This is a genomic window from Sphingobacterium detergens, assembly GCF_003610355.1.
Classification (GTDB): domain Bacteria; phylum Bacteroidota; class Bacteroidia; order Sphingobacteriales; family Sphingobacteriaceae; genus Sphingobacterium; species Sphingobacterium detergens.
This window is the reverse complement of the sequence record NZ_RAPY01000001.1, coordinates 2,145,186-2,260,528: the sequence shown is the minus strand read 5'-3', so window position 1 is coordinate 2,260,528 and position 115,343 is coordinate 2,145,186. Positions and strand designations below refer to the sequence as shown.

87 protein-coding genes and 2 pseudogenes (1 of these 89 only partly in view) are annotated in these 115,343 nt (G+C 40.9%); 43 read left to right on the top strand and 46 right to left on the bottom strand.

The window, feature by feature from the left end; translation table 11 throughout:
* A protein-coding gene (locus DFQ12_RS09715; RefSeq protein WP_120258728.1) for a hypothetical protein crosses the window boundary here: on the top strand, window positions 1-485 show its 3' portion. It extends 154 nt beyond the left edge of the window; the window shows 485 of its 639 coding nt (coding positions 155-639); its start codon lies beyond the left edge, outside the window; it ends in the stop codon at window positions 483-485.
* A 185-nt stretch (window positions 486-670) separates the two neighbouring features.
* Here the strand turns inward: DFQ12_RS09715 and DFQ12_RS09710 are convergent, their stop codons facing one another.
* The 4 genes from DFQ12_RS09710 to DFQ12_RS09695 all read right to left on the bottom strand — a co-directional run bounded on the left by DFQ12_RS09710 (window position 671) and on the right by DFQ12_RS09695 (window position 4,761).
* Entirely contained in the window at window positions 671-1,567 is an 897-nt protein-coding gene (locus DFQ12_RS09710; RefSeq protein ID WP_120258727.1) for an alkaline phosphatase family protein, read from the bottom strand.
* Between the two features lie 128 nt (window positions 1,568-1,695).
* Window positions 1,696-2,430, bottom strand: coding sequence for an HAD family hydrolase (locus DFQ12_RS09705; protein WP_120258726.1), 735 nt, complete (start codon window positions 2,428-2,430; stop codon window positions 1,696-1,698).
* Entirely contained in the window at window positions 2,423-3,667 is a 1,245-nt protein-coding gene (locus DFQ12_RS09700) for an MFS transporter (RefSeq protein WP_244211706.1), read from the bottom strand. The genes DFQ12_RS09705 and DFQ12_RS09700 overlap by 8 nt, the downstream gene beginning before the upstream one ends.
* Entirely contained in the window at window positions 3,667-4,761 is a 1,095-nt protein-coding gene (locus DFQ12_RS09695) for a zinc-binding dehydrogenase (RefSeq protein ID WP_120258725.1), read from the bottom strand. The genes DFQ12_RS09700 and DFQ12_RS09695 overlap by 1 nt, the downstream gene beginning before the upstream one ends.
* Before the next feature lie 781 nt (window positions 4,762-5,542).
* Between DFQ12_RS09695 and DFQ12_RS09690 the strand changes: the two genes are divergently transcribed.
* Window positions 5,543-6,451 (top strand): hypothetical protein, encoded by a 909-nt coding sequence (locus DFQ12_RS09690; RefSeq protein WP_120258724.1) that lies wholly within the window; start codon window positions 5,543-5,545, stop codon window positions 6,449-6,451.
* A gap of 157 nt (window positions 6,452-6,608) precedes the next feature.
* Here the strand turns inward: DFQ12_RS09690 and DFQ12_RS09685 are convergent, their stop codons facing one another.
* The 7 genes from DFQ12_RS09685 to DFQ12_RS09655 form a co-directional block, all read right to left on the bottom strand.
* Window positions 6,609-8,081 (bottom strand): TlpA disulfide reductase family protein, encoded by a 1,473-nt coding sequence (locus DFQ12_RS09685; protein ID WP_120258723.1) that lies wholly within the window; start codon window positions 8,079-8,081, stop codon window positions 6,609-6,611.
* An 11-nt stretch (window positions 8,082-8,092) separates the two neighbouring features.
* Entirely contained in the window at window positions 8,093-9,496 is a 1,404-nt protein-coding gene (locus DFQ12_RS09680; RefSeq protein ID WP_120258722.1) for a RagB/SusD family nutrient uptake outer membrane protein, read from the bottom strand.
* 12 nt (window positions 9,497-9,508) lie between these two features.
* Window positions 9,509-12,289 (bottom strand): SusC/RagA family TonB-linked outer membrane protein, encoded by a 2,781-nt coding sequence (locus DFQ12_RS09675; protein ID WP_147420374.1) that lies wholly within the window; start codon window positions 12,287-12,289, stop codon window positions 9,509-9,511.
* A 21-nt stretch (window positions 12,290-12,310) separates the two neighbouring features.
* Complete coding sequence (locus DFQ12_RS09670; protein WP_120258720.1) at window positions 12,311-13,009, bottom strand: carboxypeptidase-like regulatory domain-containing protein; 699 nt, start codon at window positions 13,007-13,009, stop codon at window positions 12,311-12,313.
* Window positions 13,010-13,040: 31 nt separating this feature from the next.
* The gene (locus DFQ12_RS09665; RefSeq protein ID WP_120258719.1) at window positions 13,041-14,147 is read right to left on the bottom strand and encodes a FecR family protein; all 1,107 of its coding nucleotides are present in this window, start codon (window positions 14,145-14,147) and stop codon (window positions 13,041-13,043) included.
* A gap of 88 nt (window positions 14,148-14,235) precedes the next feature.
* Window positions 14,236-14,802: an RNA polymerase sigma-70 factor gene (locus DFQ12_RS09660; RefSeq protein WP_120258718.1), complete on the bottom strand. Its 567-nt coding sequence runs from the start codon at window positions 14,800-14,802 to the stop codon at window positions 14,236-14,238.
* 179 nt (window positions 14,803-14,981) lie between these two features.
* Window positions 14,982-17,708 (bottom strand): DUF5695 domain-containing protein, encoded by a 2,727-nt coding sequence (locus DFQ12_RS09655; protein WP_120258717.1) that lies wholly within the window; start codon window positions 17,706-17,708, stop codon window positions 14,982-14,984.
* A gap of 708 nt (window positions 17,709-18,416) precedes the next feature.
* On the opposite strand from DFQ12_RS09655, the gene DFQ12_RS09650 reads away from it, so the two are divergent.
* The 5 genes from DFQ12_RS09650 to DFQ12_RS09630 all read left to right on the top strand — a co-directional run bounded on the left by DFQ12_RS09650 (window position 18,417) and on the right by DFQ12_RS09630 (window position 31,698).
* Complete coding sequence (locus DFQ12_RS09650; RefSeq protein WP_208642492.1) at window positions 18,417-20,192, top strand: DUF885 family protein; 1,776 nt, start codon at window positions 18,417-18,419, stop codon at window positions 20,190-20,192.
* Between the two features lie 20 nt (window positions 20,193-20,212).
* Window positions 20,213-21,634: an APC family permease gene (locus DFQ12_RS09645; protein ID WP_120258716.1), complete on the top strand. Its 1,422-nt coding sequence runs from the start codon at window positions 20,213-20,215 to the stop codon at window positions 21,632-21,634.
* 73 nt (window positions 21,635-21,707) lie between these two features.
* Entirely contained in the window at window positions 21,708-23,951 is a 2,244-nt protein-coding gene (locus tag DFQ12_RS09640; protein WP_120258715.1) for a S9 family peptidase, read from the top strand.
* 93 nt (window positions 23,952-24,044) lie between these two features.
* Window positions 24,045-27,104, top strand: coding sequence for a beta-L-arabinofuranosidase domain-containing protein (locus DFQ12_RS09635; RefSeq protein ID WP_120258714.1), 3,060 nt, complete (start codon window positions 24,045-24,047; stop codon window positions 27,102-27,104).
* 559 nt (window positions 27,105-27,663) lie between these two features.
* Window positions 27,664-31,698 (top strand): two-component regulator propeller domain-containing protein, encoded by a 4,035-nt coding sequence (locus DFQ12_RS09630; protein WP_244211705.1) that lies wholly within the window; start codon window positions 27,664-27,666, stop codon window positions 31,696-31,698.
* A gap of 57 nt (window positions 31,699-31,755) precedes the next feature.
* Here DFQ12_RS09630 and DFQ12_RS09625 read toward each other — a convergent pair whose 3' ends face one another.
* Together DFQ12_RS09625 and DFQ12_RS09620 are read right to left on the bottom strand one after the other, a co-directional pair.
* Window positions 31,756-32,640 (bottom strand): heparin lyase I family protein, encoded by an 885-nt coding sequence (locus tag DFQ12_RS09625; RefSeq protein ID WP_120258712.1) that lies wholly within the window; start codon window positions 32,638-32,640, stop codon window positions 31,756-31,758.
* Between the two features lie 19 nt (window positions 32,641-32,659).
* A complete protein-coding gene (locus DFQ12_RS09620) occupies window positions 32,660-33,868 on the bottom strand; it encodes a glycoside hydrolase family 88 protein (protein WP_120258711.1) in 1,209 nt (402 codons plus the stop codon).
* A gap of 359 nt (window positions 33,869-34,227) precedes the next feature.
* Between DFQ12_RS09620 and DFQ12_RS09615 the strand changes: the two genes are divergently transcribed.
* The 5 genes from DFQ12_RS09615 to DFQ12_RS09595 all read left to right on the top strand — a co-directional run bounded on the left by DFQ12_RS09615 (window position 34,228) and on the right by DFQ12_RS09595 (window position 44,646).
* Window positions 34,228-37,386 carry a SusC/RagA family TonB-linked outer membrane protein gene (locus tag DFQ12_RS09615; protein WP_120258710.1) on the top strand — a complete coding sequence of 1,053 codons (3,159 nt, stop codon included), beginning with the start codon at window positions 34,228-34,230 and terminating at the stop codon, window positions 37,384-37,386.
* Window positions 37,387-37,412: 26 nt separating this feature from the next.
* Window positions 37,413-39,293: a RagB/SusD family nutrient uptake outer membrane protein gene (locus DFQ12_RS09610; protein WP_167457232.1), complete on the top strand. Its 1,881-nt coding sequence runs from the start codon at window positions 37,413-37,415 to the stop codon at window positions 39,291-39,293.
* Between the two features lie 68 nt (window positions 39,294-39,361).
* Window positions 39,362-40,798, top strand: a complete 1,437-nt coding sequence (locus tag DFQ12_RS09605; RefSeq protein WP_120258709.1) for a sulfatase family protein — start codon at window positions 39,362-39,364, stop codon at window positions 40,796-40,798.
* Window positions 40,799-40,820: 22 nt separating this feature from the next.
* Complete coding sequence (locus DFQ12_RS09600) at window positions 40,821-43,499, top strand: DUF4962 domain-containing protein (RefSeq protein ID WP_120259294.1); 2,679 nt, start codon at window positions 40,821-40,823, stop codon at window positions 43,497-43,499.
* A gap of 130 nt (window positions 43,500-43,629) precedes the next feature.
* Window positions 43,630-44,646: a LacI family DNA-binding transcriptional regulator gene (locus DFQ12_RS09595; RefSeq protein ID WP_120258708.1), complete on the top strand. Its 1,017-nt coding sequence runs from the start codon at window positions 43,630-43,632 to the stop codon at window positions 44,644-44,646.
* 103 nt (window positions 44,647-44,749) lie between these two features.
* On the opposite strand, the gene hepC is transcribed toward DFQ12_RS09595, so the two are convergent.
* The 4 genes from hepC to DFQ12_RS09575 form a co-directional block, all read right to left on the bottom strand.
* Window positions 44,750-46,738 (bottom strand): heparin-sulfate lyase HepC, encoded by a 1,989-nt coding sequence (hepC, locus tag DFQ12_RS09590; RefSeq protein ID WP_120258707.1) that lies wholly within the window; start codon window positions 46,736-46,738, stop codon window positions 44,750-44,752.
* Between the two features lie 548 nt (window positions 46,739-47,286).
* Window positions 47,287-47,667 (bottom strand): helix-turn-helix domain-containing protein, encoded by a 381-nt coding sequence (locus tag DFQ12_RS09585; protein WP_120258706.1) that lies wholly within the window; start codon window positions 47,665-47,667, stop codon window positions 47,287-47,289.
* Window positions 47,668-47,896: 229 nt separating this feature from the next.
* Window positions 47,897-49,654, bottom strand: a complete 1,758-nt coding sequence (locus DFQ12_RS09580) for a hypothetical protein (RefSeq protein ID WP_147420373.1) — start codon at window positions 49,652-49,654, stop codon at window positions 47,897-47,899.
* 37 nt (window positions 49,655-49,691) lie between these two features.
* Window positions 49,692-49,886 (bottom strand): hypothetical protein, encoded by a 195-nt coding sequence (locus tag DFQ12_RS09575; protein ID WP_120258704.1) that lies wholly within the window; start codon window positions 49,884-49,886, stop codon window positions 49,692-49,694.
* 614 nt (window positions 49,887-50,500) lie between these two features.
* On the opposite strand from DFQ12_RS09575, the gene DFQ12_RS09570 reads away from it, so the two are divergent.
* The 7 genes from DFQ12_RS09570 (at window position 50,501) to DFQ12_RS09545 (ending at window position 57,362) form a co-directional block, all read left to right on the top strand.
* Window positions 50,501-52,063 carry a hypothetical protein gene (locus tag DFQ12_RS09570; protein WP_120258703.1) on the top strand — a complete coding sequence of 521 codons (1,563 nt, stop codon included), beginning with the start codon at window positions 50,501-50,503 and terminating at the stop codon, window positions 52,061-52,063.
* A 51-nt stretch (window positions 52,064-52,114) separates the two neighbouring features.
* Window positions 52,115-52,288, top strand: coding sequence for a hypothetical protein (locus DFQ12_RS28115; protein WP_167457231.1), 174 nt, complete (start codon window positions 52,115-52,117; stop codon window positions 52,286-52,288).
* Between the two features lie 722 nt (window positions 52,289-53,010).
* Window positions 53,011-53,352, top strand: a complete 342-nt coding sequence (locus tag DFQ12_RS09565; RefSeq protein WP_208642490.1) for a helix-turn-helix transcriptional regulator — start codon at window positions 53,011-53,013, stop codon at window positions 53,350-53,352.
* A 161-nt stretch (window positions 53,353-53,513) separates the two neighbouring features.
* Window positions 53,514-53,885, top strand: a complete 372-nt coding sequence (locus DFQ12_RS09560) for a response regulator (RefSeq protein WP_120258702.1) — start codon at window positions 53,514-53,516, stop codon at window positions 53,883-53,885.
* 193 nt (window positions 53,886-54,078) lie between these two features.
* Window positions 54,079-55,587, top strand: coding sequence for a tetratricopeptide repeat protein (locus tag DFQ12_RS09555; protein WP_120258701.1), 1,509 nt, complete (start codon window positions 54,079-54,081; stop codon window positions 55,585-55,587).
* Window positions 55,588-55,807: 220 nt separating this feature from the next.
* Window positions 55,808-56,386, top strand: a complete 579-nt coding sequence (locus tag DFQ12_RS09550) for a Crp/Fnr family transcriptional regulator (RefSeq protein WP_120258700.1) — start codon at window positions 55,808-55,810, stop codon at window positions 56,384-56,386.
* Window positions 56,387-56,456: 70 nt separating this feature from the next.
* Window positions 56,457-57,362: a DUF4267 domain-containing protein gene (locus tag DFQ12_RS09545; RefSeq protein WP_120258699.1), complete on the top strand. Its 906-nt coding sequence runs from the start codon at window positions 56,457-56,459 to the stop codon at window positions 57,360-57,362.
* 294 nt (window positions 57,363-57,656) lie between these two features.
* Here the strand turns inward: DFQ12_RS09545 and DFQ12_RS09540 are convergent, their stop codons facing one another.
* Both DFQ12_RS09540 and DFQ12_RS09535 read right to left on the bottom strand, forming a co-directional pair.
* Window positions 57,657-57,905 (bottom strand): hypothetical protein, encoded by a 249-nt coding sequence (locus DFQ12_RS09540; protein ID WP_120258698.1) that lies wholly within the window; start codon window positions 57,903-57,905, stop codon window positions 57,657-57,659.
* Between the two features lie 141 nt (window positions 57,906-58,046).
* Window positions 58,047-59,465 (bottom strand): hypothetical protein, encoded by a 1,419-nt coding sequence (locus tag DFQ12_RS09535; protein ID WP_147420372.1) that lies wholly within the window; start codon window positions 59,463-59,465, stop codon window positions 58,047-58,049.
* 951 nt (window positions 59,466-60,416) lie between these two features.
* Here DFQ12_RS09535 and DFQ12_RS09530 point away from each other — a divergent pair.
* The 6 genes from DFQ12_RS09530 (at window position 60,417) to DFQ12_RS28105 (ending at window position 64,800) form a co-directional block, all read left to right on the top strand.
* Window positions 60,417-60,851, top strand: coding sequence for a hypothetical protein (locus DFQ12_RS09530; RefSeq protein WP_147420371.1), 435 nt, complete (start codon window positions 60,417-60,419; stop codon window positions 60,849-60,851).
* Between the two features lie 12 nt (window positions 60,852-60,863).
* Window positions 60,864-61,388 carry a helix-turn-helix transcriptional regulator gene (locus DFQ12_RS09525; protein WP_120258695.1) on the top strand — a complete coding sequence of 175 codons (525 nt, stop codon included), beginning with the start codon at window positions 60,864-60,866 and terminating at the stop codon, window positions 61,386-61,388.
* 448 nt (window positions 61,389-61,836) lie between these two features.
* Window positions 61,837-61,998 carry a hypothetical protein gene (locus DFQ12_RS28110; protein WP_167457230.1) on the top strand — a complete coding sequence of 54 codons (162 nt, stop codon included), beginning with the start codon at window positions 61,837-61,839 and terminating at the stop codon, window positions 61,996-61,998.
* A 28-nt stretch (window positions 61,999-62,026) separates the two neighbouring features.
* The gene (locus DFQ12_RS09520; protein ID WP_120258694.1) at window positions 62,027-63,685 is read left to right on the top strand and encodes a hypothetical protein; all 1,659 of its coding nucleotides are present in this window, start codon (window positions 62,027-62,029) and stop codon (window positions 63,683-63,685) included.
* Window positions 63,686-63,806: 121 nt separating this feature from the next.
* Window positions 63,807-64,574 (top strand): pentapeptide repeat-containing protein, encoded by a 768-nt coding sequence (locus tag DFQ12_RS09515; RefSeq protein ID WP_120258693.1) that lies wholly within the window; start codon window positions 63,807-63,809, stop codon window positions 64,572-64,574.
* A 52-nt stretch (window positions 64,575-64,626) separates the two neighbouring features.
* Entirely contained in the window at window positions 64,627-64,800 is a 174-nt protein-coding gene (locus tag DFQ12_RS28105; RefSeq protein WP_167457229.1) for a hypothetical protein, read from the top strand.
* 82 nt (window positions 64,801-64,882) lie between these two features.
* Here DFQ12_RS28105 and DFQ12_RS28565 read toward each other — a convergent pair whose 3' ends face one another.
* The 3 genes and pseudogenes from DFQ12_RS28565 to DFQ12_RS09500 form a co-directional block, all read right to left on the bottom strand.
* Entirely contained in the window at window positions 64,883-66,235 is a 1,353-nt protein-coding gene (locus DFQ12_RS28565) for a glycoside hydrolase family 101 beta sandwich domain-containing protein (RefSeq protein ID WP_341867858.1), read from the bottom strand.
* A pseudogene (locus tag DFQ12_RS28480) lies at window positions 66,215-66,973 on the bottom strand (endo-alpha-N-acetylgalactosaminidase family protein); the annotation flags it as partial. The gene DFQ12_RS28565 and the pseudogene DFQ12_RS28480, both read right to left, overlap by 21 nt.
* 12 nt (window positions 66,974-66,985) lie before the next feature.
* Window positions 66,986-68,143, bottom strand: coding sequence for a hypothetical protein (locus DFQ12_RS09500; protein WP_120258690.1), 1,158 nt, complete (start codon window positions 68,141-68,143; stop codon window positions 66,986-66,988).
* Between the two features lie 368 nt (window positions 68,144-68,511).
* On the opposite strand from DFQ12_RS09500, the gene DFQ12_RS09495 reads away from it, so the two are divergent.
* From DFQ12_RS09495 to DFQ12_RS09475, 5 genes are all read left to right on the top strand, one after another.
* Window positions 68,512-69,393 (top strand): AraC family transcriptional regulator, encoded by an 882-nt coding sequence (locus DFQ12_RS09495; protein ID WP_167457227.1) that lies wholly within the window; start codon window positions 68,512-68,514, stop codon window positions 69,391-69,393.
* Between the two features lie 125 nt (window positions 69,394-69,518).
* Window positions 69,519-71,069, top strand: a complete 1,551-nt coding sequence (locus tag DFQ12_RS09490) for a GMC family oxidoreductase (RefSeq protein ID WP_120258688.1) — start codon at window positions 69,519-69,521, stop codon at window positions 71,067-71,069.
* 48 nt (window positions 71,070-71,117) lie between these two features.
* On the top strand, window positions 71,118-72,572 hold the full coding sequence (locus tag DFQ12_RS09485) for an aldehyde dehydrogenase family protein (protein ID WP_120258687.1): 1,455 nt from the start codon (window positions 71,118-71,120) through the stop codon (window positions 72,570-72,572).
* 49 nt (window positions 72,573-72,621) lie between these two features.
* Entirely contained in the window at window positions 72,622-73,140 is a 519-nt protein-coding gene (locus DFQ12_RS09480) for a putative antibiotic biosynthesis monooxygenase (RefSeq protein WP_120258686.1), read from the top strand.
* Window positions 73,141-73,155: 15 nt separating this feature from the next.
* Complete coding sequence (locus DFQ12_RS09475; RefSeq protein ID WP_120258685.1) at window positions 73,156-74,268, top strand: cytochrome P450; 1,113 nt, start codon at window positions 73,156-73,158, stop codon at window positions 74,266-74,268.
* A 145-nt stretch (window positions 74,269-74,413) separates the two neighbouring features.
* On the opposite strand, the gene DFQ12_RS09470 is transcribed toward DFQ12_RS09475, so the two are convergent.
* From DFQ12_RS09470 to DFQ12_RS09440, 7 genes are all read right to left on the bottom strand, one after another.
* Window positions 74,414-74,917, bottom strand: coding sequence for a YybH family protein (locus DFQ12_RS09470; RefSeq protein ID WP_120258684.1), 504 nt, complete (start codon window positions 74,915-74,917; stop codon window positions 74,414-74,416).
* A gap of 24 nt (window positions 74,918-74,941) precedes the next feature.
* Complete coding sequence (locus tag DFQ12_RS09465) at window positions 74,942-75,592, bottom strand: NADPH-dependent F420 reductase (RefSeq protein ID WP_120258683.1); 651 nt, start codon at window positions 75,590-75,592, stop codon at window positions 74,942-74,944.
* Between the two features lie 116 nt (window positions 75,593-75,708).
* A complete protein-coding gene (locus tag DFQ12_RS09460) occupies window positions 75,709-76,299 on the bottom strand; it encodes a Crp/Fnr family transcriptional regulator (protein WP_120258682.1) in 591 nt (196 codons plus the stop codon).
* Between the two features lie 372 nt (window positions 76,300-76,671).
* The gene (locus tag DFQ12_RS09455; RefSeq protein WP_120258681.1) at window positions 76,672-77,655 is read right to left on the bottom strand and encodes a zinc-binding dehydrogenase; all 984 of its coding nucleotides are present in this window, start codon (window positions 77,653-77,655) and stop codon (window positions 76,672-76,674) included.
* A 34-nt stretch (window positions 77,656-77,689) separates the two neighbouring features.
* Window positions 77,690-78,733 carry an MBL fold metallo-hydrolase gene (locus DFQ12_RS09450; protein ID WP_120258680.1) on the bottom strand — a complete coding sequence of 348 codons (1,044 nt, stop codon included), beginning with the start codon at window positions 78,731-78,733 and terminating at the stop codon, window positions 77,690-77,692.
* A gap of 58 nt (window positions 78,734-78,791) precedes the next feature.
* On the bottom strand, window positions 78,792-79,295 hold the full coding sequence (locus tag DFQ12_RS09445; protein WP_120258679.1) for a YybH family protein: 504 nt from the start codon (window positions 79,293-79,295) through the stop codon (window positions 78,792-78,794).
* Window positions 79,296-79,323: 28 nt separating this feature from the next.
* A complete protein-coding gene (locus DFQ12_RS09440) occupies window positions 79,324-79,980 on the bottom strand; it encodes an NADPH-dependent F420 reductase (RefSeq protein ID WP_120258678.1) in 657 nt (218 codons plus the stop codon).
* A gap of 373 nt (window positions 79,981-80,353) precedes the next feature.
* Between DFQ12_RS09440 and DFQ12_RS09435 the strand changes: the two are divergent.
* Together DFQ12_RS09435 and DFQ12_RS09430 are read left to right on the top strand one after the other, a co-directional pair.
* A pseudogene (locus DFQ12_RS09435) lies at window positions 80,354-81,711 on the top strand (IS3 family transposase).
* A 45-nt stretch (window positions 81,712-81,756) separates the two neighbouring features.
* Entirely contained in the window at window positions 81,757-82,284 is a 528-nt protein-coding gene (locus DFQ12_RS09430; RefSeq protein ID WP_120258677.1) for a TlpA family protein disulfide reductase, read from the top strand.
* A gap of 162 nt (window positions 82,285-82,446) precedes the next feature.
* Here DFQ12_RS09430 and DFQ12_RS09425 read toward each other — a convergent pair whose 3' ends face one another.
* The 4 genes from DFQ12_RS09425 to DFQ12_RS09410 all read right to left on the bottom strand — a co-directional run bounded on the left by DFQ12_RS09425 (window position 82,447) and on the right by DFQ12_RS09410 (window position 89,326).
* The gene (locus DFQ12_RS09425; protein ID WP_208642488.1) at window positions 82,447-83,964 is read right to left on the bottom strand and encodes a RagB/SusD family nutrient uptake outer membrane protein; all 1,518 of its coding nucleotides are present in this window, start codon (window positions 83,962-83,964) and stop codon (window positions 82,447-82,449) included.
* Between the two features lie 50 nt (window positions 83,965-84,014).
* Window positions 84,015-87,398 carry a TonB-dependent receptor gene (locus DFQ12_RS09420; RefSeq protein ID WP_120258675.1) on the bottom strand — a complete coding sequence of 1,128 codons (3,384 nt, stop codon included), beginning with the start codon at window positions 87,396-87,398 and terminating at the stop codon, window positions 84,015-84,017.
* Window positions 87,399-87,571: 173 nt separating this feature from the next.
* Complete coding sequence (locus DFQ12_RS09415; RefSeq protein WP_120258674.1) at window positions 87,572-88,678, bottom strand: FecR family protein; 1,107 nt, start codon at window positions 88,676-88,678, stop codon at window positions 87,572-87,574.
* Window positions 88,679-88,738: 60 nt separating this feature from the next.
* The gene (locus tag DFQ12_RS09410; protein WP_167457226.1) at window positions 88,739-89,326 is read right to left on the bottom strand and encodes an RNA polymerase sigma-70 factor; all 588 of its coding nucleotides are present in this window, start codon (window positions 89,324-89,326) and stop codon (window positions 88,739-88,741) included.
* 596 nt (window positions 89,327-89,922) lie between these two features.
* Between DFQ12_RS09410 and DFQ12_RS09405 the strand changes: the two genes are divergently transcribed.
* From DFQ12_RS09405 to DFQ12_RS09390, 4 genes are all read left to right on the top strand, one after another.
* Complete coding sequence (locus DFQ12_RS09405) at window positions 89,923-91,053, top strand: M20/M25/M40 family metallo-hydrolase (protein ID WP_120259293.1); 1,131 nt, start codon at window positions 89,923-89,925, stop codon at window positions 91,051-91,053.
* A 10-nt stretch (window positions 91,054-91,063) separates the two neighbouring features.
* Window positions 91,064-91,663, top strand: coding sequence for a GNAT family N-acetyltransferase (locus DFQ12_RS09400; protein WP_120259292.1), 600 nt, complete (start codon window positions 91,064-91,066; stop codon window positions 91,661-91,663).
* Between the two features lie 317 nt (window positions 91,664-91,980).
* Window positions 91,981-92,868 (top strand): CorA family divalent cation transporter, encoded by an 888-nt coding sequence (locus DFQ12_RS09395; protein WP_120258672.1) that lies wholly within the window; start codon window positions 91,981-91,983, stop codon window positions 92,866-92,868.
* 190 nt (window positions 92,869-93,058) lie between these two features.
* A complete protein-coding gene (locus tag DFQ12_RS09390) occupies window positions 93,059-93,982 on the top strand; it encodes a helix-turn-helix domain-containing protein (protein ID WP_244211704.1) in 924 nt (307 codons plus the stop codon).
* Window positions 93,983-94,115: 133 nt separating this feature from the next.
* Here DFQ12_RS09390 and DFQ12_RS09385 read toward each other — a convergent pair whose 3' ends face one another.
* From DFQ12_RS09385 to DFQ12_RS09340, 12 genes are all read right to left on the bottom strand, one after another.
* A complete protein-coding gene (locus DFQ12_RS09385) occupies window positions 94,116-96,068 on the bottom strand; it encodes a KUP/HAK/KT family potassium transporter (protein ID WP_120258671.1) in 1,953 nt (650 codons plus the stop codon).
* A gap of 102 nt (window positions 96,069-96,170) precedes the next feature.
* Complete coding sequence (locus DFQ12_RS09380; RefSeq protein WP_120258670.1) at window positions 96,171-97,910, bottom strand: sensor histidine kinase; 1,740 nt, start codon at window positions 97,908-97,910, stop codon at window positions 96,171-96,173.
* A gap of 1 nt (window position 97,911) precedes the next feature.
* Window positions 97,912-99,033, bottom strand: a complete 1,122-nt coding sequence (locus tag DFQ12_RS09375) for a sensor protein KdpD (RefSeq protein WP_120258669.1) — start codon at window positions 99,031-99,033, stop codon at window positions 97,912-97,914.
* A gap of 131 nt (window positions 99,034-99,164) precedes the next feature.
* Entirely contained in the window at window positions 99,165-99,731 is a 567-nt protein-coding gene (locus tag DFQ12_RS09370) for a K(+)-transporting ATPase subunit C (protein ID WP_120258668.1), read from the bottom strand.
* Window positions 99,732-99,809: 78 nt separating this feature from the next.
* Window positions 99,810-101,819, bottom strand: a complete 2,010-nt coding sequence (gene kdpB, locus DFQ12_RS09365) for a potassium-transporting ATPase subunit KdpB (RefSeq protein WP_120258667.1) — start codon at window positions 101,817-101,819, stop codon at window positions 99,810-99,812.
* A gap of 22 nt (window positions 101,820-101,841) precedes the next feature.
* The gene (gene kdpA / locus DFQ12_RS09360) at window positions 101,842-103,530 is read right to left on the bottom strand and encodes a potassium-transporting ATPase subunit KdpA (RefSeq protein WP_120258666.1); all 1,689 of its coding nucleotides are present in this window, start codon (window positions 103,528-103,530) and stop codon (window positions 101,842-101,844) included.
* Between the two features lie 110 nt (window positions 103,531-103,640).
* Complete coding sequence (gene kdpF / locus DFQ12_RS28655; protein WP_120259290.1) at window positions 103,641-103,718, bottom strand: K(+)-transporting ATPase subunit F; 78 nt, start codon at window positions 103,716-103,718, stop codon at window positions 103,641-103,643.
* A complete protein-coding gene (locus DFQ12_RS09350) occupies window positions 103,715-104,098 on the bottom strand; it encodes a DUF7674 family protein (RefSeq protein WP_120258665.1) in 384 nt (127 codons plus the stop codon). Before DFQ12_RS09350 ends, kdpF begins: the two co-directional genes overlap by 4 nt.
* Window positions 104,099-104,198: 100 nt before the next feature.
* On the bottom strand, window positions 104,199-104,342 hold the full coding sequence (locus tag DFQ12_RS28100) for a hypothetical protein (RefSeq protein ID WP_167457155.1): 144 nt from the start codon (window positions 104,340-104,342) through the stop codon (window positions 104,199-104,201).
* 271 nt (window positions 104,343-104,613) lie between these two features.
* The gene (locus DFQ12_RS09345; RefSeq protein WP_120258664.1) at window positions 104,614-105,948 is read right to left on the bottom strand and encodes a sigma-54-dependent transcriptional regulator; all 1,335 of its coding nucleotides are present in this window, start codon (window positions 105,946-105,948) and stop codon (window positions 104,614-104,616) included.
* A 150-nt stretch (window positions 105,949-106,098) separates the two neighbouring features.
* Window positions 106,099-106,293: a hypothetical protein gene (locus DFQ12_RS27935; protein ID WP_147420370.1), complete on the bottom strand. Its 195-nt coding sequence runs from the start codon at window positions 106,291-106,293 to the stop codon at window positions 106,099-106,101.
* 235 nt (window positions 106,294-106,528) lie between these two features.
* Window positions 106,529-107,947: a hypothetical protein gene (locus tag DFQ12_RS09340; protein WP_120258663.1), complete on the bottom strand. Its 1,419-nt coding sequence runs from the start codon at window positions 107,945-107,947 to the stop codon at window positions 106,529-106,531.
* A gap of 797 nt (window positions 107,948-108,744) precedes the next feature.
* Here DFQ12_RS09340 and DFQ12_RS09335 point away from each other — a divergent pair.
* From DFQ12_RS09335 to DFQ12_RS28085, 7 genes are all read left to right on the top strand, one after another.
* Window positions 108,745-109,848, top strand: a complete 1,104-nt coding sequence (locus tag DFQ12_RS09335) for a helix-turn-helix transcriptional regulator (protein ID WP_120258662.1) — start codon at window positions 108,745-108,747, stop codon at window positions 109,846-109,848.
* Between the two features lie 402 nt (window positions 109,849-110,250).
* The gene (locus tag DFQ12_RS09330) at window positions 110,251-110,412 is read left to right on the top strand and encodes a hypothetical protein (protein WP_208642486.1); all 162 of its coding nucleotides are present in this window, start codon (window positions 110,251-110,253) and stop codon (window positions 110,410-110,412) included.
* 35 nt (window positions 110,413-110,447) lie between these two features.
* On the top strand, window positions 110,448-112,112 hold the full coding sequence (locus DFQ12_RS09325; RefSeq protein ID WP_147420369.1) for a fimbrillin family protein: 1,665 nt from the start codon (window positions 110,448-110,450) through the stop codon (window positions 112,110-112,112).
* 145 nt (window positions 112,113-112,257) lie between these two features.
* Window positions 112,258-113,025 carry a pentapeptide repeat-containing protein gene (locus tag DFQ12_RS09320; RefSeq protein ID WP_120258659.1) on the top strand — a complete coding sequence of 256 codons (768 nt, stop codon included), beginning with the start codon at window positions 112,258-112,260 and terminating at the stop codon, window positions 113,023-113,025.
* A gap of 55 nt (window positions 113,026-113,080) precedes the next feature.
* The gene (locus DFQ12_RS28095; protein WP_167457225.1) at window positions 113,081-113,254 is read left to right on the top strand and encodes a hypothetical protein; all 174 of its coding nucleotides are present in this window, start codon (window positions 113,081-113,083) and stop codon (window positions 113,252-113,254) included.
* A gap of 107 nt (window positions 113,255-113,361) precedes the next feature.
* Window positions 113,362-113,538, top strand: a complete 177-nt coding sequence (locus DFQ12_RS28090) for a hypothetical protein (RefSeq protein ID WP_167457224.1) — start codon at window positions 113,362-113,364, stop codon at window positions 113,536-113,538.
* Between the two features lie 28 nt (window positions 113,539-113,566).
* The gene (locus DFQ12_RS28085) at window positions 113,567-113,737 is read left to right on the top strand and encodes a hypothetical protein (protein WP_167457223.1); all 171 of its coding nucleotides are present in this window, start codon (window positions 113,567-113,569) and stop codon (window positions 113,735-113,737) included.
* Here DFQ12_RS28085 and DFQ12_RS09310 read toward each other — a convergent pair.
* Window positions 113,725-115,293, bottom strand: a complete 1,569-nt coding sequence (locus DFQ12_RS09310) for a discoidin domain-containing protein (protein ID WP_120258657.1) — start codon at window positions 115,291-115,293, stop codon at window positions 113,725-113,727. The two genes, DFQ12_RS28085 and DFQ12_RS09310, sit on opposite strands and share 13 nt — an antisense overlap.
* Window positions 115,294-115,343 lie beyond the last annotated feature (50 nt).

Genomic DNA, 115,343 nt, shown 5'->3' with positions numbered 1-115,343 from the left:
TTTCGTATACTGGAGAAGAAGTACAATATGAATTAAAAAGGCAAGCAATTAATAAGATTGTTTTTGCGAACGGCAGAGAGGAATCTTTTCAAAGTGCTGCTGCGGCTCAATCCAATAATGTATCCGCCAATCCGGGCACAAATAAAGTAGAGCAGGGGAACATAATAGCTGTCATCCCTTTTGAAATAGTGAGCAATGATCAAGGGCTAGCTACGGATGCGATGCGCAGGGAAATTCAGCAAGCTTGTATAGATGCGATGCGGTCCCGCGGATTATCCTTTCAGATTCAGGATCCTAGGGCAACCAATGCCGCTTTAAATAAAGCTGGAATTGGTCTGGCTGATATCGCAAATCATGTACCTGATGACTTGGCAAAGCTCCTGGATGTTGATTATGTAGTCCTAGGCTCGTATGAAATTGAAAATAAGAGGTACAAAAGAAGGTCAGTGGATCAAATTGCATGTGATGTGCGAAGATTCCAATGATGGGGTATTAAAGTTGAAAGTGAATACCTCAAAAGGCCCCAATACAATGATTTCGAAGATAGCCTTGACCGAGGAAGTAGAGTAAGAAACTATATAGATCTGGTAAGAATTTAATATTTCTACCGTTCACAACAACGGTAGAAATATTAAAAATGTGTACGACAACAATTTGTTCGCCCTATTTTTTATTTGAAAATTTCAGTAGGGGCGATGCCAGTCCATGATTTAGGGATATTTTTCAGGCCAAAGATTTTGGCTAAGATCCACGAGGTATTTCGGTTACTGTTAAAAAAAGCAGGTGTATTGCCCAGATTTTTTATCTTTTTGCCTGTGATACCAAAAGGGACTTGCATCTCGTTCATTGTCACTCCGCCATGGCCTTTGGCAATACCACCATGATCTGAAAGCAGCAGAAAATAACTGTCCTCATACAGATGATCGTCTTTTAGTTGTTGGACAAAACGACCAATTTCGACATCGACTTCTTCTATTGCGGCAATGTATTGCGGTGACATCCAACCATGCTGGTGGCCAGCGTGGTCGACGTGAACACTGTATAAAAATACCAAAGTGGGATCATTCTTATTGTCACAGATAAATTTTAATGCTTTTGCGTAGTTGCTTTGATATTTGTCATTTTCTTCAAAGGAAACTTCGTCAAGATATTTTTTGTTGATTGGATTGATGAGTTCTGCCCAGTTGTAATAGAATGCAGTCTTGGCTTTTGGCTGTTTATCTTTCAGTGCCTTAAATATCGAAGGAGTATAACCATTGGCGTCTGTTTCTATTGCTTTGAGGGGATGCTTCGCCAAGGTCCAATTATTGGCGGTGATCCCATGCTCTTCGGGACCTTGTCCCGTAAGATGACTTGTCCAATTTGGCAGCGTCACTGAAGGGATCACAGGTCTACTGCTGAGGGTAATAAGTCCCTTTTTAAAAAGCATATCAATATTGGGATGTTTGGATCCATTGAACCCTTCTGTACTGAAACCATCCAAACCGATGACAATAATACGTTGGGCGTTTACATTCAAGCATACAGCGAGCAAGAATAGCGAGAGTAGAGATTTTAATTTTATCATTTTTAGGTTATTAAATGTTTGTTTTTAACAATTGCAATGGATAGTTTAAGTTGATTTTTTTTATTGAAACTCATGGATACAGTCGACGACTATATCTGCGTAGGATCAGTAGCTTAGTTATTTAATTTTTATAAATTGATATGTTGGATAATTTCAATAATTTCTTTCGGTTCTTTGATCAATTTGTCGTGCGGCAATACGCTCAATTCCTGTTGATTGTGTGAACCATATAATGACCCGACGTTGCAATACACATTTGCGCTATACCCCGATTGCAGATCGGAAGGGGTATCTCCTAAATTGATTACCTCTTTGGAGTCCGAGATACCACACTTTTGCATGGCTAGATGAATCATTTCTGGTGATGGCCGGCCGTTGATAACATCTGAACTTGTTACAGAGCAGTTGATGATATGGTTTCCAGTTTTATCCAGATTGACATAATCGCTGTTTAAGCCATTATCCCAACCCAGTTTATTGAGGATGATATCCGTTACTTTACGGTAAAAGCCTGTTGTCAGCGCCACTTTGATATCATTTGATCTACAAAATTCAAAAACATCCAATACACCTTCGTAAGGTTTGGCTCCACGCGCACGATAATGGTCCTCTAATATCTTGCAGAAATATTGATAAGACTCTTGCACTTTATTTTGGTAGTAAGGATGGCTTTCACCAATTTCTTCTTTCCAGATTGTTTCGAATACCAATATTTTGGACCAGCCCATCATACTATTGATCTTCTCCGAAGAAATGCTTAGGTTGGTGGCCACTATTGCTTCGTAAAAACATTTTTCAACTTCACGGTTATCTTGGACGGTTGTTCCAGCCATATCGAAGATGGCTAATTTAATTTTACTCATTACAATTAATTATAGGATTGTTTGTTTTGACAAAGCTTATGATTGTTGCACATATTGCGCATATCAGGGCAACAAATAGAAATATATTGGCTGTATTGCCAGTGTAATCGATCAGTTTACCAAATAAGGGTTCGCCAACAGCGGCAAAAACGTAAGCGAACATATTCATGACACCGATGCCTGTTCCCACGAGTTTTGTTCCCAATAGGTCCGGACATAAAGTCCAGAAATTGGCTTGAGGACCATACACGACGAAACCTGAAATAAACATGAGTATACCCATCAAAAGATGGTTATGAATAGGTATACAATAGATTAGGATGGCAATAAAGCTACTGACGATCATACCTGTGGCAATAGACTTACTTCGGTTTTTATTGAAGAGGAGATCGGAGATATAGCCAAAAGAAACAGCACCCAAAGCCATACCTATTGGAATAAGGAGCGTAAGCCACATATTGCCCGCAGAGTCTTTGTAGTTGTTGCCTAGAAAGTGGATGGGTACCCAAAAGATCAAACCATAACGGGCCATGCTTTGGAATCCGATGGCAAAAGAGGCAATCATAAAGTTGCGGTTCTGAAAGACCTGTTGATAGGATTTTTTCCAGTTACTTTGTTTTTGGGGAGATACTTCCTCGTCCTGGTTTGCATATCCTTTTTTTGCTGGTGAGCTATAGGCAACAAGCAGAAAAATTAGCAAGGCGAAGGCGAGAAATAAAATGGGGTATCTGAATAGTGTACGCCAACTTTGCTCCTGTTGGACGAGAATCAATGCCATGAAAAAGGTTAAGACCGAGGAGCTCCCGGCGGCCATGGTATAAAATCCAAAGGCTTTACCGCGTTCAGAACTGTTCCACCAGTTGGCAATCAGCTTGCCGCCAGAGCCCCAGGCCATGGATTGAAAATAACCGTTTAATGTCCAAAGGACAAGAATAGCGGTATAGGAATTCGCAAAGCTGATGGATAGATTACATAAAATAGAAAATCCGCCGCCGGTGACAATCATCATTTTTGGGCTCCAACGATCGGCAAGGTTCCCGTTGATCAGCTGACCGATGGCATAGCCCATCAACATGGCAAAACTAATCCAGCCTACCTGCTGAAAGCTGATGTCGAGCTCTTTGGCAATACCTCGGGCTGCCCACCCAAAATTGTGACGACCCGTGTAAAAAAATAGGTAGCAAAACATGGTGACAAACAACATCTTCCACTGATCTCTTCTGAAATGCTTTTCCATTAGATCTGTTCTGTTGAAGGTTGAATGTATAAGCCTGCCCGAATGGGTTTATGATTTATGGCATAATCTATGGCAGAATTGACTTCTGTGAGCGGAAATTCACGTTCTATGAGTGACTCAAAAGGATATTTTCGCCAGTTATCGATGATGAAATCTACGGCTGTGGAGAAATCTGTATAGTTGTAATTATGCAGTCCTTTGATCGAAAGCATCTTCCGAATTACTTTTTCAGCATCTATTCGTGTCTCACGTTGATTAAAGACAGCTCCTACGAGGACTGCACGACCATGAAGTCCCAATGTTTCGATGCCAAGTTCCATGGCATCGGGCGAACCGCTCATGTCGATAAATCTATCAATCGTGATATCTTGTAAGATATGACTGTCCGCTGTATCACGGAGGTTGATGATATGACTGGCACCAAAACGCTTGGCCATTGCTAAACGTGCGGGGTTTACATCAGATGCGATAATGTTTTTTGCACCCAGTTCTTTACACATGGCAATAGTTACTAAACCCAATAATCCAATACCGGCAACATGTACATTTTTTTCAGTAATGGTATGAGCGAGCCTTAAGGCGCCTGCGGAAGTCGCGATGGCGCAATTGATTGTTGCTGCTACACCCAATGAAATTTCTTTCGGTAGCACGCGTATGCAGGTGTGTGGACGGAGGATTATATGTGTGGCCAATCCACCATGCAGATCGTCGTGTTCCGTAATCTGGCGATGACCATATTTATAGAGCCTTTCATTCTTTTGCGGTATCTCAGGTTGATAACTCGCTGTATTGGGATCACTGGCAAAAACTGTCCAGGTGACAAGATCTCCAGCCTGAAGCTGGTTGCCCTCGACGTCAGTTCCGCTGTGTGTAGCTGATATTTCTTCGATTACGCCGACGATCTCATGCCCCAGGATGGTGGGGCAGGGCTCATTACGCAAACCACAGTAGGTATGGAGGTCGCTTCCACAGAGTGTGGTATAGCGTATGTTGACCAATATTTCTCCATCATTTAATTCCGGAATAGGTTTATAAACTTTAGCAAGGGGCGTATTCGCATTGCTGAAAACGTAATATGTTGCTAATTTTTTCATTTGATATAAATATATGGAAGTTTTGTAATACTAAACAAAGTTTATTTATACTATATTTTATAGAACACTAAGCTTTACCCCAACTTGGCTACGTATGCCATCATATTCGACTTGCGAAGGACGTTCTGGTGAGCCCGGATAGTATTAGAATCTTGTGTTCAGTAGATTGTTACTTTTGGCAAATATTCATTCGGAGGGCAGTCCGTGTAAGGAGATAGATCGACCTTCCCGCTGATCATTAATGAATTTATCGGATAAGTTGCTCCTCTTTGCCTGAAGTTGAATCGGTAGGCAGATGATGACCATTAAAATGGGAATAATTGTTATGCTCTTCATAATCTAGTGAATATGAAGCAAAATTAGTTAATGTTTAGTTTTGCTAAATATATGTTTAGTATAATTAATAATTTGATAATTTTGTCCTTTAATTATTAATAATTACTTAAGCTTCGCTAAACATTGGCGTCATGGATGGGTATCATTAGTATTCCAAAAAAGTTAACTACAGAGAAGCGGAAATCGATAGGAGCAATGGATCTTTGGATAATCGTTTCAATACCAATAGCACGATTGCTTATTTGGAAGTTTAGGGAATTTGTGAAAAAACAGTACTGCCTCTATTAACTTTCACATGTATCTTTCTTGTTCACAAACAACACGAATCTTAAAGGAAAGGCGACGAATGTTAAATGGCTATCCATTTCAGGGATGAATATTTCTATATTTAAAAAATTCATTATTTCTTTCTTTTATGAAAAAACACCTCTTACTCGTACTAGTTATGCTAGTAAATACAATAGCGATGGCGCAAAATGCAGCATCCGAGAAACATTTGCATAAAGCATTTGAAGCGATAAAAAACCGCGATACGAAGGCTTTCAAAACATTGTGGCCCGATCAAAAAACATTTTCCGAAATCATTATCAGCAGTGGGGATTTTGATGCCCGTACGTCCGACCTAGCCGAGGTGTACAACGAAAGCAGATATTATAAAATGATGGGAAAAATATTGGAAGATTTTTGTGAGATTAAGAACGGGGAAATCAACTGGCAAGATTTGTACATCCAAGAAATCAAATCGAATAACAATAATGCCGAAAATTATGAGGGTATTATGGAATACAGCGGTTTTATCTGGGTCAAAAGCAACAGGAACAAAGAGGAGAATTATGTGTTGCGCTATGTTGATTTAATTCAATTCAAAGAGCAATGGTATGGCGGTTTGTTTAAAGATCTAAAAGCCTTCGATGGTAATTTTAAAGATTTTGTTGCCGCAGAAGAACCGGGCGAACCTATTGCTGCTGAAGCTGCTGAAGCGGCAACTGCTGCCTCAGAAGCGGTAGAAGCAGCGGTTGATAGCGCCGCAGCTATAGTTGAATTACCATTGCTGGAGCAAACTACTTTTTCAACCACCATTAATGGCAGAAAGATGATTCTTAATTGGAAAGTAAATGGGTGGAAAGAAGATCCTTCGTACGATCAAACCACTTATCAATATCAAAACAAAGAGGAGCAATCTTTTGCTGAAATCGTCGCATTGGAAAATGGATATTTGCTATTTATTGAAGAAGATCGTAAAAACTTCTTCCGAATTAAAAATACATATGGAAGCTTAAGCGGATTTTGGTTTTCTACACAAGTAGGAAAAGAAATTCCAGTAACCTTTGCCAGTACCGAAGCGAAGAAATAGATATAAAGTGAAAACATTTGATGTTACCCCAGGTTTGCAAAGTAGCCCAACTTAGCAAGTGGGGCATCAAACACCGAAAATTGCTCCGTAAGCATGAAGTGAGTGAATAAAAATAGGAGCTGTGTATGTCTGCCTCTGGATAGAGGCAGACAGATTATTAGCCTTTGTAAGGTTTTTTAGCAGCTTCTATCAATTCTTTCATTTCGAGTTTGATATAGTCCACGTTGGGCGTTGATCCAGTAAGAAAGTATCGGATATTTCCTTCCTTATCAATAATAAATTTAGCCGGGATACCATTGACACCATATTCGGCAGCCATGACTTTTCCTGTCTGTGGATCTTTTTGATCGTCGTACAGCACCTCAAATGGATAGTTGTTTTTTGTGATAAAGGATACCACATTTTCTTTGTAATTCTTATCCCGCTCCCACGTATTCATAAATAAAAATTGTACTTCTTTATCGTTTGCATAAGATTCTTGCGCAGCCTTCATTCCCGGAAAAGAGCGTACACAGGGCTGACACCAGGTTGCCCAGAAATCCAAAATCACAACTTTTCCTTTTAAACTGGCCAAGGATACCTTTTCACCCTTTAGATTGAGTAGTTCGAAATTGGGGGCCGGTTTAAAGGTGGCCATCTCTTTGATATGGTTGCGGATGTTTTGTGTTAACTCCGTTCTCAGGGAAGCATTGAACTGCTCATAACCTTGGGCTGATCCGTTCAATTCGGTATATAATCTTTTAAGATCATCCTCAACGGCAAACTGTCCTTTGGCATATAACTTTGTTAATATATTATAAGCCTCAAGCTTTCTACCTGTCCCCATCAGCGATTTATAATAAACCATCGCCAAACCATCGGCCTGCTCCGGCGCTGCTTTCAGCGCATTTTCGATATATTCGACAGCCTCAGTGAATTTCTTTTGTGCAACAAGAATATTCACATAAGCCGACATCGAACTGGCATAGCCCATCGCCGCAAAGCGGGCTTTATTGTCCTTTTGTTCTTCGGGCAGCGTGAGGTAATAATAACTATCATCCATAGCGGTCTTCAAAAGTGGTGCAGCAGTCGTCGTATCGCCTGCCTTCAGGAGGATCTGACCCACTGGAATATAACCATTTCCACGCCAGAATCTTTCTTTCATTTCGCCCAGATAATGAACAGCTTTTTGGGCATTTCCATCATTGGCAAAATTCTGCGCCAAATTGGCCAAAACGTAATCATAGGTCAGTGGTTCTTCACTGAAATTTTTAACAGGCCATTTTTTGATCAGTTCAGTATACGCTTTCTCTTTCGCCGTAGACGTGCTTGCATTGTAGAAAACATCCGTGATAAAGGCATCCCGTGTTATTGCGCCCTTTGGGTATTTTTTCTTGGCAATATTTTCAACGGTAGCCATTTCGTTTTCTTTGTCCAGCGAACGAAGGATATTGATGGTCGTACGATAGTCCGCTTCCGTTTTGTAACCTTTGACTTCTGCAAGTAATGTTTTGGCCAACGAATCTTTCTGTACCAATGTGCCTTTCTCAATAATGGGAAGGTATTGTTCGTATCTATTCCCTGTTTGTTGTTGCGCATAACCTACTGTCGTTGCGAGCAGGAGTGCGAGTGTTAAAGCTTTTACTTTCATGGTTTTCTGTCTTATTTTTCAACATTCTGTTTAATTGACCCGTTGCCCGGATTCTCCGTTGCTCCTAATGGAAAGGGCATAATCCATAGGTGTGATGTTGGGCTCAGTTGGACCACCTTGCCATCGATCGTTTTGCGCAGTGTTGTCGCAAAAGCACTTTCTTTGTTGAGGCGTTTGTAGTCAGCAAAAGGGATAATGGAATGGATCAGTTCATTCTGTTTAAGTTGCTGTATTTTTTTTATGGCGTCAGTGGCATTTTGTGCGGTCAGGTCCGTATAGTTTGCGGCAAGGATCCTTGTCTTACGGACTTTGTTGACGAAATCCATGGCCTTTTGGATATTTCCCCGACGCGCCTGACATTCTGCGGCAATCAGGTAGACTTCGACCGTAGTCAGGCCCTGTGTGTTATAGAACCCGGTCATCGTGCTGGTATAATAGGTGTTGGGCACTACTGTACGCAACTTCCAGCGTGAAGCAAATTTACTGTCTCCTTTTTCAAATCCAGCGGCACGTTCTACCTGCAGGGATAATTCGGAGGCGGTAAAGTTTGGTGATTGGCCATGTCTGAAATAATAATTCTCGACATAGGCAAAATCCATGGGAGTCTTCTTCAATGCATAGTTTGCAGGCTCTTCGATCTGCGATTTATTGGCATTATAGTAGGCTGTCCAGTCATATAGTTTGTCATTGTATTCCAGTGCTTTTTCGCTATTTTCCAACGCATCCTGATAGTTGTCCATTTGTAGGTAGATGCGTGACAGTAATGCGTAGGCCGCTCCTTTGCCCGGATGCAGGATCGTTTGCCCCTGGTTAGGAAGCTTAGGAAGGGCGCTTTTGATATCATTGATCATGTAGTCGTAGATTTCAGCGATAGTGACCTGCTTTGATGGGGCGCCTATATCCGCACTTTCAATCAAAGGGACTGATAGCAATTGGCCCGCCGTCTGGCTGTCATAATCCGCGGCATAATAATTTGCTAATGTATAATAGCTGATGGCCCGGAGTACGCTGGCCGTAGCCATCAGTTCATCCCGCTGTTGGGCTGTGGCTTCAGTCATCGTCGGCCCGTGCTCTAAAATGAGATTGCAGACAGATATGCTCGAATAGGCATAATAATAGGTGCTTTCATCGGAATTGTTGTAGATCTTCCGGTCTTCTTGTTCTTTCCAGTTATAGTTGATGTCCCACAATTTATAATAATTGAGGTTGGCCGGAGAGACAAAACGATCGTTGGGCAAAATAATAGCCTGGGGGATAGGGACCTGGTGAACAGTTGCTTCATCGCGCAACAGTGCTTCAAAATCCGCATAGGTTTGCGGGATTTTCTTGCCTTTGGGCAATATGTCCAAATATTTATTGCAAGAAGCGAAAAATAGAGCGGGCATGATCGCAAGGAGGTATATTATCTTTTTCATAAGAATTTTAAATTAGAAGGTTAGGTAAGCGCCAAAAACATAATTCGGTGTACGATAGCCGCCCAGCATATATTTTGCGTTGCTGGATTTGGTAAACATGGCTACATTTTCAGCGTTGAACTGTAACCTTGCCTGCGCCAGGCGCATCTTTTTTACCCAGTCAGCCGGAAGCCTGTAGGCGAGACTAATATTTCGGATCTGTACATTACGAGCATCCAGGACATTGAGGTCCGCATATTGGTACACGGTGCCACTTGCTGAGTTGTAAAGAGTTGTTTCTTCTGGAAATACCAAACGTGGAATATCGGTCTTCAGTTCGTCACCTTCCTGTTGCCAACGGTTGCGAATATCTTTATTCATCGGTGCAAGGGTCGTAAATGTTAGATAATTGCCGATACCCATATATGGTAGATCTGCGTTTCTGATTTTATGGCCACCCTCGTAAGTGATCATCATTGAAAAATCAAAGTTTTTGTAGGAAAGGCTATTTGTCCAGGAAAGCGTATGTGTAGGTACCTTCGTACCTGCATAGACAATCGATTCCAGCGTCGTCGGCGTTTGTGTGGTTTTGTTTCCATTTTCGTCGTACACCTGCGGTATTCCCTGCTGATCGAGCCCGGCCCATTTGTAGGCATAAATTGCCTCGTATGGGTTTCCTATGCGGGGATAAGCGTCGGGGTAATCCAATTGTAGGATATAAAATGGTGCTTTGACATTGACATAAGTAACTTTGTTCTTGTTGTATGCATAAAGAAGGCTGCTGTTCCAGCTGAAATCTTTGTTCTGCAAAATGTTGGCATTTAATGTCAGTTCCAAGCCATGATTGGTCATCTGCCCATTATTGATGGCATAGGTTGAATAGCCAAAACCTTCTGTGGGTACACCCATGGTGGAGGCGAAGAGGTCTTTCCCTTGTTTTCTATAGTAATCTAGGCTTCCCGAAATACGATTTCTGAACAAACCGAAATCCATCCCAACATTCGTAGTGGTTGTTTTTTCCCACGAAAGTGACGGGTTGGGGCGGTCAGAGACCGTACCTTGTGTTCCCCCGACGTGAGAATTGGTATTGTAATACGCTGTCATAAAAGGGGCGACATTTTGCAATATATTGCCGCCGATACCATACGACGTTCTTAGCTTAAGTTGATTTAACCAGTCCAGTTGTATGAAATTTTCCTCACTCAGATTCCATCCGGCACCCACCGACCATATCGGTTTATTCTGATATTTCGAGCTTGTTCCCCATAAATTTGATCTGTCCCAGCGCAAGCTTCCAGTGAAGAGGTATTTTTTGGAATAGGCATAACCAACATTACCATAAAAGGAAACAAAGCGATTGATAGATTCGTATTGACTGGCATTGTCATACTTTTGGTTGAAAGAACCCACGGTACCTATTTTCGGATCGAGCATGGTGTAGGTGAGCGCATCGGGATCAAAATTGTAGAGATTTTGAAGCTGAGAACGCATGCGGTTGTTCTTGATCTCGCTACCCAATATGGCGTTCAGACTGTGTTTTTCGCCAAAGTCCTTATCGATATTGATCTGTTGCCTAAAATTAAATGCATTATTTTTGAGATCCGTTGTTTTATTGATATTGCCATTGGGCATCATCATTGTCGCTTTTCCATCCGCAATTAACGCGAATTGATTGACTCTCGATCGCGTATAATAGGAGTTTTTCCCGTAGAGAAGCTCGAGTTTTTTATTGCTGATTTCATACTGAAAAGAGGTGGAATAGCTCAGCCAGTCTGTAATCTTCGCATTCAATTTGATGAAACTTCGGTTGGAGAAGCCACTGGACTGTTCGATATTGTTTTTTATCTCGTCCAATGGGGTGATGTCTAAGGTATTAAGGCCATATTGGTTGATGCTCTTGATAGTTGCCTGGCTCATATAATCGGCCATATAAGCAGTATAATTACGACCGTCGCTATTTTTTAATTGATTGTAAGGCAGAAAAGAAAATCCGGGTGCTAGCGCATCATAAGTTTGCCTGTCATCATCCGCATAGTTGAGAAATGAACTCATTTCTACTTCCAACCATTTATTGATCTGGGTGATATTCCGGAGATTGATGCCTAGATTTTGGTTTTTACTGAAACGGTCTTCCAGGAGGTCCTTTTTGTAGGTCGTCGAAAAGTAGAATTTGCTCTTTTCCGTACCACTGGAAAGGTTCAGGTTGTACTGCTGTGAAAAAGGACTCCGTTTAGCATAGTTGGCGACATCGTCATAATAACGATAACCCTGTTGGGAGAGACGGTCCAATTCGGCATTCATTTCGGATTCATTGAGCTGACCGGCGTATTTTTTGAGGATCGTGCGAATACCAAGGCTTCTGTAAGACATATCGTCTAAAGTACTTTGCGCCTGTGCTGGCGTCATTGTTTTTAAATTTGGATTTTGCTGTGCCCATTCCCGTTCGATGCCGATCATGTCCGCGGATGATGCCAGACGATCCGTATTAAAATAATAGGGGTTATGTGTCAGCGTTGCTGAAACATTGATTTCAGTCCCTTTATTTTTTCCCTTTTTTGTGACGATAATAACAACCCCATTGGCTGCGCGTGCGCCATAAATAGATGCTGCGGCCGCATCTTTTAAGACGGTAATGGACGCTATATCTTCCAAATTGAGGTCAGGGAGATTTTCTACGACGTTGCCATTGAAATCCATGCTTGTATTGTCTACGGGGAAACCATCGATAACATATAGGGGCAAGGTAACTCCTTTCATAGAGGTTGTTCCACGAAGTAGGCCATTGTGGTAACCTGCAATACGGCCTTCCAGCAAGCTTCCGAGGTTGTTGAGCCGCTACTGTTGCAGGCTATTTTTCGGTAGGCTGGAGAATGCCCCTGTAGCGCGTTCTTTGGCAATAGTCTGATATCCCGTATTGATGGTCACATCAACTTCCGAAAGACTGGTATTGCTTGGCTTGAGCACGATCGTAGCGGATTCTTCATTGACATTAATTTCAAGGGTCTCGTAACCCAAGAATGATACAGCTAGCGTGGCGCTACGCTGCGGTGAAGTCAACTCAAACTGTCCGTTTTGATTAGACTTTGTCGAGATATTCGTGTTTTTAATTTTTACCGTTGCACCACTGAGCGGGATTCCCGCAGCATTTGAAATTTGGCCGTGCAATTTGTACTGTTGGCTTGGCGCCGATGCTGCTGTAGAAATTGATTTTCCGGCAGGTGCATTTTTTAATAAAATGGTGTTTTTGACAATCTTGTACTGGATGTTGTTGGCCGTAAATGTCGCATCCAGGGCCTCCTTGAGCGAGACATCGTTGAGGCGAAGTTTAACTTTTGGAATAGTCAGCTGTGCCTCATCATAGACGAAATGGTAGGCCGATTGTTTTTCAATCTGTTTCATGACAGAAAGAGCTGATTCGTTATTGGCCTGAATGTTAATCTGTCCAAAACTGTAGGAACTGCACAGTACCGAAAAGCCATAGAGTAGCACGGCCCTGGCTTTTTTGTTAAGCCTGGACGAATAGGTTTGTTTCATAGTAGGTGTGGGGTTAAGTTATCTGTTTATGCTATTGTTTTTTGATGGTTAAATACACTTTGTTGTTTTTCATCTGGCCTTGGATGTCAAAATAGGAAAGGATCTGCATGACATCGTCAAGATTTACGTTTCTAGGGATTTCTCCTGTTATCAGGCGGTTTTCGGCAGCTGTCTGGTCAACGACAAAATCAATATTATACCAGCGTTCCAATTCGCGGACAATATTTTTTACCGAGCTCCGTCTGAAACTGAAAAGTCCATTTTTCCAGGCGATAATACCACTGATATCGGTGTTTGCCTTTTGTAGATTTGTATGTGCTGAAGTTTGTTGTCCTGGCTGTAAGATCAGTGATTGCTGCTCTTTATTTTTGCGGGTCACTTTTACCTTTCCATGCACCAATGTGGTGATTGGTGTGAGGTTGTCTGCATAGCTCTGGATGTTAAATCCCGTACCTAGCACCTGAATTTCATCGTTCCCAACGTTAACTTTAAATGGTTTTTTCGGGTTGTGTGCAACTTCAAAATAAGCTTCACCTTTTAAAATGACGGATCGTTCATTGGTACCAAATTTGGCCGGGTAACTGATGGTTGAACCGGCATTGAGCCATATTTTGGTGCCATCTTCCAGTTGAACCTGAAATTGTCCACCACGGGGTGTCTGTAGCGTGATCATCTGATTGCCCGTCGAGGTGCTGAGATCGAGATTGCCTGTATTCAGCTGTACCATGCCATCCCTATTGATCAGTTTGTCTTGTTGACCCAATGCAATTACCGCTCCATTGGGAAGGCGGAGGGTCGCTTGGTCATGCCCCGGTTTTATTGCGGCAAACAGCTCGGTAGCCTGTTGCGTTTCTTTTTCGGAAAGCTCCTGCTGCGTATACTTATATATTCCAAATGCTGAGCTGAGAATGATGAGCGCTGCTGCCGCATATTTCCATACCGAAATACGTTTTTCCTTTTGTGGAAAAAGATGCCGATCCATCGCATCAAGTTGCTCCTGAACAAATTGATCGTCCAATGTCTCGGATGAACTATTTGCTTTGTGCAGATAGAAGCTATGGATGATCCGCAATTCTTCGGGGGATGCTGTACCCGATTTATATTTCCGGAATATTTCTTTTAGTGTTTCTTTCTCCATTCTTTAGGCAGATAGCCATAAGAAGGCTATCTAATAGTAATGACGGCCAAACAGGTAAAAGGGAGTATGAAAAAAATAAAAAAAATGATCAGAAAAAAAAGAAAGAACCAAATTTCGTGCGCAGGATGCGTAAGGCATTATGTACCTGCTTTTTAATTGTTTTCTCGGAAGTAGATAAGAGCGCACTGATTTCTTTATAACTATGACCCTGCTCGCGATTGAGTTCAAAAACCTCCCTGGTACGGGGCGATAGTTTACTCTTTTCCCGTTCGATCATAGCGGCAAGTTCTTTTTCTAATAGGAAGTCATCCGTATAGCAGATCCCCTGCTCTACAAAGGATAAAATATCTTCCCGATATTTTTCAACCACTTCCTGATGGCTAAAATAGTCCATTATTTTATTGCGGATGGATTTGATCAAATAAGGCTCCAGCGACTGGCTGATTTCAATGGATGCTCTTTTATTCCAGAGAACGAGGAAAATATCCTGAACGATATCCTTGCTAAGTTCGCTGTCTTGGGTCATTCGATAAGCATGGCGAAACAGGAGTTCTTTATAACGATCGAACAATTCCCTGTAGGCTAACTCATCGTTGGCCTTTACAAGTTGGAAGAGCGTATCTTCTTTTAAATTGTGGTAATCGTACTGCTGCACCGGGTTGTTGAGTTGATACTAGTTTGTAGAGCTAATTTAGGACATTGTTTTCAAAAATAAAAAACGAAAGTTTTAAAGCCTATTGTCCGATTTTGTATTTACTTCACTTTTTCCTTGTCATGGATCCAATTCGCTGCAAGTTTCATCCGCCTATAGACGGACGAAACTTGCAGCGCGTATTATTTCGTTTTTCTAAGTATCAGCGTGCTGGTAGAAGGGGACAATTCATATCGATTGAATTTATCTTTCTTTTGAGAACCTTCAATTTCATACCCACTCGTTGGATTGATATTCAGCAAAACATTTGGCACAAGAGCGGATTGACTAAATTTCAAGATCACACTTTTATCCTTTTGATTGTATGTTAGTGTTTCGATTTCTCCGGCATCAGTGGTCAACCATAGATTTTCTTTTGCTAAGAAAATGCGGCCTTTGGATGCTGTTTTTATAGCCACTTCGATGTTATCCTTATTCTCTTTAAGATTACCGCTAAATGCCAGCCAGCCAAATTCTGGATGTTCTATGATATAAGTGCCTGAATTGACAGCATAGCCATAAAACCCAGTGCCGTAATCGCCCGAGATACCATCGTTGGCTAGCGTAGACGGGTAGGAATGGAATGCTGCAGGTCCAAAGCCATCAGCAGTGACATTGGCTAGAGCGCCCATCATACCGGCATGGCCCACGCGAAGAAGATAGAAATCATCTGGATGATCCCGGTACTCGGTTAATACAGGGATAGCATTTAAAGCCGAGCCATAATGATGAAGTTGACGCTCGATACGGGATAATTTTCCGCCATAGACAAAATCCCAGTAACGGCGGGCACTGCCGTTATATCCCCAATGTGGCACGGTAGGCATATACGCTAGAATAGCATGTAAGGTAACCCGGGTTTTGTCGTCAAAACCAAAGTATCGGGACCATAAATAGACTTCTTCCTGTCCGGTAGAGTCCCAGGGCATTTCACTCCCAAATGGATAATCAAGGCCTTTCCAATGTTCGGCCCGTTTACGCATCACAGCTTCCAATTGATTCGCTTCCGCTGTTAATCCCTCACGACGTAAATCATGGAGGATAAGCAAAAAGATACTGCCTTCCATTTGTCCAAATTGGGCATAATAGGGTGCTTTTTCGATCATCGCCATGCTTGTTTGAAAAGCACGGTCCAGATAGACATTCCAGCGCTCTTCCTGGACAAGATCATGGTAATCGCGAGCGAGACGATACATGACCCAATGTGCAGCAGCAACATGCGGATAGTTATAAGAACGGCCAATATTATCCGCTTCTTTTTTAGGCCATGCCGACCAGGTCTTCCAGTTGATAGCTGCTTCGTAAGTGCCTGCTGGCATAACGTCAGGCTCATAATAAAATAAACTCTTGACCACGCCATATTTTTGATCACCTTCCTTGTGCTGGATACGACCATATAGGGTTTCATTGACAAAGCGTTTCAATTTTGCGATCTCTGTACGATTTGGTAGCAAGACCTGCTTCATAATCGCCGCTAGCCAACTTGCCGCTCCGGCTTCATCACTCAGACCGGCATACCAAACACGTTGTTCTTGGGTGACTAATTTTTTATCTTCATAATCGTAGCTGATCACAGCGGGAGATCTTCCAAAAAGGTCTTTGTCGTTCTCGTACCACTGTGTGGTCGTCAAGAAATTTCCAAGATCATTTACCACATCTTTCTCTGACTTAATGACTTTATAATGAATGGTTTGTTTGGCCCCATCCTCATAGGTGATGGTCAGCCGTGCTCGTCCCCATTGTTGACCTTTGATCTCATATTGATGCCATTTTTGTGGGGTGTCTTTTTGCTTGATAACACTTAAAGCGCCTTCAGGATAGATAGAAAGGTTTTTAATGGCTTTGTTATGCTTGATAAACAACTTGACAGGATTATCTAATGGAACGACATATCCGGGAGCTCCGATGGCCACAGGCCGGTTATTTTTTAGCAGTGTATTTTCAATTTCTTTGATACTCGGCGCTAGGACAAACTTGAGGGCAAATGTTTTGGATTCATTTGGTTTTAATGGGGTCGAAGTTGCTGTGTTCCATTGTTCTACTCCTTTCCATGCTGTTTCGGCAAGTGCTTTGCTGTGGATCATCCACTCATGGAAACCCTCGAAAGTAATACTTCTGGGCGTAGGATCATCAAGTAAGGGGTTGTAGGCTTCAAATCCGGCATTGCTGTAAGGGATCACCAATAAGCTCGGACCATTTCCATGCAAATGGTTCACTTGGAGATAGCCGGCATCTTTGCCGATGTATGGGTCGAAAAACACATTTTGTGCATGCGCTTGATTCAAATTTTTCTGATCCATATTATTATTGAAAGGGAGAGGTATGCCTAAAGCTCCGATTTCAATAGCTTGATCGGTGGGATTTGTAAGTTGAAATTTCAAGATAAGATCGCCCCCTGCATTCTCCCAACTGCGCTTGACTTTTACGGGAATATCACCTAATGTTGAGCTGATGTCAGCAGCAGCTAAGATGGTTTTGGAAGGAGTCAATTCGATTACTTTCTTGCGGTCTTTGGCCGAAGAATAATGCGACCAATGCGTTTCTCCCTGACGCTTAAGACTGATGTTGATATCACCGATATGAAAGAAATTGTTGCGATCCCGTTTCGCCAACATTTCCACAGGAGTATAGTCGAAAGCAGCATCACCATCTAGTGGTTGTAAGGCTGATAAAGTTTGGGAGTTATTGAGCACCTTTATTTTTAGGTTATCTAAAGCAAAGCTTTTAAATCCTTGATCGATACCCAAAGTTGCAGGTTGGCTTTTAGTAGCTTTCCATACTGGATGCTCGTCCTGTTGGCTAAATACGGGATTGGTCTGCTGGACATAAAGTAAAGTAATCAGGATGTAGTAACTATTCTTTAAATTCATTTTGTCAGGTTTAGAAATCTATTATTCTTTATGGATCAGAAAGTGAACTGGTACAAATTTGATTTATTAGGACCTCTTTTAATTGCCAGATTTTAACCTAAGATGGTCCGTTTTTGATATTTCTATTTAGCGAGTTGTTTTGTAAATAACTAAATACTAAATTTAGTATATATAAATGTATAAATGACATTTAATAGAAATTATTTTCACCTTAGACGATTCATAATTTATGAAACCCATTCAATATCAAGTTCCTATTCCCAAAGATAGGACCGTTTTTATTCAGGAGGATTTGTTGGATAAGTTTTATCCTTATATGAGGTTGGGGTCATGAGGAGTATCAGTTTATCTGGATCAAGGCGGGAACAGGACAGCTATTGGGTAGGGAAGGTTATGATATATATTGCTAATTATAGAAATCTACTGTACGAATAGATTACAAATGTCAATATCCAATAAGTAATTATTAAAAGCCGGTTAGTTTAGCGTTTTTATAGTTGCTTTCTTTGATTAAGGAAATTTTAAATGATTAGAGACCAACCATGGCTGAATTAAATGGGGTCATTGCTGATGCTATTGCTAATCGCATTGACTTAAATTGAGAGCTGCGGCTTAATTCGCATTGCGGGTGCGCACTATGATGGCACACAGAAACAAATATCTCGGGCTTTAAACCGGATCGGTTTCAATAGACAAAAATAAACCTAAATGATGAAGAAAAACAACAATAACCCTAACGTAAAGAGATTTATTGTCATTGGTGTACTTTGTATCGCTTCTTCGCTAACAGATGCCCAAGATATGGATTTGTACCAACACACAACAGCCATTGAGCCTTATATCATCCAATACCGCCATGATCTGGAGGCTGTCAATTATTTTTATGGCCCTATGCCCAAAAATTGGGGATTTCAGCAGTCGGCAGCTTCGCCCGAGCAGATCAATAGACTGCTCAAGATCGATGCGGACTATTTAACTCAATTAAAAGGTTTTGATTATAAAAGATTGAATACCAGTGGTCAAGTCGATTATGTCCTGCTGAACCAAAAAGTGCAGCGACATCAGGAAGAATGCCAAGAGGCATTAGCTTCTTACGAGCGGCTAAAGTCTTACTTGCCATTTGCCGAAAATATTCTTCAATTTGAAAAGCAACGTCGTAGAGGTGCTGCCGTTGTGGGAAAAGATATTGCTATCCTGCTGGAAAAAACGAGGGATCAGGTTGATGAAGTGATCCAAAAGCTAGAAAATGTAACAACAATCGAGTCCGCTGATGTCAATTTCCTTGTCAATATGGTGGAGTCACTGCGAATCCGTTTGGAGAGTGCATTTGATTTCTACAATGGTTATGATCCGATGTTTACGTGGTGGGTGCCCAAATCTTACGAAAGTTTAAACGAAAAATTAATCCAATACAAAAGCGCATTGCCGGCAAAGAGCAATTGGAAAGTGTTTAATGATGGAAGTGATATTGGTGGTCAGCCGATCGGAAAAGTTGCGCTCAACAAAAAACTGCGGGCGGAAATGATCGCTTATGATGCGGATGAGTTATTACGTATCGCTGATAAGGAATGGGCATGGTGCGTGGCGGAGTTATTAAAAGCTTCTCGCGAGATGGGATTTGGAGATGATTGGAAAGCGGCGCAGGAAAAGGTTAAAAATACCTATGTTCCGGAAGGTCAGCAGCCCGGTCTGATCAATGCGTTATATGATAGGGGCCAAGCATTTATCAAAGAGCATGACCTGATCGTTATTCCTGAATTGGCGGATGAAACTTGGGGAATGATCATGATGACACCTGAACGGCAATTGGTCAATCCTTTTTTTACGGGCGGACGTGAGATCAGTATTTCCTATCCGACCAATACAATGACCTATGAGCAGAAGATGATGAGCATGCGGGGGAATAATCCGCATTTTTCATTGGGTACGGTGCAGCATGAACTCAATCCGGGACATCACCTACAATATTTTATGAATAAAAGGTATAAGCCCTATCGTGAGGAAAATTTCAATACGCCATTTTGGACGGAAGGCTGGACCTTATATTGGGAATTGCTGCTTTACAGGATGGGATTTGCAAAGACACCGGAAGAACGTATCGGGATGTTATTTTGGCGAATGCATCGTTGTGCGCGGATCACCTTTAGTATTAAATTTCACTTGGGTGAATGGACGCCACAGCAATGTGTTGATTATTTAGTCAATCAAGTGGGGCATGAACCTGCAAACGCACATGGTGAGGTGAAGCGATCATTTGAAGGCTCTTACGATCCTTTGTATCAATTGGCTTATTTGATCGGCGGCTTGCAGCTGCTGAGTATCAGTGATGAATTGGTAGGATCGGGGAAAATGTCCTATACCGAATTTCATGATCGGGTCATCAAGGAAAATTACTTGCCCATGGAGATGGTCCGGGCGATATTGACAAACCAGAAGCTTGAACCTAACCATCAGGCAAAATGGAAATTTTATAATTTTAAATAAGCGCAATCCAACCCTAAATTATGAGTAATCAGGAAAATAGTCAAGATTTCAAAAAGTCATTGGGTTTATTGGATGCAACGATGCTCGTTGCCGGAAGTATGATTGGCTCGGGGATCTTTATCGTATCGTCGGATATCGCCCGAAATACCGGTTCTGCTGCCTGGCTGATGGTCGTGTGGGTGATCTGCGGATTTATGACGCTGGCCGCAGCCTTGAGTTATGGCGAACTCAGTGCCATGTTTCCGAAAGCTGGTGGTCAGTATGTTTATCTCAAAGAAGCCTATGGGCCGATGGTCAGTTTTACGTTTGGATGGACTTTTTTTGCCGTTATCCAGACGGCTACGATTGCAGCTGTGGGGGTAGCTTTCTCCAAGTTTACAGCTTATTTGTTTCCGGTACTAGATGAAGATGTTTATTTGCTGGTAATAGGGGCCTATCATATTTCTTCTGCTCAAGTGTTGGCTATCTTTGTCATTTTGCTGCTCACCTTGATAAATACAGGTGGTGTAAAGAATGGTAAAACAGTACAGACGGTGCTGACATTGATCAAAATATTAAGTCTAGTTTTATTGGTCATTTTCGGTTTTGCAGCTTTCGATATGGAGGTGTGGAATCAAAATTGGTCTTCAGCGAATAGGTGGAATCTACAGCAATTAAAAGTGGATGGATCGACAGCAGATTATGCCACTTTTGGTGCGTTTGGGGCCATATCTGCTGCAATGGTGGGTGCCTTGTTCAGTAGTGATTCTTGGCATTCATCTTCTGCGGTAGCAGGGGAGATCAAGAAGCCGCAACGTAATATTGGCTTGAGTCTGGCGCTGGGAACGCTGATTGTAACAGTGATCTATATTTTGACCAATTTGATGTATACGGGTGTATTGACGATCGAGGAGATGGCCAGCGCGCCTAAAGATCGCGTGGCCATGCTGGTAGCGCAAGAAATTTTTGGTCCTGTTGGCATAGCCATCTTGGCGATTATGATTATGGTAAGCACTTTTGGCTGTAATAACGGACTGATCTTGGCGGGTGCAAGGATCTATTATTCCATGGCTAAAGATGGTTTGTTTTTTAAGAAAACAGGTACCCTAAATAAGAATGCAGTACCGGCATATGCGTTGTGGTTACAGGCGGCCATCGCCTCGATGTGGTGCTTGACGGGTAAGTATGGCGATTTGCTGGATATGATTACCTGTGTGGTTGTTATTTTTTATGTTTTGTGTATCATCGGCATCTTTTGGTTAAGATATAAACGTCCGGATCTACCGCGACCCTATAGCGCTTTTGGCTATCCTTTTGTACCTGCCGTCTATATTTTGATGGGAATATCGTTTATTATTTTGTTGGTGATCTATAAACCGCAATTTACGTGGCCAGGTATCATCATCACACTTTTGGGGATTCCATTATACTATTTTGTGAAACAGAAGGACCTAAAGACATAAGATTACTTATTTTTAATCCTGCCTGAGCGGAACTAGAGGCAGATCAACATATACGATTAAAAAAACAACACATATGAAGTTAACATTCACAGCTGTTTTATTGATGATATTTCAGCTTTCGACAATTGCGCAAGGGACATTGGAGGATTATAAACGAGCCAAAGAGATCAGAAATTCATTTGGCAAGGTGTATCAGGTACCACAGCAGATTATCTGGTCTGAAAAAGGGGATAGTTTTTCTTATCGGGTGAATCGGAAAGACGGTAAGAGAAGCTTATATCTGGTGGATGCGCTGACGAAGAAGAAAATAGATAGCGATGTTGCTGCGATTGAAATACAGCTATCCGCTCAGCTGGGTAAAGAAGTTAAATTAGGCGTTTTGTGGGGAAGAGATCTGAAAGTCTTGACGGCAAACGAGGTTGAGTTTACGGAAGAGAAAGTGCTGTGGAAGTGGAATGGGCAGGAAAATAAGTTGAGCAGATTGCGTGATATTCCTTCAACAGGTAATGACCGTCGATCGGATGGATATTGGGGAGCACGTTGGGATGATAGTAAGGGTGAATCTGTAGACTCGCCCGATAAGATCTATACAGCGTATATTAAAAATAGTAATGTATATATCAGTAAAAAAGGGGATTCAAAAACTGAGCGACAGTTGACCTTTGATGGCAGTCCCGGAGAGTATTATAGCACCCGTATTCAATGGTCCTATGATTCAAAAAAAGTGGCGGCTTCAAAAGTGAGAAAGGCTGAAATCAGACAGTTGACTTTACTGGAATCTTCGCCAACGGATCAATTACAACCTAAATTACAAACCAGAGACTATAATAAGCCCGGTGATGCTTTGTCACAATATTATCCAACGATTATTGATGTGATAAATGGTCAACTGATCACTGTAGATCCGGCTCAGGTAGCCAATCAATTTTCATTGTCTGCACTGGTATGGAAGGCAGATAATAGTGGAATCACGTTTGAATATAACCAACGTGGTCATCAACGGTACGATGTGATGGAATTGAGTGCTGTGGACGGAAAAACCAGAGCAATTATTTCAGAACGTAGTGCGACATTTATCGATTATAGTGGAAAGAAATACCGGAATGATCTCAAAAAAACAGCTGCCATCATTTGGGCTTCGGAACGTGATGGATGGAATCATCTGTATTTGTTTGATGCGAAAACGGGGGCATTGAAACAGCAGATTACGAAAGGAAATTGGGTGATACGTAAAGTTGTCAACGTGGATGAGGATAACAAAAAGATTATTTTTGAGGCGAGTGGCATGCATAAGGATGAGGACCCGTATCTTGTCCATTATTATACGATTGGTTTTGATGGCAAGGGCCTGAAAGAGCTTACTCCTGAAGCTTCCAATCATCAGGGGACCTTTAATCCTGATCATTCTTTATTTGTAGATCTCTACTCTCGGGTTGACCAAGCTCCGAAGGCCGTACTTCGACGTGTGGCAGATGGGAAGATCGTGATGGATTTGGAGCAAGCGGATATTGCGGATCTGGAAGGTACGGGATGGCGCAAACCTGAAGTGTTCAAGTCGCTGGCGAGAGATGGTAAAACAGATATCTGGGGCATTATAGTCCGGCCACGAAATTTTGATCCCAACAAAAAATATCCTGTGATCGAGTATATCTATGCTGGTCCGCATAGTGCTTTTGTTCCTAAATCATTTTCTGCTAATCCAGCAGGACTCGCTGAACTTGCTGAACTGGGTTTTATCGTTGTGCAGATTGACGGAATGGGAACATCTAATCGCTCGAAAGCATTTCAAGATGTCGCCTGGAAAAATCTAAAAGATGCTGGTTTTCCCGATCGTATTGCCTGGATAAAGGCTGCCGCACTTAAATATCCATATATGGACATTGAAAAAGTCGGTATCTACGGTACTTCTGCCGGCGGACAGTCTTCTGCCGGAGCACTCTTGTTTCATCCTGAGTTTTATAAGGTAGGGGTTTCATCCTGTGGCTGTCATGATAATCGTATGGACAAAATATGGTGGAATGAACAATGGATGGGCTGGCCGATCGGGCCTGAATATGCAGCTTGTTCTAACATCGAAAATGCATATAAATTAGAAGGAAAGTTGCTCTTGATCGTGGGGGAACTCGATGATAATGTGGATCCAGCATCGACTTATCAGTTCGTCAATCAGTTGATTAAACATGGTAAGGATCACGACTTCATTATGGTACCGGGAATGGGGCATTCTTCTGGTGGTGATTTTGGCGAAAAGAAACGTCGCGATTATTTCGTGAGACACTTGCTTGGAGTAGAACCTCCAGCTTGGACGGCTTATTAGCCAAAGTATCTGAAAACTAACGCTCTCTTGCATGTTGTTGAACTTAAATTGGATGAAAATTGAGCTCGCGAGCTCACAATTAATGATATAGTAATGAAAAGTTACACAGTTTTTTTACGTTTTATCCTCATTGCCACGATCCTAACAAAAGGGTTTAGTGCGGTACAGGCACAAAGTGGTGATCAGATATTGGATGGAATCGGCGAAACGGGCATGATCGCGCGATATGTCTTTAATGGCGATCTAAAAGATTGGTCGCGCAACAATCTGCATGCTGCAGCTGGTCAGCATGCTACATTTATCAACGATAAGCGCTTTGGAAAAGTACTGTCCTTGTCGGGTGAAAAAAATGATTTTATCCAGATCCCTGCCGAGGCACTGACGGATATGGAGTCGTTGAGTATCTCGGGGTGGGTTTATCTGCGTTCGGAGAAAAAAGACCAGGTTGTTTTTGACTTTGGAAAAGATATGCATACACATTTCTTCGCCGCTCCTTCTGGGACAAATCTTCAGGAAGGTTTCCAAAGCGTGATTACTGCTGGGAAAAATAATCAAAAGGGAGCTGTTTCTCCAGCATTCGTATTGAATAAGTGGGTTTACCTGACGATTGTGGTGGATATTCCGGCTAAAACGATGACGACATATGTGGATGCTGTGCCTGTTGGTGAGGCTAAGCAGATACCGCGTGAGTTGTCCGAAGTTTTTGGATCTTCAGGAGACAAGAACAAGCTGTATATCGGAAAATCACTTTTAACGGGATCGCCGACCTTAGATGGAATGTTGCATGATTTTCGGATCTACCGTGTTCCATTGAGTAAAAATCAGCTTACGGCAATTTATTCCAATGCACAACGTGGGGTAAGTAATCGCGCCGTAAATGTGACCAAAGTGGAGGATAACCTGCCTGAGTTTCCATTGACCCAAGCGCAACTCTATAATGCTTACCTAGTTGCTGTGCCGGATGTGCAGGTGGAAACGACATTAGGAGATTTACCTCGTTTGCCAAGCTATGTACCGGGAACTTATAGGGAGGATATGCTTGGCCCTAAAGTACGGGTATTGTGGCCTTCGCCAAATGATAACAGCACCGTCTTGGAAGCTGGACGATATACCATTACAGGACGAGTGCCGGGAACGGATCTACAGCCTAAAGCAATCGTGACTGTTAAAACAAGTAAGGCCGCTGCGGCACCGGGGTTGAAGTTGGCAACTTTTGGACTGAATCAGGTCTCCTTGCAAGCGGATGCGCAAAATCAACAAACAAAATTCATTGAAAATCGGGATAAATTTATCAAAACCTTGGCGACGACTGATCCCAATTCTTTTCTCTATATGTTTCGCGATGCATTTGGAAAACCGCAGCCTGAAGGGGCTAAACCTTTAGGGGTATGGGATAGTCGGGACACCAAACTCAGAGGCCATGCTACGGGGCATTATTTGACGGCGATCGCACAGGCTTATGCAAGTACCGGATACGATAAAATATTGCAGGCTAATTTTGCCGAGAAAATGACGTATATGGTCAATAGCCTATACGAACTGGCACAATTGTCGGGTAAACCGCAGCAAGAAGGTGCTGTGGCTGTAGCTGACCCGATTGCCATACCTTATGGCCCCGGTAAATCCGCTTATGACTCTGATCTGAGCCAGGAAGGTATCCGTACGGATTATTGGAATTGGGGTGTAGGCTATATTAGCGCGTATCCGCCAGATCAATTTATTATGTTGGAAAAGGGTGCGAAATACGGGGGACAGATAACACAAGTTTGGGCGCCCTATTATACCTTACATAAAATTTTGGCCGGCTTAATTGATATCTATGAAGTGAGCGGGAATGAAAAGGCGCTTCAAGTGGCTACGGGGATGGCAGACTGGGTGCATGCACGTCTGAGTCAACTGCCTAAAGAAACGCTGATACAAATGTGGAAGGCGTACATTGCCGGTGAATTTGGCGGAATGAATGAGACAATGGCGCATCTCTATCGCATCACCCATAAGGAACACTATTTGAAAACCGCACAACTATTTGACAATATCGATATGTTCTTTGGCAATGCACAGCATACACATGGACTGGCCAAGAATGTCGATACTTTTCGTGGGCTGCATGCCAATCAACATATTCCACAGATTGTGGGTAGTATCGAGCTCTATCAGGTTTCGGATCTACCGGAATACTACCGGGTGGCAGATAATTTCTGGTACAAGGCTGTCAATGATTACATGTACAGCATAGGTGGGGTTGCCGGTGCGCGCAATCCGGCAAATGCGGAAGTTTTTACAGCAGAGCCCGCGACCTTATATGAGAACGGTTTTTCTGAAGGCGGACAGAATGAGACTTGTGCGACTTACAATATGCTTAAGTTGACGAGCAACCTGTTTCTTTTTGATCAACGTGCTGAATATATGGATTACTACGAACGTGGACTGTATAACCATATTTTAGCATCGGTAGCTGAAAACACGCCGGCCAATACCTATCATGTGTCACTAAGACCCGGAGCAATAAAGCAATTTGGGAATCCCAACATGACAGGCTTTACCTGTTGTAATGGTACGGCGATAGAGAGTGGTACCAAATTGCAGCATAGTATTTATTTTAAAAGCAAGGATGATCAGGCTTTATATGTCAATCTATTTATTTCTTCTACGCTGGAATGGACTGAACGTCAAATAACTGTAGCGCAGAAAACGAGCTTTCCAAAGCAAGACGAGACGGAGCTGACAATTAAAGGAAATGGCAGATTTGATCTTCATGTGCGTGTACCCGGTTGGGCAACGAAAGGATTTTATGTGGCTATCAACGGTAAAGCGCAAAAAGTACAGGCACAGCCGGGTACTTATTTGAAATTGAGCCGCAATTGGAAAAAGGGGGATCGTATCACGCTGAAAATGCCTTTCCAGTTTCATTTAGATCCGGTGATGGATCAACAGAATATTGCCAGTTTATTTTATGGACCTATCTTGTTGGCGGCTCAAGAAACTGAGGCGAGAAAAGACTGGCGTAAAGTGACTTTGGATGCGAAGGACATCAGCAAATCTATCACCGGTGATCCGCAACGTTTGGCCTTCAAGATTGATGGCGTTGACTTTAAACCTTTCTATGATACCTACGGGCGACACTCTGTGTATCTGGATGTTACATTGAAATAATTACAGGATATTATCTCCTCCTGTTCAAAGTAGAGGATGCTACCGTCATGGCTTCAACATTCCTTCCGTTAAGCAATAAATTAAAAAGCTCGTGCGCATAGTTGAGCGGTGCCTGTCTGTAAGAAAGCATGTTAAAAACCAGGAGGAATAATAGTGATTATAAAATAGATGCTCATAGGAAAAAATAGCTAGGTTTTGGTACACAGTTTCTTAGCTGCTCATTGATCCATTTTTATTGTTTGATATTTCTAAACAAAGTTTATTTATACTATATTTAAAATATGTTCGGTATTATAAGTCAGAATTGGACAAAGCGATGGCTTAAAGTTTTAGTGATTATTCCAAAAGCCGCAAGTAGAAGGGTAGGAGCTTGAAAAAGAGCTAAACTTTTGATGGCTTCCTGAGAATATTTTGCCGATATTTATAGGCTAATAAACCAGAGACTTTTATAGCGCCTAAATAGTAGTATATCTGCTATCGGATTATAGGAGTTTTGATTTAAATAATGATACTTCCCAATCTACGATCTATGCTCATCAAAAAGTGTTTAAGACATCTAATGTGCTTATTAGTACAGTTTTTGACTATTTATGGAATCTATGCGCAATCATCTTCGAAGTCATTTATTAATATTTCTGTTGATAAGGGCTTGTCCCAAAGTACGGTATTCTCCATTGCGCAAGATGTGCTTGGCTTTATTTGGGTAGGAACACAGGATGGACTCAATCGGTATGACGGTAAGACCTTCCGGATATACAAACCGCTAAAAGACGATAAATCGAGTATCAGTTCGTATTATATATTCTCATTATTTGTAGATAAAGGCGGAAAGCTCTGGGTAGGTGGTAATGGAGGACTGAGTTTGTATAACGCCAATACTGACAGTTTTAAGAACTATACACTCCATCCTAAACCGGGCGAATGGTACGTGACCAATATCATTCAGGATCAACAAGGGGGGATTTGGTCCTCGACCAACACAGGCGAAATTTATAAATACGATCTGAAAAATGATACTTTCAAAGAATTAAAACCCAATATAGCTGTTTATGGGGCTAAAGGAATATACTGCGTTGCCGCTATAGGTGATGAACTTCTGCTCGGTACGGAAAATGGACTGTTTTTTTATGAGGTTCAGACGGGGAAGACAAGACCATTAGCGAATCCTTTCGGTAATATATGGGTCAATTATTTTTATAGTGATGGACCTTTCTTGTGGATCGGAACCGAGGGTAAAGGTCTCTTACGGTTGGATACCAGAAACTATCAATTCATAAACCATCTCCGAATTCCGATGAACGGCCGGAGTATCGCGGATAATAACATACGTGGTATAACGAAAGATGCAAACGGGAAGTTATGGATCGGAACATTTGGAGGCTTGTCCATTTTCGATGGTGTAGGGAATTTTGAAAATTACTACCATCATACCAATTCACCACTGACATTAAGTCAAAACTCTGTGCGTTGCATCTTTCGCGATAGGCAAGGAGGGATGTGGCTGGGGACCTATTATGGTGGTCTGAATTACTTTCATAACGATCACATTAGTTTTAATCTGCTGTCTCAAAATACAGGTTCTGCCATGTTGAATGACAAGGTAGTCAATGTAATCAAAGAGGATAACAAGGGGAATTTCTGGATCGGAACGAATGATAGAGGTGTCGATTATTGGCAACCGAAGGAGAATGCCATTAGGCATTTTGCATATCAGGAGACGGGTGGTTCAATTAGTTCCAATAATATCAAAGCAATCGCATTTGATACCGAAGGAAAAATTCTATTGGGAACACATAATAGTGGTCTCAATATATTGGATCCGAAAACGGGTTATTGTCGGGTCTTTAGACACCTTCAGGATGATCCAGGGAGTATCTCGGGGGATATGGTGTATGCACTATTGAAAGATCATAGCGGCAAAATCTGGGTCGGAACAAAGACCGGACTTGATCAATTTGATGATGTCAGTGGTGAATTCAATGCATTTAAAGCTGATAAAACTGGAGCCCAATTGAGTTCAATGGAGATTAATTTTCTGATGGAGGACAGTAAAAAACGAATTTGGATCGGTACCAATAATGGTTTGAATATTTATAACCTGATTAATACTAGACTCGAGCAGGTGGAAAATAGTACCTTGAGCAATGACGTCATCAACTTTATCGCCGAAGATAAAAAAGGACGGATTTGGATCGGTACCCGGGATGGCCTAAATCTTTTTGATGAATCAAAACGCAGTTTTATCAACTATAAAGACAGACCCGATTTTACGAAAGGGACCATCAACAGCATACTTCCTGATGAAGAGGGCAACCTCTGGCTGGGACTTAGCAGTGGCCTGGTCAAATATAATACCGATTCGAAACAGCGTGTTTACTTTGATGGCTTGCATACCTTACAAAATACGCAGCTTAATTTAAATGCCGCCTGTAGGGCCAAAGATGGCATGATGCTGTTTGGCGGAATTAATGGTATTAGCTATTTCTACCCTAAATCCATCAATCATGCGCCTTTAAAGTTAAGAATAGTGTTTACAGGCCTGGAGTTGTTTAATAAAACTATTTCGGCCGGGGATGGCAGCAATATTTTGGATCAGCAGGTCGATGCTGTCAACGCTTTGCAATTCAATCACGAGCAGAAACAGTTTACAATTTTCTTCAATACGTTCAATTTTATTGCGCCCAATAGTACCAAATACAGCTATAAGCTAGATGGTTATGATCAGGAATGGCAACAAGCAGAAAATATACCTAAGGCCAGCTACGCCAATCTGCCAGCTGGTAAATATATTTTTCGTGTCAAAGCAACCGGTTCACAGGGAGAACAGAGTCCCGAACGTTCGCTGGAGATTATTATAAAACCAATCTGGTATAAAACAACCTGGTTTTACTTACTGCTTGCTGTGTCGATCGCAGCAGCAGGATATATCGTTTACCGTATCCTTATCGATCGGATACAGGCCAAGCATCAGCTTAAATTGGAACGTATACAACGAGAAAAAAACAATTACCTGAATAAGGTGAAAATGGATTTCTTTACGAATGTTTCCCACGAATTTAGAACTCCGCTTTCACTGATTATGGCGCCTTTGGAAGAGATCCTGGCCCGACCGGGTTTAGACCGAAAGCTGCGGCGAAGTCACGAATTGATCATGCGCAATACGAAGCGACTTTTTGATATGGTGAATCAATTGCTCGATTTTCGGAAAACAGAGTTGGGCACTCGAAAATTACAGGTTGCCAAACTAGATTTGGTAGACTTAACAGCACATGTGAGCCATTCCTTTACTCCACTGTCAGATAAACAACATATCGACTTTACATTTATCCCAACGATTGATTCCTTGGTTTGTTATATCGATCGTGTTGCTGTAGAAAGCATGCTCTATAATCTATTGTCCAATGCCTTTAAATACTCGGCTGCCGGTGATTCCGTCCGTGTTGAACTGGAAGCCAATGCCAGAGAGGCCATCATCCGGGTGAAAGATACAGGGAGAGGAATGGCCCAAGAACATCTGCACAGAATATTTGAAAGCTTCTATCAGATAGATCAAAAAGAAATGAATCTGGGGTCGGGCGTGGGATTAGCTTTCACCAAAAGCCTGGTCGACTTACACCACGGTGTGATCAATGTCAGCAGCGAATTGGGACAGGGCAGTATATTTACCATAATCTTGCCCTTAGCCGATGATGTGTATGCACAGGATATACATAGCATTGATCCGCAGGAAACAAATTGGCATCAAGAAGACAATAAATTGATGGCAGAGGAGGGCAGCCTGGATCAGGAAATAGCTACGATAACCACAGCGGAAAGGGAAAAAGAAGTTTTGATGATTGTCGATGACAATCGTGAAATTGTGACTTACCTAGCTGCGTATTTTAGAAATAATTATACAGTCATAACGGCATTTGATGGTAAAGAAGCGTTGGGATTATTGTCCGATAATCATCCCGATGCCATCATTAGTGATGTCATGATGCCTGAAATGGATGGCCTACATTTTTGCAAAAAAATTAAACAGAATATTCAAACAAGCCATATACCCATCATTCTGCTCACCGCAAAATCGGAGATTTCGCAACAACTTAGAGGTTTTGAGATGGGAACCGACGATTATATTTTGAAACCTTTCTCCATCGCACTGCTGGATGCAAAAGTGAAAACATTGCTGCGTACACGGGACCGTCTAAGGAACTATTACAAAAACACAAGGGAAATTGAACCGGAGAAACTAACGTTTAATCAATTGGATCAGGGATTTTTGGAAAAAACAATCGCAATCATCGAATCCAATCTGGATGAATATAATTTCTCCGTCGAAATACTTAGTCAAGAGCTAGGGATGAGTCGCACAAATCTATATTTGAAGATTAAAGCCATTACCGGAGATACAGTGACAGCAATGATTAAGCGAATACGCTTGAAGAAGGCGGTGGAATTGCTGCGGGAAAGAAAGCATAGTCTATCGGAAATTGCGTACAAATGTGGATTTAATACACCATCTTATTTTTCTACAGCATTTAAACAGGTCTATGGTTGTATGCCTTCGGAGTATCTGGAAAAGCAAGGGGAAAATACACCTCCTTCCTAAAAGTAAAAGCCGCTTTGGTGTTGAATCATCCAAAACGGCTTTTTTAAGAGTATAGCCCTAATCTAGGCTATATATCTTTATATCATCGTGATAAATAATGCGGGTGGGAACTTCTGGAGGCGTACTGTTGGGCTGTGAAGCCGGTAGGTAAAGCCCCCATTTGAGATACCCCGATGGATTAGGGCCAGTTACAGCTTGATTAAATGTAGCGATATTGGCAATCTCCCATTTTAGGGTATATTCAGACTCGCCCTGCAATCGACAATAGACTTTATAGTAACCGGTTGTGTCGGTAGTCATTTTTGCATCAATACGGATATCAATCCATTGGTTGATATAAGGGCGAAAATCGTTTATAATCTTTGGTTCAATATTGGCATATGGGAGGCGGAACGTGATTGTATTTCGTTTCACATTGAGATACCAGGAGGGATTTCCACCACCGTTTTGTTTGCCCTGAAAGATAATGGAACCATTTGCAGCCCAAGCGGTGGTATAAGGCACCCAATCCTTTAACAGAAAACTTGCTTCAAAACGACGTTTATCGCCATTGTAGTATTTTCCTTCGTCAAATAGCTGCGCGGTAGCCGCTTCACTTCGCCAATGATTGTCTGAAAAGTAGCTGCTATCACCCACAACGACTTTATGTGCAATGGCATAGTTTCCTGTCCGGGCCGAGCTCACGACATATTCCGCACTATCAGCGGTTGCATGTGTGGTGGTCAGGTTGGGGATCCCTGAGTTTTTAGTACCTGATTCATAATTGACATCCACGAGGAGTGTAGCAGAATCCATAACTGTAGTCAGGTGACTATGTGCGCTAAGTTTTGATGTCGCAGTCGATTGGTCTAGTGTGGCTACAGATTTAGAACAAGAGCTTGCAACGAGCAATAAGAGCGATATTTTGCTCAATCTGTTTAAATTTAGGAATTGGTTTTTCATGTGTTATAAAATTTAAGGTTTATTTCATGGTTAGTTTTTTTAGTTCAGCATATCGTTTCATGGCTTCTAAATAATAGTAATCGGCATAATCCAAAGGCGTATCAATTTCTGAATTGTATAGGAATGCCCCTACACTATGCTTAAGGAGGAAGAAGTGATTATCACCAGGTTTTGCGAGGTATTTGTCGGATGACAGTGTTTTTAGAAGATCCTCGGCGTAATCAACGTATTTTGCTCCATTTTTGACTTCGGTACTCAGTTCGAGCAGTCCACAGGCAATGACAGCCGCCGCCGAGGCGTCACGCGGAGCTCTACCGTCCTCGTCCAGGTCATAGGCGTTGTGAACATCGAGATCCCAGGCAGGGATTTTATCGACTTTTAAGGTCGGATGATTCATAATAAAAGCAGCGATAGCTTCGGCCTGTTTTAAAAATTCGGGGTTCTTGCTAAAGCGGTAACACATCGCATAGCCATACAAGCCCCAAGCTTGCCCACGGGCCCAGGATGACTCATCTGTCAATCCCTGATGAGTCTTTTTACTGATCACATTGCCCGTAGTGGCGTCGTAGTCCACAACATGGTAGCTACTGTGATTCGATCTATAATGATTTTTTAGGGTGGTGAGGGCATGCGTATCGGCGATGCTACTGTATGTAGGTTTATCAAATTGAGCTGCCCCCCAATAGAGATATTCGAGATTCATCATATTGTCTATGATAACGGGATAATGAAGCCATGCAAAGTCCCAAGAACGGATCGCTCCCACTTTGGGATTGAAGCGCGCGGCCAAATTTTTGGCACCATCTTCCAATACAGGTAGGTAGGATTTGTCTTTTGTAATGCGATAGGCATTGCCATAAGAGCAATACAGCATAAAGCCAAGATCATGGGTATTGGTGATGTAGCGGATAGAATCAAGTGCTAATGTAAATCGTTTGGCTTGGCCTGCTAATTTTGGATCTTGTGTCAATTCATAACCGTACCACAATGACCCCGGGAAGAAGCCAGTTGTCCAATCTTTGTAATCCGCCAAACGGACAGATCCATCCGGATTGACCGAACGTGGATTTTGTCCAGGGGTATATCTTTGGGTTGCCTTGTTCAGCTGTTGGCCAATAACATGCACTGAATGTTGAAACCAATTTGGCGTATTCGTCTGTTGCGCATAAATGGTGGTGCTGCTACTAAGCGCTAGCGTAAAAATAAAGGTGCGGAATCCTTTCATCATGATTTTTTTATAAATGTATGTCAATCGTAAAAGTACCTAGGGACGGGGATTTCGACTTTCTCATTTGTTGCGGATACTTTTAAAAATGATAAACGACTTGGTTATTTTGTGGGCTGGTCGTTCAATGCCAGTTTTTATATACGATTATTGGAGTTGATAATAAGTCGCTTAGCTTTTGGTTTATCAAAATTGCAAGCTTTTTTATCATAATTGAAATCGGATCAGAGGCGGTATTATTAAGTTTGTCCTAGCGGAATTGCCAAAGATTTATCTACCTGCTAAATTATGATGATTAAGCTGGCAAACGACAAACTACTTATAAACACATTATTAAATTAATTAAAAACCTAATTTATAAAATGAAGCAATTTTGGTTGATTGGGGTATTCTTGTTTAGCTGTCTGGGCATCTATGCACAGCAAACAATAACCATTAAAGGAAGGGTTCAGGATGAAAATGGTAAACCTTTGGTCGGTGTTACCATTCTTGAAAAAAACTCGCGACGAAACACTGCATCGAAAGGGGATGGAAATTTTTTGATCGCTGCTCCAGCAGATGGGGTATTGGTCTTTACCTATGTTGGGTATAGAACATTAGAAAAACAAATCAATAACCAGACCAGCCTAAACATTTCCCTACAAGCCGAGGATAAAAGTCTGGATGAGGTCGTGGTGATCGGCTACGGTACTCAAAAACGAAAAGATTTGACGGGGGCTGTTTCTTCTGTGAAAGGGGAAGAGCTGGCAAAAGTACCTGTTCAAAACGTAGCCCAAGCATTGCAAGGACGCCTTTCGGGGGTTCAGGTAAGTACGAATGATGGTACTCCAGGGCAGAGTCCTTCGATAAAAATTCGTGGTGGTACCTCAATAACCCAAAGCAATGAGCCTTTATATGTGGTGGATGGAGTGCCACAAACGGATGGCTTAGCATTCTTGGATCCGATGGATATTGAGTCTATTGATGTTTTAAAAGATGCTTCTGCAACGGCAATATATGGTGCACGTGGAGCCAATGGTGTTGTTTTGGTCACGACAAAAGTTACCAAAGCCGGTAAAATGAGAATCAATTACGATGGCTATGTGGGGGTGAAGAAATTTAATGCCAATATTCCACTATTAAATTCATACGAATACCTGAAGTTGCAATGGGAACGTGCCGGAACCGACCAAGTCAAAAAAGATATATTCATCAATCGGTATGGAACGTATGATTCTCTACAATATTATTATGGAAATAAACCGGGGATAAATTGGCAAGACGAAATCTTTGGTGGTTCCCCAGTCAGCCAGTATCATAAACTGAGCCTAAACGGTGGGGGGAAAGATACCAAGTTTAATGTGTTCTATTCCCGCAACGATGACAAGGGAATTATGATCAATAGCGGTGCCTTGAAGAATATTGCTAAACTAACCCTGAATCATAAATTAGGTGATAAAGTAACACTAAATGCTATCGTAAATTATTCCAATCAGAAGGTTACGGGATTGGGGACAAATGAGGGTGGAAATACAAGATTGAGTTTTCTACAGACCGTGCTTAGATATCGACCTGTCAATGGACGCAACGACGCTGATACCGATCTGATAGATGCCGAACGCGATCCCTATGATCCAGCACCGGAGGCACCGACTTTTCAAAGTCCAATTATTGCATTGGAATCACAACGACGGGAGCAGTTGATCAAAACATTGAATGCGAGTGCCACCTTACAGTACAATCTGACCAACAAGCTGGTTTATCGCGGTTTGGTCAACTATACGGAGAGTGGTAACAAGAGCAAACAATTTACAGATTCGCGATCTGTTACCGCGATTAGGGCTGGCGGTCCTTTTGGGAGCATTAATGATATACAGACCAATCGCTTCAACTATAGCAATACATTAAGTTACAGCGACACCTATCTTGATCAACATAAAGTGGATTTCACCTTAGGGCAAGAATATATTCGCAATTACATCGAAAGCTTTGGTAGTGGTGCGATCAATTTTCCGGAAGTCAATCATGGATGGAACGATCTGTCGATGGGAACGGTCGCTAATTTTCCAACTTCCCATGCCGAGGAAGATATGTTATTGTCTTTTTTTGGTCGGTTAAATTACGGATTTAAAGATAAATACTTGCTGACGGCAACCTTGCGTGCCGATGGCTCTTCCAAATTTGCTCCTGAGAGCAGATGGGGTTATTTCCCATCCGTAGCAGGTGCTTGGCGTATCGTGAACGAGGATTTTATGAAATCTATCTCCGCTGTATCGGATCTTAAATTGCGTGTCAGCTACGGGAAATCGGGTAACAACCGCATTGCAAACTACGCTTTCTTAGGGATTTTTAATTCGGGTTTCTATCCGCTAAACCGCCAGATGACCCCGACAGCGTATCAAAGCAATTTGCCCAATCCAAAGCTTAAATGGGAAGCTAATCAGGCAACAAATATCGGATTGGATTTAGGTTTGTTCAGTCAAAGGCTGACTTTAACGACCGAATGGTACAACAACCGCTCCAAGGATCTATTGTTCAATACACGTATACCAGCGAGCTCAGGCTACATGATGCAGTTCCAAAATATTGGAACGACTTCAAGTCACGGCCTTGAATTTACCTTGAATACCGTTAATGTTAAAAACAACAATTTCAACTGGAGTACCAATGTCAACATCGCTTTTCCGAAGACAAAAGTTCTTGGATTGAGCAACGATGAAAAATCAATGGTGACCAACAGTTATACGACTTCCAATGATTATATTCTTGAGGTAGGTAAACCGGTAGGGATCATGTATGGTTATCTTGCTGATGGCTTATATACGGTTGATGATTTCGATTTCAATGCATCAAATAATACCTATGCGCTTAAGACGGGTGTGGTGAAGGATAATGTGACGGTACAGCCCGGTTTTCAAAAATTTAAAGATATCAGTGGTCCAGATGGTAGTCCTGATGGTATTATCAACGATTATGACCGAACCTACATAGGCAATGCCAATCCACGCTATACGGGTGGAATAGGAAATACATTCAGTTATAAAGGGATAGATCTCAGTGTGTTTTTGAACTTTGTTGTAGGGAACGATGTCTACAACGCGAATACCCTTGCCAATATGGTCAATAATGACTACTACAATACCTTGAGTTTTATGGCCGATCGATTTACGACAATCGATGCTGCGGGTAACAATATCATGAACAACCCCGAACAGCTTGCTGCATTGAACCAAGGGAAAACAGTTGCTTCTTACAACGGATATTCTACAGGCAGATTGTTCGATCGTGTTATCGAGGACGGGTCTTTTTTACGGATCAATAATATCAGTCTCGGCTATACATTGCCTAAGAAACTTCTCAATAAAATGAAGATTGCCAACGCACGGATCTATGTTACAGCGTACAATCTCCATGTATTTACAAAGTACTCAGGCTATGATCCGGAGGTGAGTGTTATCAACAATGCGATCACCCCGGCTGTGGATTTCAGTGCTTATCCGAAGGCTAAGTCTTTTGTTGTGGGAATCAATCTGTCTTTATAAACTGTGTATTTAAAATCATATTTGATATGAACCTTAAAATAAAATCTTCGAGAAATTTGCTGATAGCGGGTTTTTCACTGTTCACTTTGCTACCCCTGCATTCGTGCAAAAAAATATTGGATGCCGAAGCGTATTCCAGCTTTACAAGCGATAATTTCTTTTCTGACGTTAATGAGGCAAATATGGCAACATTGGGAGTCTATGAGATTATGTCATCGCTCGACGTCTATGGTTGGAACCTACCCATGGTATTTGATACCGATACCGATATTGGACAAATTTCGGGCGATACTGGCGATGCTTGGCGGGTGATACCCCATTATAAAGGTATGCCAGAGACAAATGTTTATTATACGGTATGGAGTGCCTTCTATACGGGGATTAATCGGGCCAATACGGTGATCGAAAAGATCCAGCAGATGGCTCAATTTCAAAATGGTTCGGAAGATCAAAAAGCACAGCTCAACCGCTTTTTAGGGGAAGCAAAATTTCTGAGGGGTTTTTATTATTCGGAATTGCTGCGTCTTTGGGGCGATGTGCCCTTTAAGATCTCCTCTTCCAAAGCAGGTGATAATCTAACGGTGGGTCTGACGGATCGATATGAGATTTATGGGCAGGTCATAAAAGATATGCAGGAAGCAGCTGAACTTCTTCCAGCTGCTATGCCGACTAATGAACGCATCAATAAATGGGCCTGCAAAGCGATGCTCGCACGGGTTGCTTTATTTGCTGGCGGTTATTCGCTCAATGCCGAAGGGACAATGAAAAGATCTGAAAAATATAAAGCGTATTATGTTTTGGCCCAACAACAGATCAATGATGTCATTGCGGCAAATGTATATAAGCTTAATCCAGATTATATACAGGTATTCAAAAACCAAAGCCAGCATAAATTGGAGTTCACAGAGAATATTTTTGAGGTAGCTTTCTCCAATCCAGCTGGAACGCGCGGTAACGGTTCATGGATTGGCTTTTGGAATGCAGCAACGACTACAAAGGGTGTTTTTCAGCCCACTAATCCAAGATACATTGTCATGCGGCCATTTTATGATCTATTTCAGGACAATGATCAGCGAAAGGACTTTGTCATAGCAAAATACAATATCAATGCAGCTGGAGCACGGACTTATTTGACCGGAAATAACGAAGCCAATTGGGCGGTCGGAAAATGGAGCCGTGAATACCAGTCGAATGACGCTTTGGAAGCCAGTTTCACCTATATCAATCATGTCGTCATGCGATACTCCGATTTACTGTTGATGCGCGCGGAAGTAGAAAGTGAATTAAACGGTGGGCCTAATGCGATTGCGCTTGATGCGATCAATCAGGTCAGAAGAAGGGCTTATGGTTTGGATAACACAAAGAGTGGTGTTAGTCTGACAATAGCCAATGCGGGTACAGGATATACCGCAAATCCAACACTCACCTTATCTGGTGGTGGCGGTAATTTTGCAGCCGCACGAATCTCAGCCCGCAATCCAGGAACGAATAGCTTAAAGACACTGGTGATGGATAACGTCGGCCAGGGCTATACATCGGTCCCATCGGTATCCGTAACGGGGGGCGGGGGTACTGGAGCTGTTGTAGCGGCTTCTCTTGTATCAAAGGCCACTCCAGAGCAGATTTACATTAAACCGGGATTGAACCAGGGGGCATTTTTGAATCTTATCATGGAAGAGCGGGCAAAGGAACTTTGTTTTGAAGGGATGCGACGTGCGGATTTGATTCGGTGGAATAAGCTGTCCAGTGCGATTGCCGAAACCAATACCACAGTGAAAGCGATTCGGGCGAATTATCCTTATCCTGCCTTTGATAATTTTGTGCCCGGAAAACATGAATTATATCCGTTTCCACAAAATGAAACTGATGTGAATAAAGCGATAACGAGACAAAATCCTGGTTTTTAAATGTATAGCTATAGCTGTAATGCTATTTCATAACATTTTATTTTAACAAATTGATAAGCGGAAAGTAGATGAAAAATAGTAGTATAAAATTAGATATTCACCATTTTTTTTGGAAAAAGATCAATTTTTTAACAAAATTTAAAATCAGCACAACAGGTCTGCTAATTCTGTGTTTTGTGGGGAGGACCGAGGCCCAAAACGAGCAAAGACCAAATATCTTGATTATCATGACCGATCAACAAACAGCAGACGCCATGGGCGCTGCCGGAAATCGGGATTTGCATACGCCAGCGATGGATAAGCTTGCTGCAAATGGTGTACGTTTCAGCAGAGCGTATTGTGTCCAGCCTCTGTGTGCCCCATCACGTACAGCGATTTTCAGTGGTCGTCGGCCTCACGAAACTGGTTTTATCGGTAATGTCCCGGAGAAAGATGGTCTTTGGCCCGATAGCCTACTCATGATGGGGAAGATATTTCAGGCCGGTGGTTATAAGACTGGCTATGTCGGAAAATGGCATCTGTCGATCCCGGTCTCAAAAATAAGCCAGCATGGTTTTGAATATATTCAGAATACAGATTTTCTGGATTACAACGATGCGGCGACGCCTTCTTATTGTGCGCGTTTTATCCGTGATCATAAAAAAGATCCTTTTCTGTTGGTTGCGTCTTTTTTGAATCCACACGATATCTGTGAATGGGCACGGGATGAAGAATTGAAAATGGATGTCCTCAAGGATGCTCCAGCACCTGAACTATGCCCTGTTTTGCCCGCAAACTGGAAGAAACCTGCCCATGAACCGGAAATGGTACGGGAGCAACAAAAATCTAATTTCCGTACTTATCCGAGTATCAATTGGACGGAAGGCCAATGGCGTCAGTACCGTTGGGCTTATAATCGATTGGTGGAAAAGGTCGATAATTATATTGAAATGGTACTGGCATCGTTGAAAAAGTATGGTATTGAAAAAAATACGATCATCATTTTTACTTCTGATCATGGTGATGGCTACGCTGGGCATAGTTGGAACCAAAAGCAGGTCCTCTATGAAGAATCGATCAAAGTGCCTTTTATTATCTCACAAATAGGGCAAATGAAACCTCGAGTTGATGATATGCTGATCTGTAATGGTACAGATATTATACCAACAATCTGTGGTTTTACAGGAGTGAAGGTTCCTTCGTACTTAAAAGGACTGGATATCAGTGAAAGGTTGATAGTGCCTACTGCAATTTTACGTGATACCCTGGTTGTGGAAACCGATTTTGCAGACAATGAAGAGCTCCTAGGAATCAGCGGAAGAGCGGTCATTACCGATGGCCTGAAATATATTGTATACAGCAAAGGTAAGATACGGGAACAACTATTTGATCTTGTCAAGGATCCGGGAGAAACAAACAATTTGGCCGTACTGCCCGCTAATGAATCAAAATTAAAAGCCATGCGTCAATATCTCAAAGCTTGGTGTAAGAAAAATGGCGATGCGTTTGAACAACACGTATTATAAGATGAGGACACAAATCATAACTATGAAAACCTTATTATCTCTTTTATCGACCCTTGTCGTATTGAATTTGTCAGCCCAAGAGGCTGGAGTGATCAAGCTGACACAAAATAAATTGCATGCACGTGTGCGTGAGTGGCCTTATCCAGTGGGAGGAACGATTGTTTCCTCCAATGCCCCTGCGTTGATGTGGCCTGCTACAAACGGCAAAGAGATGGTACTCCCGATGGAAAGTGGAAGTGAAGTGCCACAGGATCCAGGTATTGCTGATATCCAGTACAAGGTTATTTTAGCAAGGGATAGTAAATTTACCAAAAATGTCATCGCGAGTGACCCTCAGGCCTGGGCGGTTTATCCTTTACATCAGGCCTTGGCGACTGGCCGCTGGTATTGGCAGTATGCATATAGAAAGAAAGGGAACGACAATTGGACTTGGTCTCCAGTATATGATTTTGTAATCGACGCCAAAACGCAAGGCCAGCAAGTATCTCCTCCAGTCAGGGAGGTCCTTGCGCGCAATGAAGCTGCCCACCCTCGCTTATGGGGAATGCATGCGCGAGGTCAAGCTTTTTATGAAAATAACTTGAACAACCCCGAAGCGCATAGTTTTATTGCTTACGCCAAGAAGCTGATGCTGGAACCTTTACCGGAGGAAAAACCAATGCGTATCATTGATTCTACAGGTAAGACAGCGCTCGAAAAGAAAAAGATTATCGAGGCCATGTACCATGGTTTTGGGGATGCAGTGGGGACACCAATCAGCAATCTGTGTATTGCCTACCGGTTGACCAAAGACGAACGCTTTTTACGCGATGCCAAACGGCGAGCCCTGAATATCGCGCAAATGGATCCCAATGGACTCGCAACGGGTGATGACTTTACAAGTGGAGCAGTGCTGGAAGCTTTGGGATGGTTTTATGATGCAGGATATCATATCTTGACAGCAGAAGAGAAGACTTTATTTCAGCAGATTATCAGGTTGCGTGCAAAACGCGTATATGACCATCTACCCAATCGATTTGAATTACATGTCAGTGATAACCATATCTGGCAAATTACGATGCGTAATTTGACTATTGCTACTGTAGCGGTGATGGGGGATGTACCGGAAGCGAAAGAATGGCTGTCGTACCTCTATGAGATCTGGAGTGCGCGTTTTCCGGTATTGGGAACAACGGATGGAGGTTGGCATGAAGGGAATGGGTATTTCAAAGTCAACTATAAATCCATCATTTATTTGAGCCAATTATTTGCTGATCTATCGGGTGTTGATTATTATCAGCTTCCTTGGATGAAGAATCTTCCCTTTTACTTACTGTATACGCATCCACCTGCATCGGCAACAACAGCGTATGGAGATATGTGGGAGAATACGCCTTTTATGACCCGGCAGCAAGGATTATTTGCCGATGCTTTTGCTTATCGTGCCGAAAACCCTTATTTAAACTGGTATGTGGCAACGATAAAAAAAGACAATCCCGAGTATTTTACAAGGCCTTCGGATGATTATCTTTTTTATAGGCTACTTAATTATAATCCGACTAGGAAGCTGCCTCAGCAATCGCCGCGGCATCTCCCCAAGCTGCGAAATTTTGCAGATGTGGGTGTTGCGGCCATACATTCCAATTTGGCAGATACAAAAAAAGATCTAAGCAGTTATTTGATGAGTAACCCCTTTGGTTCATCAGGACATGGAAGTGCCTCACAAAATGCTATTACAGTCAATTTCAAAGGAAAGACGATTTTTGGCGGTTCGGGGTATTATGGCAACTTTAGCGATCAACATAATTTGCTCTACTATCGTACTTCAAGAGCCTACAGTACGATATTGGTGGATAGTCTTAGCCAGAAAATTGGCGAGGAGGGCTATGGATGGATTCCGCGTACCCTAAGTGGCGAACGGATCCAATATGCATTGGGAGACGCAAGCAACGCTTATGGTCCCATTGAAAGTAGCTTTTGGCTGAATAGGTTTGACCAGCTTGGAATTGACCCCAACAACACGGGAGTATACGGTGATGTGAATGTAACAAAATATCGTCGCCATATGATACAATTGGAGGACGAAATAATAGTCCTTTATGATGAGCTAGAGGCGAAACAGCCTATAAAATGGACAACGCAATTTCACGCCCCTTATTATGAAATGAGAACCATACCATCAACAGACAACAAGGTTCAAAACTTTGAAGTGTTAACTGAAGTGGGACATGCAATGGCTAGCGTTTTTGCTGCTGTGCCGATAGGGATGAAGATCCATAATAAGTTTTCAGAGCCTGCAGTCAATTGGGCCAATGTAAAAGATGTCAATGGTAACATTAAAGAATTCAAAGATCAATGGCATTGTGGGGTTACCTCTATAGCGGTAAAAAAGATGCGCTATCTGACCGTTATACAGATTAAAGAAGGTAAACCGCAATTAATCACAGGAACAAAAAGTAATGATGGGCAAACTGTATTGCGGATTGGTAGCTGGCAGATAATCGCCCAGCTTGATGGTTCTAAAAATGCAAGACTACAGATTAGAGATTCATCATCAGTTTTCGATTACGGAAGTGATAAGGCTATTGATTTTGCAGGTAAAAAATATATCCGGAAACAGAGGGGGAGCACTTTGTTAATTGACGGTTTTAAAGGGAAAACTCGTCAATACGAAGCTGTGGATGTCTTGCCAGATGTGGTGAAATACGATACTGTAAAGTAGCCGTTCCAATATAGAAAATTTTCATTTTGGTTATCAATTGCATAAAAGGTCTTTCCTGATTAAAATCAACGCGGTTCTAATGGGACTGACCTTTGTGCATTGGTTATTTGTGAATTAAAACGAATTCAGTATGCAACATGTTACGATAAAGGAAATTGCCAGAGCATTAAACTTGTCTTTTTCTACAGTATCGAGATCATTAAATGATAACTATCAAATCAGTGCCAAGACCAAAACATTGGTGAAAGATTATGCCGCATCGGTCAATTATATTCCCAACCTGGCTGCAAAAGCACTAAAATCGGGTGTTTCCAATTCGATCGCTGTTGTTGTCCCATTTTTGTCAAGCCCTTTCTTCATTGATTTTTTTGAAGAAATCACTATGTTATTTTCAGAGACGAACTATAATGTTATTCTTTTTCAGACATTTAATAGCCCATCTAAAGAATCCGAGGCCTTGGATATAGCCATACAAAATCGTGTGGCAGCCATTGTTATTTCACCAGTGCACGATAATTCTAACTGTTCGAAACTGGGCTATATTCAAAAACAGATCTGTCCGGTGGTGATTTTTGATCGAACCAATCATCAATTGGAAGCAAGTAAGATTGGCGTACAACACAAAAGGGAAATCTTCATTGCAGCTGATAAATTGTTGAAACAGGGTTGTCGGAATATTTTGTTGGTCTGTTGTAAAGGTATTGGTGATAATGATGCACGAATTTTAGGTATAAAAAAAGCTTTTTTTTGCAAAGAAAAGCTGGTCTATAACTGGTCCGTTCTTGAAATTGAATACAGTCATCCCAATGAAGATCTTAAAAAGCAACTTGGTAGGCTACTGGAAGAGCAGGAGGGAGGAAGGCAATATGATGGTATTATAGCAACGACAGATACATTAACAACAAAAGTTTTACCATTACTTTTAACATATGAAGGAATAATTGCTGAAGGTGTCCAGGTTATCGGATTTTCAAATACGGTCTATGTGAGGATACTTAATCCTACATGGACGATATTTACGCAGCCTTCACGACAAATGGCCATAAGATGTTATGAAACAATATTGGAATTGATTAGATGTAAAAAACTGCATATCAACCCGGAATATAATACGGATTTTTTGGACATTATTCCTTATTCCCGCTAGTAATATTGTAGTTAGGACAGTAATATTAAAATCCTCCGTAGAAAAGAAACCTATATTGGTCTCTTTTTTACGGAGGATTTTAATGTACCTTTTGTGTTAATATCTACGGATTTATATTCACTTTTAATGACTTGGTCCTGCCATTAATGCTGAGATTTAGGTCCAGAGTGCCTTTTTTATAATTATTGCCTTTGTTTTCGGATAGTAAAATTTTAGGCACCTGACTTCCCTGATAAGGATATAATATGCTCACGAATGTGCTCACATCTTCTTTACTGTCTTTATCCTTTTCAAATACAAATGCAGGGCGATCGATTTCTTCCCCATAGCTATAGGACACTTTCCCCTCTTCCGGTTTGAGATTGACCTTTGGATTAAAACATTGTACAAGGAGATTATTGCCATCTGCGTAAGTCGTATGGACCGTGTTTTTTTCCTTGTTGCAGTCTGGTGTACTCCCCTCTTTAAGCTGATAATGGATCCCTAATTTTCCTGCTGCGCTTCCGATGGCCTTATCGATAATAATAAAGTATTTCTGGTCTACAAAAAGTACGGTGCGCTGATGATTCAGCTGGCTATAACTTGGGTTTGTATAGGTTAATACGGTTAAGTCATCGCTTGTTATCCATTTGTTTTGTTGCGCTTTGGTGATGACCATGTTTTCATTGTCAAGTGTGAGGGTACTGTGTACACATGTTTGTCGAAACCAGTCTCTTTTCGCCATGATTTTCGCATCTCCACTGTAGACAAAACAGCCGGCATCTGGTGTAAAGTTGCGTCCATTGGCCCATAGCTCGAAAGTCCCATTGTCTGGCTGGGCATGAAATTCTCCTGGAGGACTTGCCTTTAGTATGAGGATGGTTGAAGCGTTTGTCCACCCGTTTCTAAAGGTATAAAATCCAGCGTTACGCGAGGCGTTGGAAAGCCAATTGGGGACTTTCCCTTCTTTAGCGTCGCTAGCAAAATATTGGATAAAAGGGTTTTCTGGAAATAACTGGGCCCAGGAAGAAAATTGTTTGAGTTTAAACTCTTTTTTTCTGACCCAAGAGTCGCCAAACATGGGCTGATTATAATTTGGAAAGGTGATGTTGATAAAGGCCATCACCATTTTTTCAATTGTATTTTTATAACTAGCGGGGAATTCATGTTCGAGGCCAAAATTTTGTGCACTTCGGTAGGCTTTGGTAAATATATCGATGGACGCCGCATGATATACCGGGGAGAGCTCAAATTGAACTCCATCAGGATAGACTTGTTTTTTTATTTCAGCATTTAGCACCTCAATACCACTTTCTCGCCAACTACTGGCATTTTTCAATTCAGGAAATGAACCGCCTGCGAAAAGGACACGTTGGGCTTCGAATAGCCGATGATTGCCCTCCTGAGCATAATGGTTTGGTAAATAGTCGGCCTGTTGATGGTAGCTTTTTAATACACGCATAAGGAATTCAGGTGTAAAATTGGGGGATTGAATGAAGATACTGATAATCGGGACCAAGCTTTGGATACGATCCGAAACTTCCAACGGCCGCCATGCAAATCGGTCATTATCGGCTGATAATCCCAAAGGATTCTTTTTTGCCCAATCATCAAATTGATACATCCACTCTTTGGCATACTTTTCATCTTTGGTCTTGCGGTAGACGAGCGCCATCGGTAGCCACCATTTAACACGATGTAACTGCCAGCGAACTTCATTGTCCTTGACTGGCCATAATTGCCAATTGATATCCTGTCCAAAATCAAAAAAACCGTAACTTTCCTGCGTTTTAAAATGATGTCTGAGGGCATGTTCTGCCGTTTCGCGCATTGTAGCGCTAAGTGGACCCAGTGTATCGACAGCGGCTTCCATATTGCTAAAATCGGGTTTGTTGATGCCGAGTTTTGTCTTATAGTACTTTAATAACAGGGTCGCCGCAGCATCAAATTTGTGTTGAATAACGGCATGTTTTACAGCTTCTAATCCTGGGTAATCGAGGTCGATATTTTGAAAGCTGGATTGATCTATTTTTTGCTGTGCTGTTCCCAACTCCATATAGAACATACACAAAAGGAGACAGAAATAACGTAATTTCTTTTTAAAGCTTATCATAATTTATTGGATAGTTTGGGTTTCAATTATACTCTATTTTATACGGCTGGAATTACCAGATTTCTTTTTCATGTTAATTGGGTAATCTTATCATTTTCGCTGTATTTGTTTAGCAGGTAAATTTAGCCCAAACGTTACGAAAGAGCTTTTAAATTTTGTTAGAAAACTTTTAAAATTGTTTAATGTGATGGGATGAATTGCTCAAATTCGGTATTAGTAATTGTTTTAAAAAGCCAGATGCTGGTCACGATTCACATTGTTTTGTGTACTCCATACCGGATATTGATCGTATCTGTAAGCAGAAAATAGAAAGTGAATTATATAAGGGTAGTTAGTGTTGAACCAGAATATAGCAAAGGGCTACTAAGCAGGGCAAGCATGATTAATAAGGATAGTATCAATACTTTTGGAAATGGCGTAGCCAATAAAAAAACGCTTGAACCGGGGAGATGCAAGCGTTTTAAACTAACCAATTATAAACCTAAATTATGAATTTAAAGTAAAGCACATTCTATGCCAAATAGAACCGCATGACAGAAATGCAGTGGCTATTTCTCCAATATAGTTGCGCAATGAAGACTTTTTCTGAAACTCCCAGGTGTCTCCCCGGTCGCTTTTTTAAAGAATTTTGAAAAGTTTGACGCGTCGTAAGTGAACAGAAATGCAATTTTTGCTATGGAGAGCGATGAGTTGATCAGAAGATCTTTTGCCTTTGCTATAATTTTTTGGTTGTAGAAATAACCGGGATGATTTCCTTTTTCTCTTTGGATGGTATAACTCAGATGTTTGGCTGTAATTGCCAGCTCACTTGCGATCGCGTCGATCGCCATAAATTCTATCGTACGCCCTTGTATCACATCGTCAATGTGCCGATCCAAAAATAATAAATATTGAGTTGTGATCTGTGCAGCGCGGCTTTCTGATTTCATAGCTTATTATCATAAGGTGAATTGTATTTTTTATATCATGCGCTCCGCCCTCTACCTGGGGACCAGCGGTTCCTCCTGATATTATCAGGCTACTGGGAGAGTAATAGGTAGGAGAAAAAGCCCGGCGATGGGTAAACCATGCCGAGCTTTCGATTCCTATTGCTTCCAATAGGTGCTGTTAAATTAGTAGGGATAATTATGAAAACTATAAAATAAAAGTATAAGTCTGCTATTTATCCTGGATACAACGTACGGGGTAGCCAGCAACTTTGAAATAATTGGATGTATCCCAACCACCGTTTTCAAATCCACGGCCCTGCAATGCTCTATCATTACCGCCTACTGCCATATTTAACCAATAAATGGCAGAGCTTTGTCGAATAACCTGCACTCCGTTTACCGAACTTCTGTGACCTGCCGCTGGAAAACTTAATTTAATATCGCTGCTCTTTTTACTGGTCATAATATGTGCGGCGGTAAAGTCTGATAATCCAGGTCCTGTTCCATTTCCCGCAAACGGAATCCAGGTACCAATGGCGCTGTGGCGGGTATTCGTGCCCAAACGGGTGTATTCAGCTGGACTAGGGATTCGGTCACCCGTGCCACAAGGATCCAATGCTGCTTTTACCGGTGCTGTCGCGGTACCGTTATTCCAGGACCCATCTGCAGCAGGTGTTGTATTCCATCCAGCAATTGCCCCATCACCGCTGTAAGCATTTGCTACAGGCAATTGACGGCCCCATTGGTAATAATTGCCATATAGCGCCTGTACCGAAGGATTGGCATCTGGATTATTGCTTGCAGGGTTAACATTTGTTACACCAAGGTTGTAACGGTTCCAGCGGTGACCAGCAATGACTGCATAGCGTGCATCGGCATCAGAAGTGGTTCTGGTGACATTTAATGCATTGACATAACGGTCGCTGTTAAAACGTAATTTCATCGTATAAGAAAACCCCGGTTTTAAACCTAAGCTCGCATTGGAGAAATTAAAGTTGACCGCTTGTGCATTGACATCATGACCAATTTTGATCTGGCCGCTTGGTATCGTTAAGGCAATCGAAAAAGTAGACGACTGATTCTGGTTGACGATAAAGGTCTGGCCAGTCGCATTGAGGTTGGAAACCGGGGGAACATTCGTCACATTGGTAGAGGATACAGTTGCACCGGTGCTCAGGTCAACAGTGGCGTTAGCAAAAGCTGAAACCCAATCTGCCTGTACGGGAACTTCTGAAAGATAGCCACCCTTTTTATAGTTCGCGGTACCAAAAGTTCCTGTCGCATCACTGTTGTCGACTTGCAGCGTGACACGGGTAAACAGATGCTGCAATGGCGCCGTCAATGGAGTCGGTGTATTGTTGCCCAGGATGGTGACATCTTTTTCGATGACGTACATCAGGTCGCCGCCATTCTCTCCAAAGCTGGTAAAAGCGAAATTAACGGCACCTGCTGTATAAAGGTTTGTTGTTGGTGCAACCGGCGGAGCGACAGTCGTAGAGCCCAATGAATAGACCACAAAGGTATATTTATGACCTGCGATCAATTTATCGCCAAAAAATACCTGGGTTGAATCCGCAGCGTCACCGACAGCCTGATCGACATAAGTACCATCCGTTTCATAGGCTACTACCCGATAGCTTACCGCACCGCGCAGAGACAGCAACTTCGATGCGGCCTTTTTGCCAGTGGATGCTTTAAGCCCGGTACCAGCTGCTGTATTTTCTGTTAGTTCTGCTGTAACCGTAAATGGTCCGGCCTGAACTTCCTGTGTTAACGCTAAGGGTTGAGTCGCGCTGGCCTTTGTGGATGCTTTCGCTGTAGTAATGTCATCTCCACTAAATTGGGCTTCTGTTAGAGCCAGTTTTACACCACCACGATTTGCTTCAGCAATATGTTCACCTTTCTCCTTACTACAGGAGGCAGCGGCCAGCAAAAGAATGATCAGGGAAATTTTAATTTTCGTTAGTTGAATTATTGTTTTCTTCATAATGTTGTCATCTTCATAATTAAAGCCAAAATTGTTGCTAGTTCCACCATTCTCCGCCATTCGGATCTTTGGTTTCCGTTCCTCCGTTATTCCAGTCCGTTTCGGTTACGCCGCTTCCGCCACCAGGCTGAGCTGATCCTACCGATCCAGCAGCAACTCCTTCTTCCATTTCCACCTGTAACTGCTCGATTACGGGTTTCACGTAAGTCATTTTTTCAGTTCTCTTTTTCATGTGTATTTTATTATTTGGTTTATGCTTAACATTTATTATTCCTGCTGTAATCTTTAATCATGGATAAAAGCAATGCCATCTAGCTAATAAATGCCTTTTGTGTGTTCGGATTTCAACTGCAAGTATCATTTGTCTTATCGATTTGATATGTTAGTGATGTCGATATGATTTCTCTTCATTTAAATAATTAGCCGAACAATGATTTCTCTTTTCGGGACATATAGCTTGGTGTATTGCAATAGCTCCTAATTGTTACTTCAAAGATAATTGAGAATAAAAAAATGAACATACTACACATGTATCACAAGAATATCACGCATATTTCACTTGTTTATTAATTTTCTGATAAACAATATTTTATCGGATGTTTTTGATTTTTGTTAAAATTATTGGCCAAAATAAACTGTCTTTATGAGCTGTAATCTTGTGTATTGTGGTGTTATTTTTTTAAAATGATAATATATTTCATGTTTTGATATATCAGGTCATTTGGAATGCGCTTTAATATGTGATATCTGTGTGATAGCTGTTTGTTGTTTCTTTACGAGAAAATTTATCAATATTTGCAACGAATTAATTAAAATGTTTATTAATCATCAAAAACAATTAAAAAAATGATTTTACAAACACAGACAAAAGTAAGCTGGAGAGCCCTGGTTCTATCGGCTTTGGTGTGTGGATCGTTGTATTCCTGTAAGGAAAGCAAAGACAGTGTAGCGGCAAGTGGCAAGGCTAGTGTCAATATTCAGTTGCTGGGCGTAGAGAATCCGGTAGTGACAACTAAGAAAGCAAGTAAGGATGGGCATAGCACTGGGGCGGCTCAGACGGTGGTAATCCCTTTGACACGCTCAAGTAATTTTGAAGCAACTTTGACGAACGAGTCGTCCGTAACAAGCGGCAACCTGTTGCGGGCCTCGTCCGGAAGCCGCGCTGCGGTGACCGAAGAAAGAACACCATTGGCAGCAAACATCAAGTATAAAATCGTGGTGTACAATGCGAACGGTGATTATGTAACAGAAAAAACGTATACCAATACAGTTGATAATACGACTGCAATCGCATTGGATGCAGGACAGACGTATACTTTTGTCGCTTATTCGGTCAATAGTACCGCAACTGTTCCTGCAGTAACCGCACAGGCTGATATCGCAAATGCCAGCCTGGACAATATCAGTGCGGATCTGATGTATTTTAAAAAGGATTTAGCGGTTCAGTCAGGCGAAAACAACTTGGCTGTGGTATTGAAACACCAGTATAGTGAAGTTACCACCAACCTGAGCATGTCAACTGATATGACAGGAGCGATCACAAGCTTACTTTCGGCAACAATAGATCCTACACATCCAAGTGCAAATCTAAAATTGGCCGATGGTAGCATCGTCTATAACGGCAATACAACAAGTGCTGTGGTGCAATTCCCCGCGTTGGGCGCAGGTTTACGTACGGTGTCAAGCAATCCGACCTTGTTGATCCATCCGGGAGAAACGAATGGCGTATTCAGTTTTGGATCCATTACCATTGATGGCGAGACAAGGTCCAATGTGGGCGTAGCCGGTTTGAAGATTCTACCTGGACAACGCTATAATCTTAACTTAAATTTCAAGACTTGTACACAACCTGTAACGGGTGGTGCGAACCTTAACTGGACCTATCCAGCCTCGGGATCCGGCGCTGTTGTTGACGGAGTGACTCGGCCGGCAGGCTATGTCGTGAACAAAGACCTTACGGCACCAGGTGCAGATTATGGTTTTGTATTTGATATTCAACAGCTGGACAACTCCTTTAATATGGAGGTCAATGGTACAAAATTGGCAACACAGGAAATTCAATTTGAAAGTGGAATTGCCATCGCACCCCGGAATGTACAATTTGCGGACGGAAGTCTTTATGGTGGGACCAATACAGAAGGGGGCACAGTCCCTCAGGTCTACAACTTGACCGGTACTGCGACAAACCCGGTTATTCGTGTGGTGATCAGCCGTTCAGGTGAAGTGTCTATGTATGGTAGCAAAGCCAATGCTGGCGAACTGTATCCTTTGGTATTGACACAGGGTTCTTTCAATATTGTGCCATGGAGCTCCGCTACCAATAATGTCAAAATTACCCAAGTGGTTCAGGGAGCAACCAAAATGGTCGGCGCTGGAAGTGGTCGCAAGAAAGTTGCATGTACACTATAACGAGCGTTGAAGTTTGGTGAAAAAATGAAAATCGCGTATAAAAAATAGGCTATGAAAACAAATCAATCAAAAAAAATATATGTCAGCCCAAAGATGGACGTGACAACAATCGAATTGGAACAGGGCATCGCTGCTGGTTCAGCTGCGCCCGGAAATACTACGAGCAATGACCCACAGGAGTCATGGGATAATGCCGATGATGACAACCGCTTAATTAACTGGTAATCCCTCCGGTTTAAAATTGTTTGATTCATCCGAGTTTGCCCGACAGGTTTTAAATTAATTCCTGTCGGGTTTTTTTATGGGCATCAATTTCTTTTCTGCTGTCGGGGAGTCAAATGAGATAATGCCAATATCCTGAGTGGAAAAATTCCAAATGTGTTCAGACGGACAATTTTAAATGGAAAATGGGGTGTCAGATTTCATTCAACTCAGGGCTAACATTGATCGAAAATAGAAAAATAAGAGGTTTTATTTCCTGACGAGGTATTTTATTTTAAGGACATGCGTCATCCGTTCAGTTCATGTGTTTCCTTTAACGGTGTTTTTTTGTAATAGTAATGTCTTGTTTTTCAGTTTTTTACAAAGTGTGATATCAATGTGAAAGGCGCTTTTTTTTGTTTCTTTCTTTTAATGCAAATATTTGTCAGGCAGAATCAGGAAGGGCGTTCTGGTTGGGAAGCTGCCGGATCGCAGCACAGCAAAAAGATATTGTTTTATAACTTTTGGATGCTGACCGTATTGAATTATCGCTCGGACCAATTTGCGTGAAGGTCCGTGATAATATATTTGGATTTACTCGATAGGGAAGATGAAGCCCTATCGAGTTTGATTAAGCATAATTGCCTATTGCCGCTAGAACACAAAATAATTATCAGCATTTGAGCGAGGGGATTTAACTCAAGAGACGGAATATAAGAATAAAACTTACTGAAAAACGATATACAATGGAAAGGAATAACTTCAATAATTTAATTGCTTTAGCGAAGAATAATAATGCTGAATTTTTGGCTTTGTTCAATGAAATCTATCCCGAGTTTGTCGCCTCATTGAAGACAATAAATCCCAAGATCCGAAGCAGCGAACTGGAATTTTGCGCCATGACTTTTCTGAATTTTTCGACCAAAAATATTGCTCAATATACTTTTGTAACGGTACGGGCTGTGCAAGTGCGTAAAAATAGGTTGCGCAAAAAACTGAATATCGCTTCTGATATCGATTTTAACAATTGGATGCGTGATCAGATACAACGAAATCCAGGGGTTGAACAGGAGCAGGTATCTGTGTAAACTACTTAGTAACAGAGCGTATACGGTGGCTTTCCTCATCTGTATATTCTTCATAGGGGATATTTAGGGAAATTAAAGCTGTCTGTACACTCGGGGGTATTTTAACACGGAGAATAATCAGAAGAAAATCGCTAATAGACTTTTGCATTAGATTTTAGGTTATGAATAAAAAGATTTTTGTATGTGATGACAATCTGGTCATTTTGGAGGCTTTAGTATTGATACTGCGTATGACCGACGCAATGGTTGTAGCTGAAAGCAAAAGTGCTAAAGCCTTAAATTACATTATAAATGAAAAGCCTGTTATTTTTATCTGTGACCTACAGATGCCCGGACTAAATGGGGAAGGCCTTATCAGGCAGATCCGTGCCCATAATGAATTAAATGACCTCTTTATCCTATGCATTTCAGCTTCTTATGATGCTAGGGATATTGCTATCAATTCAGGAGCCGACTATTTTCTGGCCAAACCTTTTGAGATAAATGAATTATTAGCTGTTGTAAATTGTGTTTTGGTAGCTGGAACTTGCTGATAGGTAGAGTTTCTATAACTAATTTGTATTCCTGTGAAAATAAACAATTGGATAAAAATAAGTCTTTGGAAATGACTTTTATATCTATATAATGATTTAAAATTATTAGTTTTGCAGCGCAATACTTTAGGAATGAATAGAACCTTAGATTGTTGTGAAAAGTAACTACCTAATAAATCCACAACCTAATTAAATGAAGAAGCAATTTCTATTTTTAATTCTATTATTATTTACACTTAAAGCAGTTGCCAGCGGTGATCGGAAGCAAAAGGTTGATTCCCTTTTGAATACAGCGAGAGAATTCGAGGCTAATGGCGAATCTTTATCGCAACTGGAAACTGCTTTAAAGGCACTTGATTTGTCCAATGCGATTAGCGATGATGGTGGCAAAGCAAGATCCCATTTTTCAGCTGCCAATGCGCTTGTAAATTTGGGCCTGTTCAAAGAGGGATTAAAGCATCTTGCACATGTTGAAAACACAAAGTATTACAAGGAAAAGATACTTATGCAATCCGAAGTCCATCGGGTGCGTGGAAGGGCTTACACCCGCCTTAAATTGTATCTACAAGCTATCCGGGAGTACCATTCACAATTGGCATGCATTAAGAATTTGACGGGTGAAGCGCAAAAAATTTCCTATCTGTATACTTATGGAAATTTAAGTACAGTTTTTGATCAAATGAGACAATTAGATTCCTTGCAAAAATATATTGAGCTTCAATTAAGTGCTTTACAAGGTTTTAATGAAGAAAGTGCCGCGGCTATGTTTTTAGGAGTATATGATGATCTTGGACAATTATATATTAAGAAAGGCGATTTTTTGAAAGCTCAACAATACCTTGATAGATCGTTAACACTCATCGATAAATACAAAATTCCCGTGTATTATAATACTTTCACTTACTTGGCGAATCTGGAAGAAAAGAAAGGCAATCATCAAAAAGCTTTGGCCTTTTATCAGCGGAGTCTGGTGAATATGCGAAAAGTCGGAAACAGAAATTTTATTAGGGATACTTATCGATACTTATCTGATTATTATCGAAAATACAATATAGACAAGACTAAAGCGGATGAATATGAGTTGGCATTTAGCCGTCTAAACGATTCCCTAGAAAAGGAAAATAGACAGGTTATCGATATGGCGCTCAATCAGATTTTGAAATCAAAAGACCAGGAATCGGAAACGAAGGTTTCAAAATCAGTCCGAATTTCAATCATTGCATTGCTATTGCTTGCTGTGGCAATTACATTTTTTGTCTGGCGATCTCGGCATAACCGCAGGATGTTGGATCAAAAAGAAGAGGCTTTGCAGGAGACAGAAACAGTGAACAGGGAGCTGACGGAGCAGATCGGGGAAAACAAATTCAATACGCTGATCGAGCTGGCCAAAAGTAATAATCCGGAGTTCCTGATTTTGTTTACCGAATTGTATCCACAGTTTATCCAGGCCTTAAAATCTCGAGATTCAAATTTAAGAAGTACCGAACTGGAGTTTTGTGCCATGGCTTTTTTGAACTTTTCAACAAAAAATATCGCCGAATATACTTTTGTGACGATCCGGGCGGTACAGGTTCGCAAGAACAGATTGCGTAAAAAATTTGACATCCCTTCGGACGCGGATTTCAATAATTGGATGCGTGGATTGGCTGATACGGATACTTCGAAGCAATTAGACAACTCGCCGCAGTCTCTCTCTGAATGAGCCATGCGTCTACAGATGAAATGTATTTTCTTTTTCAAGCTGGATAACGTAGGTTTTCATAATTGGCTGATTTCGTTAAAAAATTCCGATAACAATCGGTAGCTTCATAAGAACAGCTGTAAAAATAATTGGTTTCAGAAAAAAGGATTATTCCTAATGGATGGAGTATACTGAATTTAAATACCTGCTTTGACGACAATAATTAGTAAATTGAATCGTCATGATGGATATCTTATTACAGGTAATCGAAAAAACGATCCGCATTAATTCGGATGAAAAAGAGCTTGTCGCCAAGTTATTTAGGGAAAAGGAATACCGGAAAGGAGAATACTTTCTAAAAGAAGGTGAGGTTTGCCGCCATGTAGGATTTATCATCCGTGGAATGATGCGTTATTATATCAACGATGATGGGGAGGATAAAACTTATGGCTTCGGAAAAGAATTGGATTTTGTTTGTAATAATGAAAGTTTCATTCCGCAGAAACCTTCGGTACAGCGTATCCAGGCCCTGGAAGATTGTCATTTACTAGTTATTTCCTATGACAACCTGCAGTTGTTTTATAGTGGGCTAAAAAATGGGGAGCGTTTTGGGCGGATCATCATCGAACAGGTGTTTATCCAAACACTCCAGGGACTCAATTCGTTATATACCGATTCTCCAGAACTTCGTTATGAAAAGTTTATGAAAGATTACCCGGATCTGCTGCAGCGGATTCCGCAATATTATATTGCCTCATTCATTGGTGTGAAGCCGCAGTCGTTGAGCAGGATTCGAAAGAGAAATAGCAGGGGGACCTAATTTGTTAACTCAGGTGCATGAAACCAGATAAATAGCCCAATAACTTTGTTGTCAACAACAAGAAGAAATTATGACAACGAAAATTTGCTACCTCATCTCATTTTTAACCGGAATTGGTTTACTTTTTATCGGAACCCGGTTTTTGCTATCTCCGCTTCATGCGGCATTCGATTATGGCATGTTAACAAATACAAATAGTGATTTTTCCTTTCATTACGTGAAAGGAATTCGGGATCTTTTTTCTGGACTATTATTGTTGTTGCTGGTGCTTGCGAAAGAGCGGCGCGCATTGGCTATTGTCTTACTTGCTGCTACGGTTGTTCCCCTTGGAGATTTTATAATTGTTCTCGGCCAACGCGGGAATGACTGGCAATTTACCCTCGCTCATCTGGTGGCAGTGGCCATCTGTATCATCACGGGATCAATCCTGCTGATACGAAAAAAGGAGCAGCAGCTTGGCGTTCCTGAAATGTCTTTCCGCATTATTCAATCTGTGGAAAAGGGTGGTTCCACGATAACAGAATGTGACCTCTTGCCCGGAGCTAAAACACCCTGGCATTATCATACCTTATTTTCAGAGCAATTCGAATTGCTGGTAGGTACATTGGAGGTGGGCAGGAGCGGGCTTATCTATCAGCTCAATGCAGGTGATGAAATAACGATATTACCCCATGAAACACATCTTTTTCACAACCGATCTGCAGAAAAATGTCGGGTAAGAACGGTATTGACTCCCGGGAATATTGAGTTTGAACAGGCTTCACGCATACTGCTTGGGCTGACAAGGGATGGTTTGACAAACGGGAGCGGTGTGCCTAAAAAATTGTCTGACCTGGCCTTGTTTCTCTACCTGAATAACTCAAAAATGATGGGCTTCCTGAAAATTTTCCAACCTATATTTAGTCTTATCGCGAAGATCGCGATCAAAAGGGGGCGGTTGAAGGTATTGCTGTCAAAATACTGTGGAACTGTATAAATCGTATATCAGCTTCATCTTCGCCTTGCACGATCGTCCTATCTATATCGAGGCGGACTGTCGTCTAAATACCCGGACATAATGTTCAAAAGTTGGCGGTGGCCCGTAAATGAAAAAACTGGAGGTGAACGCGCGTATGCTGATCAATAAATGCTTGTGAACGGCCACACAATAGATCAGGATGGTTATGCCACAATTGATAATCACGTCCGCTGCAATGGATTGACTTCTGTTTTTTGTCAAATTATGCACTGCATTTACAGCTGTAAGTGCAGTGCATAGCATTTATTCCAGTTAATTAATCAATTGTAGTTTTCCAATAAAAGGGCGATTATCGATTGTACGGATAGCTTCTTTGATGGAATAACACAATTGGTAATTCTCATGCAGTTCTTTTTTGTTCCTTTCGATTTTTTCGTTTTCGATTTTATCAAAGATCCATGTTGGAGATAGTGGGTCTGAATTTAACTTAGTAATTAACACAGTATACCCATCTTTTTGAACATCCATTAGTCTCTCTTTCGTTATTTCTACTATTTTCATAGTGAGATAAGATACGAAAAAAAATAACCTAAATTTTGCGCAGTATTCCCCATGAAGCTTTATTACTTTCTTTTTACGAATAATTGAGCCGTCAATACGGTGTTATTGACAGCTCAATAAAGTTATTCATCCACTTGTATATTAGATTTTTTCAACTTTTAGCGAGGATACCTTATCATTAAAACTCTTGTTGATCAGACAGGTTTCATTGGCGGTAAGCACCAACGAAGATCCTGTCAGATTGTCCCCATCATAAAGGGTGACCTTATAGCCTGTGGGAATTTTGATGGACGAAACATCATTGTTGTTAATACCTTTTGCGAGCATTTGGGCTGTTGTATAGGAACCAACGGCAAGTGCGGCACTGTAACCGCCATAATCGCAATGCTGATACAATGTTGCTCCCAATGCACGGGTACCGATGAGGTTAATGGAAACCTGTATACCGCCGCCATAATCGCTCCGGCCAGCAACGTTCTGTGTCATGTCGAGCTTAAGCTCATGGGTTCCTTTGGTCAATTTATTGACCAAAAGGGTTGTATGTGGTGGTACAGTATCACTTTGGCAGTAATTTCGGGTGGGGTAGTTCCAGAGACCGGGTTGCACTGTTCCATTTGCGACAGATGGATTGCGCTGTTGGTAGCGTTGTTCGGGGACACAGACCATGCGGGTACTGTATGAATCGATCTGCTGGTTGTCTAGTTTGAGCACATTTGTCGTATAGTATCCCTCGGGGCCGGTGTAGATAACCCTAATTTTTGCATTTGTAATATCTTCAGGAACCGTAAAAGATTTGGTAATGGACTTGGTTTGTGATAGGGTGCTGCCCAATCCCGTAAATCCGACGATTGGTAAAGTGTAGTTGTCTTTCTGCCAGGTGCTTATATCGGTATTTCCGGTGCTGGTCAGGGTGAGGTCAGTCTTGTAGGTATAGGAGCTATTGCCGGGCTGTCCCTGACTGGATGCGATCCATACGGTAGAATCCTGATCTTTTAATGCCGAAGCAAATGGACTGATATCGAAGGTATAGGGTACTACGGGAGAACTGGTTGTGATGGTTACTAATCCGCTCTGATTCCATACCGTCGACAGGTAGGGAAGGATATAGCGGGCCATTTCCACCCGGCGTGTCTGATAGGCTGTCATGAGGGTGGGGTCATTTTGTGCAGAAGGAACAGCTGTACCCTTAGCGGTTTTGAAATAATAGAGGTAACCGAAAGGTTCTGTTTGGGCGGTTCCGGCGTAGACATTGAGGTTGAGGGCCAATGTAGCGCCAAGTCCCTGTTGCTGCAAGTCGGTCAGCTTGGTGGCGTAAACCAGCTTGTCATAGTTGCCGACTTCGAGTGCCGTCGTGCTGGAATTGATATTGGACACACCATTGGAAGGATAAAAAAGCACTCCTTCCTGAAGTTTCACTTCGCCGATATTCGCGGCAGTGACTTGCGCCCGGCTCGAAATTTTGGGTAGTACATCTTCTTTCTCGGATTGTTTTTGGCAGGATACCAGCGAAAACAGGCCCATAGCTAGCGCTAGTGGCAGTTTAAAATTTAATGATCTCATATTATAATTAAGTTTAAAAGTGTTATCCGCAATAAATCCCACCATCACATCCAGACCGCTTATCCAACAAACAATGCTTTATTCATCCGCCCTCATACGATGGTAAGCAGTAAAATATAGGGTCTCTTTTGTCATTATTTTAATTGGTTGTGCTGTGGCAAAGGAGTCTTATTAGAAACTAATATAAAATATATCTTTTGAAAGTTTTGTTAACTTTTTAATTTTTTTTAAAAACTTTTAAAATCTTTATTGTTTGATTTGTGTATCCGGCAGTTTATTTGAGGTGAGAATGTAGTAGAGTTGTAGTAGTGGATGATGTTTGTATGTAATACGGGAGCACTTTTTTCTATTTTCTACCGCGGGAATAATTTTAATTGTAGTTTTTGTATGTTAATACATTGTAACGCATCTTGATAATAGCTTAACATACACTAAACGATAATTGTAACGTTATATAGTTGCATGGACAATGATGTTGGTACATAGTTGCTTTTCTTTCATTTGGCAGATATATTGTTATAATAATGTAACGTATCTGTATATAATTTGAAGCGATTTAATTCTTGATTAAATGTTTTGTTTTTGTCTTTTTTGTGTCACTTGAATTCTAGTCTTCAGTTAATTCGTTGAAAAGTATAGAAAATTTCTGAAATAAATATAAATTTCTGTGCCATATCCTATGGTTCTAATAACTATTCGTGTCACATTGAATCTAAATTCATAAAGGAGAAATAGAAGAATAAAGAATATTCTAGCTGTCGGAAAAAAGACTAAAATGTGGTTTCCTCATTATAAAAGTAAAATATAGTCAAAAGCTTAATGGTTAAAAATCCCAAAAACTGTTGCCTTAGCGCATTTTTTATGAATGGGCCCGATCCATCAAATTTATTTTCAAAAAAAATGGATGTGAACTGGACCCACTGTAAGGAAGACAATATAATATCCAAATGTATGAATGGTACGACATTGTTATTTAAAAGCAGTCTTACAAATTATGTGATTGCATTGAAATCTATTTTATATCCATTTCGGACGGGATCTCTCTTGAAGGAATATAGCGACAGGATACCCTTGGAGGCTTCTCATTGGAAGAGTAGTAGCGGATCATATGCGGTGCATGTACCTAACTACATCGCAATGGTTCATACGGTTCCTCAATCTGGTAGACAAGCTTTACATACAGAAGATAGAATGTCTCAGCAGGCAGGTGTAACATCGGAAAGCAACCTTGGGCAGTATACAGAACATATTGTTTTTTTGAGCAGTTTATGTTTTCTCCTTATTGTAACGGTTATTGTTCTTCGAAATTGGTATAAAATAAAAGTGCGGGAGCATGTTAAATTGCAATGTGATAAGGCCGAATTTGAGCGTCAGATTAGCCTATAAATAAAGCTCAAAGTGGATGAGAATTTGAGATTACAACAGCAAAATGAAGAACTGGAAGATCAGATCAATATACAGTTTCAGTTGTTAAAGGATGAGCTGATAAGAGTGCAGACAGCCTATGAAAAGATGCAAAAGGAGGCCTTGGTGGAGGCACTACGGATGGAACGTAAAAATAGGCTTTTGGATCTGCTGAAGGATAAGTTGAAAAGTTTTGAAAATTTGGAACATGTAGGGACGCTGGGCAGGATGATAAAAGATGAAATGCGTTTGGATGAAGCTGTGGGACAGTCTGTTCGTGAATTTCAGCATATTAATCCTGATTTTTTTCTGCGGCTAAAGGAAATATCGGAGAATAAGCTGACCGCAATGGAGTTGAAATATTGTGCGTATATGTTCCTTAACCTAACAACAAAAGATATCGCGGCGGCTTTCCATATTGAACCGAGCAGTGTACGGGTGACGAAATATAGGATTAAACAAAAATTACAACTTTCGCGAGAAGATGACCTAGAGTCCTTTGTGCAAAAATTGGTGTAAGCACCAAAGCTTCTGTTTAGTGATCAAATTTAAAAGGGAGAAACGACTACGTAAGTAAGTCGTTTTTTTTGTTATTCTTTATTTTTTGTTAATCTAAACGTAATATTTTTTGTAGACTTTCGGCTACTTTTTTACGCTTTTAAGCGGTGATGCTTATTTATGCTGTTGTGATTAGAGTCATTAATGAGCCAATTATAGTGTGAATATTAGCTTTTGATCTCTGTTTTATAGGTTTTAAAATAATTGATTTTCAGTTTGTTATGCTTAGTGTATTTATTTTGTAACGCTTTGTTGCAGCCCTTGTATGAATATTCTAACGGCGCTGTAGGTGCGGATATTTTTGTTCTTGTTTAAATTTGCTTAAAAATTATTTCAATTTCTATTGCTTTAAAAAATTAGAGTGCAAAGGTTTTTGGAGTAGATTTTATTATAACTAAAGAAAATAAAAATGAGAAAAGAAAAAAAAACCTATGTGGCACCCTTGATTCAGGTGCTAAGTGTAGAGCTTGAACAAGGTATTGCAGCTGGGTCGGCGGCAACCGGAACTCCTACTCCTGCCGTAGATGAATGGGGCATTGGTGGTGGTGGAACGAGTAATGGGGATTTTTAATAAGCATCTATTTTAAAGAAAAAAAATTATGAAAATGTTACGTGCAAAACGTTTAAGTTGGACTGCAGCATCCATTGCTTTGGTACTGGCTAGCAGTACCACTTTTTTAAGCTGTTCAAAAGAACGCGAGCAAGTTGAAGAAACAGCACAATTGGAGGGAACCAAATTGGTGTTGAATGTTTCCGGTATAGACGAAGGACAAAATATTGGGACAAAAGGCGCAGTGAATGGTACGAGTGCATCAAAACCAAGTTCGGCTAAAGTAGTGGAATTTCCGGAATTTGATGCGGTTTTGGCAGTAGACAATAATGTGCCATTCAAAGCTTCACAACGTGTCGTTAGAGCAGCTTCAAACAGCAGCTCGACTGGCGTCAGAGCAGCAGCGATAGACAATGGTGTCAAATATCGTTTGTATCTATTTTCACAGGATGGTACACAGCTGATTTCATCAACACTGTTTACTTCGGGGACGCAGGGGACAATCGATGTTCAACAGGGAACAACCTATAAATGGGTAGCGTTATCCTATAATACAGGCGAAGATGTGCCGGATATTACTTCTGGCAATACAAAAATCAACCTCCCTGCTGGTAAAGATATTTTGTATGCGACAGGTGTGACGACTGTACCGACTGGTGGAACGACCGTGAATGTGCCTATTAATATTGCTTTCAAGCATAAATTTGCGCGATTGGGCGTTGAACTTAATTCACAAGGGATGTTTGCAAATATGTCTGGTGCTAAAGTCGCTGTTGCGGGATTAAAAACGGCAACTATTGACGTCGCTACAGGTGGCCTTAGCGATCTTGTCGCTGCTGACTTGGAGATTCCATTTGCAACCTTTACCGATATTGATCTTGCTTACCAGGATGCAAAGATTGCCTATGCGTATACCGCAGATCCTGCGGCGGTTTCCGGCGGTATCAAAGTAGCTGTTTCGAACCTGGCATTAAAAATTGATAATGGTACGACCCGCCAATTTTCGGCGACACCTGTCAACTTTGTATTTAACGTGACACCGTCATTAGGAAACAGCCAACGTTTGCTTGTTAACCTGATCGAATCGCCTTTGACCATAGATGGTGTACGTTGGGCCAGACAGAATATTTACTATCAGGCTGGACATAACCCTTATCGTTTTCACCATACCTATGCGCATTCCAATGCCAGAAATACATTCTTCTCGTTCAAAGGTTTGGTTCCAGATCAGTTTGGAAAAAATAGTGATCCATGTGCTGAGGTATATCCAGCGGGTATATGGCGTACGGCAAGTGAGAATGACTTTAGAAAATTAACTGGATTTTTAGGTATTGGTGCAAAAAAAGCCACCTACGGTTCTACTAATAACCGTGGCTATGCGGAATATGATGCAACTGGTGTAGCAGCTCCTTATCCAAATAATAAACTCCACTTTAACTTTAATGGCGAGAGTACTTCTTTTGCTTTTGTAAACGGCATTGTACAAGTGAACTTAGGGAATTTTGGAACGAATGCTGAGTTCTGGACTGGTTCTGCTGGGGTGGATTTGGGTGGATTGGCCGGTTTTGGCGCTTGGTATTATCATGCCGACCGTGGTCTTTTTAATACTGTCAATGCCGATCTTACGGCAAGTGTACTCAATGTTTCTGTTATTGGTGTTGACTTTATTCAAACACAGATGAGAAACATACGCTGTGTAAGAAACTAATATTGCCCTTCTATTTTAATAAATAATCGTTAGTGTAGTAGTTTTTCCAAAATTACGGTAAAAAGTAACCTGTCGCTAGACAGGTTGCTTTTTTAACAAATCTAAAATTCGTCAACTCGCTATGGAGCATGCAATAGAAAAAGTCTTTGGACAAAATGAGATAGAAACCTTTGATTTCAGTTATAAAATTTTTAAAAATTGCTCTTTTATCAAGAGTACGATCAAGTCAAAAGATTTTAGTAATTCGGTATTCCTGAACTGCCATTTTACTTCCTGTGAATTTATTGACTGCAACTTTCAGTCTACAGTTTTTAAAAACCTGGGATCATGGTATGATTGTACATTTAAATCGAACAATTTTTTAAAAACTGTTATCGGAAATATAAAGATTGAAAAACTCATGTTTTCCACTAATAATTTTAATAAAACCTTGTTTGACGGTACTGAAATGTCTGCTGTCGTTTTTGATGGGAAAATAGACTCCTCTTGGTTTTATGGGGTATCATCTGCTGAAAGCCTATATGCACGGGATTTTTTTATTATAAAAAAGCTTAAGCCTTTAAAAAAACCATCTATCAACTTTGAAGGAGCCGAATTAAACGACGTCGTTTTCTCCAGGGGACTGGATTTGTCCAATATTAAATTTCCGGATAAGAGTCATCTTAAAACCGTTATTAATCCGCTCCAATTTTTTGATAGCTTTTTAAATAAGTGTAGAAGGATATTTTCTGATAAAGAGTCCAAGGATTTTTGCAGAGAATTTATAGATCGGTCATTATTTAACACGGATAGCCAGGGAATGCCCATGCTGCTGATCGATCTAAAAACATTTGATGAGTCGCGTGATACACGAGTTCAGCGCATCGTTGAGCTTCTAAAGGCTTCTTGACGGCCGTACAATTTCTCAAATTTCGTTTAATCGTATGCTAAATATTGCTATAATGGAAGAGTTCAATAAATTTAAAACCCGCTATACAAAAGAGATTAAAAAGGAGGTGGTTAATGCGATTGTTAATGGTGAGCTATGGCTTGAGGAGGCGATGAAAAAATACAATATTCAGGATAGGCGGGTTGTTGTCACCTGGTTAAGGAAACACTTGCGGGAAGTGAAGTAGAAGATGGTTGTTTTGATAATTTAAATACAATTAGCCCTGTCTCATGCCCTTCAAGAGACCGAGCTAATTGTGTTCATCTGTTTTAATCTTCCTCAATTAATTCAAAATTGTCCAATATAAATGTACCATTCCCCGATTTTACAATTGTGATATAATAATCATCCGACTGCTCAACATTGAAAAATTGGGCAAAATGTCCGACACCATTCAGTTTTTGCCTTAATACTTCTTTTTTATCTTTATTGGATTGGACGACAACCTGATACACACCATCAGTAGATGAATTATAATCAAAACTTAGCTTATATTGCTTGCCCGGTTTAAGCTGAATGATGGTCGGGGAGGTTCTGTAGACTTCGCCATCTCGTTCATTCCAAGTTTTCAAAGCATATCGTCCAGCAATATTATCGTCCGTATAGAGGGTATGCCTTTCCGATAAATGTGTTTTGAAAGCACTTGATTGACTTGGGATAAAAGGCCCCCAGCCTTCGTCGATTTCTTCAAAGTCTTCGCGGTAATAAGTTTTATCTTCTTTCGTAAAGGGAATCTGTTTTTGCACAATTCTCACATCATCAAAATATGCTGATGAGCTATCACTTGCACTTTTAAACGATAATAACAAAGGTAATTCTTCACTTTCAGCTTTTAAGGTGACTTTCATACGTTGGAAATAACTGTTGTAACGATCTGTATTATCAAAAAAGTTTTTCACCGTACTTTCATTGATGTATATTTCTTGATTGCCAGCTTTTAGCGTAGCTTTTCCATGACCATTCACTTGTACCCACACCGAAATATCATAATACCTGCCTTTTTCTACAGGCAGCTGTTGCCTGATCTCGCTCTCTTTTGATAGCTGAAGTACATCTTGTCCATAAGATAATGTTTTTACACTAGCGGACGTATTCGTTGTCGCCCAACCTTCCAGATCATTATCGAAACCGGGATTATCGATGCCGCTACCTTCACCCCATTTCATTGGTGGCTCAGGAGTTGCAGGTCGCTTATAAATTACATAACCTTGACCGGCTGATGGCTGTAAAGTAATACTGTTATTCGTGGTGTTAACAGGAGATTGTTCGATAAGATATTTCCCCTTCGCTGTGAGTTTATAAAGAAAGATTGTTTTGAGCCCACGCCAGCTTGCTGGAAGTTGCCAAGTTGAGCTTAAATTTGTGTCACTGTAAAAATAGATTTTGTCTTCTTTTATCGGATCCCAAGGTATAAATATTGTATTTCCTTTCTTTAATGTCTTTCCCTCTTTCTCCATGGTATGTTGCCCATTGGCAACAAAGCAATGCAATCCATTGTCAAAAATAGCCCTGTTTTCATCAATTGTTTTTAATGGCGAGTGCATCATATAACGATAAGGCAGCTGCAGGGTAAAGAAATTGCGTAATACTTGGTTGAAGTCTTTTCCTTTTTGCCAGCCCATAAAACCGATTGATGCTCCTCTGTCGTAACCAGCCATTAGTAAAGGATGTTGTGCAAATCCATCTCTATTCTGATGTAATACGAATCGTGAAATCAGACTCTTCGAATCGGGTATATAATGTGTCCAACTGGCTGAACTGAAGAAAATATTAGGTTCTTCAGTCCATATACCCCATTTCATTTGATTAAATAAATTGGCTGTATAATGGGCGATACTACGTTCTTCACGATAAGTATCAAGGTATACAAATGCTAAGTCCGGCAGTTCATTTTTGAGCATTTGGATACGTTTTTGAAATGTACCGTCCAGGATATCTTGCTTTTTATTGATTAGATAAGCCTGGTCTAACCATGACCAGCCCGGTACGTCGGTCATAATTCGATTGCTATAGGCTTTGGCCTCAGGATAGGCCTCACTATGATTGATATGAACACCGATAGCTGTATTGTAATTTTTTGCTAATCTAGTTAATGCTTTTAACTGCCTGTAGCCACCTGCGCGTTGATTGTAATTGCCCGCGTAATCCGGATGTCCACTATCGTGTCCTTCAGACTGATAACCTTTTAGTTCTATAACCTGGGGATAGCCATCTGTTGCCAAATAGAATTTCTTTATGTTGTCGAGCTGTCTCAAAAAGGGATACTGACCACCACTAGCAAAATTCATTGTAATCGTAGCATAGCTATTTCGGTTCATATCACTTCCAAATGGTTTTGGGAATATTTTAGCGAGTTCATAAGCCGCATCTTGTCAATTGACCTGTCCATCCTGATTGCTGTCTTCCGTAAGGATAACAGTCAATTGGGGCAGGGGCAATATTTTTCTATCAATACCGCGGATGATCCATTCCTCAGAAAACAATGATGTGGATTGCTGTCCATGATGTTCAATTGTTCGATAGCGGATTTGTTCCGCATTATAGATTGAATTGGACAGGATCGTTGCTGCTACTTGTTTCGTATTTAAAATAGCGATGCTAGCGGATTTTGAGCTCGCGTTCGGAACCAACGCTGAAAGGCGAAAATACTCGTCTTTCTCGGCACCATGTGCGATAGAAAGCTGGGCATCTGGTGATTGTTTAATCCGTACAAGGTCGTGATTTGGAAAAGCGAGCGTCTTTACCTTTAGCGTACCGGTTTCTTTAAGATTTGTGACCTGCATCTGCAAGTGCTTTCCTTGAAGGGAAAACTCCGTATCAAATGATACTTTTATCTGAGGTAATGTTGTCTGATAGACAAGCTGCTCACCTTGCTTTTTTGCTATAGAAATGCCTTGATATTCTATGCCATTAATGCTAAAAGTCCGTTTATTGGATTGCATCCCATCAACTTGAACTCCGCGATTTAGCAATGTGTATTGTATGACAGCCGGGTATTCTTTTGCAAATGTAACCTCAAGCTCTTTGTTTTGAAGTAAGATCGGTAAAGCTGTTACTTCTTTTTCGGCCCGAGGCTTTATCTCACTTAATCTTACGTTTGCTAGATGTACCGCACCACCGTTATGAACCATAAATCCAATACTACCTGCTTTTGTTTGCAAATCATCAGCCTGTTGTTGGATAATTTTTTCGCCATCTACATACACGGTGACCACCGTTCCCTCCAATTTGATCATTACGTGGCGTTTAAAGTCTTTATAAAACTTTACAATGTCTTTGTCCAGTAGCATTTTGGCATGAGGACGACGAAGGTTCCAATGTGAATGGGTCAGCACATCAGAGGTTGAATCACAGCCGATATACAGCCAATCCTTACTATTTTGATAGCTTGCGATAATCCCAAATTTTGATTGTGAGTTTTTCGGGGTGACGTCAAATTCAATACTGAAATCCTTTATTTTGAGCGCATTTCCATTGAATAGAATGGCCGTCCTTTTGCCTTTTTCCGAATGGATATCATATGAATTCATCGCGGAGTTTTGGAGATTGAATTTTTTCTCAACAAAGGAAAAAAGATCCTGTGCTACGGCATGACAACTACAGAGAACCGTAATAAATATTATAAAATAACAACGATAAAATCTCAAAAGAGGCATAGTGATGATATACGATTTAGGTTAAGTAAATTTAATTTTCTTTATTTTAAAAAGTGGCTAATATAATAAGTTAGTTATGGATAAACTTAAACTATATTAACTTTTATTGACACTTATCCACCATTTTTATACTTACTGATGTAAAGTCGAAATATGATCAGACAGATAGCAATTAGCTGATGGATTGTCCGTTTTTAATTATTTACAGCTTTTTCATTATATTCAATGGGAATTATAAATGTATGAACAAAATTAACACTTTCGATTTTACACCAATAAGCAATAATCGTCAACTTATTCATACTATCTCATTCGCTGAGCGTATAGAAAAAGGGAAAGAAAGTGTTTTAACACCACATCGGGCAAATTTTTATATCTTACTTTTTGTCACTGCGGGTGTATCAAAGCATTTGATCGATTTTGAAGTGCATCCCATTGAAAAAGGCGATTTTTTAATAATCAGACCGGGTCAAGTTCATGCTTTTTTTTCTACTGAAGGTGCTGATGGTACCATTATCGCTTTCACTGCGGATTTTCTGCTGCATAAATCGGATAACGAGTTTATATCGGATGTAAAGCGATTCCTGAACGAACTTTCCTATGGTTGTCTTTTCAATATCGAAGTGGAGAAAAGACAGCAGGTGAATGCGCTGACTGAAATGATTCAACAGGAATTATCAACTACTTATGATGAATTGCAGGAGGGTATTTTACAGAGTTATTTGTCCTCTTTACTGCTGATTCTCCTTCGCATAAAACGTAGAGATAATTATTTGCCACTAAAAAAAAGTAGCGATTTTCATCATGCGCTTTTATTCAAAGGCCTGTTGGAAAAACACTATGAAAAGCAATACAAGGTAGCCCAATATGCGGGTAAAATGGGGATTAGTATCCGTAATCTTCAAAAATTAACAGAGCGGTACTTTGGCAAATCTCCTAAAACGGTTATTCAGGAACATTTAATTTTAGAGAGCAAACGGATGCTGATTGATCCATCGCTTCAGGTTAAGGAAATAGCTTATTTACTCGGCTTTAATGAACCAACCAACTTCACTAAATTTTTTAAAAAATATACAAAATTATCTCCGGAACAGTTTCGAAAGTCCCTTTTCCACAGGTACTGATTATTGTTCGTGTTTTCACCAGTATTTGACCTTTTTTTACCTTTCCTTAGGTATTAGCGCTCGCTAACTTTACGATTATTTATACATGATATGGCCAGGATCTGGTCGTATATAAATTTTACGATATGGAAATAAATAAAGTGGAGTTTGCGACAGAGGTTTACTACGATTACATCATCGTGGGAGCGGGTTCAGCAGGTGCTGTGCTCGGTAATCGTCTCTCTGCCGATCCAAATAAAAAAGTACTTGTCCTGGAAGCGGGAGCTCTGTTTGATTCGAAAGGTTATCCAACTGTTATCGCGGATAGAGATAATTTGGCATCGATGGGTGATACACGCTTCGACTGGGGCTTCAGTTCAACCCCAGGATATATCAATCGGTCAATGCCCCTTCCTCGAGGGAAAATATTGGGTGGTAGTTCAGCCGTCAACGCGGGCGTCGCAGCAAGGGCCCTACCTGCCGATTTCAGAAATTGGGCAGCACGATATGGTATTGAGGGCTGGTCATGGGAGGAAGTATTGCCATATTATAAAAAATTGGAAACCTCTAATATCGTTGATTCTGAAATTCATGGTACGAATGGTCCTTTGCCGGTACATCAGTATTCCGCAAAAGATGTCTCCTTACTGCATAAAAAAATGATAGATGCGGCTGTAGACAATGGATATGAAGACTTAAGCGTAGATTTTAACGGCAATAAACAGGAGGGAGTGGGGGTATATCCCATGAACAATATACATAATATACGTATCAATACAGGTATAGCTTATCTCAATGAATCGATCAGAAGCAGGCCGAACCTTACGGTGATAGGGGATGCTCAGGTAGATGTCGTCTTGTTTGAGAAGCTAAAAGCTGCTGGTATCCGGCTGACGGATGGACAAGAATTTAGAGGCGAGGAAATCATCCTTTCCGCTGGTGCTTATGGTACACCGGCGATTTTACAACGGTCGGGCATTGGAAAAAGTGAAGATCTGGAGAATTTGGGTATTCCGGTGATTTCGGCATTACCTGTGGGGGCGAAGTTGTACGATCATCCTTTTTTCTATAATGCCTATGCCGTCAATCCTGAAACATCAGGTGAATTCCATCCAGCGATCGCTGCTATTGTTTGGACAAAAACTTCTTTAGCCAAAGAAGGGGAACTTGATATCCATATTACGGGGACACATTTATTTCCGCATGAGCTGAGTCCTAGTGGTAGAGGTTTTGTATTGGCCGTAGCGCTTACAAATCCAAAATCTAAAGGGACTTTCAAAATAGCAAGTCGTGACCCTGCTGTCATGCCACTGATAGATCTCAATTTTCTGGGGGAAGAGGAGGATCGGAAGCGTCTGATCGAAGGCATTCGTATTGCTGAAAAGCTTGGACAGACGAGCCCCTTGAAAGATTATATTTTACAGGAGCTCAATCCTGCACCCGGGGCCTCAGATGAGGAAATTATTACAGCAGCAAAAGCATCGTTAGATACCTATCATCATCCTTTCTCAACTGCGCCGATGGGACTGGAAGGGGATCCTTATGCTGTGGTCGATTTTAATGGAAAGGTATACAAAACAACAAACCTACGGGTAGTGGATGCCTCTATTTTTCCGGAACCAGTATCTGCAGCACCCAACCTCACTGTCATCATGATTGCCGAGAAAATAGCGGATGAAATAATCAACGGACAGTAGTGGCTGGATAACTTTAAATAATAGAAATGATAATTTAAGGAAAATATAATGGAAAAAATAGCATTAAACTGGATCAACGGTGAATGGATTGATAGTGGATCGTACAAAGATAGCTTTAACCCTGCAACAGGAGAAAAAATTGGCGTTTACGCGGATGGCGGATCTATAGAAGCCGAAAAAGCAATAGCTGCCGCCAAAGAGGCACATAAAAAATCGGGTTGGCGCCATGATCGGTATCTACGATATAAGGCCATAAATGAATTGGCGGATGCTTTTGAAAATAACACCGAAAGACTGAAAGAAATCCTGATGCTGGAGAATGGAAAAGTCGCTGCTGAAGCTTTGTTTGAAATCAGTTTGGTCGCACCAAAAATGCGTTACTATGCTGCCCAAGCACTGACAGAATTTGGCCGGGCATTGGAAACTAAGCCCGGGAAATTCAGTATGGTATTGGCTGAATCAATTGGTGTTGCAGGGATTATTGCACCCTGGAATTCACCGATTATCCTTATGATCCGTTCTTTGGCACCTGCTTTGGCTGCAGGTTGTACTGCTGTGATTAAAATGCCCGGCCAAACCGCACAAGTAAATTTAGCAATCAATGAAATAATGGCCTCGGTCACTAGTTTACCAAAAGGTGTTATTAACCAATTCACCGAAAGTGGTAGTGCTGGAGCAGCACTCATGGTGGAGTCACCTGACGTGCCTACGATTTCCTATACCGGAAGTACACCTACTGGCCGTATTCTTATGCGTAATGGCGCAGCGAATTTAAAGCGTTTTGGTTTTGAATTGGGTGGAAAAACACCGATGCTGGTCTTTGATGACGCTAATTTGGATTTGGCAGTACCGACCTTGGAAAAAGCGATCACTGTATTTGCCGGCCAATTTTGTATGACTGGCAGCCGTATTCTTGTGCAGCGTGGGATTGCAGAATCGCTTATTACAAAACTGAGCCAACGGTTACAGGACGTAAAAGTTGGGCCTGCTTCAGACCCCACCAGTGATATGGGGCCAGTTATCGACAAGGCTAATGCAGAACGCATAGATGCTGTTGTCGAAAAAGCAATTTTGGAAGGCGCTGAGGTATTGGTACGCGGCGGAAAAATAAATACAGGATCATTAGCGTCAGGGGCATTCTACAGACCTACACTACTCAAAGTAAGCGTGCAGGATAATAAACTCGATATTATCCAAAAAGAAACCTTTGGTCCTGTTGCAACTGTACAAATCTTTGATTCTCCAGAGGAAGCGATTGCCTTGGCAAACGATAGTGAATTTGGTCTTGCCGCTTCGGTATGGAGTCAGGATGTCGACCTGCCTCTAAAGGTTGTTCGGGAGCTTGAAGCCGGTACTGTTTGGATTAATAACTGGGCAGTAGTAAATGATGAGTTTGAAGAAGGGGGCTATAAAATGAGCGGCCTTGGACGACTAAATGGACTGGCAGCCATTCATGATTTTGTGGAATTTAAACATATTTTCCATGCTACAGGGATTTTATAATCCAGCTAGTTTAGTTGATTTAAACTAATTTTTTATTCTATCACCATACATGATCAGTACGATTGTCGTCCGTTATAAATTACTTGCTCCAAAAGGAGAGTTTGAAGAATGGAAGAAAAAGATGGATGAAGTAAGTCGGAGAGCAAACGGTTTTTTGGATAGGATAGAGCTTCCGATGATTACGAATGAGCCTTATTTTTTTGTGCTATTGAGATTTGATAAGATCGCGAATGCAGAAAAATGGCTCAATTCATTGGAGCGTCTAACATTACTAAAAGAAGTGGACGGTATCGCCGAAGAAAGGCAGCAAATGATGCATAAAGACAGCGACTTTTGGTTTGCTCAATCTCCGAAGAATGCTGTCGTAAAATGGAAACAAATTATTGTTTCTTTTATTGCTGTTTACCCACTGACCCAGATCATTCCCCGATTAGTGCATGTTGCTTTTACGGCGATGGGTATAAAATCAGCTTTGTTTTCGGGTCTATTGGCTGGTATGCTAATTTCAGCTTGCATGGTCTATTTTGCGATGCCCATTGTTTTGCGGTTATTTCGGAAATGGCTTTAAATTATTAAAATAAATATGACGACATTAAAATTGGATTTTGATTCGCTGAGCTTTGCAACAGATCCTGACAAAACACTCGCAGCATTGCGCAAAGAAGAGGGAATATACTCCTATACCATGCCGAATGGAGCAAAGGCTTGGTTAGTCTCCAGAAGAAAAGATATTGAAGAAGTGTTGACCAATGGACATGTGTTTACGGTCAGCGCCAACGCTGGTGCTGAGTCCTATGAAAACAACCCATTTTCGAAGGCGATTCCCAAGCCATTGCACTTGTTGGCAACAGATGGCCAGCAGCATCTCAGGTTGAGAGAACCCTTAGAGAAGTTCTTTACCCAAAATATTTTAGAAAGTTACAGTGGGTTTATAACGAATGAAGTACAATCTATTATAAAAGGTTGGTCCAGCGGTAATGAGTTGGATCTCGCGCGGGCACTGTCCTATTTAGTTCCAGTAAAAGTGATTTCAAAAATATTAGGGCTTACTTGGGATGACCATTTTCCATTATATGCGCAATCGCTACAATTAGTAAAATCGTCACCAAATGAGCATCTGAAAAATGTGACTATTTTCCATCAGATTATCCGCGATACCATCGAAAAGTATAAAAAGCAAAACGATACAAATAATATTATCACGGTGTTACTCCATGCAGGCCTTACCGACGACGAGGTGCTCAGTATGAGTTTGCTCTTATTTATAGCAGGATCAGGCACTACAGCATCTTTAATTAGTCAGGGGCTTCGGTATATGATCATTAATAAAGCTCGCCCGGATCAGCTTGTCGACGAGATATTATTCCGTACATCTCCAGCGAATAGTGCTTTCCCGAGGTATTTACAGGAGGATTATCGTTTAGACGGTACACTATTGAAAAAAGGTGATCTTGTTATTGCTTTATTGCAGTCTGCAAACTATGATATCAAAAAAGGGGAAGATCCGCTGCGGGCTTATCTTTCCTTTAGTAAAGGGATTCACCATTGTATAGGCTGGTATCTCGCAAAAATGGAGGCTGAGATTGTTTTTGACCAATTTTACAAAGCATTTCCTAATTCAAAGATTTTAAAAGAGGAATGGTTCAGTAATATTGTTTCAAGGGATCTAGCATCATTAATGGTAAAATTGGGATAGTTTTGACGGCATCAAATAGCTGCACGGCACAACAAAATTAGGATCGGCAAATAACCTTAATCAAGCCTATTAAAAATTCAATATCCTCTCCTGTATAAATTATGCTAACAGGAGAGGATATAAAATCTAAACTTATTAAGGTAGTCTATTTGGGTTGATTGAACATATAGCGTGCTATTTTCCATGCCCCGTTTTCCCGTTTCAACAAGAAGAACTCCCGATTAAGTTCTTCTGTTTTTTGTCCTGTGGCGTGGATCAGTTGTGTACCATGTGACTGTGTACGGACAAAAGCAATATCATCTGCCACGGTAATTTCTTCAATATCAAATTTAACATTGAGCTGTATCGCTTTAAATACATTGGTGTAAGCAATGTTAAGTTCTGCAGTTCCTGATGCTGTAGGTAATCCGGTTGGCATGAATACGCCGTCTGCAGTGTATTGTCCTACAGCTTGCTCTACGCTTGATTTATTTAATGCGTCAAAATAAATTGTTAATGACTTTTCGATTTGTTGTTGTGCTGATTGATTTTCCATTGTTGTTGTTTTATTTGTTTTTGAACTATTTGATTGTTTGGTTTGACCATTTGCAGTTTGTTGAACAGCTACTCCAATAAGAAGCGAGGCTGCTAATGCTGTTATTTTTTTCATATGATTGAATCTGAGTGATTGTACTTACAATTTACTTTTAGCTTCTTCCAATGTAACCGTTTTGCCTAAGGCTCCGAACTGATGTAAGTCGCCAAACACTTCGATGCGGATAGATTGATCGATTCCACCAATATGTAATGGTGCGAATCCGCTGGCACGAATCAGCTCCTCGATCTGTGGCGTACTTGTGGTACTGTCAGAAGCATAAAAAAGCATCTTTTCTTGTGGTAATGCGAATGCTTCTCCACGCAGGGAGGCTGCACCAAGTGTTCCAAAAGCCTTTACGAAGCTGGCATCTTTAGGGACCAATGCCTGTAATACCTGACCTGCTGATACATTTTGATCGATAATTTTTTTGAATCCACCATTACCATCAGGAGCAATAGGATTGGATACATCCACAATGGTTTTTCCCTTTAGCTCTGTCGCATATTCAGTCAGAAATAATTTTAGGTCATTGAAATAGATTGCTGGAATAATCACATCAGCGAATAGGATAGCTGTCGAAATCTCTGCGGGTGTTGCCAGGCTACCCAGTTCGCTTGCAAAATCATTCGCTTGGCTAAGGTCTCTGGAAGCAACTACTACAGGGTGGTTACCTCTTACAAGATTTGTTGCTATTGCACCGCCAATATTGCCTAAACCGATAATGGCTACTTTTGTTTTTGTATTCATCGTTTTAAATTTTAATTGATGTTTGTCACTATTGACATTACAAAGTTGCGATGAAATGGTGTATGGCACTTATAAGATAGGATAAGAAATACCCTTAAACTAGTTTAAGGGTAGCGCTACTTTCTGAGACTTTCATTTTTTATACGGCTCAAAAATTCTGGGGTAACACCCAGATAGGAAGCAATTTGGGTGCTCGGCAATCGATTGGCTAGCTGTGGGTATTGCTTTATAAAACTTTCATACCTTTCTAAAGCTGTACTGCTAAATGTCTGCAATAAGCGCTCCTGAAGCGCGATGAATTTGTCTTCGATAATGACCCGAAAATTCCTGTCGAATTTTGGAAAGTTGGTATATAAATACCAGAGGTCACCCTTTGAAATTTGGAGGACAACTGCTGGTTCGATAGCTTCGATATATAACTTGGAGGGAATTTCCTTATGAAGGCTACCAATATCCGAAATCCAGTCATCTTCTGAGGCAAAGGCCAGGTTGTGTTCAAAGCCTTTTTCATCAACGCTATACATCTTAAAACAGCCACTTTGTACATAGCTGAAATATTTGCATACATCTCCTTCTTGTAGCAAAAACTGTCTGCGTTTTATTTTTCGCTCTGTTATGCGGCTTTTTAAAGCTAGTATTTCTTCTTCTTCAAGGGGAAGATATTGTTTAAAATGATCTATCAAATTTTCTAGTGGACTATCGCTCATACAAATAATGCCTATATAATTTTCAGTAAGATATTATTCTTTCATCATATGCTCAGCGTACCTTATTCCATGTTCCCCTGTGTCAGGAAGTAATCGTATTGGACTGAATGATAAGACAATAATTACACTTGCAAAGTACAAAAGAAATAGCAAAAATCAGCAATAAATAAGCCTTAGTAATATTTTTTATGAAGTGGTTTCGGAGATGATAATGAGGTTATAATAATTGGAATGGTAGTCTTCCTTCGAAATTGATATCCAAACGAAAAGGATTATTTGATAAGCGCAATAATCGTTAGGATTTAGCTGAGTTAAATATAAAAAAAGGACAGCCAATCAAAGAGAATGGATGTCCTAAATATGCCAATTTTTCTAAAGTGTCACAACGATTTTGCCGTTGGCCTTACCGCTATCGAGCAGTTGGTGGGCTTCTGCGATCTGTTCGAAAGAAAAAGTTGCGACGCGCAGCGATTGCAAGTTTCCCAAGGCTACCTGTTCGGCAATCATACGGATTGGCGTATCTTCGAGCGGAGCAGCCGGAGTGCCTAACATGCCACTGGAAGTAAAACCTATTTTAACTGACTTTCCTAATTGTGTCATGATGTTGAGATTTTCAAAGACAGGGGGACCTCCTAGTAGCCCAATAACGATAACTTCTCCAAAAGCTTTTACTGCGGCAACAGTCTCAAACATACGGTCTCCACCAATAACATCCAAAGCCTTGTCTACCCCATTGGGCTGTATTTTTAGTACTTCTTCGTGTATATTGTTCTGGTCTACAATCACGTGGTCTGCGCCTAGCTCTTTTAATCGCGCTGTCTTCGAAATATCCCTTGTCGTAGCGATTACCTGCAGCCCCTTTAGTTTAGCATATTGTACTGCTGCGGTTCCCACACCGCTGGTGGCACCCTTTATTAGAATGCTTTCACCAGCTTTGATATTTAAGGCTTTGTCTAGCGCCAACCCTATGGTCCCGAACGCTTCCGGAATTGCAGCAAGTTCCTCAAAACTGATGTCGCTATCGATAGCTAGAACATGTTGGGAAGGAATAGTAATAAATTCAGCATAACTTCCTGGACGAGCCATCCCCATTCCACCCATCATCGTCACCACTTTCTGTCCAACTTGAAACTTGCCTGTTGGATCTTCAATAATTTCGCCCGTTGCTTCGATTCCTAATATTTGCGTAGCATTTGGAGGTGTTACTTTTCCTTGGCGTCTATAGGATTCCATTTTATTTAATCCAAAGGCTTTCACCTTTATTTTTACTTCTCCGGGCTGGATCGAAGGTGCTGGAATTTCTTTGATCGACAGTACTTCTGGACCGCCGGTTTTATCTAAAATAATTGCTTTCATTGTAAGTCTACATTTAATTGAAAAAAAATATGGATTAATCGTCCCATTTGACATAGTTCAACATGGTCGAAACATGGCTAGGCGCCCATACGTCAACTCCACCTAATTTGTCACCCCACTTGGCAACCACTTCGTCCGTCCCCTCTTTAATGATTTTATCAAGGTATACATTGAACAATAAAAATTTATTCTCCCATCCGATCGTACCTGCGGCTTCACCCATGACTTTCATCATATCAGTGTTCTGGTATAATTTTTTTACGATAGAATAAAGATCCGTTGCATAGGCTTTGGCCACTACGACATCCTCCTTATTACCAAGGGCAGTAAGGTGTCCCGCCAAAAATACATCGAAATCATAAGCCAGAACTTTATCAAATGCTTTCAGATACCCATGCATATTATTGCTCAGGTCTAAGTTTTTGAAAGGTACATAGCCCGGTGTGAGCAAGTCTACAACCATTAGAAACTTTTCCTTTGGCAGATAAACCGCTACGTCACTTTCATTGGAATGAAAAAGAGCCAATTCTTGCAGTTCAATTGTTTTATCACCTTTTTTTAATGTCAACTTTCCCGAAAACGAATTTGTAGGTACCAGTCTTTTTTGATCATTTTTTTCTTTTAAATAACTTGCTACCGGTTTTGCTGCAATAATTTCCAAGTTTTTAATGTTCTTTAGATATCGCGAACCAGAAATATGATCATTATGTGAATGCGTATAGATAAGTGTTGTAATTGGTTTATCAGTAACCTGTTTTACCATTTTTTCGATGTTCATACCATAGCTCTCTGGCGCATCCAAAAGTACGACACCTGTAGTGGTTACGATCGCTGCTGACTGCCATACGCCATCGGTCAATACGTATATTTTACTACCGGGCTTAGTTTCCTGAATTGTATAACCAACAGTCGGATCAATTTTATAAGATCGATCTAAAGTGCTCTTAAGTACAGGTCTGTAAGTGCTTAAGTCTGTTGGGACAAATTGTTGCATTAAAGGTTTATATGTGACCTTTTCGGTTTGCGCAGATGCGCCAATACTTGTAAAAAGTGCTATTGCTAAAATTAATTTTTTCATCGTCGTTGTTTAAAAAATTTAAATAATAAGTTGCTTTGGGCAGGATATAACCCAATATTTATTTGGGTTGATTGAACATATAACGCGCTATTTTCCAAGTTCCGTTTTCTCGTTTCAACAAGAAAAACTCGCGGTTAAGTTCTTCTGTTTTTTGTCCTGTTGCATGGATCAGTTGCGTCCCGTGTGACTGTGTGCGAACAAATGCAATATCACCGGATAAATTGATTTCTTCAATGTCAAATTTGACATTAAGCTGTATGGCTTTAAATACGTTGGTATAAGCGATTTTAAGTTGGGCCGTTCCCGTTGCGGTAGGAAGTCCAGTTGGCATAAAAATACCATCTGTCGTATATTGGCCAATAGCTTGTTCTACGCTTGATTTATTTAATGCGTCAAAATAAATTGTTAGTGATTTTTCGATTTGTTGTTGTGCTGATTGATTTTTTATTGTTGTTGATTTTATTGATTTTGAACTATTTAATTGTTTGGTTTGACCATTTGCAGTATGCTGAACAGCTGCTCCAATGAGGAGCAAGGCTGCCCATGCTGTTATTTTTTTCATATGATTTAGTCTGAATGTTTAGAAATGCTTATAATTTACTTTTAGCTTCTTCTAATGTTACGGTTTTTCCGAGGGCACCAAATTCGTGCAAGTCTCCAAATACCTCGATGCGAATAGACTGATTGATTCCACCAATATGGAGTGGTTCAAAACCACTGTCTATAATAAGTTCTTCAATTTGTTTGTTACTAATGGTGCTATCAGATGCATAGAACAGTGTTTTTCTTTGAGGTAATGCAAATGCTGCTCCTCTCAATGATGCTGCTCCAAGTGTTCCGAAGGCTTTAACAAAGCTTGCATCTTTTGGAACCAATGCCTGTAAGATCTGTCCTGCAGATGTATCTTTGTCTATAATTTTTTTGAATCCACCATTTCCGTCTGGGGCAATCGGGTTGGATACATCCACAATTATCTTCCCTTTTAACTCGGCCGCATATTGATTAAGAAATAATTTGAGGTCATTGAAATAGATCGCTGGAATCACGACGTCAGCCGACGCTATGGCTGCTGAAATTTCTACAGCTGTTGCTAGATTACCTAATTCGTTTTTTAAATTCGTTGCTTGGCTAATGTCTCTTGAAGCTAAGATTACAGGATGGTTACCGCTTATAAGATTGCTTGCTACTGCACTGCCGATATGACCTAAGCCGATAATGGCTACTTTTGTTTTTGTGTTTGTATTCATCGTTTTAAATGTTAACTGTTATTTGTCACTATTGACATTACAAAGTTGCGATGAACTAGCCGATGGCACTTATAAGATAGGATAAGAAATACCCTTAACCTATATTAAGGGTAAAGCTGTTTTCTGAGACTTTCGTTTTTATACGGCTCAAAAATTCTGGTGTAACGCCAAGATAGAAAGTATCGCTTAAAGTGATTGATCAGAATTCAAGTGCGCTAGTGTCCATATCGCTAAATAATGTATGGAATCTTTGGAAAGAAGGTAATTTTGGTGGCGGCTATTAATAGAAGGGACTGTAAATCGTCAGCAAAAAGTGGACACGTTATTTTAAAAACTTAAGGAGTGTTTTCATCAAAAAAAAATAGATTTAATTATGGGAACACCAAAGAAAAAGAGTACGGAATCATTTGTAAAAGACATTCGTAAAAATACGCGAAGGATCTTTACAGCCGAGCAGAAGATTTTGATCGTTATGGAGGGTCTTAGAGCCGAGACGTCTGTGGCAGAACTCTGCAGAAAGCACAGTATTGCCCAGTCCCAGTTCTACGCTTGGAACAAAGAGTTTATGGAAGCAGGTAAGAAGCGTTTGAACGGCGATGTTACCAGGGAAGCAACAAGTGATGAAGTCACCGAACTGAAGAAAGAGAATGCTCGTTTGAAAGAGATGGTAGCCGACTTGGTATTATGTTACGATATCGTTAAAAAAAGTTTGGACATGCTGGACTGATCCATAAATACCGAAAATATATGAGATTATCAGCGACAGAAAAATACGAGATCATACAAACCGCCACCACTAGTGAGATCGGTGTGAAGCGGACACTCGAAAGCTTCGGCATCCATAGAAGTACATTCTACAAATGGTATCAGAAGTATCTTCAGAACGGTTATGACGGCCTGAAACAAGGCCAAAGAGTATCTAGAAGACAATGGAACAGCATTCCGGAAGAACAAAAAGATCTGGTTGTTGAAGTTGCTTTGGACCACACGGAATTATCCTCCCGGGAACTGGCCCACAAAATCACCGATGAACAAGGTGTGTTCATATCAGAATCCAGTGTTTATAGAATATTGAAACAACGGGACCTGATCCCGGCACCGAATCATTTCCTTATCTCAGCAGCAAATGAGTTCAAGGATAAAACCAGCTTTGTGCACCAAATGTGGCAGACCGACTTTACCTATTTTAAAATTGTCGGTTGGGGATGGTACTATCTGAGCACGGTTCTGGACGATTACAGCCGCTACATTATCCATTGGGAGCTATGCGATTCCATGAATGCAGAAGATGTGAAAAGAACGGTAAATACCGCCATCGAGAAAGCAAAATTAAAATCTAAAGCCAAACCGAAGTTGCTTTCTGACAACGGACCTTGTTATGTCTCAAACGAGCTGAAAACATACATGAAAGAGGATCTGAAGATGAAACAGGTTCACGGAAGACCGATGCATCCGCAAACGCAGGGGAAAATTGAACGGTACCACAGGACGATGAAAAACGTGGTGAAGTTAAACCATTTTTACCATCCAGAAGAACTTGTCGAAGCTCTGGGGAAGTTTGTGGACAACTATAACAACCGACGTTATCACGAATCGCTAAATAACCTAACACCAGCAGATGTTTATTATGGAAGAGCTGAGCAGATCATCCAAAAAAGAAAACGCATAAAAGCCGATTCAATACAGCGAAGAAGAAAATTGTACAATCAACAAAAATTAATAAATTTATAACGCAAAATACTCCTCAAGGAATTTGACTTATGTGTCTAATTTAGTTTGAAGACATACAACAGTGCTTATGGCAAAGAGATTGCCAGAAAGATTGCGAGCTTAAAAGGCGGTTCGCCCGGCAGCAAAGCATTTGAATTTCAGGCGGCGGATATCAACGGCAAACCACTTGAACTTGCAGTATTCAAAGGTAAATATGTGTTGCTGGATTTTTGGGCCAGCTGGTGCGTGCCTTGCCGCAAAGGTAATCCGCATTTGATAGATTTATACGGTAAATATAAAAATAAGGGTTTCGAAATTATCGGCGTCGCAAGCGATGATCAAAATCCTGCTGCCTGGCTCAAAGCTGTAGAACAGGATAAAATAGAAATCTGGAATCATGTGCTGAGCGGTCTTAAAATGGAAAAGGGGGAGTTTGACCGTTCTAAATCCATTTCTGATCATTATGGAATCAGTACTTTACCCACCAAGATCCTGATCAATCCCGAGGGCATTATTGTAGGACGCTACGGTAGTGGTGCGGGTACCGATGATGAACTGGACAAAAAGCTGGCGGAGGTATTTGGAGCCCAATAGTAAATATTAAAGGATTTGAAAGAACGCTATACTTGGCAGAGAAAGTTCTGAAGAAGCGTTTAAACAATTGGAGAGCATGCAATGTTGCTATTATCCATTGTAACGAATTATGGTTCCAAACTGCAAGGTTTGGAACCATAAAAAGTATAGCAAATGAAACGCTTAATTATACCCTTGATTTTGAACGAGCTGCCGGTTTCGGTCCAGTTCTGATTGTGCAAAAGGCAAGACATTGTTGATTTCACCAAATCGCAATGGTGCGCCGCCTGGATTTTTAAGTGGTGCCAGCGTACTTTGCATCAGATTGCGCCTTTTGAGATCATAGTAACGATGTCCTTCCAAGGCCAATTCAATCCGCCTTTCATGCAAAATAAAATCGCGTAATTTTTCTTTTGTGTTATACACAGCTGTGTTGACCTTAGGCATATTCACACCGCTTCGCTCGCGGATTGCATTCAAGGCATCATAAATGCTCTGATCGGGACCGCTTACTTCATTTTTTGCTTCGGCATACATGAGCAGCACATCCGCGTAGCGAATATGGACAATATTCTGATCGGTCATCGGTGTCTTTGTCCGGTTGAATGGCAGCATGGCTAAATTCACATATTTTTTTTGTGAATAGCCGGTCAGCAAGGGATCTGATTCTTCAAATACTGATCCATCCGGATTGATATATTTTTCGGTAGGCACCTTGATCGTTAGCGTAAGACGTGGGTCTCGATTGCTGTACGGATCGGTTGCGACGTAACCCGATCCCGGTTCCTCGATACGTTTTCCATTTTTCATTTCATAGGCATCGACCAGGTTCTGGTAAGGTGCAATAGCGCCGTACCAACCGATTTCGACCAAGACGCCTTCACCTCCCTGCGGGTTGTTAGGGGCTAGGTATTTGGTGGAGAACATGATCTCGGGATTATTTTGCTGCGTAGCCGTCAGAAAAAGATTTTGATAGCCGCCTTGATAGATCTGAAATTTGCCACCTTTCATAATCTGGTCAGCCAACTTAGCGGCTTCTGACCAGTTTTGCTGAAAAAGATATACGCGCGTCTTGAGTGCCTGTGCGCTCCCTCTGACGGCATGCCCTGCATAAGCTGCATCCGGTAAGTCGCTGATCACATCGTCCAGCTCACTGTGAATGAATGCCAGGACTTCTTCTTTTGAGCTTTTGGCGATTTTGCCCTCGTCCACGGTTTTCGGTTCAGTTTTATAAAGTACCACAGCACCAAAGGCCTGTACGAGATCAAAATAGAAAAGAGCCCGGATAAATCGTGCTTCCGCTTTGTATACAACTTTCTGTGCTTCGGTGCTCGGGGCCTTGTCGATATTGTCCAGAAAAAAGTTGCAACCCGAAATACCGGCATACGGAGTGTTGTAGAATGCGTCGCTGACATTGGTCGAATTGACAATGCCTTGGGTAAGGTCACCGAAACCATAATACGAATGCCGATCCAAGGCATTGTCGGAGTAGGTGTCCAGCCATAATTTGCCCTGCCCATAAAAACCGGCCTGTAGTCGTCTATATACTCCGGTCAGTGCCATGCGTGCATCGGCATCAGTCATCCAGAATGTTTCACCAGATATAGCAGTAGTAGGATTTTTATCAAGCAGATCGCTACTGCAGGAGCTCAGCATACCGATCGTTGCGATCGCCATGAAGCCAATTTGTTTTATTTTCATCGTTGTTATCATCTATTAACATCCGTTTTTTATTGTCAAAAGGGGTTAGATCAATATCTGATCTTTACACCAGCTGTATACATTTTGATCTGCGGAAACTGTGCAAATCGTCCTGATCCTGATCTTTCAGGGTCGTTGCCCTCATACTTGGTCCAGGTGATCAGATTATCGCCTGATATGTATACGGTAATTCCCTTGGCTGCAATACGATTGGTGATTGCGGTAGGAAAGGTATAGGACAGGTACAGATTTTTTAGGCGCAGGTACGATGCATCCTGAAGAAAATAGGTGGACGGATAACCGGCGACACCTGCATATCCGGTCAGATAGACCGCCGGAACAGTATTGCTTGGGTTGGTTGGTGTCCATGCATCCAAAAATTTGGTCGGCGGAGCTGATCCTTGCATAAAAGGCTCATAGCCCCATTGACTTACCTGTACCTTTTGGCCTTGTACCCCCTGGAAGAATGCGCTGAAATTAAATCCTTTCCAACCAGCATAAAGATTGAAAGAATAGGAGTAATCTGGAAAGCGGCTGATTCGGATACGGTCCTCAGGTCCGATGGTGCCGTTGCCGTCCACATCCCGCATTTTGAGGTCGCCCGGTTTGAGCGTCCCCGAATTGGGTTGCTTCGGTGAATTGTCAATCTCGGCCTGACTCTGGAAAATGCCGATCCAATCATACAGAAAAAAATTGTTATAAGGCTGACCTACTTCAATCGTCCCTATTGTTTCTGCTAATCGCTTGGTTACTTTATTGCGGTAACGATTGAAAATAAAGTTGGCGCCATAGGTAAATTCGCCGATTTGATTCTGGTGGCGCAATTCGATTTCTATCCCTTTATTGACCATGGCTCCCGCGTTAACAATAGGCGGTGTTAAGCCCAGACTTGCGGGGACGTCGGTGCGCTCCTCCAATATATCGGTCGTATTTTTATAGTACCAGTCTATTGTAGCACCAAAGAGACCTTTGTAGATATCCACATCCAGCCCAAAGTCGGTGATTGCAGTTTTCTCCCACCGTAGGTTTTTCTCCACCAAGCGTGTTTTCATCGCGCCCGATTCAAGCCCAGTAAACGGATATGTTGTCGTACTGAGAATATCCTGATAGGGGTAATAATCCAGGTTTCCTCCTCGAGTAATTTCCTGATTACCCAAGGCACCATATGATGCTCGGAGCTTCAGATTATCGATCCAGGAAAGTTTATTTTTGATAAAATCCTCTTCTGAGATACGCCAAGCAGCGGATCCGCCACCAAAGGTACCCCATCGGTATTGTGGGTCGACGCGTGAGGTACCATCATAACGGATATTTGCTTCGGCAAAATATTTTCCTTTATAGTCATAGTTGGCTCTTCCGAATAATGATCGGAGGCCCCATTCAAACGAACTTCCATTGAGGTTCTGGTCTTTAGGTGAACTTCCGTCCAGTTCCATAATCGTATTGTTTGGAAAATCATAGCGCCCGCCACCAATGCTGGTACTCCTGTTATCCTGTTGCTCATACCCGCCCAATACGCTAATATTATGATCGTTGGCCAAGGTTTTTATATATTGAAGCGTGGAATAAAAGGTCTTGGTCAGGTTGCGCCCGGAGCTCTGTTGCAGACCGACAAAACTTGGATTCCCATTTCCAGATTGCTGATATTCACCATTTTCATTGGGATGGTAAGCAAAGGCTGGACTTCCAAACTGGCGCTGTCTGTAATCTTGGTTGAAGAACGTGAAGGCTGCTTTTGTGGACCACTTCAAACCGGAGATAATATCCACATCCATATAGGCTTGGGCATTGACATTATAGTTTTTGGTGAGCTGTGACCCCGTATTGTAAACCTCTTCCGGCGTACGGTTGGTGCCGCCTGTACTCATGTAGTCGCGGCCCGCCGATCGCCCGCTGCCATCGGGTAGCCAGGGCTTGAAGGTAGGTGCCGCAGCATAGGCTAGCAGGAGCAGGTTATCATTGGTCATCCAGGGAGCCCTGAGGTCCTGAAAAGAAAAGTTGACATTGGTACCTATTTTAACTCGTTTATGCACCTGTGTGCCATAATCAAACAAGCCATTGTACCTTTTATATTCATAGCCTTTGGTGATGCTATTCTGATCTAAGTAATTGAGCGACACGTTATGTGTGCTTTTCTCGCTACCGCCGGAGAAACTCAGGTTATGGTTCTGGATTGGCCCCTTGCCTAATATATAGTCGAGCCAGTCAAAGTTGGGATAGGCTTCGTTATTGGGATTGTTTTTGTAGCTGTCGATCTGTGCCTGTGTATAGACCGCGGGTTGCCCGCTGCGTGCCCGTGCAGCATTGTACATTTCCATATAGGTGACCGAATTTGTAATAAGTTCGGGGTATTTGGTGGCTTCACTGGTTCCCCAGTTGCCGCTGTATTCAATATTGCTTGTGCCTGCTTTTCCTTTTTTGGTAGTCACTAAAATGACCCCATTGGCTGCTCGTGCACCATAAATAGATGCTGAAGCGGCATCCTTGAGTACGGTGATATTCTCGATATCCTGTGGTGAGAGGTTGGAGATCGAACCGATGACACCGTCAACCAAAACAAGCGGATTGGAGGAAGCTCCGCTCGAACCCAAGCCTCTTATGCGCATGGTGCCGTTATCGCGACCTGGTTCACCGGTAGGCTGCACGACATCAAGTCCGGCGATGCGGCCTTGCAATAGATTTTGAATATTTGGTGCTGGGCGTTCGGTGATGGTTTTGCCCGAAACGCTGGCAACAGAGCCAGACAGATTTACTTTCTTTTGTGTAGCATAACCCACGACAACAATTTCTTCCAGATTGCTGTTGGCTACTGCTAATACCACGTTGATCTGATTTTTGCCCTGTGTGGGGATTTCCAACGAAGTGAAGCCGACAGAACTGAAGATCAGTATGCTGTTTTCATCAGGGACATCGATAGAAAATTGTCCCTGTGAGCCGGTACTTGTTCTTACAATGCTTCCTTTGACAAGGACAGTGACGCCGACCAGCGGTTCTTCATTTTCATCGGTCACACGGCCAGTGATCGTCCGTTTTTGAACGATGCTTTCCTCCGTATTCTTGGCCATTGTTTTTGATATTCGCCGTCTTGAAATAGCAATAGAACGGCCTTTGATCTGATAACTGAGTGGCTGCCCGGATAACAGCTCGTCCAATGTCTCAGTTACACTCCGATTGCTGACGTTAATGGAAATCGGTCTGATGGATTTTAGGTCCTTTTCGTCATAGATAAAGGTATATCCAGACTGTTTGCTGATTTCGATCAGGATATGTTTTAGTTGAGTTTGATTTTGGTCTAGCGTAATACGCTGTGCACTCGCATTGCCCAAAGAAACCATGATAGAGGCAAAAAATAGCACAATGGTCAGTTTCATCGACAAATAGCAATGAGAAGGTTTCAGGTATTTTAAAGCATACCTTAGATATTGGTTATTCATATTTTAAGTTCATATGCAATACATCCTTATGGGATATCTATTTACTGGGGACGATATATCATAAAATAAGGTCTGTACTGTTGGTTTATAATGATGGTCATGTTGGCTGGATTTGATAGCTGGCTGCGCTGTATTACCGCCAGATAATGAATCCAGATATCAAAATAGTCTATTTATCGCATAGCAGTCACCCTCCTTCCTTCGATATTAAATCTTACATTGGACTTGAGTTCAATAGCTTGCAGTACTTCCGATAATTTGGCATCTCGCGGTATAATAGCGGATAGTCGTGTATTTCCGTAGGGACCCATATCAACTTCTACATCGTACCAACGTTCAATTTTTCGGGCATATTGACTTAGTGGTTCTTCGTTTAATATGTACAGCCCATTTTTCCAGGCATAGCTGTCCTCGACATTGATCGTGTTTACTTGGATATTTTTTTCCTTACCAACGACAGCCTGCTGCCCTGGCTTTAAGGTAACTTGTGCAGCTGATTTTACGTCGGTAACCTGAAGGCTGCCCGATACGAGCGTCGTCAGTGTCTGGTCATCGTCTTGGTAGGCGTTGACATTGAAGCTGGTGCCTAAAACTTCGATACGTTGCTGTTCGGTATGGATGATAAATGGCTTCGCCCGATTTTTCGAAACTTCCAGATACACTTCGCCGGTGATATGGACGCTGCGCTCAGGTCCATCAAAGCCCGTAGAATAGCGTATAGAAGACAAAGCGTTGAGCCAGGCTTTGGTACCGTCTGGCAGGGTGACCTGAAACTGCCCGGCGATGGGGGTTGATAGGGTCACTAGCTGTACTTTATTGGCCTCGGTAATGGCTGTTCCATCGCCATAGCGCAAAGCGAGGCCTCTTGAAATCAGTCCCTCTTTCTGACCGTCGAGCTCGATGGGAGCTTGGCCATCTATAGACAGCTTGGCGCGGTCGGTGCCAGGTAGAATATCATGGGTGATGGCTGTTTGTGACGCTACTCGTTTATCTTTTGATATTTGTTGCCATAACAGACCTGTAGTCAGTAGCAAGAATAGAACAGCCGCCGCGGCAGCAATATAGCGTTTGCGCTTTGGCTTGGTAACATCGGGGATTTGCTTTAGTCTTTTCTGTAGTTCAACAAAATCTGAAATAATTTCGTCATCTGTCTGATCAAAGCCCTCTTGATTGAAGGTGAGATACCATTCCTCTACTTTTGATTTTTCATTTTCATCACATTGCCCTGAAAGATATTTTTCCAATAAGTGCCGCGCTTCAAACAGATTTTGGTTTGTCATGATACGTTTGTATGGTTACGTATATAGGACGGATGAAAGTCGGGGATAGGGGGGGAGAATTTAAAATATTTTGCAATATAGAACCAATAATGTCCAGAGTAGACCACCAAGTTTGGCCCGCAGCAGGCGCAGGGCCTCTTTGATATAGCTGCGGACACTATGTTCGGATAAATTTAGTTTTTCGGCAATCTCCTTATGACTGAGGTACTGCTTGCGGCTCAATTCAAATATTTCCCGTACTCTGGGCGAAAGCTTTTTGAGTACTTTTTCAATATGTTCCTGTAGGAGCCGTTCGCGCAGGAGATGATCGGTTTCCGATACCTTATTGTCCAGATACATCGAAAGTGAGTCCAAATAATTTGTCTTGGACTGTTCTTTGGCAAGATAGTCAATGATGCGGTGCCGAATAGCCGTATAGAGATAGGAGGATATTTTTCCTTGAATGATCAGCGTTGTTTTTCTTTGCCAGATATTGGAAAAAAGATCATGGACAATATCTTTTGCGGCTTCGCGATCCTGTAATTTTTGGGAAGCATGCAGATAGAGTAATCCATAATACTTGTTATAGAGTTCCTGAAAAGCGGTGGAACTGCCTTGCTGCAGCTTGATTAGCAGCTCTTGTTCATCATTATATAGCACACTTTGCATGGTTATCCGTCTGGCAATTATAGTAAACAATGTGGATTGTAACAAATTTATGTTGAAAAATTCGGAGCTGGGATTTTGTATTGTGTATGCGTGTTGTTTTTGGTTGTCACAGCGCATTGTTAATCTTTTGAAGGATAAGATCAGTCTACGTCTGTTGATGAAGAATTCTATTCTTAGGTAAAATCGTGTATATGGCCGATTTTCAGCAGTAGTCGCCATTACTTATTCTGCCAATAGATTTTTCTTGTCAAAACTAACCACTTTTTCATATTCGAAAGCCATTATCTAAGAATCGTTTTTTTTGTGGGTAATTATTCACGTATATAAGTTCATAAAAGATTTAGGCTGTTCATTGGTGGTTCTACTTGTTTATTTCCTTCTCATAATGGAAATTTTCGCTATCAAAATGAAAGACTTTGCTTGTTTAAGTTTGTTGTTTTGATTGTGTTATATAGTTTGTATTCAGTGTTATATGGTTCTTTTGTATGTTGTGGAATACTTTTGGCATCAGCCTAAAATAAAAATAGTTGATAGGGGGTCAACTGATGCTTATTGAAAAGGATACAAAATGAACAATTTGAAAAATGAATTTTTATATGAAAAATTTTTGTGAATCAAGTCTCGATACCTGGGTTGTTGACCGAATTGAGATCCTCCATACGGAGTGCGTGGGTTTATTAAAAGAGCTAATCAAGACACCGTCGTTCAGTAAGGAAGAAGAAGGTACAGCGCGCGTACTATCTTCTTTTTTCTCCAGGCATGGTCTTGATTTCAATCGGGTCGGAAATAACCTTTGGCTCTATAATCTGCATTACGACAAATCCAAACCAACTATTTTACTGAATTCCCATCACGACACTGTTAGACCCAATCAGGGTTATAGCCGGAATCCATTTGAACCGAAAGTCGCGGACGATAAGCTGTTCGGACTGGGATCAAATGATGCCGGTGGTTGTCTGGTCGCTTTGATCGGTGCATTTCTTTATTTCTATCCACGGTATGATATTCCTTTTAACCTCTGTCTTGCGATCACGGCAGAAGAAGAGATTTCAGGAAAAGGAGGGCTCGCAATGGTTCTTCCCCAACTTGAAAAGATTTCGGTCGCTATTGTTGGCGAACCTACCACAATGCAGATGGCCATCGCTGAGAAAGGAAATATGACCCTGGAATTTATCTGTCAAGGTAAGGCTGCGCATGCTGCTCGTAATGAGGGTTGTAATGCGATATTGATGGCTATGTCTGCGATTGATAATATGCAGTCTTGTCAGTTCAGATTCGATGAAACATTTGATGATGTTATCAAGCTAACAGTAACAGAAATACATGCCGGAATTCAGTCTAATGTTGTACCAGATGAATGCAGATTTACCGTTGATGTACGTATAACCCCCAATTACAGTCCTGAGGAAATTATAGCCATCCTAAAGGAGAAAGTACATGCAGCCATTGAATTGGTCGGAAACCCTATGCGTGCGTCGTCCATCAGTCAACAGCATCCGCTTATTCTTGCAGGCAAGAATCTTGGTTGGCAAAGTTATGTCTCTCCGACATGTTCAGACCGAGGCTGGTTGAATGTGCCCTCCCTAAAACTTGGCCCGGGAGACTCCGCCAGATCGCATACTGCCAATGAATTTATATTTCTAGCGGAGATAAAAAATGGATTGGCCGGGTATATAGAACTATTGGAAGGACTTCCTGATGCATGGGAGACAAGTTTTGACAAATAAGCAAAATGTTATGGAAACAGATCGTATAATCGTACGAACAGCGACAGCAGCAGATTTAAAATATGCGATGGAGATTTCAGCGGAAACGGCTTCATCAGCGAAAGCACGGGGCACGGGAATAGGGACACGGACCCCGCAGTCGATCTGCAATAAGATCCTTGATGGTAATGCGGTTATCGCATTGACTCAAACGGGAGAATGGGTTGGCTACATTTACCTGGAAGCCTATGCCGAGGAGGAATTTATTTCGCATTGTGGCCTTATCGTTTCGCCATCCTGGCGACGTAGGGGTATCGCAACACTTATGAAAAGACAGATCTTCGAACTTTCGAAACTAAAATATCCCAAGGCAAAAATATTTGGCATTACGACTTCGTTGGCTACCATGAAAATCAATTCAAAACTGGGATTATATCCGGTCAGCTTCTCGGAGATTACCCGGGACCGTTCCTTTTGGAACAAATGCCAGAACTGTATCAACTACCCGGATCTGGAGAAAAAGGAATTCAAAAACTGTTACTGCACAGCCATGCTTTTTGACCCCAGTGCAGTACAAAATTTAATTATAGAAAAGACCCGAGGATCTTATAGTAATTCGACCATCCATTGATAATACTTTATTCTGATTGAGTGGATTTATAAAATCTCGCTGCTCCCAATCCACTTACACCATAAGAACCTCCTTCCTTTTGCAGACAAAAGGAGGAGGCTTTTTTTATAAATGAGCCGGTGTATAAGTCTATGTAAGGGAAGGCGTGGTTGATGAACAGGATGTTTCATCATCTCAAAAATTTTCTTGGCCGAGTAAACTAATCCATTGAAATATTATTAATTTCGAAGGGGCATGTAAGGATAAACATCCATTTAGCTGAAAGGATAGATGCGCATCTAAAATCAGCTTTTAAAGTAGAAGAAAATAAAAATTCGATGAAAACTATTGACCAACATAGAACCCAATTTGATAACTTCGTTTGGATTGATATCTGTCAACCGGACAAAGAAAGCCTGAACAAAATTGCTGAAGAATATCAATTAGACTATTTTCAGATAAAGGATAGCCTGGAACCGGGGCATCTGCCCAAGTTTGAAAGTCAACCCAATTATAATTTTTTGATATTGAGGGCATTTACATCCACCATTGACAAGGGGGCCACGACAATCAATGAATTATCAAATAAAATAGCCTTTTTCTACAATGGACACAAGCTTATTACAATACACCGTAGCCAATTTGCTTTCTTAGACTCCGTAAAGCAAAAATATGAAACCTCAGAAGAACTACTGGTCTATTTGATTTATAAAATGGTTGAAACTTACCAAACGCCATTAGATACACTAGACGAAAAAATCATCGAAATAGAACAAACAATATTTCTCAAAGATTATGCGCGGGTGTCGTTAAAAGATCTATATTTCCTGAAAGCACAGACCCGGATCACAAAGAAACTTTTACAGATTTTTCAGAACGTGACCCACCAAATTGAAGTGGCGGAGAATAATAAGACTGCTTTGCAGGATATAAAAGACAAATTATTGAATCTGATACTCAGTTATGATGAAGTCATCGAAAATGCCAACAATTTATTGACTACTTACCATTCGGTCAATGCCCAAAAAAGCAATGATGTCATGAAATTGCTGACTATTTTTTCAGCATTCTTTTTACCATTGACATTTTTAGCAGGAATTTATGGGATGAACTTTGAAAATATGCCCGAATTGAAGTGGCGCTTTGGCTATTTTATCACGCTCGGGGTAATGGCAGTTATTTCGATAATCATCTATTTATGGTTCAAACGCAGACGGATTATCTAAACTTTCAAAGTTATGCTGTGCGTAGTACTATCAGAAAAATAATACCTATATTTTATTAAAAGAGAGGAATACAACCATGGATTGTTAAATACAACAATAAGTAGTGTAGATACAACTAATGGTAGCGTCGTTTATTCGCTGCTATACTGGCTTGCAAAATAACTTTGTAGTATCAAAAAAATATAAAGACATGATGCTAAATTCTAAATCAATCGGCAATAAAATAGCCGAAGCAAGAAAGAAAACAAATCTTTCACAGGCCGAACTTGCCCAGCAGGTTTCGATCAGTCCACAAGCGGTAGGTAAATGGGAGCGGGGTGAATCGATGCCAGATATCATGACATTGAACAGGCTTGCTGAGATACTTGCTGTAGACCTCAATTACTTTTCCGAAAGTTTTCATAGAGATCAGATTGACCATACGTATCGGGAGTCTATCGATCAGCAGGCTTATCTAACTGAACCGGTATCGAAATCTGAAAACCAAGCCGGCCGTAGCTGGGATATGTCGAAAGGCAACTGGGAAAATGCTGATTTCTCGGGTTTAAAGAATCTGAAAGAACAGTTCAGCTCTTCCAATATCAAAAATTGCAAGTTTACAAACTCAGATCTATCGGGATTAATACTTGGCAAGAACAATATTGAATTATGTGATTTCTCATCTTCAGACCTCACCAATAGTAAAATACAATCGTCTAATCTGCTAAAGAATCAGTTTAACCGTTGCTCCTTTATAGATGCTGATTTTTCGAGAAGCAATATCGGAAAGTGTAATTTCTCTGATGCAGACTTTACCGGTGCAAGATTTGATACTGGTTGTTTTGAGAGCAATGAAATGACTAATGCCGTGTTGAAACACACTTCATTTAAAAATACGGGGATCAGTGATGTTATTTTTGAAGGTATGATCGAAGACTGTCATTTTGAGGGCTGTGGGTTTTATAAAGTCAAATTTCAGGGTGCCACAATCTTGAATACCTTTTTTAAATACAATAGCAAATTTAAAAAAGTAGAGTTCTCCGATTGCAAGGTTGACAGACTGACTTATGCTTTCCTGAAGAATAATGAAGCAAACTTAACGGGGATAACCCTTCTAGCGGAATCAGCGTACTGATTTGAAAAGCTGCCCCCAAAAATTGTTTAACTTTTTGGGGGCATTGTAATTTTGAACAACCCTATTTATTTAAAAATAACAGTGATCCTTACAGCAGTGGTATCGTAGTTTCTGCTAAAACTGCTGTTGATGGTTAGGCTTTTCGCTCTAATTTATTTTCGGCAAATGGTACGATTACTAACGGATATTTCTCTGTTTCAATATTGCTCCTGTCCAGTCCAAAATTGATATAGTCTTTTACGGAGAAATAGCGCAAGTTGTAATATCCCTTCATAACAAAATTTTTCCAGAACGGCATTCGGTTATCATAGGAAAGAAAACTGTCCATAATCATAAATTTAAAATCCCCAATTTTGTTCTGTTGATAAGCCTGTTCCAGCGAATCTTCGACATCTACTTCATTCTTTTCGATCATATCATTGACGACCTGTTTAAAGTAATAGCCAATCCGGGGATCTTCACGGAATCCCAGATCAAATTGAATATAATAGACATCGTTTCTGATAACAGTTTCGACTGAATACCGTTGTAAATAGGGCTCATCTAAAATATTGACATGTACAAACCAATAAATGTCAGCACGTTTTGGAAGACCGAATTTTAGGATCGAATCCATAATTGTTTTTTCGATCTTTTTTTCAGAATCTGAAGTCGTCAAATACACGAGATTGGTTGCATACTTTGGAAGTTTTTCGTCTGTACTCAATTTCGTCAGCAAGGGCAGGTGTTCGGATAGTTTGACAAAGGACTGAATATTGGATTTGATCTGCCGGCCCCTCCACCAGACGTACATCACGGCAAAGAGCGAAAAGCCCAATAACAGGGTTATCCAGCCTCCTTCTTTAACTTTAAGCAGATTGGCAGATAAAAAGCTTAGTTCTATCGCCAAAAAGATGAAGGTGATCAATATATTGAAGATAAATGGTACACGTTTGATACGCAGATAGGCATTGATCAAAATTGTACTCATCAGCATGGTGAGGGTGACGCTTAGACCAAATGCGGCTTCCATTCTTGTACTTTGCTTAAAATATAAAACCATCCCAACGCAGCCGCACATCAGAAACCAGTTGATTGCAGGGATATACAATTGGCCTTTTACATTACTTGGAAATAGTACGAGATGTTTGGGCCATATATTGAGCCTGATTGCTTCATTGATCAACGTAAAACACCCACTGATTAAGGCTTGAGAGGCAATAATGGTCGCCAATGTTGCAATTCCTAAGGCAAACCAAAATATAGACTTCGGAACAATATGATAAAAAGGACTGAGACTGCCCACTTCTTCGCCGACATGGTTGAGTAACCATGTTGTCTGTCCTGCATAGCAAAGTATAAGCGCAATTTTTATAAATACCCAGGTAATGCGGATGTTGTTCCGCCCACAGTGTCCCATGTCGCTATACAGTGCCTCGGCACCAGTCGTACAAAGGAAAATACTGCCCAACAACCAAAATCCTTTGGGTTCGTTGACCAGCATTTGATAAGCATAATATGGATTTAGCGCTTTAAAGACATTCCAATTATCTCCAATTGATAGGATGCCTATTACAGCAATAAAGCCAAACCAAATAATCATCAAGGGACCAAATATCTTCCCGATTTTATCAGTGCCAAACTGCTGAAAAACGAATAGTAAGATCAAGATCCCGACGATAATGGGAACGGTATTAAAACCGGGAACAACAGCCTGCACACCTTCGACGGCAGAAGCAACCGACATGGGCGGTGTAATAATCCCGTCGGCCATCAAAAAGGCGCCTCCTGCCATGGCGATGAAAACAAGCCATTTACCGCTGTAACGTCGGACTAAAGCATAAAGAGAGAAAATACCACCTTCGCCTTTGTTGTCAGCCTGCAAGGTAATAAGGACATATTTTATCGTTGTCTGAAAAACAAGGGTCCAAAAGATACAACTTAAACTTCCAAGCGCTATCGCTTCTGTAATCACCCGATGATGAAAGACAGCATTGAGTGTATACAGTGGTGAGGTACCGATATCACCGAAAACAATCCCTATTGCAATCAGTGAGCCGGCAAGAGTGATCCTTTTATGGAATTCTGCGGTGTTATGTCCAGACATAATTTAGTTTTTCCTGCAAATTAAGTTAAAATTTGCAGTGAAATCTAAAGTCTATTCTTTTTTTATTAATGGCACAAATTAGACGAAATATATGGCATCTAATCACACGGCTTTATTATCCATATTAAGTGTAAAATAAAAGGCACTTCCGGCACCGTACTCACTTTCGACCCAGATTTCTCCGCCCTGTGCCTCGATGAATTCCTTACTGATACTCAGGCCTAAACCAGTACCTTCTTTCTTGGTGCCAGGAATACGGAAATACCGTTCAAAAATCTTTTTTAGATATTGGGACTGTATTCCTTGTCCGGTATCCGAGACCGAAAACCTGACCTGATTATTCTCCCGTTCCGTTTTGATGGATATCTTCGAATTCTCGTACGAATACCGTATCGCATTGGAAATTAAATTGGTCAGGACCCAAGCCGATTTTTCACTGTCGGTCACCGCGGTTGAGGCATCTTCGTCCATCTCAATTGCTATCTGTATGTTTTTATTGTCGGCCGCAGACTTATTTGCGTTGACAGCATATTCGATAATGGGCTTGATCTCCGATGGTAGCAGATTGATTTGTATAGAGCCGCTTTCGACCTGTGTTATATTGAGGAGCTCTCCTGTTATTTTCAGTAGTCTGTCGGTATCGTCTTTTATCCCATTGATCAGGTCTTTTTGTTCGCTATTTAAAAGACCTACTTTTTCATTCTCCAACAGTTGTACGCCCATCTGAATGGATGAAATAGGTGTTTTAAACTCATGCGATACCGTTCCCATAAAATTTGTTTTGGCAAGATCAAGCTCTTTAAAGGGGGTAATATTACGCAATAGGATCACCTGGCCGATAAATTTAATATCTGTTTCGCCGGTGGGGACGATATTGATGTCGATGACTTCCTTCTCAAAATAACTTTCTTTACCATCCGCATAGATCTTCAACTGTTCGGCTTTGTTGCTTTTTGGTGCTGGTAGAAAGATGTCTTTTATAATATCCCGGATCAGATCATTGGTGACGGCGATATCTTGTACGGCTTTTCCAATGAAATCTTCTTTTCGCAGTCCTGATATATTCAAGGCTTCATCGTTGGCAAATAGGACCTTTTTATTTTCGTCGATACCAATAACAGGATCATGCATGTTGTCGATCAAGGTTTCGATCCGCTTTTTCCCTTTCAGGATCTTCTCTAATTTGCTGTCCGAATATTCTTCCAGCTTCTCAGCCATGGTATTAAATGATCGTGCCAGATCTCCAAATTCGTTATGTCCGCCAAAGTTGACGCGTTTTGAATAATTTTGGCTGGCAATTTCCTTGATGCTTTCGGTTAGCTCCCGGATGGGATTGGCAATATTGGACGGAAGATTGATCAGTAATATGACAGCGATCAGAAAACAGAGTGCTCCTGTAAATGAGATGATGAGTATTGCTCTGCGGGCAGTTTCATCTGCAATGTTACTTTTTCTACTGATCGCATCCATATTTAGCCGCATTAATTCGGTGATGTCTTTTCGGATGGATGAGCTTAGTTGTGCATCATCGGGTTTATTTTTAAGCGAATTGAAGTGCTTTACAATTAGGTTTGTCCTCTCGATCTCGCCGATTTCAGTCACGTTTCCCATCTGTAGCGTCAAATTATTTTGAAATGTGTCAATTGCCGCCGCATCCTTGCTGATATCTTCCAACGCCAGAAGCATATTCCGGGAATAGAGCAAGGTGTTGTAATTTGCAACAAGTATATTATTCGTGTCTCTTTTGAGCTGATTAACATACCATCCGCTAATAACAGCTAAGGCTACGATCAATATAAATAGGAGCCCTACTCCAAATGTTAATTTTGCTTTAATTTTCATTTTATGACAATATTACGAGATCAATATTTTCCTGAGACAATTTATTTAATAAAGCATTGAATGTATCAGTTGCGAGAATGATCTTAATCAGATTGATATGTGGTTTACCGATACAGACCGTCGTGATCATACGTTCTTCACATTCTTTAATAATGGCTTTGGTAGCGTTCTTGGCCTTTACCTTAATAATTTCAGCCCCCAGTTCGGTAGCCAGTTTAAAGTTGTTGATGAGATGTCGCTGTTTATCCAATGCAATCCTGTCTACGCTCTCTTTGGGAACCTGTACATACATGACATACCACTTGCTATTATAGTAATTGGCCAGACGGGCAGTTTTCCTGATGACATTTTTGGCCGTTTGTTCGTTTGAACTGATGCAGGCCAGAAAACGTTCTTTTTTAACATTTCGATTGAGGACAACCTCCGTTTCGACCTTCCTTTGCACCTGCGAAGCGACTTCCTTTAATGCGAGTTCGCGCAACTGCAGAATATGTTCACTTTTGAAGAAATTGTTGAGAGCTGCGGTTATTTTTGAACTTTCATAAATCTTACCTTCCTTTAGCCTATTAATCAGCTCCTCTGCTGTTAAGTCGATATTGACAACTTCATCGGCCTGGGCAACCACACTGTCCGGAATACGCTCCTGTACATCAATACCTGTGATATCTCGGACTTCATCATTGAGGCTCTCAATATGTTGAATGTTTACAGCACTGATGACATTGATACCGGCATCAAGGATATCCATCACATCCTGCCATCTTTTTTCGTTTTTGCTGCCTTCTATATTTGTATGCGCCAGTTCATCAACAATAACCACTTCGGGTCTAAGATTGACAATAGCCTGTACATCCATTTCCTCAAGCTCCTTGCCTTTGTAAAATAAGGTTCTCCTTGGGATCATTGGAAGACCAGCCAGCAACGCATGGGTTTCGATACGCTGATGGGTTTCGATATAACCGATCCTGACATCGATACCACTCTGTAAAAGCGCATGTGCTTCCTGAAGCATACGGAAGGTCTTCCCAACTCCGGCACTCATCCCGATATAGAGTTTGAATTTACCTCTTCGGGATTTCTGAATCAGATTTAAAAAATGTTCTGCACTTTTTCTTTCATCCATAACATGTGATAACTTTTATAAACTTACAAATTCCCCTTAAACAAATTGCCAAGGGGAATTATTAATCTATCCGCCCTGCTTAGCCGAAAAAGCAGCTAAACAAAGCATGATAGGTTCTTGGTTGGAGTTTTTTATCTGCTCGCCAACTTATCCAAGGCGATGTTGAGCTTTAACACATTGATTTTTTGAGGACCGAAAATTCCCCATAAAGGGCTTTCAGTATTTTCCTCGATCAATTGATTTATTTTCTGTTCTTCTATACCTCGTACAATAGCGATACGTTTGACCTGAACTTTGGCCGCCTGAACAGAAAAATTTGGATCTAATCCACTTCCACTTGCGGTAATCAGATCGACGGGTATTTCGGATTTTTTGATACCAGGGTTGTGTACTAAAAATGTATCGATACGTGCCTGCACCTGACCAAGATATTCTTCATTTGAAGGCCCTTTGTTACTCGCTCCTGAACCGGCAGCATTATAATTTACGGCAGACGGTCTCGACCAAAAGTATTTGTCGGCTGTGAAGGCCTGACCAATATTTGAATAGTACTTTTTACCATTATGCTCAATGATTTTTCCCTTTCCCGCGTTGGAGGAAAACTGGGACATTCCCCAGACAGCTAATGGATAGATCACTGTAAAGAACAGGATCATAATGATGGTCAGCTTTAATGCGGGTAAAATGTGTTTTTTCATTTCAGTTATATTTTATGAGGGTAAAACTGCAAGGAAACAAGTCCTTTGAGATTTTATCCCTCTTGATTTATTTACGGATTAAAAGAAAATAGCGACGAACATATCAATCACCTTAATACCTAGAAAAGGAACGGTAATCCCGCCCAATCCGAATATGAGTAGGTTTCGGCGCAATAAGGCGCTTGCTCCAATCGGTTTATAGGCAACACCTTTAAGTGCCAATGGAATTAACATCGGGATAATAATGGCATTGAAAATAACGGCTGACAGAATAGCGCTTTCTGGGCTATGCAATTTCATGATATTCAGTCCCTGTAGCGCTGGAATAGCGGTGATAAACAGGGCGGGAATAATCGCAAAATATTTAGCGACATCATTGGCGATACTAAAGGTCGTTAATGTTCCCCTGGTCATCAATAATTGTTTACCGATTTCAACCACCTCGATCAGTTTGGTCGGGTCGTTGTCTAGGTCAACCATATTTCCGGCTTCTTTTGCTGCCTGCGTGCCCGAATTCATGGCAACGCCCACATCGGCCTGCGCCAAAGCTGGAGCGTCATTTGTTCCGTCACCCATCATAGCCACTAAGCGGCCTTCGGATTGCTCTTTTTTGATGTAGTTCATTTTGTCCTCTGGTTTGGCTTCGGCGATAAAATCATCCACACCAGCTTTATCGGCAATAAACTTCGCGGTCAAGGGATTGTCACCTGTTACCATCACTGTTTTGATCCCCATTTTACGAAGACGTTCAAACCTTTCATGAATACCGGGTTTGATGATATCTTGTAGTTCGATCACACCCAGGGCGATGTCATTTTCGGAAACCACTAGTGGTGTTCCTCCATTTTGGGAGATCGCCTTAACACTTTCTTCGACTTCTTCCGGGAATCTATTGCCAGCTCCTGTAACAAGATTTTTAATCGCATCAGTTGCACCTTTTCGGATACGTATGTTTTCATAGTCTATACCTGAACTTCGTGTCTCAGCTGTAAACTTGATGAATGCAGGGTTCTTCACTTCATAGCTCAGCGGATTGATTCCGGCAAGTTCTATAATAGATTTACCTTCGGGCGTTTCATCAGCCATAGAGCTCAATACAGCTGCTTTTATTAATTTTTTCTCATCAATACCGTGTGCGGGGTGAAAATGAGTAGCCTTACGGTTACCGATGGTTATTGTTCCTGTTTTGTCCAATAACAATACATCAATATCACCTGCGGTTTCCACAGCCTTACCACTTTTGGTAATAACATTTGCACGTAGGGCTCTGTCCATTCCGGCGATACCTATTGCTGAAAGTAATCCCCCAATTGTCGTCGGGATAAGACAGACAAATAGGGAAATGAATGATGCAATGGTGATGCCGACATTCGCATGATCTGCAAATGGTTTTAATGTCACACAGACGATGATAAATACCAATGTAAAGCCTGCCAGTAAAATAGTCAAGGCGATTTCATTGGGTGTTTTTTGTCTTGAAGCACCTTCTACCAGGGCGATCATTTTATCAAGGAAGCTCTCACCGGGTTGTGTGGTTACCTGCACGACTATTTTATCGGAAAGCACCTTGGTTCCACCTGTTACGGAGCTTTTGTCTCCACCTGCTTCCCGAATGACGGGGGCGGATTCACCGGTGATGGCACTTTCATCAATTGTGGCAAGTCCTTCTACGATCTCACCATCTGAGGGGATAATATCGCCGGCTTCGCAGACGAAAATATCACCTTTTTTTAACTGCGCAGAGGAGATGGTCTGGCCGCTTTTAAGTTTGGCTGGAGTTTCTTCTCTTGTTTTGCGCAGGCTATCCGCCTGCGCTTTTCCCCTTGCTTCGGCAATGGCCTCAGCAAAGTTGGCAAACAACAGTGTGAGTAATAATATGACAAATACGGCAAAGTTGTAACCAAAACTTCCCTGTCCTTGTGCTCCTGCCAAGGTCCATAAACTGACGATCAGCATGACCACAGTTCCGATCCATACGGTAAACATAACCGGATTGCGGAACATTGTTTTCGGGTTTAGTTTCACAAAAGACTGTTTCAGTGCTTCCTGTACCATGTCTTTTTGAAACAGTGATGTATTTTTGTTCATTTCTAATTTCTTTAATCAATGTTTAATAAAGTGAGAAATACTCCGCAATAGGGCCTAATGCCAATGCAGGGAAAAAGGAAAGTGCAGCGACAATGGCTATGACAGCAAATACCATAAGTCCGAAAGTTGCTGTATCTGTTTTCAATGTTCCATCTCCCTCAGGAATAAATTTCTTTTCAGCCAATAAACCGGCGATGGCCACAGGTCCGATAATCGGTAAGAAGCGGGACAGAATGAGTACGAAACCTGTACTGACGTTCCACCATAGGCTGTTGTCTCCCAATCCTTCAAAGCCACTACCATTATTTGCTGCCGATGATGTGTATTCGTAAAGCATTTCACTAAAGCCGTGGAATCCAGGATTGTTTAGCGTTGCTGCGGTGTATTGTGGTAATGCAGCTGCTAAAGCTGTGCCCACCAGGATTAGAAATGGATGCAGCAGTGCGATAATCATCGCGATTTTCATTTCTCTGGCTTCCACTTTTTTTCCTAAAAACTCAGGTGTCCGACCAACCATCAGTCCACTGATAAATACGGCAAGAATGATGAAAATAAAGAAGTTCAGGATACCTACGCCACAACCGCCGTAGAAGGCATTTATCATCATGGCAAGCAACTCGTTCATACCGGATAGAGGCATAGTGCTATCGTGCATGGCATTAATCGATCCTGTCGAGATTACCGTGGTCACGATACTCCAAAAACCGGATGCGGGCGCTCCAAAGCGGATCTCTTTACCCTCCATTGCTCCGAGAGAATTATCGACTCCCATCGCAGCAATCGCTGGATTACCTTTGGTCTCCATCATAATATTCGGAATGACAAGCAAAAGGAAGCCGACTGTCATGACACCAAATATCATCCAGGAGAGCTTCCGTCGCTTGATGAAGATACCCAGCGCAAAGATCATGGCTAAGGGGATAATCATCTGCGCGACCATCTCGACCATATTGGAGAGATACGAAGGATTTTCAAATGGGTGGACAGAGTTTGCACCATAAAATCCGCCGCCATTTGTTCCGATATGTTTAATGGCTACAAAGGCAGCAGCAGGACCTCTCGACACGGCTACAGTATCACCTTGCAGCGTTGTAATGGTATCTTTCCCTTCAAAAGTCATTGGTGTACCCTCAAAAGCAAGGATGATAGCCACAAGCAATGAAAGCGGTAATAATATACGTGTACATGATTTTACAAAATAGTTGTAAAAATTTCCCAATGTACTTGCTGTGCGATCACGGAATGCTCTGAATACAAGTACGGCAGCTGCCATACCGATACCCGCACTTACAAATTGTAGGAACATCAACCAGTATTGCCCCAGGTAACTGAGCCCAGTCTCACCCGAATAGTGTTGCAGGTTACAGTTAACGACAAATGAAATGACAGTATTGAATGCGAGATCCGCCGACATACTCGGATTATTGTCCGGGTTCAGTGGCAGGCTGCCCTGTGTCATCAAGATGAGCATACCCATTAAAAACCAGATCATATTGATGCTGACCATCGCTACCATCTGTTGTTTCCAGTTCATTTCCGTCTGTGGATTGATCCCGCTGACTTTATAAAAGATTCGCTCTATGGGATTAAATATGGGGTCAAGCAGTGTTTTTTCGCCTCCATAGACTTTTGCAATGTACTTGCCTAACGGTATTGCAAGCAATACTGTTATGACAAACATTACGATTATTCCTAAAATTTCTGTATTCATTTCTGTTAATATTATTTAATTTCTCTACATACTATCTGATGAAATTCTGTTGTCCCTTATCTACATAAGATTTTAACCTTTTCTTGTCTTCTTTCATCAGCTATTGTGATTTAAAATTTCTCTGGTTTTAGCAGTACGTAGCAGATGTAAACGAATACACCAATAGCTACTACAAATAGTGCTGTCATATAAAAGATTTTTGAGTGATATAGCTGTTGCTTTGCAACAAATAAATTTGTTTAAGATTTTTTGGAATCTGCTGATACATATAGATCCATTCTTCGGATGTGCATCTTCTTTTCATTCCCCGAAAAGAACGCACAAAGAGATTTTCGATGATGTTGCGTACCTGTTCATTTCCCCTTCTATAAAGCCATCCCATATATTTTAATCGATTGCCAATTTTTTCGATCTGGCCATTAGAAAGTAGGTAATTGATATGGTTCACAATGGCTTGAAATATCCCAGCAAAATTCCTTCGGGATGACAGGTCATTGATCTCTTCTTTTATTTCCCCATAATGATCGGCAAGATATTGACTTGCGGATTGTTCATTTATTTTATTCATTCTTACTAGATTTTATCAAAAAAGTCAATTGACTTAATGAATAGACCGAAGCAGGCTACTCCCGCCAGTATTAATATTAATGTGATCATTTTGTGATTGATTAGACTGTACTATACTGTTTTATTATTGCTCCGAAAATCAATACCACAAGTGTTGCAAAGAACAATAAGTGATAAGATTTTAACCATTTAGGGAACGATAGTGGCTCTTGTTCCTGTTCCCATTTAACATCTGTCTTGCTCATTTTTATTTATTTTATATCCGATATGCCAAAATGTATTCCAATAGTTTTTGTGGTGGTGTAATTGATTGTTTTTTAGTTTGTTGTGGTTTATTTTTGTGAGGGTGGAAAACAAATAACCTATCATTTTGATAAGGTGGATTATCAAAATGATAGGTTATTGTTTTTTACATAAAAAGCGGATAAGAATAGCAGCTGATTGATCTCTGCAGGCTGTTGCTGTTGGTAAGAATGTTCTTGGATTGGGTTTTAATGGGCGTAAATTTGCCCATTTCTAGGATATTTTATAGTGGTCTATTTTTCGGTATAGGGTTGCTAAGCCTATTTCTAAGAGTCTGGCTGTTTCTGTTTTATTGCCTTGGGTGTAGTTTAATATTTTCAGGATATGTGTTTTTTCTACGCTGGCCATCGAAAATGTTGACGTCATCGCACTGTCTTTGTTGTCTTGTTGGAGGTCTATTGGCAGGGTATCTAAGGTGAGGATCTCATCGTCTGCTAATATCACGCTTCGTTCGATCACATTTTTCAGCTCACGGATATTGCCTTTCCAGGCATTTCTCTCTAATGCGCCGAGATATTCTTCTGTTAATGTCAATGCGCGTCGATTGGACTTTACGGCAAACCAACTGACAAAGTGTTCTGCCAATAATCGAATGTCTTTGGATCTTTCGCGCAAGGAGGGAAGTGGTATTGCAAAGACCGATAAGCGATAAAAGAGGTCATTCCTAAAATTACCGAGTTCAATTTCATTTTCTAAATTGCGATTTGTGGCTGCAATGATGCGGACATCTACTTTGGTGGGTTTGTTATCGCCCACGCGCAGGAATTCACCTGTTTCCAATACACGTAATATTTTGGCCTGTAGCTCTATTTCCATTTCACCGATCTCATCCAAGAAGATTGTTCCTTTGTGCGCTTCTTCAAAGAGTCCTTTTTGATCTTTGGTCGCACCTGTAAAAGCGCCGGCTTTATGTCCGAACAGTTCGTTTTCAAGGAGCTCTTTGCTGAATGCTGAGCAATTGATTGCTACAAAATTGTGATTTGCACGCAAGCTGGCCAGATGTATTGCCTGAGCAAAAACCTCTTTTCCGGTTCCGGTTTCTCCAGTCAGTAGTACAGTGGTCTCGGAGGTCGCGACTCTTTTGGCCAGATCGATTGCCTTCATGATGGATTTAGACCGTCCGATGATCTTATCAAAAGAATGTTTTTCACCAAGCTGCTTTTCGAGTTTCTGAACTTTTTTATTGAGCACGGCCTTTTCACCGGCTTTGTACAGCAGTGGAATTATCCTGTCGTTGTCGTTCCCTTTGGTGATATAGTCAAAAGCACCGTTTTTGATGGCGTCAACACTGTCCGGAATATTCCCAAAAGCAGTTAAAAGAATAATTTCGACTGCAGGATATTTGCTTTTGATAATCTTGGCTGTCTCTACGCCATTCCCATCGGGAAGTTTGACGTCAGATACAATGACATCTATCTCTTCCAGTTCCAATTGTTTTAAGCCTGATTTGATACTGGAGGCCTGAAAGACCTCAAAGCCTTCGAAGCTAATAATTTTTGATAACAAGTTCCTCAACTTGTCTTCATCGTCAATGATAAGTACTTTCACGTGATATAATTTCCTGTTGATAAAGCATGGCAGACGCTACATGTCGCGATCATGTTGTAGCTTAGCTTTCAGTTAGTTTGTGTATTTACGAATTTCTAGCTTCAATAGATGGCTTGATCGCTAGGAATGTTATAAAGTCATCTAATCGGGCTATCTCGATATCGTGATCTTGCTTGAACTGTAATGGCTATTGCCATCCATTCTTTTTGCACCAAAATGTTTTAAAACTGCCCCAAAAGCGACTACTACAATGACGGAGCATAGCAGGAGGTGATAGGGTTTGAGCCACTTTGGAAATGACGGCGGTTCCACTTCCTGTTTCCATTTTACATTCAATCTGTTCATTTCTGATTTATATTAGTTTTATTTTAAATCAAAATTTACTCCAGTAATGGTTTTTTATTTGTAATGTATTGATGTTTAGTTAGTTGTGGTTGTTTGGTGCCGGCATAGCTTGAATAGATGCCTATCATTTTGAGAAGGTTATTTTCAAAATGATAGGCTAACGTTTTACAACATAATGTATATCCACGACCTACATATGTATTAAGCAGATCGTGGGCATTGGAATGTGTTAAAATTAGATTTTTTCAATTTTTAGGGATGATACTTTATCATTAAAGTTTTTGTTGATTAGGCAGGTTTCATTTGCAGTAAGTACTAAGGAAGCCCCAGTAAAGTTGTCCCCGTCGTAAAGGGTGACCTTATAGTTTGCTGGAATTTTGAGTGAAGAAATATCATTGTTATTGATTCCTTTTGCAAGCATTTGAGCAGTTGTATAGGAGCCAATGGCAAGGATAGCATTGTTGCCGGCATAATCGCAATGTTGAAATAGTGTAGCACCTAGGACACGGGTACCGATTAGACTAATGGAGATCTGAATGCTACCTCCGTAGTCGCTTCTGCCAGCGACGTTCTGTGTCATGTCAAGTTTGAGCTCATGGGTTCCTTTGGTCAATTTGTTGATCAGCAAGGTTGTATGCGGTGGAACGGTGTCGCTTTGACAATAATTTCTTGTAGGATAGTTCCATAGGCCGGGTTGTACAGTTCCGTTGGCTACAGACGGGTTTCGTTGTTGGTAGCGTTGCTCGGGTACACAGACCATACGTGTACTGTAGGAATCTATTTGCTGGTTGTCTAACTTTAAGACATTTGTCGTATAGTAGCCTTCAGGTCCAGTGTAAATGACCCTAATTTTTGCATTGGTAATATCGTCAGGAACAGTAAAAGATCTGCTGATGGACTTGGTCTGTGACAATGTGCTGCCCAATCCAGCAAAACCAACGATCGGTAAAGTATAGTTGTCTTTTTGCCAGGAACTTAAGTCGGTGTTGCCTGAACTTGTTAAGGTTAGATCGGTTTTGTATGTATAGGAACTATTACCGGGTTGCCCCTGACTGGATGCAATCCAAACTGTCGAATCCTGATCTTTGAGTGCTGAGGCAAAGGGACTGATATCGAACGTGTAGGGTACTACGGGAGAGCTGGTTGTAATCGTAACTAAGCCGCTTTGATTCCATACCGTAGACAGGTAGGGAAGAATATAACGCGCTATTTCTACCCGACCTGTCTGATATGCAGTTGTCAAGACGGGGTCGTTTTCTGTCGATGGAACTGTTGTTCCCTTGGCAGTTTTAAAATAATAGAGATACCCGAATGGTTCTGTTTGTGCCGTTCCGGCATATACATTGAGGTTGAGTGCTAATGTGGCCCCCAGTCCCTGCTGTTGTAAGTCAGTTAGTTTAGTTGCATACACCAATTTGTCATAATTGCCGACTTCGAGCGCCACAGTACTGGAATTGATGTTGGATACTTTATTTGCAGGATAAAACAATACACCTTCCTGAAGTTTCACTTCACCAATATTAGGCGTAGTCACTTGTGCCCGAGTTGAAATTTTCGGAAGTACATCTTCCTTTTCGGATTGTTTTTGGCAGGAGGCCAGCGAAAGCAGTCCCATAGCTAGCGCTAATGGTAGTTTAAATTTTAATGATCTCATATTATATTAAGTTTAAAAATGTAATCTGCTGGTTTCTCTATCCTGAATGCATGTCCAAGGAACAATGATTCGATTAGCTGTCTGTTATAGCCACAAACAGTAAGAAACATATGATCTCTTTAGGAGCCTGTTATAACTGATTTATTGCGACTAAGGAAGCCTTAATATTAAAACTAATATAAAACATATTCATAATAACTATTTGGATCTTTTGTCTTTTTTTTAAAAACTTATGTAAACTTCTGTTTTTGATTTATGTATCTATTTTCCTTTTAATGCCAAATGATTGGCTAATTAAGTTATAAACGATGATTACTAAGCTCGGGAAACCTTTTTATTTGTTTACTGACGGGGTAATTTTATTTTTCTAATGTTAACAAAATGTAATCTAATGGTGAGAAATGTAACAACGTGTTGCCTGATTTTTAATGCAATTTGGATGATGGCTAGGTTCTTCTCTTTTCATTAGAGGTGTCTGTTGTTATTATGTAATGTATTTGTATACAATTTGAAGCGATTTAATTGTTGATTAAATGTTTTGTTTTCACCTTTTTTGTTTTACTTAAATTTTCGTCGCTGAGAGTCTTGGTGAATCTTATAAAGAGTTTTAAAATCAATTATGGCATATATATAGTGTGATTATGTGTGTTTTCTAATACCTAAAGTTGTGTCGGCAACGAATGCAAAGCTGCACAATGGTAAAAAAGGAAAAAAATAGGAAATAAGTCAATTTCGCTGACATGCAGAATGTTATTTCTGGTCTTTTGTATATATGTTGAACGTAGTTAAAAAGCTTAATGGTTAAAAATCCCACAAACTATTACCTTCGTGTACTTGTCATTGATGTGCCCAATCAATCAAATTTAATTTCAAAAAGCATGTATGTGAATTCGAGTTTCGAAACCGTTGATGAGATGCTGTCCAGTTACCAAAAAACTTCAGCGCTCATCTATAAAGGTAGTTTTTCAAATTATGCAATCGTGGTAAAATCCATTTTGTATCCATTTGAAAAGAAATACCTGAAGCCGGATTATTTCGACCTTATGCGGATGGAGCTTTCCTATTGGAAAAGCAGTAGCCGACCATATTTGAAAGAAATGTTTAGCCACGCGACGTTTTTGCACAGAGTACCCCAATTTGATCGTGCGGATGCACAAGCTGAAAATAAACAACAGGATAAGACAATTGCCACGATTGAGAGTAATTATACCCAGCCCACAGAGCATGTTGTATTCTTAAGCGGTTTCTGTTTTTTGCTTATTATCAGCGTCTTTGTGCTGAGACATTGGTATAAAATGAAAGAGAAAGATCACGATAAATTACAATTGGAGAAGAATGATTTTGAGCGACGGATCAATCTGGAGATACAACTTAAGGTAGAAGAGAATCTCAAGCTGCGGTATCTAAATGAAGATCTTGAACGACGAATCAACCAGCAGTTTCAAATGCAAAAGGAAGAACTGTTAAAACTGCAAAGCGAGTACGAAACGATGCAAAAGGAGGCTTTAGTAGAAGCCCTCAGAATGGAACGTAAAAATAAGCTTTTGGATTTGTTAAGAGAAAAGCTTAAAAGTTTTGAGGATTTGGAAAATGTTGGGGTATTAGAAAGGATGATAAAAGATGAAATGCGACTAGATGAGACTGTTGGGCAATCTGCGCGTGAATTTCAGGATATAAATCCTGATTTTTTTCTGAGATTAAAAGAAATCTCCAAGAATAAGCTGAGCGCATTGGAGCTAAGGTACTGTGCTTATATGTATCTCAATCTGACGACAAAAGAAATTTCTGCGGCTTTCCATATTGAGCCAAGTAGCGTGCGGGTGACGAAATATCGAATCAAACAGAAGCTGCAACTCTCACGGGAGGATGATCTAGAATCCTTTGTTCAGAAATTAGTCTAACGGTTGGTGTGTTTTGGTTGTTTCGTATACTTTTTTGTTTTTTATATTTAGTTTATGTTAATTTTAATGTTATATTTTGTAGTTTTTTAGCTACATTTTTTCAATTATCAAATCTTAAATGTATTAACCTTGTTGCGTTTGAAATAATTTACTTGCGAATTATTGTTTAAATGTATATAGTCTTTGTTTATTTAAGTTATTCTTTGTCAATTGTTTATTGTTTGTGTTTTCATTATGTAACGATTATTTATTACAACTGTATATATAATGTAACAGGAAAATATATCAGGGTAGTTTTGTTCTTATTTAAGTTTGCTTCAAAATTATTTCTTTCGTCTTCTTTGCTAAATTTTAATGAGGTGGCTGATTGAAATGAGTTTGATAAAAACTAAAGTAAACAAAATGAAAAAAGAAAAGAAAACCTATGTGGCACCATTGATTGAGGTGCTTAACATCGAACTTGAACAAGGTATTGCTGCAGGGTCCGCAGCAACTGGAACTCCTACTCCGGGAGTGGATGAATGGGGGAATGGTGGTGGTGGGACAGGAAATGGGGATTTTTAACAAAGCGCTATCTAAAGTAAAAACAAAAAAGAATTATGAAAATGTTACGTGTAAAACATTTAAGTTGGACTGCGGCATCTATCGCATTGGTACTGGCAAGCAGTACTACTTTTTTGAGCTGTTCAAAAGAAAGTGAACAAATTGAAGAAACAGCACAATTAGAAGGAACAAAACTTGTATTGAATGTTTCGGGTATTGATGAGGGGCGGGGTATTTCTGCAAAAGGTGCATCGGCAAGTGCAGATGTATCAAAACAAAATACCGCTAAGATAGTAGAATTTCCAGAATTTGACGCTGTTTTGGCCATAGACGATAATGTACCCCTCAAAGCCTCACAACGAGTCGTTAAAGCAGCTAAAAGTGGAAGTTCCGCTGGCGTCAGAGCTGCGGCAGTAGAAAATGGCGTAAAATATCGTTTGTACTTATTCTCGCAGGATGGTACGCAGTTGATTTCTTCAACATTGTTTACTTCAGGAACACAAGGAACATTAGATGTTAAACAAGGAACAACCTATAAATGGGTCGCATTATCCTACAACACTGGCGAAGAGGTTGCGGATATCAGCACAACGAATACAAAAATTAACCTTCCTGCTGGAAAAGATATTTTGTATGCAACAGGGGTGACATCTATACCAACGGGGGGAACCACCGTAAATGTGCCCATTAATATTGCCTTTAAACATAAATTTGCGAGATTGGGGGTGGAGTTAAATTCGGAAGGAATGTTTGCCAATATGACTGGCGCTAAAGTGGCTGTTGCGGGATTGAAGACAGCAACAATTGATGTTGCAACTGGCGGACTTAGTGATCTGATAACTGCTGATCAGGAGATCCCATTTGCGACGTTTGTCGATATAGATCCTGCTTACCAGGATGCTAAGATTGCCTATGCCTACACCGCAGATCCAACGAGGGTAATTGGGGGTATAAAAGTCAGCGTTTCAAATCTTGCCTTACGAATTGATAATAATACAATCCGCCAGTTTTCAAGTACTCCAGTTGACTTTGCGTTTAACGTAACTCCAACTTTAGGAAATAGCCAACGCTTGCTTGTCAACTTGATAGAGTCACCTTTGACTATAGATGGAGTACGCTGGGCTAGACAGAATCTCTACTACCAGGCTGGGCATAATCCGTATCGTTTTCACCATACCTATGCGCACTCTAATGCAAGAAATACATATTTTTCTTTCGGAGGGGTTGAACCAACGAAATTTGGAACATACAAAGACGCATGTTCTTTGGTGTATCCACAGGGAGTATGGCGCCAGGCTAGCGAAAATGACTTCAGAAAGTTGACAGGTGTATTGGGTATCGGCGGAAAACAGGTCACTTATGGTAAAGTAGGCAATAAAGGTTATTTTGAATACGACGCAACTGGGACTACAGCGCCATATCCAAGCAATAAACTGCGTTTTAACTTTAATGGTGGTAGTTATAACATCAACTTCCTAGATATACAAATCATCCCGGCTTTTTCTTTACAGAATGACGGTACACGTGCTGAAGTTTGGACCGGTACAGCCGGACTGGATTTCGGTGGTCTCGCTGGTTATGGTGCTTGGTATTATCATGGTGACAATGGATTGCTAACGGGTAACACAGATGACCTGACAGCAAGTTTGTTGAATTTCGCTACTGCATCAGGCAACTTTGCGCAATCGCAAATGAAAAATATCCGTTGCGTAAGAAAATAGCATTCCCTTTTTTATAGATAATTGCTGGAAATGGTTATTCCAGATGATGGTAAAAAGTGACCTGTCGCCCGACAGGTTGCTTTTTGTTAATTATCAAATTTTCAACTTATATCACCTTTAGTAAATTTAAATTGATCAATTCTTTATGGAGCATGCAATAGAAAGGGTATTTGAACAGGACACTATAGAAACATTTGATTTCAGCTATAAAGTTTTTAAAAATTGCTTTTTTGTAAATAGCACAATTACAGCAAAGGATTTTGGTCATTCGGTATTCTGGAACTGCCATTTTGTTTCCTGCGAATTTATCGACTGTGACTTTCAGTCTGCTGTTTTTCAAAATCTCGGATTATGGTACGATTGTACATTTAAATCGAATAATTTTTCAAAAACTGTTATTGGAAATATAAAGATTGAAAAACTAGTGTTTTCTACTAACAATTTTAATAAAACCACATTTGACGGTACTGATTTGGCAGAAGTTGTTTTTGAAGGGAAAATAGACTCTTCGTGGTTCTATGGAATATCATCTGCTGAAAGCCTCTATGCGATGGATTTTTTTATCATCCGGAAATTTAAGCCTTTAAAAACCCCGTTTATCGATTTTGGAGGAGCTGAGTTAAATGATGTCGTGTTTTCAAGAGGATTGGATTTGTCTAATATTAAATTCCCGGCTAAGAGCCATTTGAAAATGGTTGTTAATCCATCTCTTTTTTTTAACGGTTTATTAAATAAGTGCAAAAAGATATTTCCAGATAAAGAATCAATGGATTTCTGCCGGCAATTTGTGGAGCAGTCGCTATTTAAAATGGATAGTCATGGAATGCCGATTCTTGTGATCGATCTCAATACTTTTTACACATCGGGGGATGTACGGGTTCAGCGTATTGTTGAACTCTTAAAAGCAAGTTAATTTAACTATAAATTTTCTCATAGTCTGATTTGATCAAATGCTAAAAATTGATTTTATGGATGAGCACAGTAAGGTTAAAGCCCGATATACCAAGAAAATAAAAATCGATGTGGTGAATGCAATCATAAATGGTGAGTTGTGGATCGAGGAAGCCATGTCGAAGTACAATATCCAAGATAGAAGAGTTGTCATTGCCTGGCTAAGAAAACATCTCCGGGAAATAAAATAGGATATTAGCTTAAAAATTGAATTCCTCAGACCTCTGGAGAGGCTAAAATGATTGCTGTACATCGCAAGGAAGATCATCAATAAGTTATTTCTACTAATAGACATATTATGCAAGGCTATATTGATTTGAAAGATGTGTTATGGAATAGTAAGGGTAAACAACTCCTTGGAACATCGTCTGTAGCTCAGGAGGATCCTTATGAACTTGTGATTGCCTATAATGGAAAAAAGCAAAAGAAAATAGCCATATCGCCTGGATCAGTCAAAAATACTTTCCTTAGATGAAGAAAACGGAATTTATAAATTACGTATAATGAGTAAAGAAAATGCAGAAATCAAATGGAAATTTCTTTCTAAGCTATTGCTGGCCGTGCCGAAAACTATAAAAACATCCGTTTTGATTCAAGGACTGCCCCAGAAAGTGTTTGACTTTTTGGGGCAGTGCATTTTAGTAGCTAACTTTTTTATTTGTCAGTCCTTATAGGTGCCGATTTCGCTTAATGCAGCCCATTGTGTGCCGTCTGTAGCACTTGTAATGGTCACTTTAAAATACCTGAAATTAAGTGTTGAAGTTAATTTAACATCAGTTGGACCTGCGGCATTCGGAAGTACGTAGCTTCCTGCATTTTGCCAAGTTATGTTGTCTGAACTCACCTGAATCTGAATATCTTTGGGTTTACTACCCCCCGCACGTTGAACAAAAGTAAAACGATTGACAGGTTTTATTGTTGCCATATCGATCGTGAAATAATGCGGATGGGTGGAGCTTGTTCCAGTCCAGCGACTTACCCATTGTGTACTTCTGTCATTATCAATTAAGTTGATCGCAAAACCGTTTTCGGCCTGCGACTCTTCTGAACTGAAGTTTAGCAGCGACCAGTTACTTTTATTGTATTCAGGCCTGTCACCAAATTGGATATCAGGCTTCCCACTGATCATTTGATAGCTGTAGCTATTGACATGTCTATACCCATTTTCGTGGATTAAACTGATTGTAAAATCATTTTGATAATTACCACGATCTTTAAATTCTGTAATCGCTATTTCGGTATAGAAGCTATCTACCCCGATGGGAGAAACCACCCAATTTTCGGAATCATAGTTTCCATCACCGGCACTTCGTTTGGGGTCGTTGGTGAAGCCTATAAAATTGACTTTCTTGTTGCTACTGAATTTTCCTGATACAATTACTTTTTGGGATGCATCATCATAGTGTGCATGTAAGCTCTTGATTTTTGCTCCAGGATCTTGATACCAGTCTGTGCGAGCAGTGCTGCTGAATACCTGCCCATTACCCAGTACAGCACAGTCCCATGCATCTAGATATGTAGGTGCTACAACAAATGTTCCGCCATTACCTGTAATAATTGGAGTGCCATACAATGCATTTTGAGAGACCAGACCGCCATTGTGCGGAAGGTTGAGACCATGCATCATCTCATGCGTATTACCTCCTATCCAAGAAGAAGCAAGTCCAGCCGTATCAGTTCGGCCCATATTAACAATTTCCATATCCGGAAAATCTATCCCATAACATTTAGTGCCTATCCCGTAATAAGGCGCCATTTGCTTTCCATATTTATTCACCGTAGTCAAGATAAAGTAATGGTCGCTGGATTTTTGATGGGTATTAAAATAATCGCTGATCTCCTGCCACATGGCGGGTTCACCACCATCGTAAGGATAGGATGAAGTTGGCAATTTACCCTGAATGACATGAATCTTAACACGATTGGATGCATTTTTGAGTAAACCAAACGTTTTAGCTCCATATCCCCAATGTTGCATCCAAGTCTTTACAAAATTTTGTTTGTACAGTAGATTTTCGCTGATACGTCTTTCGTAGTCGGCATTCGGTACCATGTCAGATGGTACAAATAGGACGACATTGAGATTGTACGGATGATCCGAAGTGTAAACAGTGTCAAGCGCGTTGGATAATGAATCATTTAATGGAGAAAGTGCAAATTGGCTCTTCCGACAAGAATTCAGTGATGTTAGCACTGCGACAAGAATAAGGATGTTTAAAAAAATTCTCATAATTTATATTGGGGTTGGTAAGTAAATTCCTACGTGTCGTGTGTTGAATA

Excerpts from the sequence above, each read along its gene's own strand:
- DFQ12_RS09710 (WP_120258727.1), bottom strand. The coding sequence starts at position 1,567 with ATGATAAAATTAAAATCTCTACTCTCGCTATTCTTGCTCGCTGTATGC.
- DFQ12_RS09705 (WP_120258726.1), bottom strand. The coding sequence starts at position 2,430 with ATGAGTAAAATTAAATTAGCCATCTTCGATATGGCTGGAACAACCGTC.
- DFQ12_RS09700 (WP_244211706.1), bottom strand. The coding sequence starts at position 3,667 with ATGGAAAAGCATTTCAGAAGAGATCAGTGGAAGATGTTGTTTGTCACC.
- DFQ12_RS09695 (WP_120258725.1), bottom strand. The coding sequence starts at position 4,761 with ATGAAAAAATTAGCAACATATTACGTTTTCAGCAATGCGAATACGCCC.
- DFQ12_RS09690 (WP_120258724.1), top strand. The coding sequence starts at position 5,543 with ATGCTAGTAAATACAATAGCGATGGCGCAAAATGCAGCATCCGAGAAA.
- DFQ12_RS09685 (WP_120258723.1), bottom strand. The coding sequence starts at position 8,081 with ATGAAAGTAAAAGCTTTAACACTCGCACTCCTGCTCGCAACGACAGTA.
- DFQ12_RS09680 (WP_120258722.1), bottom strand. The coding sequence starts at position 9,496 with ATGAAAAAGATAATATACCTCCTTGCGATCATGCCCGCTCTATTTTTC.
- DFQ12_RS09670 (WP_120258720.1), bottom strand. The coding sequence starts at position 13,009 with ATGAAACAAACCTATTCGTCCAGGCTTAACAAAAAAGCCAGGGCCGTG.
- DFQ12_RS09665 (WP_120258719.1), bottom strand. The coding sequence starts at position 14,147 with ATGGAGAAAGAAACACTAAAAGAAATATTCCGGAAATATAAATCGGGT.
- DFQ12_RS09655 (WP_120258717.1), bottom strand. The coding sequence starts at position 17,708 with ATGAATTTAAAGAATAGTTACTACATCCTGATTACTTTACTTTATGTC.
- DFQ12_RS09650 (WP_208642492.1), top strand. The coding sequence starts at position 18,417 with ATGATGAAGAAAAACAACAATAACCCTAACGTAAAGAGATTTATTGTC.
- DFQ12_RS09645 (WP_120258716.1), top strand. The coding sequence starts at position 20,213 with ATGAGTAATCAGGAAAATAGTCAAGATTTCAAAAAGTCATTGGGTTTA.
- DFQ12_RS09640 (WP_120258715.1), top strand. The coding sequence starts at position 21,708 with ATGAAGTTAACATTCACAGCTGTTTTATTGATGATATTTCAGCTTTCG.
- DFQ12_RS09635 (WP_120258714.1), top strand. The coding sequence starts at position 24,045 with ATGAAAAGTTACACAGTTTTTTTACGTTTTATCCTCATTGCCACGATC.
- DFQ12_RS09630 (WP_244211705.1), top strand. The coding sequence starts at position 27,664 with ATGTGCTTATTAGTACAGTTTTTGACTATTTATGGAATCTATGCGCAA.
- DFQ12_RS09625 (WP_120258712.1), bottom strand. The coding sequence starts at position 32,640 with ATGAAAAACCAATTCCTAAATTTAAACAGATTGAGCAAAATATCGCTC.
- DFQ12_RS09620 (WP_120258711.1), bottom strand. The coding sequence starts at position 33,868 with ATGATGAAAGGATTCCGCACCTTTATTTTTACGCTAGCGCTTAGTAGC.
- DFQ12_RS09615 (WP_120258710.1), top strand. The coding sequence starts at position 34,228 with ATGAAGCAATTTTGGTTGATTGGGGTATTCTTGTTTAGCTGTCTGGGC.
- DFQ12_RS09610 (WP_167457232.1), top strand. The coding sequence starts at position 37,413 with ATGAACCTTAAAATAAAATCTTCGAGAAATTTGCTGATAGCGGGTTTT.
- DFQ12_RS09605 (WP_120258709.1), top strand. The coding sequence starts at position 39,362 with ATGAAAAATAGTAGTATAAAATTAGATATTCACCATTTTTTTTGGAAA.
- DFQ12_RS09600 (WP_120259294.1), top strand. The coding sequence starts at position 40,821 with ATGAAAACCTTATTATCTCTTTTATCGACCCTTGTCGTATTGAATTTG.
- DFQ12_RS09595 (WP_120258708.1), top strand. The coding sequence starts at position 43,630 with ATGCAACATGTTACGATAAAGGAAATTGCCAGAGCATTAAACTTGTCT.
- hepC (WP_120258707.1), bottom strand. The coding sequence starts at position 46,738 with ATGATAAGCTTTAAAAAGAAATTACGTTATTTCTGTCTCCTTTTGTGT.
- DFQ12_RS09585 (WP_120258706.1), bottom strand. The coding sequence starts at position 47,667 with ATGAAATCAGAAAGCCGCGCTGCACAGATCACAACTCAATATTTATTA.
- DFQ12_RS09580 (WP_147420373.1), bottom strand. The coding sequence starts at position 49,654 with ATGAAGAAAACAATAATTCAACTAACGAAAATTAAAATTTCCCTGATC.
- DFQ12_RS09575 (WP_120258704.1), bottom strand. The coding sequence starts at position 49,886 with ATGAAAAAGAGAACTGAAAAAATGACTTACGTGAAACCCGTAATCGAG.
- DFQ12_RS09570 (WP_120258703.1), top strand. The coding sequence starts at position 50,501 with ATGATTTTACAAACACAGACAAAAGTAAGCTGGAGAGCCCTGGTTCTA.
- DFQ12_RS28115 (WP_167457231.1), top strand. The coding sequence starts at position 52,115 with ATGAAAACAAATCAATCAAAAAAAATATATGTCAGCCCAAAGATGGAC.
- DFQ12_RS09565 (WP_208642490.1), top strand. The coding sequence starts at position 53,011 with ATGGAAAGGAATAACTTCAATAATTTAATTGCTTTAGCGAAGAATAAT.
- DFQ12_RS09560 (WP_120258702.1), top strand. The coding sequence starts at position 53,514 with ATGAATAAAAAGATTTTTGTATGTGATGACAATCTGGTCATTTTGGAG.
- DFQ12_RS09555 (WP_120258701.1), top strand. The coding sequence starts at position 54,079 with ATGAAGAAGCAATTTCTATTTTTAATTCTATTATTATTTACACTTAAA.
- DFQ12_RS09550 (WP_120258700.1), top strand. The coding sequence starts at position 55,808 with ATGATGGATATCTTATTACAGGTAATCGAAAAAACGATCCGCATTAAT.
- DFQ12_RS09545 (WP_120258699.1), top strand. The coding sequence starts at position 56,457 with ATGACAACGAAAATTTGCTACCTCATCTCATTTTTAACCGGAATTGGT.
- DFQ12_RS09540 (WP_120258698.1), bottom strand. The coding sequence starts at position 57,905 with ATGAAAATAGTAGAAATAACGAAAGAGAGACTAATGGATGTTCAAAAA.
- DFQ12_RS09535 (WP_147420372.1), bottom strand. The coding sequence starts at position 59,465 with ATGAGATCATTAAATTTTAAACTGCCACTAGCGCTAGCTATGGGCCTG.
- DFQ12_RS09530 (WP_147420371.1), top strand. The coding sequence starts at position 60,417 with ATGAATGGTACGACATTGTTATTTAAAAGCAGTCTTACAAATTATGTG.
- DFQ12_RS28110 (WP_167457230.1), top strand. The coding sequence starts at position 61,837 with ATGAGAAAAGAAAAAAAAACCTATGTGGCACCCTTGATTCAGGTGCTA.
- DFQ12_RS09520 (WP_120258694.1), top strand. The coding sequence starts at position 62,027 with ATGAAAATGTTACGTGCAAAACGTTTAAGTTGGACTGCAGCATCCATT.
- DFQ12_RS09515 (WP_120258693.1), top strand. The coding sequence starts at position 63,807 with ATGGAGCATGCAATAGAAAAAGTCTTTGGACAAAATGAGATAGAAACC.
- DFQ12_RS28105 (WP_167457229.1), top strand. The coding sequence starts at position 64,627 with ATGGAAGAGTTCAATAAATTTAAAACCCGCTATACAAAAGAGATTAAA.
- DFQ12_RS28565 (WP_341867858.1), bottom strand. The coding sequence starts at position 66,235 with ATGGGCTGGCAAAAAGGAAAAGACTTCAACCAAGTATTACGCAATTTC.
- DFQ12_RS09500 (WP_120258690.1), bottom strand. The coding sequence starts at position 68,143 with ATGAATTCATATGATATCCATTCGGAAAAAGGCAAAAGGACGGCCATT.
- DFQ12_RS09495 (WP_167457227.1), top strand. The coding sequence starts at position 68,512 with ATGAACAAAATTAACACTTTCGATTTTACACCAATAAGCAATAATCGT.
- DFQ12_RS09490 (WP_120258688.1), top strand. The coding sequence starts at position 69,519 with ATGGAAATAAATAAAGTGGAGTTTGCGACAGAGGTTTACTACGATTAC.
- DFQ12_RS09485 (WP_120258687.1), top strand. The coding sequence starts at position 71,118 with ATGGAAAAAATAGCATTAAACTGGATCAACGGTGAATGGATTGATAGT.
- DFQ12_RS09480 (WP_120258686.1), top strand. The coding sequence starts at position 72,622 with ATGATCAGTACGATTGTCGTCCGTTATAAATTACTTGCTCCAAAAGGA.
- DFQ12_RS09475 (WP_120258685.1), top strand. The coding sequence starts at position 73,156 with ATGACGACATTAAAATTGGATTTTGATTCGCTGAGCTTTGCAACAGAT.
- DFQ12_RS09470 (WP_120258684.1), bottom strand. The coding sequence starts at position 74,917 with ATGAAAAAAATAACAGCATTAGCAGCCTCGCTTCTTATTGGAGTAGCT.
- DFQ12_RS09465 (WP_120258683.1), bottom strand. The coding sequence starts at position 75,592 with ATGAATACAAAAACAAAAGTAGCCATTATCGGTTTAGGCAATATTGGC.
- DFQ12_RS09460 (WP_120258682.1), bottom strand. The coding sequence starts at position 76,299 with ATGAGCGATAGTCCACTAGAAAATTTGATAGATCATTTTAAACAATAT.
- DFQ12_RS09455 (WP_120258681.1), bottom strand. The coding sequence starts at position 77,655 with ATGAAAGCAATTATTTTAGATAAAACCGGCGGTCCAGAAGTACTGTCG.
- DFQ12_RS09450 (WP_120258680.1), bottom strand. The coding sequence starts at position 78,733 with ATGAAAAAATTAATTTTAGCAATAGCACTTTTTACAAGTATTGGCGCA.
- DFQ12_RS09445 (WP_120258679.1), bottom strand. The coding sequence starts at position 79,295 with ATGAAAAAAATAACAGCATGGGCAGCCTTGCTCCTCATTGGAGCAGCT.
- DFQ12_RS09440 (WP_120258678.1), bottom strand. The coding sequence starts at position 79,980 with ATGAATACAAACACAAAAACAAAAGTAGCCATTATCGGCTTAGGTCAT.
- DFQ12_RS09425 (WP_208642488.1), bottom strand. The coding sequence starts at position 83,964 with ATGAAAATAAAACAAATTGGCTTCATGGCGATCGCAACGATCGGTATG.
- DFQ12_RS09420 (WP_120258675.1), bottom strand. The coding sequence starts at position 87,398 with ATGAATAACCAATATCTAAGGTATGCTTTAAAATACCTGAAACCTTCT.
- DFQ12_RS09415 (WP_120258674.1), bottom strand. The coding sequence starts at position 88,678 with ATGACAAACCAAAATCTGTTTGAAGCGCGGCACTTATTGGAAAAATAT.
- DFQ12_RS09410 (WP_167457226.1), bottom strand. The coding sequence starts at position 89,326 with ATGCAAAGTGTGCTATATAATGATGAACAAGAGCTGCTAATCAAGCTG.
- DFQ12_RS09405 (WP_120259293.1), top strand. The coding sequence starts at position 89,923 with ATGAAAAATTTTTGTGAATCAAGTCTCGATACCTGGGTTGTTGACCGA.
- DFQ12_RS09400 (WP_120259292.1), top strand. The coding sequence starts at position 91,064 with ATGGAAACAGATCGTATAATCGTACGAACAGCGACAGCAGCAGATTTA.
- DFQ12_RS09395 (WP_120258672.1), top strand. The coding sequence starts at position 91,981 with ATGAAAACTATTGACCAACATAGAACCCAATTTGATAACTTCGTTTGG.
- DFQ12_RS09390 (WP_244211704.1), top strand. The coding sequence starts at position 93,059 with ATGATGCTAAATTCTAAATCAATCGGCAATAAAATAGCCGAAGCAAGA.
- DFQ12_RS09385 (WP_120258671.1), bottom strand. The coding sequence starts at position 96,068 with ATGTCTGGACATAACACCGCAGAATTCCATAAAAGGATCACTCTTGCC.
- DFQ12_RS09380 (WP_120258670.1), bottom strand. The coding sequence starts at position 97,910 with ATGAAAATTAAAGCAAAATTAACATTTGGAGTAGGGCTCCTATTTATA.
- DFQ12_RS09375 (WP_120258669.1), bottom strand. The coding sequence starts at position 99,033 with ATGGATGAAAGAAAAAGTGCAGAACATTTTTTAAATCTGATTCAGAAA.
- DFQ12_RS09370 (WP_120258668.1), bottom strand. The coding sequence starts at position 99,731 with ATGAAAAAACACATTTTACCCGCATTAAAGCTGACCATCATTATGATC.
- kdpB (WP_120258667.1), bottom strand. The coding sequence starts at position 101,819 with ATGAACAAAAATACATCACTGTTTCAAAAAGACATGGTACAGGAAGCA.
- kdpA (WP_120258666.1), bottom strand. The coding sequence starts at position 103,530 with ATGAATACAGAAATTTTAGGAATAATCGTAATGTTTGTCATAACAGTA.
- kdpF (WP_120259290.1), bottom strand. The coding sequence starts at position 103,718 with ATGACAGCACTATTTGTAGTAGCTATTGGTGTATTCGTTTACATCTGC.
- DFQ12_RS09350 (WP_120258665.1), bottom strand. The coding sequence starts at position 104,098 with ATGAATAAAATAAATGAACAATCCGCAAGTCAATATCTTGCCGATCAT.
- DFQ12_RS28100 (WP_167457155.1), bottom strand. The coding sequence starts at position 104,342 with ATGAGCAAGACAGATGTTAAATGGGAACAGGAACAAGAGCCACTATCG.
- DFQ12_RS27935 (WP_147420370.1), bottom strand. The coding sequence starts at position 106,293 with ATGAACAGATTGAATGTAAAATGGAAACAGGAAGTGGAACCGCCGTCA.
- DFQ12_RS09340 (WP_120258663.1), bottom strand. The coding sequence starts at position 107,947 with ATGAGATCATTAAAATTTAAACTACCATTAGCGCTAGCTATGGGACTG.
- DFQ12_RS09335 (WP_120258662.1), top strand. The coding sequence starts at position 108,745 with ATGGTTAAAAATCCCACAAACTATTACCTTCGTGTACTTGTCATTGAT.
- DFQ12_RS09330 (WP_208642486.1), top strand. The coding sequence starts at position 110,251 with ATGAAAAAAGAAAAGAAAACCTATGTGGCACCATTGATTGAGGTGCTT.
- DFQ12_RS09325 (WP_147420369.1), top strand. The coding sequence starts at position 110,448 with ATGAAAATGTTACGTGTAAAACATTTAAGTTGGACTGCGGCATCTATC.
- DFQ12_RS09320 (WP_120258659.1), top strand. The coding sequence starts at position 112,258 with ATGGAGCATGCAATAGAAAGGGTATTTGAACAGGACACTATAGAAACA.
- DFQ12_RS28095 (WP_167457225.1), top strand. The coding sequence starts at position 113,081 with ATGGATGAGCACAGTAAGGTTAAAGCCCGATATACCAAGAAAATAAAA.
- DFQ12_RS28090 (WP_167457224.1), top strand. The coding sequence starts at position 113,362 with ATGCAAGGCTATATTGATTTGAAAGATGTGTTATGGAATAGTAAGGGT.
- DFQ12_RS28085 (WP_167457223.1), top strand. The coding sequence starts at position 113,567 with ATGAGTAAAGAAAATGCAGAAATCAAATGGAAATTTCTTTCTAAGCTA.
- DFQ12_RS09310 (WP_120258657.1), bottom strand. The coding sequence starts at position 115,293 with ATGAGAATTTTTTTAAACATCCTTATTCTTGTCGCAGTGCTAACATCA.